Source organism: Labrenzia sp. C1B70 (assembly GCF_000475395.1).
In the GTDB taxonomy this organism is placed as follows: Bacteria; Pseudomonadota; Alphaproteobacteria; order Rhizobiales; family Stappiaceae; genus Roseibium; species Roseibium algicola.
Genome location: NZ_AXCE01000034.1, coordinates 397,613 through 512,955, shown reverse-complemented (window position 1 = coordinate 512,955; position 115,343 = coordinate 397,613). Strand labels below are relative to the sequence as shown.

102 protein-coding genes and 2 tRNA genes (2 of these 104 running past the window's edge) are annotated in these 115,343 nt (G+C 56.7%); 59 read left to right on the top strand and 45 right to left on the bottom strand.

Annotated elements, in window-relative coordinates; genetic code table 11:
• Nucleotides 1-535 carry the beginning of a cadherin domain-containing protein gene (locus tag Q666_RS66840; RefSeq protein ID WP_022998691.1) on the bottom strand. It extends 9,647 nt beyond the left edge of the window, so the window shows 535 of its 10,182 coding nt (coding positions 1-535); it begins with the start codon at nucleotides 533-535; its stop codon lies off the left edge, out of view.
• 187 nt (nucleotides 536-722) lie between these two features.
• Here Q666_RS66840 and Q666_RS56935 point away from each other — a divergent pair, with 187 nt between their 5' ends.
• On the top strand, nucleotides 723-2,456 hold the full coding sequence (locus tag Q666_RS56935) for an ABC transporter transmembrane domain-containing protein (RefSeq protein WP_081713347.1): 1,734 nt from the start codon (nucleotides 723-725) through the stop codon (nucleotides 2,454-2,456).
• Complete coding sequence (locus tag Q666_RS56930; RefSeq protein ID WP_022998689.1) at nucleotides 2,453-4,669, top strand: ABC transporter transmembrane domain-containing protein; 2,217 nt, start codon at nucleotides 2,453-2,455, stop codon at nucleotides 4,667-4,669. The genes Q666_RS56935 and Q666_RS56930 overlap by 4 nt, the downstream gene beginning before the upstream one ends.
• 76 nt (nucleotides 4,670-4,745) lie before the next feature.
• On the opposite strand, the gene Q666_RS56925 is transcribed toward Q666_RS56930, so the two are convergent.
• From Q666_RS56925 to eutB, 5 genes are all read right to left on the bottom strand, one after another.
• Nucleotides 4,746-6,113 (bottom strand): aspartate aminotransferase family protein, encoded by a 1,368-nt coding sequence (locus Q666_RS56925; RefSeq protein ID WP_022998688.1) that lies wholly within the window; start codon nucleotides 6,111-6,113, stop codon nucleotides 4,746-4,748.
• 32 nt (nucleotides 6,114-6,145) lie between these two features.
• Nucleotides 6,146-7,642, bottom strand: coding sequence for an NAD-dependent succinate-semialdehyde dehydrogenase (locus tag Q666_RS56920; protein WP_022998687.1), 1,497 nt, complete (start codon nucleotides 7,640-7,642; stop codon nucleotides 6,146-6,148).
• A 90-nt stretch (nucleotides 7,643-7,732) separates the two neighbouring features.
• Nucleotides 7,733-8,248, bottom strand: coding sequence for an Lrp/AsnC family transcriptional regulator (locus Q666_RS56915; protein ID WP_022998686.1), 516 nt, complete (start codon nucleotides 8,246-8,248; stop codon nucleotides 7,733-7,735).
• A 17-nt stretch (nucleotides 8,249-8,265) separates the two neighbouring features.
• Nucleotides 8,266-9,261, bottom strand: coding sequence for a cyclodeaminase (locus Q666_RS56910; protein WP_022998685.1), 996 nt, complete (start codon nucleotides 9,259-9,261; stop codon nucleotides 8,266-8,268).
• Complete coding sequence (gene eutB / locus Q666_RS56905; protein ID WP_022998684.1) at nucleotides 9,251-10,258, bottom strand: hydroxyectoine utilization dehydratase EutB; 1,008 nt, start codon at nucleotides 10,256-10,258, stop codon at nucleotides 9,251-9,253. The genes Q666_RS56910 and eutB overlap by 11 nt, the downstream gene beginning before the upstream one ends.
• Before the next feature lie 175 nt (nucleotides 10,259-10,433).
• Between eutB and doeA the strand changes: the two genes are divergently transcribed.
• Genes doeA through Q666_RS56890 form a run of 3 tightly spaced genes read left to right on the top strand, consistent with a single transcriptional unit; the run spans nucleotide 10,434 to nucleotide 13,526 of the window.
• Nucleotides 10,434-11,618: an ectoine hydrolase DoeA gene (gene doeA / locus Q666_RS56900; protein ID WP_022998683.1), complete on the top strand. Its 1,185-nt coding sequence runs from the start codon at nucleotides 10,434-10,436 to the stop codon at nucleotides 11,616-11,618.
• Between the two features lie 7 nt (nucleotides 11,619-11,625).
• A complete protein-coding gene (argE, locus tag Q666_RS56895) occupies nucleotides 11,626-12,801 on the top strand; it encodes an acetylornithine deacetylase (RefSeq protein ID WP_022998682.1) in 1,176 nt (391 codons plus the stop codon).
• Complete coding sequence (locus tag Q666_RS56890) at nucleotides 12,798-13,526, top strand: GntR family transcriptional regulator (protein WP_022998681.1); 729 nt, start codon at nucleotides 12,798-12,800, stop codon at nucleotides 13,524-13,526. Before argE ends, Q666_RS56890 begins: the two co-directional genes overlap by 4 nt.
• Nucleotides 13,527-13,742: 216 nt before the next feature.
• Here the strand turns inward: Q666_RS56890 and Q666_RS0133905 are convergent, their stop codons facing one another.
• Nucleotides 13,743-14,243 (bottom strand): hypothetical protein, encoded by a 501-nt coding sequence (locus tag Q666_RS0133905; protein WP_031268520.1) that lies wholly within the window; start codon nucleotides 14,241-14,243, stop codon nucleotides 13,743-13,745.
• 281 nt (nucleotides 14,244-14,524) lie between these two features.
• Between Q666_RS0133905 and Q666_RS56885 the strand changes: the two genes are divergently transcribed.
• From Q666_RS56885 to Q666_RS0133900, 5 genes are read left to right on the top strand one after another with little or no spacing between them, the layout of a single operon-like run.
• On the top strand, nucleotides 14,525-16,351 hold the full coding sequence (locus tag Q666_RS56885) for an SARP family transcriptional regulator (RefSeq protein WP_152533426.1): 1,827 nt from the start codon (nucleotides 14,525-14,527) through the stop codon (nucleotides 16,349-16,351).
• Between the two features lie 25 nt (nucleotides 16,352-16,376).
• Entirely contained in the window at nucleotides 16,377-16,799 is a 423-nt protein-coding gene (locus Q666_RS56880; protein WP_031268516.1) for a hypothetical protein, read from the top strand.
• A 52-nt stretch (nucleotides 16,800-16,851) separates the two neighbouring features.
• Nucleotides 16,852-18,021 (top strand): YcaO-like family protein, encoded by a 1,170-nt coding sequence (locus tag Q666_RS56875; protein WP_035909488.1) that lies wholly within the window; start codon nucleotides 16,852-16,854, stop codon nucleotides 18,019-18,021.
• Between the two features lie 35 nt (nucleotides 18,022-18,056).
• Nucleotides 18,057-18,743, top strand: coding sequence for a TfuA-like protein (locus Q666_RS56870; protein ID WP_353608497.1), 687 nt, complete (start codon nucleotides 18,057-18,059; stop codon nucleotides 18,741-18,743).
• Between the two features lie 6 nt (nucleotides 18,744-18,749).
• Nucleotides 18,750-19,991: a hypothetical protein gene (locus Q666_RS0133900; RefSeq protein WP_022998675.1), complete on the top strand. Its 1,242-nt coding sequence runs from the start codon at nucleotides 18,750-18,752 to the stop codon at nucleotides 19,989-19,991.
• 75 nt (nucleotides 19,992-20,066) lie between these two features.
• On the opposite strand, the gene Q666_RS56865 is transcribed toward Q666_RS0133900, so the two are convergent.
• Nucleotides 20,067-20,140, bottom strand: a tRNA-Gln gene (locus Q666_RS56865).
• A gap of 343 nt (nucleotides 20,141-20,483) precedes the next feature.
• Between Q666_RS56865 and Q666_RS66590 the strand changes: the two genes are divergently transcribed.
• The 4 genes from Q666_RS66590 (at nucleotide 20,484) to Q666_RS56845 (ending at nucleotide 25,896) form a co-directional block, all read left to right on the top strand.
• Entirely contained in the window at nucleotides 20,484-22,142 is a 1,659-nt protein-coding gene (locus Q666_RS66590) for a Ppx/GppA phosphatase family protein (RefSeq protein ID WP_286133746.1), read from the top strand.
• Entirely contained in the window at nucleotides 22,139-22,846 is a 708-nt protein-coding gene (locus tag Q666_RS56855; protein ID WP_022998673.1) for an RlmE family RNA methyltransferase, read from the top strand. The genes Q666_RS66590 and Q666_RS56855 overlap by 4 nt, the downstream gene beginning before the upstream one ends.
• A 204-nt stretch (nucleotides 22,847-23,050) precedes the next feature.
• Nucleotides 23,051-24,553 (top strand): IMP dehydrogenase, encoded by a 1,503-nt coding sequence (gene guaB, locus Q666_RS56850; protein ID WP_022998672.1) that lies wholly within the window; start codon nucleotides 23,051-23,053, stop codon nucleotides 24,551-24,553.
• A 50-nt stretch (nucleotides 24,554-24,603) separates the two neighbouring features.
• A complete protein-coding gene (locus tag Q666_RS56845) occupies nucleotides 24,604-25,896 on the top strand; it encodes an RsmB/NOP family class I SAM-dependent RNA methyltransferase (RefSeq protein ID WP_022998671.1) in 1,293 nt (430 codons plus the stop codon).
• A 19-nt stretch (nucleotides 25,897-25,915) separates the two neighbouring features.
• Here Q666_RS56845 and Q666_RS0133890 read toward each other — a convergent pair whose 3' ends face one another.
• Entirely contained in the window at nucleotides 25,916-27,115 is a 1,200-nt protein-coding gene (locus Q666_RS0133890) for a tetratricopeptide repeat protein (protein WP_022998670.1), read from the bottom strand.
• 267 nt (nucleotides 27,116-27,382) lie between these two features.
• On the opposite strand from Q666_RS0133890, the gene guaA reads away from it, so the two are divergent.
• From guaA to Q666_RS56830, 3 genes are all read left to right on the top strand, one after another.
• The gene (gene guaA, locus Q666_RS56840; RefSeq protein WP_022998669.1) at nucleotides 27,383-28,954 is read left to right on the top strand and encodes a glutamine-hydrolyzing GMP synthase; all 1,572 of its coding nucleotides are present in this window, start codon (nucleotides 27,383-27,385) and stop codon (nucleotides 28,952-28,954) included.
• Nucleotides 28,955-29,247: 293 nt separating this feature from the next.
• Nucleotides 29,248-29,970: a hypothetical protein gene (locus Q666_RS56835; RefSeq protein WP_031268507.1), complete on the top strand. Its 723-nt coding sequence runs from the start codon at nucleotides 29,248-29,250 to the stop codon at nucleotides 29,968-29,970.
• A 114-nt stretch (nucleotides 29,971-30,084) separates the two neighbouring features.
• Entirely contained in the window at nucleotides 30,085-30,606 is a 522-nt protein-coding gene (locus Q666_RS56830) for a hypothetical protein (RefSeq protein ID WP_022998667.1), read from the top strand.
• Nucleotides 30,607-30,629: 23 nt separating this feature from the next.
• Here the strand turns inward: Q666_RS56830 and Q666_RS56825 are convergent, their stop codons facing one another.
• Entirely contained in the window at nucleotides 30,630-30,965 is a 336-nt protein-coding gene (locus Q666_RS56825; protein WP_022998666.1) for a TraR/DksA C4-type zinc finger protein, read from the bottom strand.
• Nucleotides 30,966-31,052: 87 nt separating this feature from the next.
• Nucleotides 31,053-32,066 (bottom strand): zinc-binding alcohol dehydrogenase family protein, encoded by a 1,014-nt coding sequence (locus Q666_RS56820; protein WP_022998665.1) that lies wholly within the window; start codon nucleotides 32,064-32,066, stop codon nucleotides 31,053-31,055.
• Between the two features lie 106 nt (nucleotides 32,067-32,172).
• On the opposite strand from Q666_RS56820, the gene Q666_RS56815 reads away from it, so the two are divergent.
• Together Q666_RS56815 and Q666_RS56810 are read left to right on the top strand one after the other, a co-directional pair.
• Entirely contained in the window at nucleotides 32,173-32,577 is a 405-nt protein-coding gene (locus Q666_RS56815; protein ID WP_022998664.1) for a helix-turn-helix domain-containing protein, read from the top strand.
• 128 nt (nucleotides 32,578-32,705) lie between these two features.
• Nucleotides 32,706-33,083 carry a hypothetical protein gene (locus Q666_RS56810; RefSeq protein ID WP_022998663.1) on the top strand — a complete coding sequence of 126 codons (378 nt, stop codon included), beginning with the start codon at nucleotides 32,706-32,708 and terminating at the stop codon, nucleotides 33,081-33,083.
• 12 nt (nucleotides 33,084-33,095) lie between these two features.
• Here Q666_RS56810 and Q666_RS56805 read toward each other — a convergent pair whose 3' ends face one another.
• Nucleotides 33,096-33,731, bottom strand: coding sequence for a MarC family protein (locus Q666_RS56805; RefSeq protein WP_022998662.1), 636 nt, complete (start codon nucleotides 33,729-33,731; stop codon nucleotides 33,096-33,098).
• Nucleotides 33,732-33,957: 226 nt separating this feature from the next.
• Here Q666_RS56805 and gyrA point away from each other — a divergent pair, with 226 nt between their 5' ends.
• Nucleotides 33,958-36,765 (top strand): DNA gyrase subunit A, encoded by a 2,808-nt coding sequence (gene gyrA, locus Q666_RS56800; protein ID WP_022998661.1) that lies wholly within the window; start codon nucleotides 33,958-33,960, stop codon nucleotides 36,763-36,765.
• Nucleotides 36,766-36,859: 94 nt separating this feature from the next.
• Here the strand turns inward: gyrA and Q666_RS56795 are convergent, their stop codons facing one another.
• Nucleotides 36,860-37,276 carry a hypothetical protein gene (locus Q666_RS56795; RefSeq protein WP_022998660.1) on the bottom strand — a complete coding sequence of 139 codons (417 nt, stop codon included), beginning with the start codon at nucleotides 37,274-37,276 and terminating at the stop codon, nucleotides 36,860-36,862.
• Between the two features lie 165 nt (nucleotides 37,277-37,441).
• Between Q666_RS56795 and coaD the strand changes: the two genes are divergently transcribed.
• The 5 genes from coaD to tgt all read left to right on the top strand — a co-directional run bounded on the left by coaD (nucleotide 37,442) and on the right by tgt (nucleotide 41,478).
• Complete coding sequence (coaD, locus tag Q666_RS56790; protein ID WP_022998659.1) at nucleotides 37,442-37,948, top strand: pantetheine-phosphate adenylyltransferase; 507 nt, start codon at nucleotides 37,442-37,444, stop codon at nucleotides 37,946-37,948.
• Nucleotides 37,949-37,988: 40 nt separating this feature from the next.
• Nucleotides 37,989-38,528 carry a peptidylprolyl isomerase gene (locus tag Q666_RS56785; RefSeq protein WP_022998658.1) on the top strand — a complete coding sequence of 180 codons (540 nt, stop codon included), beginning with the start codon at nucleotides 37,989-37,991 and terminating at the stop codon, nucleotides 38,526-38,528.
• A gap of 44 nt (nucleotides 38,529-38,572) precedes the next feature.
• The gene (locus Q666_RS56780) at nucleotides 38,573-39,046 is read left to right on the top strand and encodes a peptidylprolyl isomerase (RefSeq protein WP_022998657.1); all 474 of its coding nucleotides are present in this window, start codon (nucleotides 38,573-38,575) and stop codon (nucleotides 39,044-39,046) included.
• Nucleotides 39,047-39,240: 194 nt separating this feature from the next.
• Nucleotides 39,241-40,314 carry a tRNA preQ1(34) S-adenosylmethionine ribosyltransferase-isomerase QueA gene (queA, locus tag Q666_RS56775; protein ID WP_022998656.1) on the top strand — a complete coding sequence of 358 codons (1,074 nt, stop codon included), beginning with the start codon at nucleotides 39,241-39,243 and terminating at the stop codon, nucleotides 40,312-40,314.
• 9 nt (nucleotides 40,315-40,323) lie between these two features.
• Nucleotides 40,324-41,478, top strand: a complete 1,155-nt coding sequence (gene tgt, locus Q666_RS56770; RefSeq protein WP_022998655.1) for a tRNA guanosine(34) transglycosylase Tgt — start codon at nucleotides 40,324-40,326, stop codon at nucleotides 41,476-41,478.
• 36 nt (nucleotides 41,479-41,514) lie between these two features.
• On the opposite strand, the gene Q666_RS56765 is transcribed toward tgt, so the two are convergent.
• The 3 genes from Q666_RS56765 to galU form a co-directional block, all read right to left on the bottom strand.
• Nucleotides 41,515-41,949 (bottom strand): DUF4864 domain-containing protein, encoded by a 435-nt coding sequence (locus Q666_RS56765; protein WP_022998654.1) that lies wholly within the window; start codon nucleotides 41,947-41,949, stop codon nucleotides 41,515-41,517.
• 185 nt (nucleotides 41,950-42,134) lie between these two features.
• Nucleotides 42,135-43,439: a nucleotide sugar dehydrogenase gene (locus tag Q666_RS56760; RefSeq protein ID WP_022998653.1), complete on the bottom strand. Its 1,305-nt coding sequence runs from the start codon at nucleotides 43,437-43,439 to the stop codon at nucleotides 42,135-42,137.
• A gap of 112 nt (nucleotides 43,440-43,551) precedes the next feature.
• Nucleotides 43,552-44,445 carry a UTP--glucose-1-phosphate uridylyltransferase GalU gene (gene galU / locus Q666_RS56755; protein ID WP_022998652.1) on the bottom strand — a complete coding sequence of 298 codons (894 nt, stop codon included), beginning with the start codon at nucleotides 44,443-44,445 and terminating at the stop codon, nucleotides 43,552-43,554.
• Between the two features lie 393 nt (nucleotides 44,446-44,838).
• Here galU and kdsA point away from each other — a divergent pair, with 393 nt between their 5' ends.
• Nucleotides 44,839-45,687 carry a 3-deoxy-8-phosphooctulonate synthase gene (gene kdsA / locus Q666_RS56750; protein WP_022998651.1) on the top strand — a complete coding sequence of 283 codons (849 nt, stop codon included), beginning with the start codon at nucleotides 44,839-44,841 and terminating at the stop codon, nucleotides 45,685-45,687.
• A gap of 141 nt (nucleotides 45,688-45,828) precedes the next feature.
• Entirely contained in the window at nucleotides 45,829-47,103 is a 1,275-nt protein-coding gene (gene eno, locus Q666_RS56745; RefSeq protein WP_031268504.1) for a phosphopyruvate hydratase, read from the top strand.
• Between the two features lie 75 nt (nucleotides 47,104-47,178).
• Here the strand turns inward: eno and Q666_RS56740 are convergent, their stop codons facing one another.
• From Q666_RS56740 to Q666_RS56725, 4 genes are all read right to left on the bottom strand, one after another.
• Entirely contained in the window at nucleotides 47,179-47,853 is a 675-nt protein-coding gene (locus tag Q666_RS56740) for a DsbA family oxidoreductase (RefSeq protein WP_031268503.1), read from the bottom strand.
• 120 nt (nucleotides 47,854-47,973) lie between these two features.
• Nucleotides 47,974-49,056 (bottom strand): hypothetical protein, encoded by a 1,083-nt coding sequence (locus Q666_RS56735; protein WP_208993803.1) that lies wholly within the window; start codon nucleotides 49,054-49,056, stop codon nucleotides 47,974-47,976.
• A gap of 112 nt (nucleotides 49,057-49,168) precedes the next feature.
• A complete protein-coding gene (locus tag Q666_RS56730; RefSeq protein WP_022998647.1) occupies nucleotides 49,169-50,800 on the bottom strand; it encodes a class I adenylate-forming enzyme family protein in 1,632 nt (543 codons plus the stop codon).
• A 24-nt stretch (nucleotides 50,801-50,824) separates the two neighbouring features.
• Complete coding sequence (locus Q666_RS56725) at nucleotides 50,825-52,696, bottom strand: extracellular solute-binding protein (RefSeq protein ID WP_022998646.1); 1,872 nt, start codon at nucleotides 52,694-52,696, stop codon at nucleotides 50,825-50,827.
• A gap of 265 nt (nucleotides 52,697-52,961) precedes the next feature.
• Here Q666_RS56725 and Q666_RS56720 point away from each other — a divergent pair, with 265 nt between their 5' ends.
• On the top strand, nucleotides 52,962-53,573 hold the full coding sequence (locus tag Q666_RS56720; protein WP_022998645.1) for an invasion associated locus B family protein: 612 nt from the start codon (nucleotides 52,962-52,964) through the stop codon (nucleotides 53,571-53,573).
• 100 nt (nucleotides 53,574-53,673) lie between these two features.
• Here the strand turns inward: Q666_RS56720 and hspQ are convergent, their stop codons facing one another.
• The 3 genes from hspQ to Q666_RS56705 all read right to left on the bottom strand — a co-directional run bounded on the left by hspQ (nucleotide 53,674) and on the right by Q666_RS56705 (nucleotide 56,188).
• The gene (gene hspQ, locus Q666_RS56715; RefSeq protein ID WP_022998644.1) at nucleotides 53,674-53,997 is read right to left on the bottom strand and encodes a heat shock protein HspQ; all 324 of its coding nucleotides are present in this window, start codon (nucleotides 53,995-53,997) and stop codon (nucleotides 53,674-53,676) included.
• A gap of 102 nt (nucleotides 53,998-54,099) precedes the next feature.
• On the bottom strand, nucleotides 54,100-55,140 hold the full coding sequence (locus Q666_RS56710; RefSeq protein WP_022998643.1) for a CoA ester lyase: 1,041 nt from the start codon (nucleotides 55,138-55,140) through the stop codon (nucleotides 54,100-54,102).
• Nucleotides 55,141-55,222: 82 nt separating this feature from the next.
• Entirely contained in the window at nucleotides 55,223-56,188 is a 966-nt protein-coding gene (locus tag Q666_RS56705; protein WP_022998642.1) for a lysophospholipid acyltransferase family protein, read from the bottom strand.
• 225 nt (nucleotides 56,189-56,413) lie between these two features.
• On the opposite strand from Q666_RS56705, the gene Q666_RS56700 reads away from it, so the two are divergent.
• Both Q666_RS56700 and Q666_RS56695 read left to right on the top strand, forming a co-directional pair.
• The gene (locus Q666_RS56700; RefSeq protein ID WP_022998641.1) at nucleotides 56,414-57,370 is read left to right on the top strand and encodes an AEC family transporter; all 957 of its coding nucleotides are present in this window, start codon (nucleotides 56,414-56,416) and stop codon (nucleotides 57,368-57,370) included.
• A gap of 42 nt (nucleotides 57,371-57,412) precedes the next feature.
• Nucleotides 57,413-57,835, top strand: coding sequence for a DUF1801 domain-containing protein (locus Q666_RS56695; protein WP_022998640.1), 423 nt, complete (start codon nucleotides 57,413-57,415; stop codon nucleotides 57,833-57,835).
• 20 nt (nucleotides 57,836-57,855) lie between these two features.
• Here Q666_RS56695 and Q666_RS56690 read toward each other — a convergent pair whose 3' ends face one another.
• The gene (locus Q666_RS56690; RefSeq protein ID WP_022998639.1) at nucleotides 57,856-59,058 is read right to left on the bottom strand and encodes a UbiH/UbiF family hydroxylase; all 1,203 of its coding nucleotides are present in this window, start codon (nucleotides 59,056-59,058) and stop codon (nucleotides 57,856-57,858) included.
• A gap of 178 nt (nucleotides 59,059-59,236) precedes the next feature.
• Between Q666_RS56690 and Q666_RS56685 the strand changes: the two genes are divergently transcribed.
• From Q666_RS56685 to Q666_RS56635, 12 genes are all read left to right on the top strand, one after another.
• A complete protein-coding gene (locus tag Q666_RS56685; protein ID WP_031268499.1) occupies nucleotides 59,237-60,172 on the top strand; it encodes a DUF2182 domain-containing protein in 936 nt (311 codons plus the stop codon).
• 180 nt (nucleotides 60,173-60,352) lie between these two features.
• The gene (locus Q666_RS0133885; RefSeq protein ID WP_031268498.1) at nucleotides 60,353-61,069 is read left to right on the top strand and encodes a CDP-alcohol phosphatidyltransferase family protein; all 717 of its coding nucleotides are present in this window, start codon (nucleotides 60,353-60,355) and stop codon (nucleotides 61,067-61,069) included.
• Nucleotides 61,070-61,299: 230 nt separating this feature from the next.
• The gene (locus Q666_RS56680) at nucleotides 61,300-62,277 is read left to right on the top strand and encodes a quinone oxidoreductase (protein WP_031268497.1); all 978 of its coding nucleotides are present in this window, start codon (nucleotides 61,300-61,302) and stop codon (nucleotides 62,275-62,277) included.
• A 13-nt stretch (nucleotides 62,278-62,290) separates the two neighbouring features.
• Nucleotides 62,291-63,241 (top strand): LysR family transcriptional regulator, encoded by a 951-nt coding sequence (locus Q666_RS56675; RefSeq protein ID WP_022998636.1) that lies wholly within the window; start codon nucleotides 62,291-62,293, stop codon nucleotides 63,239-63,241.
• A gap of 336 nt (nucleotides 63,242-63,577) precedes the next feature.
• Nucleotides 63,578-65,062, top strand: coding sequence for a xanthine dehydrogenase small subunit (xdhA, locus tag Q666_RS56670; protein WP_022998635.1), 1,485 nt, complete (start codon nucleotides 63,578-63,580; stop codon nucleotides 65,060-65,062).
• On the top strand, nucleotides 65,046-67,382 hold the full coding sequence (gene xdhB / locus Q666_RS56665; protein ID WP_022998634.1) for a xanthine dehydrogenase molybdopterin binding subunit: 2,337 nt from the start codon (nucleotides 65,046-65,048) through the stop codon (nucleotides 67,380-67,382). Before xdhA ends, xdhB begins: the two co-directional genes overlap by 17 nt.
• Nucleotides 67,382-68,395, top strand: a complete 1,014-nt coding sequence (gene xdhC / locus Q666_RS56660; protein WP_022998633.1) for a xanthine dehydrogenase accessory protein XdhC — start codon at nucleotides 67,382-67,384, stop codon at nucleotides 68,393-68,395. Before xdhB ends, xdhC begins: the two co-directional genes overlap by 1 nt.
• A 42-nt stretch (nucleotides 68,396-68,437) precedes the next feature.
• Nucleotides 68,438-70,003: an ABC transporter ATP-binding protein gene (locus Q666_RS56655; RefSeq protein ID WP_031268493.1), complete on the top strand. Its 1,566-nt coding sequence runs from the start codon at nucleotides 68,438-68,440 to the stop codon at nucleotides 70,001-70,003.
• Complete coding sequence (locus tag Q666_RS56650) at nucleotides 70,003-71,091, top strand: ABC transporter permease (protein ID WP_022998631.1); 1,089 nt, start codon at nucleotides 70,003-70,005, stop codon at nucleotides 71,089-71,091. The genes Q666_RS56655 and Q666_RS56650 overlap by 1 nt, the downstream gene beginning before the upstream one ends.
• Nucleotides 71,084-71,998, top strand: a complete 915-nt coding sequence (locus Q666_RS56645) for an ABC transporter permease (protein WP_022998630.1) — start codon at nucleotides 71,084-71,086, stop codon at nucleotides 71,996-71,998. Before Q666_RS56650 ends, Q666_RS56645 begins: the two co-directional genes overlap by 8 nt.
• Before the next feature lie 98 nt (nucleotides 71,999-72,096).
• A complete protein-coding gene (locus Q666_RS56640; protein WP_022998629.1) occupies nucleotides 72,097-73,161 on the top strand; it encodes a BMP family ABC transporter substrate-binding protein in 1,065 nt (354 codons plus the stop codon).
• A gap of 343 nt (nucleotides 73,162-73,504) precedes the next feature.
• The gene (locus Q666_RS56635; RefSeq protein ID WP_286133741.1) at nucleotides 73,505-74,353 is read left to right on the top strand and encodes a patatin-like phospholipase family protein; all 849 of its coding nucleotides are present in this window, start codon (nucleotides 73,505-73,507) and stop codon (nucleotides 74,351-74,353) included.
• A gap of 22 nt (nucleotides 74,354-74,375) precedes the next feature.
• On the opposite strand, the gene Q666_RS56630 is transcribed toward Q666_RS56635, so the two are convergent.
• Nucleotides 74,376-76,025 (bottom strand): alpha/beta-hydrolase family protein, encoded by a 1,650-nt coding sequence (locus tag Q666_RS56630; RefSeq protein WP_031268491.1) that lies wholly within the window; start codon nucleotides 76,023-76,025, stop codon nucleotides 74,376-74,378.
• Between the two features lie 470 nt (nucleotides 76,026-76,495).
• Between Q666_RS56630 and Q666_RS56625 the strand changes: the two genes are divergently transcribed.
• Entirely contained in the window at nucleotides 76,496-78,454 is a 1,959-nt protein-coding gene (locus Q666_RS56625) for a bifunctional diguanylate cyclase/phosphodiesterase (RefSeq protein WP_081713346.1), read from the top strand.
• A gap of 43 nt (nucleotides 78,455-78,497) precedes the next feature.
• Here the strand turns inward: Q666_RS56625 and Q666_RS56620 are convergent, their stop codons facing one another.
• The 16 genes from Q666_RS56620 to Q666_RS56550 form a co-directional block, all read right to left on the bottom strand.
• Entirely contained in the window at nucleotides 78,498-78,731 is a 234-nt protein-coding gene (locus Q666_RS56620) for a hypothetical protein (protein ID WP_022998625.1), read from the bottom strand.
• Nucleotides 78,728-79,252, bottom strand: coding sequence for a hypothetical protein (locus tag Q666_RS65155; protein WP_152533425.1), 525 nt, complete (start codon nucleotides 79,250-79,252; stop codon nucleotides 78,728-78,730). Before Q666_RS65155 ends, Q666_RS56620 begins: the two co-directional genes overlap by 4 nt.
• Nucleotides 79,253-79,256: 4 nt before the next feature.
• Nucleotides 79,257-80,495, bottom strand: a complete 1,239-nt coding sequence (locus Q666_RS56615; RefSeq protein ID WP_031268488.1) for an agmatinase family protein — start codon at nucleotides 80,493-80,495, stop codon at nucleotides 79,257-79,259.
• 10 nt (nucleotides 80,496-80,505) lie between these two features.
• The gene (locus Q666_RS56610) at nucleotides 80,506-81,348 is read right to left on the bottom strand and encodes an ATP-binding cassette domain-containing protein (protein ID WP_022998622.1); all 843 of its coding nucleotides are present in this window, start codon (nucleotides 81,346-81,348) and stop codon (nucleotides 80,506-80,508) included.
• Nucleotides 81,345-82,166 (bottom strand): ABC transporter permease subunit, encoded by an 822-nt coding sequence (locus tag Q666_RS56605; RefSeq protein WP_022998621.1) that lies wholly within the window; start codon nucleotides 82,164-82,166, stop codon nucleotides 81,345-81,347. Before Q666_RS56605 ends, Q666_RS56610 begins: the two co-directional genes overlap by 4 nt.
• 72 nt (nucleotides 82,167-82,238) lie before the next feature.
• Nucleotides 82,239-83,309, bottom strand: coding sequence for a putative urea ABC transporter substrate-binding protein (locus Q666_RS56600; protein WP_022998620.1), 1,071 nt, complete (start codon nucleotides 83,307-83,309; stop codon nucleotides 82,239-82,241).
• A 429-nt stretch (nucleotides 83,310-83,738) separates the two neighbouring features.
• Nucleotides 83,739-83,924 carry a hypothetical protein gene (locus Q666_RS56595; RefSeq protein WP_022998619.1) on the bottom strand — a complete coding sequence of 62 codons (186 nt, stop codon included), beginning with the start codon at nucleotides 83,922-83,924 and terminating at the stop codon, nucleotides 83,739-83,741.
• Between the two features lie 60 nt (nucleotides 83,925-83,984).
• Nucleotides 83,985-84,590 carry a carbon monoxide dehydrogenase subunit G gene (locus tag Q666_RS56590; RefSeq protein WP_208992300.1) on the bottom strand — a complete coding sequence of 202 codons (606 nt, stop codon included), beginning with the start codon at nucleotides 84,588-84,590 and terminating at the stop codon, nucleotides 83,985-83,987.
• Nucleotides 84,591-84,611: 21 nt separating this feature from the next.
• Nucleotides 84,612-85,415, bottom strand: a complete 804-nt coding sequence (locus Q666_RS56585; RefSeq protein ID WP_051990187.1) for an XdhC/CoxI family protein — start codon at nucleotides 85,413-85,415, stop codon at nucleotides 84,612-84,614.
• Nucleotides 85,416-85,502: 87 nt separating this feature from the next.
• A complete protein-coding gene (locus Q666_RS56580) occupies nucleotides 85,503-86,702 on the bottom strand; it encodes a VWA domain-containing protein (RefSeq protein WP_022998616.1) in 1,200 nt (399 codons plus the stop codon).
• Between the two features lie 3 nt (nucleotides 86,703-86,705).
• Complete coding sequence (locus Q666_RS56575; protein ID WP_022998615.1) at nucleotides 86,706-87,587, bottom strand: MoxR family ATPase; 882 nt, start codon at nucleotides 87,585-87,587, stop codon at nucleotides 86,706-86,708.
• Nucleotides 87,588-87,717: 130 nt separating this feature from the next.
• Nucleotides 87,718-90,138 carry an aerobic carbon-monoxide dehydrogenase large subunit gene (locus tag Q666_RS56570; protein ID WP_022998614.1) on the bottom strand — a complete coding sequence of 807 codons (2,421 nt, stop codon included), beginning with the start codon at nucleotides 90,136-90,138 and terminating at the stop codon, nucleotides 87,718-87,720.
• Entirely contained in the window at nucleotides 90,135-90,635 is a 501-nt protein-coding gene (locus Q666_RS56565; RefSeq protein WP_031268485.1) for a (2Fe-2S)-binding protein, read from the bottom strand. The genes Q666_RS56570 and Q666_RS56565 overlap by 4 nt, the downstream gene beginning before the upstream one ends.
• Nucleotides 90,636-90,666: 31 nt before the next feature.
• Nucleotides 90,667-91,533, bottom strand: a complete 867-nt coding sequence (locus Q666_RS56560; RefSeq protein WP_031268484.1) for a xanthine dehydrogenase family protein subunit M — start codon at nucleotides 91,531-91,533, stop codon at nucleotides 90,667-90,669.
• 422 nt (nucleotides 91,534-91,955) lie between these two features.
• The gene (locus Q666_RS56555; protein WP_022998611.1) at nucleotides 91,956-93,218 is read right to left on the bottom strand and encodes an MHYT domain-containing protein; all 1,263 of its coding nucleotides are present in this window, start codon (nucleotides 93,216-93,218) and stop codon (nucleotides 91,956-91,958) included.
• Nucleotides 93,219-93,373: 155 nt separating this feature from the next.
• Nucleotides 93,374-93,463, bottom strand: a tRNA-Ser gene (locus tag Q666_RS56550).
• 859 nt (nucleotides 93,464-94,322) lie between these two features.
• Here Q666_RS56550 and Q666_RS56545 point away from each other — a divergent pair.
• The 7 genes from Q666_RS56545 to Q666_RS56520 all read left to right on the top strand — a co-directional run bounded on the left by Q666_RS56545 (nucleotide 94,323) and on the right by Q666_RS56520 (nucleotide 100,772).
• The gene (locus tag Q666_RS56545) at nucleotides 94,323-95,369 is read left to right on the top strand and encodes a septal ring lytic transglycosylase RlpA family protein (protein WP_022998610.1); all 1,047 of its coding nucleotides are present in this window, start codon (nucleotides 94,323-94,325) and stop codon (nucleotides 95,367-95,369) included.
• A gap of 200 nt (nucleotides 95,370-95,569) precedes the next feature.
• Nucleotides 95,570-96,649, top strand: coding sequence for a D-alanyl-D-alanine carboxypeptidase family protein (locus tag Q666_RS56540; protein WP_208984167.1), 1,080 nt, complete (start codon nucleotides 95,570-95,572; stop codon nucleotides 96,647-96,649).
• A 74-nt stretch (nucleotides 96,650-96,723) separates the two neighbouring features.
• Nucleotides 96,724-97,410 (top strand): dTMP kinase, encoded by a 687-nt coding sequence (tmk, locus tag Q666_RS0133865; RefSeq protein ID WP_022998608.1) that lies wholly within the window; start codon nucleotides 96,724-96,726, stop codon nucleotides 97,408-97,410.
• The gene (locus Q666_RS56535; RefSeq protein WP_022998607.1) at nucleotides 97,410-98,471 is read left to right on the top strand and encodes a DNA polymerase III subunit delta'; all 1,062 of its coding nucleotides are present in this window, start codon (nucleotides 97,410-97,412) and stop codon (nucleotides 98,469-98,471) included. Before tmk ends, Q666_RS56535 begins: the two co-directional genes overlap by 1 nt.
• 144 nt (nucleotides 98,472-98,615) lie before the next feature.
• Nucleotides 98,616-99,422, top strand: coding sequence for a TatD family hydrolase (locus Q666_RS56530; RefSeq protein WP_022998606.1), 807 nt, complete (start codon nucleotides 98,616-98,618; stop codon nucleotides 99,420-99,422).
• On the top strand, nucleotides 99,419-100,261 hold the full coding sequence (locus tag Q666_RS56525) for an MBL fold metallo-hydrolase (protein WP_022998605.1): 843 nt from the start codon (nucleotides 99,419-99,421) through the stop codon (nucleotides 100,259-100,261). The genes Q666_RS56530 and Q666_RS56525 overlap by 4 nt, the downstream gene beginning before the upstream one ends.
• Entirely contained in the window at nucleotides 100,251-100,772 is a 522-nt protein-coding gene (locus tag Q666_RS56520) for a RecX family transcriptional regulator (protein WP_022998604.1), read from the top strand. Before Q666_RS56525 ends, Q666_RS56520 begins: the two co-directional genes overlap by 11 nt.
• 244 nt (nucleotides 100,773-101,016) lie before the next feature.
• Here the strand turns inward: Q666_RS56520 and Q666_RS56515 are convergent, their stop codons facing one another.
• Nucleotides 101,017-101,883 (bottom strand): aminoglycoside phosphotransferase family protein, encoded by an 867-nt coding sequence (locus tag Q666_RS56515; protein ID WP_031268479.1) that lies wholly within the window; start codon nucleotides 101,881-101,883, stop codon nucleotides 101,017-101,019.
• A 325-nt stretch (nucleotides 101,884-102,208) separates the two neighbouring features.
• On the opposite strand from Q666_RS56515, the gene Q666_RS56510 reads away from it, so the two are divergent.
• Both Q666_RS56510 and Q666_RS56505 read left to right on the top strand, forming a co-directional pair.
• Nucleotides 102,209-102,703 carry a GNAT family N-acetyltransferase gene (locus Q666_RS56510; protein WP_023014592.1) on the top strand — a complete coding sequence of 165 codons (495 nt, stop codon included), beginning with the start codon at nucleotides 102,209-102,211 and terminating at the stop codon, nucleotides 102,701-102,703.
• A gap of 237 nt (nucleotides 102,704-102,940) precedes the next feature.
• The gene (locus Q666_RS56505; RefSeq protein ID WP_022998601.1) at nucleotides 102,941-104,017 is read left to right on the top strand and encodes a D-alanine--D-alanine ligase family protein; all 1,077 of its coding nucleotides are present in this window, start codon (nucleotides 102,941-102,943) and stop codon (nucleotides 104,015-104,017) included.
• Nucleotides 104,018-104,027: 10 nt separating this feature from the next.
• Here the strand turns inward: Q666_RS56505 and Q666_RS56500 are convergent, their stop codons facing one another.
• The 3 genes from Q666_RS56500 to Q666_RS56490 all read right to left on the bottom strand — a co-directional run bounded on the left by Q666_RS56500 (nucleotide 104,028) and on the right by Q666_RS56490 (nucleotide 107,286).
• Complete coding sequence (locus tag Q666_RS56500) at nucleotides 104,028-105,998, bottom strand: PAS domain S-box protein (protein ID WP_031268477.1); 1,971 nt, start codon at nucleotides 105,996-105,998, stop codon at nucleotides 104,028-104,030.
• 149 nt (nucleotides 105,999-106,147) lie between these two features.
• Nucleotides 106,148-106,609, bottom strand: a complete 462-nt coding sequence (gene arfB / locus Q666_RS56495; protein WP_022998599.1) for an alternative ribosome rescue aminoacyl-tRNA hydrolase ArfB — start codon at nucleotides 106,607-106,609, stop codon at nucleotides 106,148-106,150.
• On the bottom strand, nucleotides 106,606-107,286 hold the full coding sequence (locus Q666_RS56490) for a TetR family transcriptional regulator C-terminal domain-containing protein (protein WP_022998598.1): 681 nt from the start codon (nucleotides 107,284-107,286) through the stop codon (nucleotides 106,606-106,608). The genes arfB and Q666_RS56490 overlap by 4 nt, the downstream gene beginning before the upstream one ends.
• Before the next feature lie 478 nt (nucleotides 107,287-107,764).
• Here Q666_RS56490 and Q666_RS56485 point away from each other — a divergent pair, with 478 nt between their 5' ends.
• The 7 genes from Q666_RS56485 to Q666_RS56455 form a co-directional block, all read left to right on the top strand.
• On the top strand, nucleotides 107,765-109,093 hold the full coding sequence (locus Q666_RS56485) for an aspartate aminotransferase family protein (RefSeq protein ID WP_022998597.1): 1,329 nt from the start codon (nucleotides 107,765-107,767) through the stop codon (nucleotides 109,091-109,093).
• 46 nt (nucleotides 109,094-109,139) lie between these two features.
• A complete protein-coding gene (locus Q666_RS56480; protein WP_022998596.1) occupies nucleotides 109,140-110,396 on the top strand; it encodes a Zn-dependent hydrolase in 1,257 nt (418 codons plus the stop codon).
• A gap of 100 nt (nucleotides 110,397-110,496) precedes the next feature.
• Nucleotides 110,497-111,267 carry an endo alpha-1,4 polygalactosaminidase gene (locus tag Q666_RS56475; protein ID WP_031268474.1) on the top strand — a complete coding sequence of 257 codons (771 nt, stop codon included), beginning with the start codon at nucleotides 110,497-110,499 and terminating at the stop codon, nucleotides 111,265-111,267.
• A 69-nt stretch (nucleotides 111,268-111,336) separates the two neighbouring features.
• Nucleotides 111,337-112,794 (top strand): dihydropyrimidinase, encoded by a 1,458-nt coding sequence (hydA, locus tag Q666_RS56470; protein ID WP_022998594.1) that lies wholly within the window; start codon nucleotides 111,337-111,339, stop codon nucleotides 112,792-112,794.
• Between the two features lie 120 nt (nucleotides 112,795-112,914).
• Nucleotides 112,915-113,721, top strand: a complete 807-nt coding sequence (locus tag Q666_RS56465; RefSeq protein WP_031268472.1) for an ABC transporter ATP-binding protein — start codon at nucleotides 112,915-112,917, stop codon at nucleotides 113,719-113,721.
• A gap of 173 nt (nucleotides 113,722-113,894) precedes the next feature.
• On the top strand, nucleotides 113,895-114,764 hold the full coding sequence (locus Q666_RS56460) for an ABC transporter permease (protein WP_031268470.1): 870 nt from the start codon (nucleotides 113,895-113,897) through the stop codon (nucleotides 114,762-114,764).
• Nucleotides 114,761-115,343: the 5' portion of an ABC transporter permease gene (locus Q666_RS56455; protein ID WP_022998591.1), read on the top strand. 563 nt of this gene lie beyond the right edge of the window; the window shows 583 of its 1,146 coding nt (coding positions 1-583); it begins with the start codon at nucleotides 114,761-114,763; the stop codon falls past the right edge of the window. Before Q666_RS56460 ends, Q666_RS56455 begins: the two co-directional genes overlap by 4 nt.

Genomic DNA, 115,343 nt, shown 5'->3' with positions numbered 1-115,343 from the left:
ACTGCACCTGGCCATTCTGGCTACTGAAGGTGCCGTCGCCCGGGTTGGTTACAGAGCCATTCGAATAGGTCTGGTTCGATCCATCATCCAGAGCAGAAGCTATGCTTGCGGACGTGCCGCCGCCCAACGGCAAATCGTCGCTGTTCGACCCTGAAAAGTCCTGTGTGCCAGTCGAATTGTCGGAAGATTGCTCAGTGTATGCATTGACTGCATCGCTGTCTTCAAGCGCAGAAAGCTCCGTGCCATCATCCTCAAACCCGATACCTTGCGCGCCGGACGATGGGTCTTCCTGTTCGACGTAGCGTTGTTCTTCCTCGTCGCTTCCAAGGTGCAGGTTGGCGTTGACCTGTTCCATGGATTCGCCCATGTCCTGGTCGAGATGATAGTCGTGCGCCTTTTCGAGATGCTCATCTCGATTATCGAGAAGCCCCGAATGCAGGATGCTATCGGAATTCAGGGTCGTCCTGGTTTCCGTAGTATTACCCTCTGGCGAGGTGTTTTCCTGGGTGTCTCGATTCTGAGTGTCGCTTGCCATTTCGGTCGCACGTCCGCACAATTTCCGATAATGCCAATGAACGTCGGCGTCCTTAACAAAGCGCAAAATTCCTCTTGGAATCTGAAGTTTAGTTCTAATAAAATTCGGGAAACACGGCGTAGGGTAAACGCTTTTTAAACCCGATCAGCACAGTTTGAGCGAGTAGCTACACGACTCTGGCCCGCATATGCTGAAATCGGTATTTTCATCTTTCTTTTTGCCTCGTCTGAGGATCCGGCATTCTCCGTCCGGACGCTGGATTTCTTCGCCCGGATTGCCGCGCGACGTTGTAGTTGCTTCCGTTTTTGCAAATATCATGGGGCTGGCGATGCCGCTGGCCATTCTTCAGGTTTATGACCGCGTTCTGCCAAATGCTTCCACCGACACGCTGCTTGTGCTCATCCTCGGGGTGACTGTCGTTCTAATTGCTGATGCCGTCATCAAGGTCACCCGTACCGCGGTTGTCGGCAGGCTCGGGGCAGGGTTCAATCATCAGGCGCACACCGAACTTTTCCGCCGGGTGCTTGATGCCGAGCCTTCCCAGTTTGCCAAAACGCCTGTTTCCGTCCAGGTACACCAGCTTCGGTCGTTGCAATCGGTTGCAGATCACTATGGCGACCAGAACCGCCTTCTCGCCATCGACCTGCCTGCGGGGGGTATCTTCCTGGCAGCGCTCATCTTCATCGCAGGGCCGCTGGCTCTGGTGCCGATCACCTTGCTGGGCATCTTCATGCTGTTTGCCCTCAACAGAAACAAGGTGCTGCAGCAGGTTGTCGCCGACCGGGCAGATCAGGACGATCGCAAATCCGATTTCATCCTGGAGGTACTGTCCGGCGCCAAGACCGTGAAGTCCCAGGCGATGGAAGCACTGATCATGCGCCGCTTCGAGCGATTGCAGCGGGCAACGGCAGAGCTCAGCTCCAGATATATGCGCTTGTCCGGCCAGGCGAGGGATGCGTCCGCACTTTTCGGAACCCTCACGACTATCTTTGTGGTCATCTGCGGCGCGTTGATGGCCATCTATGGCAATTTCAGCGTCGGCGGTGTCGCTGCCAGCACACTCTTGTCCGGTCAGTTCGTGCAGCCTTTCCTTCGCGCGATCAACCAACTGACAGACATGCAACGACTGAAGCACGACTACGCTCAGGTCAATTCGCTCTTCAAGCTGCCGGAGGTAGCGCAACAGGAGCCTTTGACGGTCGATACCGACGGTTCCATTCACCTGATCAACGTGTCAGTCGAATTGGGCGAAAGCCAGCGCCGGGTGTTCGAGGACATCAACCTGACAATCGAAGCTGGACAATTCGTCGGTTTCCGCGGTGCGGACGGCAGCGGCAAGTCCACACTCATGAAATTGCTGACCGGTGAAATGACGCCGACGACCGGCAAGGTCATGATCGGCGGGCAGGATTATGATGGCCTCCACCAGCATGCGCTACGCAAGACCGTTGCCTATGTCGATAACCAGTCTGCTATCTTCAACGGCACGATCCTTGAAAACATCACGATGTTCGGTGCCGTATCCGACATCGCTCATGCGCGTATGGCGGCAAAGCTGATCGGGCTTGAAAAGGAAATCCATCTCTTGCCGCGCGGTTATGAAACGCAGCTGGGGTCAGACCTGGGCGGGAAGGTTCCTGCAGCTACCTTGCAGCGTATCTGCATTGCAAGGGCACTGGCAGGCGAGCCGAAGATCCTGATCCTGGACGAGGCGAATACGCAACTGGACCAACAGGCAGAAAAGGCGCTTGTCGATGCGCTCATCCGTCTGAAGGGCTATCTGACGGTTATCATCATCAGCCACCGTCCTTCCATGCTGGCAGTCGCGGATCACCAATACGAACTCAGGGACGGCAGCGTGCATGACCTCGGCACGATGAACGTAACCGGTACACCTCAGAAAATGGGGATGCCGGCGTGAGCAGACCGCTATTCAACCTTGAAGATGTCCACGCTGCCGACAACGCCGTGCACCGCCAGTGGCGCGGTCTGTCGGCCGAACTGGCAGCCGATGGGACCGCCACAAGCCGGCTAGGACTTCCTGATGACGGTGCGGCGCCCGCTGAAAGGTGCCTGATCCCGCTTTTGCGGGAGATGCGCTGGCAGGGCAATGACCGGCTTCTGTTCGAGGCATTGCCGCACTTCGACCGGATTGAAACTTTCCAGGTCTTGCGGACCGTCCTCAGCCGCTTGACAGTCAAGACGACACCTTTTCATGGAAGTGCCGGGGAACTGACCCATGCACAGATGCCGTGTCTGCGTGTAACCAGGGACGACGTTCAGGTTCTCGTTGGAAAAACCGGAACGGGTGAGTTTCGCGCCTATTCCGGCCGTCAGGGAGAGGCAATTTCAGTTCCTGCTGCGGATATTCTGAAAAACGAGATCTATCTCGCGGCCGAAGACACTGAGGAACAGGGGCAGGTTCAAAACAACCGAAGCTGGTTCTCGACCGTATCCAAACGGTTCCGGACCAGTATCATCTCCATTCTGGCCCTCGGTTTTGTTCTCAACATTCTCGCTCTTGCACCGCCGTTGTTCATCATGGCGATCTACGACAAGGCAATGGGAGCAAAATCGACTGAAGTGCTTCTGACCATGGCGGTCGGCGTTGGAATCATTCTTCTGTGCGAAGTTGCGCTGCGCAGAATGAAGACATGGCTACAATCCTATCTCGGCGGACGGGTTGATGCGATTGTCGGCAACAAGACCTTTGAGCGCATACTGCATCTTCCATATGCGATGCTGTCCGAAGCGCCGATCGGCACCCAGGTCATGCGGCTGCGCTATTTCGACAGCGTGCGCGACATATTCCAGAGTTCGCTGTTCAACGCGATCGTCGATATTCCCTTCACGCTGATCTTCATTGTCGCGATCTTCCTGATCGGCGGACCTGTTGCGCTGCCGCCGCTCGCACTGCTGACCATCTACACGCTGCTGGCCGTTTATGTCCTGCCGAAGGTCCAGCGCGAAGTCGCTGCCGTTGGCGAGCAGAAGTCGAAACTCAACAGTTTCATGATCGAGACCTTTCGCAACCAGAGGGCTCTCAGGAACCTTTCTGTAGAAGATACCTGGCTGGAGCGATTTTCGGCGCTTTCCACCAACTTCAACAAACTCAACATCCATGCACGTCATATCACGCATGTGCTGCAGACACTGTCACAGACGCTGATGACCATTTGTGGTGTCCTGGTTCTGGGGATCGGGGCAATGCGAGTCATGGAAGGAGAAATGAGCCTGGGCGCCCTGATTGCCACAATGGCCCTCAGCTGGCGGGTTCTGAACCCGATGAACCAGGCATTTCTCAGCATCACGCAGCTCGCGCAAAGCCGCACGGTGATCGAACAGATAAACAACCTCATGAAAGTGCAGCTCGAGCGCGAGCCGGGGCATTTGCCGAAAATCACACGTGACATTCGCGGTGATCTGAAAGTGTCCTCACTTGTCCTCAGGTATCCAGGGGCAACGGAAGCCTCGCTGAAGGGCCTTGAGCTGACGGTGAAGGAAGGCGAAACCGTTGCCATCACGGGCCCGAGCGGCTCGGGCAAGACCGCGTTGTTCCAGGCTGTCATCGGCTTGTTCCAGCCCCAGGTGGGTTCCATCCTGTTTGACGGTCTGGATGTGCGCCAGCTTGATACCGCAGAGTGGCGCTCTTCCATTGGCTATGCACCCGACGATCTCGACTTCTTTTACGGCACGGTAAAACAGAATCTGCTGATGTCGGATCCGGGTGCTACCGACGAACGTCTGATCGAGGTTACCGGTAAACTTGGCTTGCTGTCCTACCTGGAGGAGAACTTCAATGGACTTGAAACGCGCCTCAATGGCGAGGTCCTGAAGCAAATCCCGGACAACATGAAGCAGCGAATTGTTTTGGCCCGTGCCTTCGTGAAGGCGGCACCGCTCTATCTGTTCGACAATCCGGGCACGCATCTCGATTTCGAGGGCGACAAGAAATTCATGGCGATGATCGAGGAACTCAAGGGCAAGGCGACTATCCTCATCAATACCCAACGGCCTAGCCACATGAAAATGGCCAACCGGGTGGTTGTGCTCAGAGGTGGCCAGATTGCGATGATGGGGCCACCGGAACAAGTAGTACCGGCACTCATGGGACAGGCCGCGAAAGCCGGATAGGCAGCTTTCCTACCGAAGATACCAAAAAGCCCGCCGGGTTGCTCCGACGGGCTTTGTTATTTGGTGGTGCCGCTTCTTAGAAGACGGATTTTACTGCTTTCACGGTTGCATCAACAACCTTGTCGATTTCAGCTTCAGAAATGCACAGGGGAGGGGCGAACCCCAGGATGTCACCCTGCGGCATCGCCCGGCCGATGACGCCTTCCTTTAACAGGGCAGCTGCAACCTGTGGGCCGGTTTTGCTTGCCGGATCGAGATAGGTTCTGCTGGCCTTGTCCGATACAAATTCGATCGCGCAAAGCAGACCGTCGCCGCGGATGTCGCCAACGTTGGCGTGATCTCCGAGCGCATTCGTAAGTGCATTCTTGAAGTAGCTACCTGCGGATCCGGCATTCGCCACCAGACCGAGACTGTCGATAAGCTTGAGGTTCGCAACGCCGGCTGCGGCACCGATCGGGTGTGCGGAATAGGTCCACCCATGGCCGATCGGACCAAATTCGTCGGTACCGTCCTCCAGCACCTTCCAGACCTTGTCGGAAACGATGGAGCCGGACAGGGGAGCATATGCCGATGTCAGGCCTTTTGCGATGGTGATGAAATCCGGCTGAATACCGTAGTGGTCTGACCCGAACATCGTGCCGAGACGTCCAAAGCCTGAAACAACTTCATCTGCAATCAGCAGAATGTCGTGTTTCTTGAGCACGGCCTGAATGGCCTCCCAGTACCCGCTTGGGGGCGGTACGATCCCGCCCGTACCAAGGGCCGGCTCGCCAATGAAGGCTGCAATGGTGTCAGCGCCTTCGCGTTCGATCAGGGCTTCCAGGTCAGCAACGCAATAGGCAACAAATTCTGCTTCGGACTGGGAAAGGTCTTCCCTGCGGAAATAGTCGGGCGCGACCGTGTGCAGAACCTGTGAAAGCGGCAGATCGAACTTCTTGTGAAACAACTCGAGGCCTGTGAGAGAACCGGTCATCAGGCCCGAGCCGTGATAGCCGCGCCAGCGCGAGATGATCTTTTTCTTCTCCGGGCGGCCGAGAATGTTGTTGTAGTACCAGACAAGCTTGATGTTGGTTTCATTCGCATCAGATCCGCCCAGTCCGAAATAGACCTTGGACATGTGGTCGGGCGCTCGCTCCATCACCATTTGTGCAAGCGTGATGGAGGCTTCGGTGCCGTGGCCGACGTATGCGTGGTAATAGGCCAATTCACGAGCCTGCTCCGCAATGGCGTCAGCAATTTCGGAACGGCCATAGCCGACGTTGACGCAATAAAGTCCGGCGAATGCGTCCAATAGCTTGGTGCCGTCACGGTCTTCGATATAGACGCCGCTGCCACCGGTGACGATCCGGTTAGGGCTCTCTCCGCGCGCATGTTGGGCAAGATGGGTCGAGGGATGGAAGAAGTTCTCTCTGTCCCAGGCATCCAGTTGGTCGTTCTTGAGCATATTCAAGTCCTTCTAGTGTTGGTTGGGCCAGGTCAGCTCCAGTCCCGGCAGACGTATTTGATTTCGGTGAAGGCCTCCAGTCCGTAGCGGGCACCTTCGCGGCCAAGGCCGGATTGTTTCACGCCTCCAAAGGGGATCGGATAGCCGGTCACTTTTGTGCGATTGACGGCAACCATGCCATATTGAAGCGCGCGGCTTGCACGGTAGATGCGGCGCGGGTCCTGCGTGTGGAGATAGGCGATAAGGCCGTATTCGGTGTCGTTTGCCCGTGCGATGGCGTCCTCCTCCTTATCGAAGGCTGACAGGGCTGCCACCGGACCAAATGTTTCTTCCCGGAAAATCGATGCATCAGCGGGAGTGTCCGCCAGAACGGTCGGCTGAAAAAACAATGGGCCGGCCGCGTGACGGTGGCCACCGGTGAGGAGGCGCGCACCTCGTGCGAGTGCATCTCGAACGTGGTCCTCCTGCTTGGCAACCGCCCGTTCATGCATCAGCGGACCGATGTCAGGGTCTTCAAGCCCAGGTCCGACAGACAAAGATTCAACACGGTTGGTGAAGGCTTCGCAAAACGCCTGGTAGACCGGTCTTTCAACCAGAATGCGATTTGCCGCGAGGCAATCCTGACCGGATGTTGCGAATTTCGCGGCGATTGCCTGATCGACGGCATGGTCAAGATCAGCATCTGCAAACACGAGGAAGGGGGCGTGACCGCCGAGTTCCAGCACAAGTCGTTTTACAGTCTGAGCACCCTGCGAATAAAGAAGCCGTCCGATACCCGTCGATCCGGTGAACGAAACCGCCCTGACGCGCGGGTCTGACATCCACGGTTTCACGATGTCTTCCGCGTTCCCGGGAAGCACGTTGAAAACACCTGCCGGAAGCCCAGCCTGGTCAGCAAGTTCAGCCAGGGCGAGTGCGGAATACGGCGTTTCCTGTGAAGGGTGCACGACAACGGTACAGCCGGCGGCGAGTGCGGCAGCTGCTTTTCGTGTGATCATCGCGCATGGAAAGTTCCACGGCGTGATCAATGCGGCAACGCCAACAGGTTCCCGCCAGACTTCCATCTCTGCGTCAGGCAAGTGGGAAGTGATGCTCTCGATATTCGGCCGTTTGGCCTCTTCGGCGTAAAACGATACGAAGGAGGCTGCATAATCGATCTCGCCGCGGGATTCCGAAAGTGGTTTTCCTTGCTCACGCGTCATCAGACGTGCCAGATCTTCCCTGTTTTCCAAGATCAAGTCGTGCCAGGCCAACAGAAAGGATGCCCTTTCCTGAGGCAGCAAGGTGGACCAACTCGAAAAGGCGTCATTGGCGGCATCGATGGCTTCGGCGGATTGGGCGCTGGAAAGAGATGTCACTTCCCCAAGAAGACTTCCATCCGCCGGATCGATTACCTGAAACACGGCGCCATCACTTGCTGCTGCCCAACGTCCACCGACATAGGCAAAGTGCTTTACCAGGTGACGGTTGTCGATCAGGTGAAAAAGCGAGCTTTCAAGGGATGTCTCGGCAAGGATTCGGGACTGCATGGCGTTGCTCTCCAAAGTGGTGAGCAGAGCCTAGAATAGCACCCGGGAACGAAACGCCTTTTCTTGACAAGCTTGGTAGCCGTTTCGTTCTTATTCGGAGTGTTCAGCAGTCGTATCTGTTCCAAGCATCCCGGCCAGCAACATATCGAGTGCTGGAGCAGCGCTCTGTTTCACCGGTTTTGTCACCACGTAAGTGAAGTAGCGAACGACGCCAAGGCCGCGGTCCAGCAGGGCATCCATGAACCGCTGATAGCTGTCGATGTCACGCGTGACGGTCTGCATCAAATAATCGAGCCCGCCACCGATCGCCCAGCAGGCAACGACTTCATCGCAATTGCGGATTGCCCGCTCAAAGGCCTGAAAATATTCGGCGCGGTGATGTTCCAGTTCGAGCGTCACGAAAACGGTGACATGAGGCGCGAGATTCTTGAGCGAGAAACGCGCGCCATATCCCTCGATGATACCAGCAGCCTCAAGCCTCTCAAGGCGCTTCCAGCACGGGCTCGGGCTAAGATTAATACGCTTTGCGAGATCCGCTTTGGAAATGCGTCCTTCCTCGGCAAGTACCTTCAGGATTTCCAGATCTCGATTGTCCAGTTTCAGCATCAATGTCTCTTGCCGGTTCAGGAAACGAGCATCGTGCCCGCATTTGCTTTCTTGACCTTGCCAAGAGAAAGCGTGGCAATGGCCGTATCCTGAACGCCGGTGCCGGTCAAATCGCAGACGGTGATATCGGCATCACCAGTCCTGCCTTGCGCCTTGCCTGAAACAATCTCACCGAGTTCACGTACACGGCTCACATCCTGCAAGGTGCGGGTCGCAAGGGCGGAACGCAGCTCTCCGAGTTTTTCGCATTGGCTTATTCGATCGCAGACCAGGACATCGGCCTTAGCCAGGATCTCCGGGGCAAGTTCATTCTTGTCCTCCTGATCAGATCCCATTGCAGTGATATGCAAGCCGGGATGCAGACAATCCGCACCCAGGATAGCCTCCTTCGCAGGGGTCGTGGTGACGACAAGTTGGCTGTCGGCAACCAGTTGCTGCCGATCCTCGGTTGCGACCACGTCTATCCCGAGCGCTGCAGTCATATCCTTTGCCAGGGCTCTGGCCTTGTCACGGTCTCGTCCCCAGACCAGCGCCCTTTCCGCGGGCCGTACCTTTGCCGCCGCAATTAGCTGCAACCTGGCCTGAACGCCGGTTCCCAGAATGCCGATCGTTGAAACGACTGCAGGCGCAAGGTGGCGCGCCGCAACCGCTCCGGCTGCAGCCGTTCGGATGTCGGTCAGATAACCATTGTCCAGATAGACAGCCTGAACCAGACCGGTTTGCGCCGAAAAAAGCACCATCAACCCGTTGAGACTTGAAAGCCCGAGAGCAGGGTTGTTGAAAAAGCCGGGAGATACCTTGATCGCGAAACCGTCGAGACCTGGCACGTAGGCGGTTTTCACATCAACTTCCGCATTCACCTCCGGCAGGGCCATGGACAGCACGGGAGGCATAACGACTGTGCCGGTTGCCAGCTTTGCAAATGCTTTTTCAATGCAGTCGATGACTTCAAGATCAAGATGAACAGCCCGGCGCAGATCGGCCTCGTTCACCAACCTGATTTCATGCGCCATAAGGTTTTCCCTCCAACAGATAGTCCCCAAGCATAACGTCCTGACCGGTCATGACTTTTGTGAATTGAACCATGTCGACATTTCGACCCGTAATAATCGTTGCGACCGGACCTTTTGGCGCGGTCAGCTTTCCGGCCAGGATTGCTGCAATGCCAACCACGCAAGCGCCTTCCGCGACATGACTATCCTCGTAGTAAAGAGCCTGCATGGCCCGGTAGATTTCGCCTTCAGTTACCAGAATGATCTCGTCCAGAAGATCCCGGCACATTGCGAACGAAAGCCGGTTGTCGAGGCCTATGCCGCCTCCAAGCGAATCCGCGAGGCTTGCCACCTCTGGCACCTCCACTGGCCGGCCGGCGTCGATCGATGTCTTCATCGCCGCGCCTCTGTCCATGGTCAGTCCGACAACACGGACCTGTGGGTTAATGGATTTTGCGGCAAGCGCGACACCCGCGGCAAGCCCGCCTCCCGACAGGGGAACCAAAAGGGTGTCGAGGTTTGGAACATCTTCCAGAATCTCAAGCCCGATGGTGCCTTGGCCTGCAATCACGTATGGATCGTCGAACGGTGAGATTTCAAAGACGCCAGTTGCCTGACCCAGCTTACGGCACTCGGCAAGGGCATCGTCCTGGCTGTTGCCGACGATCCGAGTTTCAGCCCCAAGGGCTCTGATGCCATCCAGCTTGGTCTGCGGAACCAGGGATGACATGCAGATCACGGCCTTCAATCCAAGTTCCCGTGCCGCATAGGCAACACCGCGGCCATGATTTCCGGTCGAACAGCATGTGAGCGTCGTGGTGCCTTCGGGCGCATTGCGGGCCGCATTCGTTGCACCGCGCAACTTGAACGCGCCTGTTGGCTGCATCGTCTCCATCTTCAGGAAAAATGGCTGTCCGGTTTGTTCTGTCAAGAATCGCGAGGGCAGGAGGGGTGTCCTGACCACTCGCCCGGCGATGGCTCTTCGCGCTTCGAAAATATCCGTAAGCGTCAGTTGCATGGACTGTTTCCGGTATCGCTCGTGGTCATCATGAAGATCCTGCAAGGGGGAACATTCTCATTTGTGTACAAATGACCCAAAAAGTGCAAGCGATGATATTCGGATGTGTTTATTTTCTTGATTTCTGAAATGGCTGAGTTCTTATTTGTGTACAAATAAACGACGAGGCCCAATCATGCCAGGTCACGACCTTCCTTTCAGCAGTGCCGAGTATCAACGCCGTCTCGATCTTGTCCGTACCGACATGTCCAAACGGGGAATAGATGTCCTGTTTCTCGAGGACCCTTCCAATATGGCCTGGACCACAGGCTATGACGGTTGGTCTTTCTATGTGCATCAGGGGGTCGTTGTCTTTCTGGACGAAGAACCGATCTGGTGGGGACGCAGGCAGGATGCCAATGGTGCCCGTCGAACCGTCTGGATGGACGACGCACGCGTCGCTTCCTACGCCGATCATTTCATTCAGTCGTCTGAACGCCACCCCATGCAGGACCTTGCCAGGCTGCTGGAATTGAGGGGATACGCAAACAAGAAGATTGGCGTTGAACTTGAGAACTACTACTTCTCGGCCAAGGCGTTCCTGACGTTGCAAAGTGAGTTACCGAACGCTGAATTCATCGACGCCACAAGCATGGTCAACTGGTTGAGGGCGGTCAAATCCGACGAAGAACTCGTGTTCATGCGCAAGGCAGCCAGGATTTCCGAGAAAATCATGGACGGCGTCTTGGAGCGTGTTGTGCCGGGTATGCGCAAGGCCGACCTTGTTGCAGAGATCTACGCCGACGCCATCCGAGGATTGGACGACGCCTGGGGGGACTACCCGGCTATCGTGCCGCTGCTTCCCAGTGGCGCGGATGCGTCCGCTCCTCACCTGACGTGGGACGGACGTTTCATGCAGGAAGGGGAGGCGACATTTTTCGAACTCTCCGGCTGTTTCCGCCGCTATCATGCCCCGTTATGCCGCACCGTTTTTCTTGGCAAGCCGGAACAGTACCTGCTTGATGCCGAGAAGGCGTTGGTCGAGGGCCTCGAAGCCGGCCTGGACACCGCAAGGGCCGGCAATACCGCGGGTGACATCGCACGTGCTTTGGCGAAGCCTCTTGAGGCCGCGGGGATCGAGCGTGGCGCGCGGGCAGGGTACCCGATCGGCATTTCCTATCCACCTGATTGGGGCGAACGCACAATTTCCATTCGCGAAGAAGACAACACCGTTCTGAAGCCCGGCATGACCTTTCACTTCATGCCGGGGCTTTGGATGGATGGGTGGGGACTGGAAATCACCGAGAGCATCCTCATCAAGGAAAACGGACCTGCAGAATGCCTGTGCAACAGGCCGCGCAGATTGTTCGTGAAGTCATGAGGTGCAGATGCGCTCGGACTTGTTGACCCGGACGATTTCCATACTGGATCGCCTGATCGGTTTTCCGACGGTTTCGGCAGACAGCAATCTTGAATTGATCAGCTTTGCCGCGACCCTGCTTCGTGAAGCTGGTGCTCAAGTGACGGTTTCCAAGGATGCGACCGGCAAGAAAGCCAACCTGTTCGCAACAATTGGCCCAAATGTCTCCGGCGGAATTGTCTTGTCAGGGCACACGGACGTCGTCCCGGCAGATCCCGTAGAGTGGGCCTGCAACCCGTATCAGATGCGCGAAGAAGGTGGCTTGTTGTACGGGCGAGGCAGTTGCGACATGAAAGGCTATATCGCTGCGGTCCTCGCGAAATCGCAGGACTATGCGCTACTCGACCTGAAACGGCCGCTGCATGTCGCCTTGACCTATGATGAGGAAGTCGGCTGCTTTGGCGCCAGGCATCTGGTTGAGGAACTGAAGCGCAGTGATATTCGTCCCTCCGTAGCGATTATCGGTGAGCCGACGGAAATGCGGGTCATTGAGGGGCACAAGGGGTGTTACGAATATACGACAGCGTTCCACGGCACCGATGGGCATGCCTCCGAACCGGACAAGGGGGTCAACGCTATCCACGTCGCCGCCGCTTTCATCACCAGGATGATGGAACTGGCAGAAACCATGAAGGACAAGTCAGGTCCGGACAGCGAGCGCTACTCACCGCCGTGGACGACACTTCAGGTTGGCCGGATAGACGGCGGCTCTGCACGCAATGTCATTGCTCGGCATTGCGCGGTGGAGTGGGAAATGCGCCCGGTTCGGATGCAGGACGCACTTCAGATAAAGTCTGCCCTGGAAGCCTATTGCCAAGACGTGCTGTTGCCTCAAATGACGTCCGTTTATCCCGACGCTGAGATTGTCACCGAAATTATTGGAGAAGTCGCCGGACTGGCCGTGATGCCGGAAAACGAAGCAAGGGACATCGTTACATCGCTCACTGGCGCGAACCTGTGTGATGTCGTTTCATTTGGCACCGAGGCCGGGTTGTTTCAGGCCCTGGGGCTTTCTGTTGTGGTTTGTGGCCCGGGCTCCATCGCACAGGCGCACAAGCCTGATGAATATCTGGCCGTTGACCAGCTCGATAAATGTCTCGACATGCTCACGGGACTGGAAAGGACCTTGTTACAGGCCTCATGACCGATCAGGACATAACAGCGACGGCCGACGTTGCAGAACTGTTGAACCAGGCTGCAAGCGCTCAGGAACGGTTTCAGATCATGTATTCCGTTCTGAGAGATCGGATCTGCATGCTTGTCTATCCGCCCGGAACGCAACTGAGTGAAGAGGCGTTGGCATCCGAATTCGGTGTCAGTCGCTCGCCATTGCGCAAGGCGCTGCAGATACTCGAAGCAGACGGGTTGTTGTTGTCGCAGCAAGGCGTAGGCACACTGGTGACTGAAGTGGATCTGGAAGAATTGGCGCAGGTCTATGAACTCAGGCTTGAGCTGAATGAATTGACCGGCAGGTTGGCCACGCGGTCTCTCGATTCTGAACTGGAAGCCACATTCAACAGTCTCAAAATTCGGGCGGAGCGATTGAGCTCAACGCCGGATCGTGCGGTTTTTGCCCGACTCAATATCGATTTCTTTCAGGCCTTTTTGCAGCTCACACTGAACATGCCGCTGCGCGAAGTTTCTGAAAAGCTGTTCTACAAGACCTGTCGCATCTGGCTGACTTTGATAGATGAGAAGGACCTGCCAACAGAGGTTGCCATCTTCTGCGGCGAAATCGCGGAAATTTCGAATGCTGTGCGACTTGGAGACTTCCAGGCCGCGGCCTTGATTAGGCGAGCACATCTCTCCATGGGGTTCAACCGACTGAAAACCGCTACACGACAAAGCACCGATCGGAAGGCTGGTTAGCCAAGGGCATCTTGGAATTTCTGGGGTTGGTTGAACGAACAAGACCGCCCCCGGAAGCGATTGTGGTGGGATACAATCAGTTGCTTCCGGGAGCGGCCCGGGCTTTCAAAGAAGATGAACGAACTTCTTTGAACGGGTAATCCTTTCAATAGCCTCAAACAAAAGTGGCGTTTTCACCTCAAATATGCTCGGTGTACCTAGTTATTCCTAAAAAATTCAGTGTCTCTTTGCCATTTTCGTCAGTTTTCTGACTGTAGAAGTCGTGATCCTGCAATCGGATTCTACGTTTCTCTGAACGTATTTTCCTTTTTCGAGAGAATATTCGAGAAATACACTAAGTTCGTTTGCATGAGCGACAAGCACTCTGTGACCGGAAACCACTGTGTCAGTTACTTCCAGATCCTGACCCCAGGCCCAGCCACCATAAGAAGTGCCACCGTTCGACCTGAGGACGATTTCGAAAAAATTGCCCCCGTCGCTTTCAGGCATTTTGAAAACGAGATCCAGATTGTCTTCGTCGTCTTTCGTCGGCTCTCCCGCACCAAGCCAGACAGAACTGATATTTGCGGAGATCAAATCGCCAAGAGGATAAAATGGGGAACCTTCGTACCAAAGAAATTCCGTAATAACGGACCCTATGTCATTAGCCCTCTCAAATGGTCGTACATTGTCTCCGTACCCTGCATAGGTCCTCCTGAAGGAGATCTTACCAGACATGAATGGTTTCCTTACTATCTGATAATACGTAGTTTTTGCTATTGGCCGCGAAGTGTGATCACTCTTCGTCCCTTCGGCAAAGCTACATTCCCAATAGCGCCGTCACACAGGCGTGACTCCGTCACGGCAGTGGTGTTCTTCTGTGGGGGGAACTGTGTTAGAAAAAATTACCAGGGGGCAGCGTGATGAATAAAAGTAGTTCAGCCACTAATATTCGACTACTTGGCGTTCCGTCAGTGTATTACTCGCGGAATACCCCGTTTCCTGCCAAGGGATACGCGTTGCTTGCAGTATTGTTGCTTGTTCCTGGCAACGAGCTTGCGCGTCAAAAGGCGGCTGCCCTGCTTTGGGAGGATGTCGCCCAAACCAGGGCCATGGCAAACCTCAGGCAATTGCTTGTGAGGGTTCAAAGCAAGCAGCCCGAAGCCGGACCGCTCATTGAAACAACCCAGACCAGAATCAGTCTTGGTCCCGGGGCACAAAGTTCCGACCTGGCCGCTTTTCTCCAGTCCTGCAAGGCAACCGATCTTGAAGGCATGATGGCCGGGATAGAGCAGTTCACCGGCGAACTGCTCGATGGCATGGAGTTCGAAGGTGAACAGCTGAACCTTTGGCTGCTGACCGAGCGCGCGAGCCTGAGGGAGAAACTGTTTAACAGAGCAGCAGCAGCCCTTGAGGAAACGACACGCTTTGGAGCGGATCGTGGCGGCAACATCGGCAAGATCGCTGATCGGCTTCTGGCTTTCGAACCTGACAGCCCCGAATGCTATCGTATCATTTCAAAAGCTTATGGCAGGTGTGGCGATCAGGATGGTGTCGATCGTATCGACCGGTTGATGAATTCGGTTCTCAATCCTGCCTTGCCTCGTGTGCCTGGTAATACAAGCAGCAAGCCTTCAGGAACAGTCTGGGTCGCACCGACGGGGGTCAAACCGGTTGAGGAGCGTCCGGCACCTCCCAAACCACCGGTTCCGCGCGTTGCCTTTTCGTCGCCCCGCCACATCGATCAACATCCGGATGCGCAGCTTGCCGAGGCATTCGTCGAGGATGTCGCGAACAGTTTCTCCAGGTTCAAGACATTTGTCGTGGTCTCGCCGTTCAGTACGATGCGTGACTTTCGCGGCGGCAATGTAAGCAACTGGGAAAAAATTCGGTCCAACTACTCCGTGCAGAGTTTTCTGCTCCCGGGCAGCCAAAAGATTTCCTTTACCGTTATCGATGACGGCACAGGGGAGATCATCTGGTCTGCGGAGTATTCGATGGAGCCGGAGGACCTTCACTATACCTTCCGGCTTCTTGCAAAAACCGTGGCAGCCAATCTCGCCCAGCAGATCGAGCGACAGATGCTCGACTCCGGCCGATCGATAAATGCCCAGAGCTATCTGCACGTCTTGCGGGGGCAGAACCTCATCAAGACCTGTAATTTGAGCATGATTCGCCGGGCCAGAAAGGAATTCCGGCAAGGCCTCATGTACGACAAGGACCTGTCCATCGCCCGCGCTCGCATAGCGCAGACGATGCAGCTGGAATGGTTGCTTCTCGGGGGGACGGATCCGCACCTTCTTCACCGCGCCAAGGCGGAAGCGGACGCAGCCATCGAGATCGATTCGACGGCCGGTATCGGCTACTGGATGGCTGCGGTCATCGCGCTTTATCAACGTGATTACACGACCTCGGAGGCCAAGTTTCAGGAAGCCGAGACCTTGAGCCCCAACTCTTCGGATCTGCTCATACAGCACGCAGATGCGCTTGCGCATTTCGGCAAGCCCAAGGACGCCTGGAACCGTTTCAAGCACGCGATCGATCTCAATCCACTTGCACCGGACATCTACTGGTGGGCGGGTGCGAGCATCGCCTTCAAGCTGGCCGACTACGCAGAGGCCGTCCGGCTGTGCAAGCAGATGGATGACGAGGAACCTGCATTGCGAATCCTGACGGCAAGCCTCGCTCTAGACGGGCAAATTGAGAGCGCAAGACAATATGCACGGCGTCTCATGGATGTTTATCCGGGGATGACCGCGCAGGAAATCAGTCGCTTCATGCCAGACAAGAACCCAGAGAACAGCAAGATCTTTCTGGAAGGTCTGAAACTCGCCGGCTTCGATTAAGTAAACCCATTTACAGGAGAATATTATGCCTAATTCGTCATTTTACGTGATCGGAAAACGTGGTCACGGTGTTGTTTTTTTGCGGATGGATCCGCTGCGCGTATCTCGTGTGTCGCACCAGACAATTCTGGCTTACGAAGCGCAAAACGCCGGTGTCGACGGCTATGCACGCATCGCCGCTGCTGCCCGGGTTCTGTTCGCCGAAAGTGACGGCAATCCGGAAACAAGCCTCAGCCAGGTCGAGTCGGAAGGTATCTACCAGGCTATCAAGCAGGGCAGCACGATCTCGGATGTCGATTTTGCATTCCTCACTGATGTCGATGACAGCGATTGGGACCTCAACAGAATGAGCTGGGCGCCGATCCAGGATCCGGTTTCCAAGACCGGCTCCGGTTCTGATTCCGGAAATCCCGACACGCTTCAGGATGCCGTGCTTTCGGACGATTGATCCGGAAGGCGGCCTGACTGGCAAAATCGCACCGCTACAGGAGGTATTCGCTGTGCAATCCGATCCTTTCTCTCCGCAATTCCTGCGCAGCTTCGGCATTACCAGATTGGGTGAGATCACCGGGCTGGACACGATCGGGATACCGGTCTGGTTCGCAACCAGGCCGAATTCCAGGTCTCTTTCCGTTTCCCAGGGAAAAGGTGTGACCGACGATCAGGCGAAGATTTCAGCGATCATGGAAGCCGTGGAATGTGCTGTCGCCGAACAACCGCGACAGCACGTCACGGAGTTCGCGACGATCGAAGACATGGCGCGCCAGCAAAGGAGCGTCATTCCGTTCTTTGATCTAGCAAGGGTCAACCCGCATCAGCTCGATCCGACCCGCCAGCGCGCCTGGGTTCCTGGAACGTCCCTGATATCCGGCGAGCAACGCTTCGCGCCCTACGAATTGGTCGGGATGGACATGCGTAGCGACATGCCTTGGGACCGTCATGCCTTCCGTATGACATCCCAGGGGTTGGCGGCGCATTTCTCGATCGACAAGGCCATCGAACACGCCCTGCTTGAGCTCGTGGAACATGACGCGTCCAGTGTGGTCGATACTTTCGGTTTGTTCGTCAACAATATCCGGGAGGTCACCGACTACGAGGGCGCGAACGCCGATCTAGACGCCATTCTGGAGAAGGTCTCAAAAGCCGGGCTTGATCTTCACATTTACGCCCTTCCAGGACGCGTGAAACTTCCGGTCATTGCCGCTGTCATCTCTAGGCAGGTGAATGGGCCATCCGGTGTCATTTCGCGTGCTCCTGCCGGAATTGCCTGCCGGACGAACGTTGCCGAGGCGATACTCGCAGCCTTGCTTGAAGCGGTGCAGTCACGTCTGACGGACATCGCCGGTGCGCGCGACGACCTTGCGATGGATCGTTTTCAGCAGTCCAAGGATGGCGTAGCCAGGAACCAGCCACCACTTATTCCTCTTGCCAAACTTGAGGCTGAGTTCCGCCCTGCAAGACAGTCGTCCATGGGGTGGCAGGATGTCCTGAAGCTGATGCGGGCGGCCGGCATTGAAGATGCCTACATGTTCCCGCTCAAATCGCCGGTCCCGGACGTTCACGTGGTGAGGACGATCGTCACAGGCCTTGACGCGCATTCCGGCAGCTTCTCCGAAATGTCCATGAACTCGATACTGCTGACGACGGAAGTGCTGAGCACTGCATGTTGAAACCCGTCGTTTTTGCAGGACCGAGCGTTCACGGCTTGGCCGGCGATCTTTTTGACGACCTGGACGTATTCCCACCTGCGGCACGCGGAGACATTCTGCGAGCCGTGGGGCAGGGGCGCCGCGTGATCGGATTGATTGATGGTTACTTCAACTCCACCCCTTCTGTCTGGCACAAGGAAATCCTGTTCGCCCTACAGGAGGGGTGCAGGGTGTACGGCGCAGCCAGCATGGGCGCATTACGGGCTGCAGAGTGTTTCCCATTCGGGATGGTTGGTGTCGGGGCGATTTTTGCAGACTACCAAGCGGGAAGGCGTCAATCGGATGCGGATGTTGCTGTTTCGCACGCTCCGGCAGAACTGGGCTATTGCCCGCTGACACTGGCGCTGGTGGATGCGGAGGCGACGCTGTCTGCAGCTTTGAAAGGCGGGTTCATTGCCGAAAGCGCACATGATGCATTGCTGAAAGCTGCAACCGGTCTGCATTTTTCCACGCGAACCTGGGTGCGCGTGCTGAGCGAAACAGGACTTTCCGAAGCTGAAAGCGCTCACTTTCTGAAGTGCCTGCCCGAGTTCGAGCAGAGCTTGAAACGGCAAGATGCTCAAAAGCTCCTGACCAATCTGAAAGAGAACATCGAGATTGAGACGCATGATGGTCAGGACAGTTGGAAAATACAGAACACCCTTTTTCTCAAGTCACTTGAAAAAGAAGTTCTCGGCAGGTGACAGCTAATGAAAATGGAGATTGTAAAAGCCAGGACCACATGGTCAATCGTGCCGGATTGTGGCGGTCTGATTGAAACGATAGCGATCTCACTACCTCAAAAGGTTTTTGATCCCGGCAATCCTCACGCCGAAAAGATACTCGCCGCGATCGGAAATTTGCTCAAGGCCATGCCTTCGAGCGTTTCAATCCTGGTATTTGCAGATTCATTTAACGAGGTGGCTGCAAGAAACTGGATCGAAACACAAACCGAGTGTCGCTATGACATTGTCGTGGCAGGCGCTAGGCCGCTTGAAAGTGCAGATATTTGGGCACAGGATTCCATACTGGTACAAATGCGAGGCAACGACCTGCGGATTGCCGCTCCAGCATGCGACTGGCCCAGGGGCAACTTGCCGGGGTTACTGGCCGAACACCTTTCTGTCTCCTGCCACGATCTGCCACTCTTTTTGCCGGGTGGAGACCAGATCGTTGGTGAGGGCTTTCGTCTCATCGGTCACACAAGCCGGCTTAGATCAGCCTCCAGCAAGTATCGCGGTGACAGCACTTTGCTTGCCGCAGATCGGCGTATCGGTGAACTCGATAACAGACCTGTCTGCTATTGGGGATACCGAAGACAAGACCTGTTCGAAAAGCCCGCCGTCGATGCTCAAGAAAGCGGGGTCGGCAAGAACACTGCAGATTCTAACCGTGAGGGAGACCTGGACTGGCAAACAGCGAATGATTTGCTCGTAGACCTTTCATTTTCTCATTTGCGGCCGGATCTGGTTACGACCATTGAGCGGTGCGAAAGCCATGTCGACAGATATGTTTCTCCAACAGGTTTGCGCCACAACGGCAAGCACTTGTTATTGCTGGCAGACCCGGTGGCCGTGGCCCCAGAAGCCATCAGCAAGGCGAAGCGGGAAAAGAGACTTCTCGATGCGTCGGAACATTGGTTGAGGGACCAGGGTTTCGAAATCATCCGCAATCCAGTTCCCTTTGGGGTCGACGTAAAGAACGCAGTCAGACCGCGGCTCTACAACAACGTTCTTCTGGAAAATGCGTTACGAGAGGGAAATGGCAAACCAATCATGTGGTTGCCATGCTTCGGCGAAGACAGCAGATTCACGGAATTCGATGCGGAGAACGCCAGGATCTGGAAGGATCTCGGCTTCGATCCCAAGCTGGTCTTCGGCTGGGAAAGCCTTGCCCATGCAAATGGCGCACTGCGCTGTGCCAGCAAGGTAATCAGACGGCAAGCGACTTGATCGAACGGAACTAGATGCAAACCGACACGGACACGTGTGTCTTCAGCATCAGGCTAGTTTTTCAGAAGAAAAGATTGGCTGGGGAACCTGGATTCGAACCAGGACTAACGGAGTCAGAGTCCGTGGGTCTACCGTTAACCTATTCCCCAACAATGCTCATAAGGCGAGCTGCCAATCGTCGGTACAGGGCGAAATGATTGGTCGCTCTCGATTGGTGTGCCGCATATACATCCATCACATTCACGATTGCAAGACCCGTCGACGACTTTTTTGTGAAATTGCATGCCTGTGGAAAGTCTCGCGAAAGACTGTATGCATTCGTTTCAAGGAAAGCTTTTCCGACGAGGGGCAACCTGTTACAGTTTTGTCAACGAAAGACGCAGTCCCCAGCAGCGCCCCTTGAAAAACGGCGGCAGCACTGGAGATCTGAAAGGCAAAAACGTGACTCAGTCAGGTCAGGAACCGCCCGAGAAAGGGCGTCGTACCCCTGATGTGTCCGGAACCAGCGGGGCTCCCAGGGAGCCCGGGGGAACATCCAGACGACGCCGAAAGCGCAAGTCTGGCAAGCGCCCCAAAGGCAACTCTGCGACACAGGCAAACGGTGTCGTCAACGGAGTGCCTGATACGGACGGGCGAAATCCGTCCAGTGCTGTGACCGGACCCGTCGATCAAGCACTCGCCGCGCAGGAACAGCCTGCGCGAAAGGGTGAGGGTGCGTCCACTTCCCAGAAACGTCGCAAAAAACGGAAGCGCGGGCGGGCAGCCACTGGTGAGGGCGCGCAAAACGTCCAGGCAGGCGGACTGAACCAGGATGGTGCGGAGCGACAACCTGACACCACGACGAGCCTGAAGGGAAAGAAGGCAGCCCGTAGACGCGGCCGACGGCGCAAACAGTCCGCCAACGGAGCAGAATCAGCACCTGTTGCAAGGACAAACGATGGCGACATCGTTGTCAGCTCAAAGACACTCGAAAAGAATACCAGTACCCCCTCCCACCGTAATCATGAATTGCGTGTGCGACGGGATGGTGAAAATCGCCCGTCGGCAAGCCGGAAGGAACAGGTCGACGGTTCTCGTAATTCCGCACCATTCGATCGGTCTGCAGGCAGGAACAACTCACCGCTTTATGCCGCGCTTGATCTTGGGACCAACAATTGCCGTCTTTTGATCGCCAGACCTGAAGATCGTGGATTTCGTGTGGTCGACGCCTATTCCCGAATAGTGCGCCTCGGAGAAGGTGTCGGCTCGAACAGAATGTTGAGCGATGCGGCCATGGAGCGGGCAATCGATGCTCTTGCCCAATGCCACCGGAAACTTGCCGACAGAGGGGTTGCTCGCTCAAGGCTTATCGCGACAGAGGCCTGCCGGGCAGCCGAAAATGGAGCTGACTTCATCGAAAGGGTGAAGGCGGAGACAGGTTTGGCGCTCGAGGTCGTGAACCGCGAGACAGAGGCCCGCCTGGCAGTCGCCGGATGCGCTTCGCTTGTGGATCACGACGCCGATGGCGTGATTCTGTTCGATATCGGCGGAGGGTCCTCGGAGATAGTCTGGCTGGACCTGCGCAACCGTTGTGGCGCTCGGGGCTATGCATTGACCCGCTTCATCCGGTCTTGGATCTCGTTGCCGGTCGGCGTCGTCAACCTTGCAGAGCGGCACGGCGGTGTTCACGTGACACCGGATATCTTCGAAGCCATGATTGAAGATGCCGCCGAACATCTGGCAGCGTTCAATCTTGCTAATAACCTGACAGAAGCTATCGCGTCGGGCAGGGTCCATATGCTCGGAACATCTGGTACGGTCACCACACTGGCCGGTGTCCATCTGGGCCTGAAACGTTATGACAGGCGCAGGGTCGACGGTACCTGGCTGGAAGATGGAGACGTCTCCAGAATGATTGATCAGCTGCGCGACATGCCTTATGAGGCACGCGTAGATAATCCATGCATTGGTGCGGATAGGGCTGATCTTGTTCTGGCAGGTTGTGCCATCCTGGAAGCAATCCGCCGCCGCTGGAGTTGCTCACGTCTGCGCGTCGCGGACAGAGGACTTCGCGAAGGCATTCTTACAGAATTGATGGCGGCCGATGGTGTCTGGTCGCACCGCAAAAACGGCTCCCGGCATAATCGCGGGCGCCAAGGGAACAAAACATGAGTCAGGGCAAAAAGGGAACAGGCGACCGAGGTCTCCACGTCAAGGTGAAGACGTCCGCTGGTCGGCGCGAATCCTCCACGCGTTGGCTGCAGAGGCAATTGAACGATCCATACGTGCGCCGCGCGAAGATGGATGGTTACAGGTCGCGAGCCGCCTACAAGCTGATAGAGATCGACGACAAGCACAAATTGCTGAAACCCGGTTACCGGGTGGTCGATCTTGGTTGCGCACCGGGTGGCTGGTGTCAGGTTGCGGTGGAAAGGGTACAATCCTCCGTGGAAGCGCCCAAGGTGGTCGGGATCGACTATCTGGAAATGGACCACGTGCGAGGAACGACATTCCTGCAAAAAGACTTCCTGGACGACGATGCTCCAGCCGCCTTGCTGGAAGCGCTCGGTGGCCACAAGCCCGATGTCGTTCTGTCCGACATGGCGGCGCCGACCACCGGCCACAAGCAGACCGACCATTTGCGCACGACGCATCTTTTCGAGATCGCAATCGATTTCGCGAGACGCAACCTCGTTCCGGGTGGCTCGTTCCTGGCGAAGGTTTTTCGGGGCGGGACGGAAAATGCACTGCTTAACGACCTGAAACGCGAATTCAAATCGGTCGCCCATCTGAAACCGCCGGCAAGTCGCAAGGAAAGCCCGGAACTTTATGTGATCGCGAAGGGCTTTCGCGGAAGTGATCTTGATCCGGACTGAACCGTTTTCAACTCGACCGGGAAGCCGGTTTGCCAAGAGATACAGGGGGAACGCCCCATAGCGGGCGTCACCCCCTTTTCTTTCTGTCACCTGCGTGTTATTGACCCGCGCCAACTTCTCCGGCACAGCCGAAGCGACTCGAAAGATGCAGGCTTTTGATCAAAGCGTGCGTCTCAGCTATTTTTTTACAAAGGGGAATTGGCAATGGCATCCTTCTATGTCCCTACCACTGGACAGCAAGCCCTGACGTTTGACGATGTCTTGCTGATCCCTGGCCACTCGGAAGTCATGCCGGGTGAAGTTGACCTGCGCACCCGGGTCACACGGGAACTTGAACTCAATATTCCGATCATCTCGTCGGCAATGGACACAGTTACCGAAGGCCGTCTGGCAATCGCCATGGCTCAGGCTGGTGGCATTGGCGTCATTCACCGCAACCTTTCTCTCGACCAGCAGGCCGAAGAGGTTCGGATGGTCAAGAAGTTCGAATCCGGGATGGTGGTCAATCCGCTGGTCATCGGGCCGGACGCGACCCTGCAGGACGCTCTTGACCTGATGAAACGGTATGGCATTTCCGGCGTTCCGGTCGTTCAAAACGGCGGAGCAGGCGGTCAGACGACTGGCAAGCTGGTTGGCATCCTGACAAACAGGGACGTGCGGTTCGCGTCCAATCCCGACCAGAAAATCCATGAGCTGATGACGAAGGACGATCTCGTCACTGTCAACGAGAACGTCAGCCAGGATGACGCCAAGCGGCTCCTTCATCAGAACCGCATCGAAAAGCTTCTGGTCGTGGATGACAACCGGAACTGCATCGGTCTCATCACCGTCAAGGACATGGAAAAGGCGCAGCTCAATCCGAATGCGTCCAAAGACGATCAGGGCCGGTTACGCGTTGCAGCGGCAACCAGCGTCGGGGAAGAAGGGTTTGCCCGCGCAGAACGTCTGATCGACGCAGGTGTGGACCTTCTTGTGGTCGACACGGCCCATGGCCATTCCCAGAAGGTTCTCGACATGGTCGGCCGGGTAAAAAGCCTTTCCAATTCCGTGCAGGTACTTGCAGGCAACGTGGCAACCAGTGACGCAACCAAGGCTTTGATTGACGCCGGTGCAGATGCGGTAAAAGTCGGCATTGGCCCAGGTTCCATTTGCACCACCCGAATTGTCGCTGGCGTTGGCGTTCCGCAGCTAACGGCCATCATGGATTCAGTGAACGAAGCGGACAAGCAGGGCGTACCTGTGGTCGCTGATGGCGGCATCAAATTTTCCGGCGACCTGGCCAAGGCGATTGCCGCCGGCGCGGCGTCCGTCATGGTCGGCTCTCTTCTGGCAGGCACTGAAGAAAGCCCGGGCGAGGTCTATTTGCACCAGGGACGATCCTACAAATCCTATCGGGGCATGGGGTCCGTCGGCGCCATGGCGCGTGGCTCGGCCGATCGCTATTTCCAGGCGGAAGTACGCGACAGTCTCAAGCTTGTACCGGAAGGCATCGAAGGTCAGGTGCCTTACAAAGGTGCGCTTGGCAGCGTTCTGCATCAGCTGGCAGGTGGCTTGAGGGCTGCCATGGGCTATGTTGGCGGCCGCAATATTCCTGATTTTCAGGAAAAGGCGCGTTTTGTGCGGATCTCTGGTGCAGGCTTGCGGGAAAGCCATGCCCATGACGTGACGATTACACGGGAAAGCCCAAATTACCCGTCCAACGTTTAAACCACTCGGTATCGGGGTGCTTTGGAACAGGCGCCCTGCAAAGGAACAGCATGAAAGATGGCGGACGCTTGGCGGCGGCAATTGAAGTCCTGACTGAAGTGGAAACGCGGCACAGGCCTGTGCAGCTTGCCCTGAAAGACTGGGGTTCCGCGCACCGGTTTGCAGGTTCCGGTGACCGGACGGTCATCGGCAATCTCGTGTTTGACGCACTTCGGAACAAGGCTTCGCTTGGTGCAAGAATGAAAGACGGTTCGGCAAGAGCCGTCGTTCTAGCGACCTATTGCCTGGGTTGGGGCAAAGGCCTGCAGGCGTTAAGCGACGTTCTTGAGCAGGATCATCATGCTCCGGCTGCATTGTCAGTTGATGAAATCGCTTGCCTCTCGCAGGAGCCTGACAGCACGCCGTCGCCTTTTGAACAGGCAGATATTCCAGAATGGCTTTGGCCGCATTTTGAAACCGTCTTCGGCGAAAACACCATTGAAGAAGGCCAGGCACTGGCAACACGCGCCCCGGTCGACATGAGAACCAATACGCTCAAATCTGACCGGGACAAGGTTCTCAAGCGGCTGGCTCATACCGGGGCAAAGGCAACACCGCTGTCACCGGTTGGTGCGCGCATCGAGGCCAAGCCTGATCTTGGGCGCATGCCGCATGTTCAGGCTGAGGAAGGCTACCGAAAGGGTTGGTTTGAGTTGCAGGACGAGGCCAGCCAACTGGCGGCTCATCTCGCACAAGCCAAACCTGGCGAACAGGTGCTGGACTTTTGCGCTGGCGGTGGTGGCAAGACACTGGCTCTGGCTGCCTCCATGCAGAACAAGGGGCAGCTATACGCCTATGACGCCGACCGTCTCAGGCTTGCTCCGATCCACGAAAGACTGCAGCGGGCCGGTGTTCGAAACATTCAGGTGAGAGATCCGGCAACTTCAAGCCTAGACGATCTTGTCAATCAGATGGACCTGGTTTTCATCGACGCCCCTTGCACGGGGACCGGCGTATGGCGTCGCCGGCCGGATTCCAAGTGGAAGCTGGCGGAAAAGGCCTTGCAAGACCGTATCGAAGACCAGCGCCGTGTCCTGGAAAGCGCGAGCAGATACGTCAAGCCGGGGGGACGTCTCGCCTACGCGACCTGTTCCGTCCTGCGTGAGGAAAACCAGGCCCAGGCGGACTGGTTCCTGGAGCAAAATCCGTCGTTCCAGTCTGTTTCCGCACTGGATATCTGGAAAACAACTCTGCCGGATGCACGGCTCCCGAAATACGTTTCCGACCGTGGCGACATTCTGCTGACGCCCGGGTCTACCCAAACGGACGGTTTCTTCATTGCCCTGTTCCGGCGCGTGCAGTGAGATCAGACAGTTTTTGCCGTCAGGATCTGTCCTGACGGCGCAGCCCGAGAACGTTCGGCAATTGATCGCCGTCTGTTGCGAGTAACTTCTTTGAAGTCACGGGCTCAAGGCTTTCCTGGTGTTGAATTACCTGTTTGGTTTCTTTTTCTTGAGCGATTTTTACAGCAGCGTTGGGATTATCTGACGAGGGTTCTTCCGTTGCTGAAGTCGCAGGGGAGCTCACTGGGCCTGCTTCCGGTGATTTCCTTTCGGCGACAACCAGGCCTTCGACGAGTTCTCGAATGGCCGGCTCCAGACCGTCGCCTCGAGACATGGCCGTCAGGACGGATCTGGCCTGATTGGAATATTTGAGTGCGGCGAGGGCGGCTCCAAGTGCATTCAGAGGTTCTTTTGCTGATTTGTCGAGATCGTGCGCGGCCAGGGCGTGTTTCAGAGCTGCACCATGATCTCCAAACTTACGCGCAATACTGCTGAGCCGAACGTGGGTCTGTATTGATCTCGGAGATAGCTTCAACGCGGCAAGCGCGGCTTCACGAGCATCTTCCAGGGCGCCTTTCCCGGCGAGTGCATCGGACAACAGGTCCAGGGGAAGCGGGTCTGCCGGCGCTCGCTCACTTGCCCGGATCGTCAGCTCGATCACTTCATCAAAGCGCTTACGCAGCAGCAATGTCTGCGAAAGACCAATTAGCGCAGGACCGTAATCCGGATCGGCCTTCAGCGCTTTCCGATAAGCAGCGATCGCTGCTGCCTTTTGATCAACACGCGCCTGTGTGTCTGCGAAAAGAGACAAGACAGCTGGCGTATCCGGCAATAGCTCGACCAGGCGTCGGGCCGGAACGGAAGCTTCTTCGGGTTTGTCTTCTTTCAGCAAAACACTGGCAAGACCATAGAGCGCGTTTCGATTTTCCGGTGCTTGGGCGAGCACATCAGCAAAATTTTGCCGAGCGTTTGCCATGTCACCGAGCAGCAACTGACAGTTCCCGAGGCTCGCGCGAGCATTCAGGTGGTCTGGTTCGGCAAACACGATGCGGCGCAACTGCGATTGCGCCTCGTCCAGATACCCGGTCTGGAGCAACGCGGATGCCGTTCTGTAGGCAATTTCCGTGTCATCCGGCGACAGTTCCTGGGCTTTCAGATAAGACACCAGCGCCCTGTCAAGATTGCCCGCATTTTCAAGGGCTACGGCTTCTTCAAACGCTTTACGGGCAGCTGCGGTCATCTGGGTCGGTTTTCCTAAAAGCACCTGCCAGCAGCTTGTCTCACCGGAGACGAAGCGCGGGGGCTTATGGTTAACCTAAGGAGCAGGCGCGCGCCGGTCAAAAGCGAATTTCAGCCGTACACAGCTTGTCCGCCGGAAACATTTGCCCGCCAAAGTTACGACACAAGAAAGCCGTGGAACCGGAGTTGGCGGCAAAATCTTGTGCGGGACAGCATCGGCTGTGAAATTCGGGTTCATTTTACTCAAAAGACCGGTTAGAAGCTGGCCATGACCCAGCATCAGCGCCTTCTTATCATCGACTTCGGCTCCCAGGTCACGCAGCTCATCGCGCGGCGCCTGCGCGAGTTAAATGTCTACTGCGAAATCCACCCATATCAGAACGTTACCGACGCCTTTTTGAGCGAGTTTTCGCCCAAGGCGGTAATTTTCTCAGGCGGCCCGGATTCGGTTACACGAGCCGGTTCACCGCGTCCGCCGGAAAGCGTCTACACAATGGGCGTTCCGATCCTGGGGATCTGTTACGGCCAACAGGTGATGATGCAACAGCTGGGCGGACAGGTTGACGGTGGCAAGATTTCCGGCGGTGGCGGCACGGCCGAGTTTGGCAGAGCATTCGTGACACCAGTCGAGAACAAACTGTCGATCCTGGATGGATGGTTTGCCGACGGGAAAGAACAGGTCTGGATGAGCCATGGCGACCATGTCAGCCGGATAGCACCAGGCTTTGAGGTCTTCGGCACATCGCCAAACGCTCCCTACGCGATTACCGCGGACAAGGAGAGAAACTTCTACGCCGTACAGTTTCACCCGGAAGTGCACCACACGCCGAACGGCAAGAAGCTTTATGAGAATTTCGTCCGACTTGCCGGCTTCACCGGTGACTGGACCATGGGAGCCTACAAGGACGACGCCATTGCGCGCATCCGCGAGCAGGTCGGTGACAAGAGGGTCATTTGTGGTCTGTCCGGTGGTGTCGACAGCTCCGTTGCTGCTGTGTTGATCCATGAGGCGATCGGGGATCAGCTCACCTGTGTCTTCGTGGACCACGGCTTGTTGCGCCTGAACGAGGCGGACGAAGTGGTCTCCATGTTCAGGGACAACTACAACATTCCCTTGATCCATGCGGATGAGAGCGAACTGTTCCTGGGAGAGCTGGACGGTGTTTCCGACCCGGAAACCAAACGCAAGATCATCGGAAAACTGTTCATCGACGTTTTCCAGAAACATGCGAATGAGATTGAGGGCGCTGAGTTTCTTGCTCAAGGTACGCTCTATCCGGACGTGATTGAGAGCGTCAGCTTCTCCGGAGGTCCGTCGGTCACCATCAAGTCGCATCATAATGTCGGCGGGTTGCCGGAAAAGATGGGACTGAAGCTGGTCGAGCCGCTGCGTGAGCTCTTCAAGGACGAGGTGAGGGCGCTTGGCCGTGAACTCGGCCTTCCCGAGAAGTTCATCGGCCGCCACCCCTTCCCGGGACCTGGACTTGCCATTCGTTGTCCGGGTGAAATCACCCGCGAGAAACTTGAAATTCTTCGAAAGGCTGATGCGGTCTATATCGACCAGATCCGTAAGCACGGTCTCTATGACGATATCTGGCAGGCTTTCGTTGCCATCCTTCCAGTGCGAACGGTCGGTGTCATGGGCGATGGCCGCACATATGACTACGCCTGCGCGTTGAGAGCCGTGACGTCTGTCGACGGCATGACTGCCGACTATTTCCCCTTCACGCATGATTTCCTGGGTGAGACGGCAACCCGTATCATTAATGAGGTACAGGGTATCAACCGCGTAACCTATGACATTACGTCAAAACCACCCGGCACTATTGAATGGGAATAAGCAAGGCTTTGGATCACTTGGACCCGACGATGCTTGGCGGGTCTTGACGTGGGCGGACCGAAATATGGCAGGTAACTCTGCGAACGCAGGAATGTGATTGCACGAACGATTGTCGAGCCTGCATGCATTGGCGAAAGGTCAATGATTTTGCTCGTGCATTTGCTTTTGTTTATAGCGCCTCAATGCTGTGAGCGAACTGCAACTTGCTTCGATTAACTGAATATTTGCAGGCGCTCATATAAACAGTCCTCAAACTGTTGCTCTGTCAGTTGCTTCGCCGAATAAAGATGGGAATGATTGAAGTGAGTAAATTAACTAAAATTATTTCTGGATATGAAAATGACGGCTTCAGTCTCGGCAAAGCAGCTAGAAAAAAGAGAATTAAGTATTTTTGTGAATTGATAGAGAGTAAGTTTTCTGAGAAGGGCCGTGTAAAAATACTAGATATTGGCGGGACTGTTCAATATTGGAACATCATCGACAAAGATTTTCTGGATCGCAACAACGTACAAATTACCCTTTTAAATCTCCCGGGATCTCAAGCCTTTGAGGCAGACGGGAGATTTGATTTTTTGACAGGTAATGCCACAGAAGACATCTGGAGTTACCTGGACCCTCAGGACTATGACCTGATCCATTCAAACTCCGTAATCGAGCATGTTGGTGACTGGGCGCAAATGAAGCGGTTTGCGTCAAATATCCGGGATTTCCACGGCGGTTATTTTGTCCAGACACCAAATTTCTGGTTCCCCATTGAGCCGCATTGCATGACGCTCTTTTTCCATTGGCTGCCGAAGCCCTTAAGGGTCTGGCTTGTTGCTCACTTTTCCTTGGGGCATTGGGCAAAGGGTGCCAATACCGATGAGGCCGTCGAAATCGTCGAAAGTGCGCGCCTGCTGAGCAAGTCCATGTTCAAGGCGCTTTTCGATGATGCGCTCGTCAAGCAGGAAAAATTCCTGTTTTTGACCAAGTCCTTCATGGCTGTCAGAGTTGACGGGGAAGAAGTCTCTTCTTGAAAAGAGACTGGATTGCTCAACTTAATAGATTTGAATAACCGACAGGCTTTCGAAAGATCACAAAACGAGCTCTCGAAATTGGTGGCTCAGCGCCTTGTTGAGATTTGAGCGTGAATGAATACACCACGGCATCCGGACCTGACACCAGACTGTGCTTCTTGTGCAGCCCTTTGCTGTGTTGTCTTTGCATTTGACCAATCCGAGTCCTTTGGTATCGACAAGGCAGCAGGCGAGGTTTGCCCGAACCTGGATAGCTGCGGACGTTGTGCCATCTTCGATGACAGGTCGCGTCTCGGATTCAGTGGATGCATTACCTATGATTGTCACGGTGCAGGACAACGTGTGACGCAGGAAGTGTTTCACGGGCACACATGGCGGGAAGATCCCGGACTTACGGAACGGATGGGTGAGGCGCTTTCCATCCTACGGCAAATTCATGAGAAACTGCTGCTCCTGGCAGCGGCTGAAAAACTTCCGCTTGGTATCGGGGAACGACAAGCACTAATCGAACTGCAGATGCAGCTTGCTCCGCAGTCAGACTGGACGGAATCTCGGCTGAAGGCGTTCCCGCTGATTGAGATTTCACGAAAAGTGTCGGATTTCCTGACAGGCTTGCGTCGACATTTCGAGCGATAGACCTGAGAGCGAAATGTGTGCCCTTATCTTGCGCATTTGATACAGAATGCTGCGGCCGGGTCCACCTGTAGCCGTTTCACGGAAATCTCTTCACCGCACTCCACGCAGTCACCGTATTCGCCAGCTTCCAACCTTGATAAGGCCGCGTCGATTTTCTGGATTGTCGCCCGGCGCTGCCGTTCGGCTGCCTGTGCCATCGCTTGTCCTTGAAGCGCGTCCATACGCGACAATCGACCGACTGATTGTTGATCTAGCTCCACCGTGGCACGGGCTTCCCCGGACAATTCGCTCAATGTTTCAAGTTCGGACTTGAGCGACAAGAGCTTGATCCGAATGTCTTCAACGTTGTGTTCCGCCATCTCCAAGCCTCCAGCGAAAGCATGAAGATGGCAGCCTGAATGTGCAAGAGGAGGTAAGTGTCACCTGTTAAACGGCATCACTTGATCCTAAAACCCGGCTAGAACGATCTTCCCAATGGTTTTATTGCTTTCAATCTTCTGATGCGCGACGCGCAGATTACTTGCATTGATGGGTTCAATCACTTCCGTCAACGTGGTCTTGAGCTTGCCTGCATCAACAAGGTCAGCGACGTTGTTCAACAGCTTGCGTTGCTCATCCATATCGGTCGTCTGGTACATGGAACGGGTAAACATCATCTCCCAGTGGATCGATATCGCCTTCAGTTTGAAGGGCCCAATGCTGACGTTGTCGGGATCGTCGATGAGCAGAAAACGGCCCTGTGGCGCGATCAATTCTGCAATATCGTTCACGTGTTGCTCTGTGTGCGTTGTCGAGAAAACATAGCCGGGGGCTTCCAGTCCCAGGGCTTCGATCTGAGGCGCCATCGGTTTTGAATGATCGAGAACATGATGCGCACCAAGCTCACTCACCCAGGAACGGCTCTCCGGTCTTGAAGCAGTTGCGATAATCGTCATGTTCGTCAATTGGCGGGCAAGTTGAACCGCAATGGAACCGACGCCTCCCGAGCCGCCAATGATCAGGAGAGTGTTCGAACCAGCTGGAACCGGGTCATTCACCTTCAGCCGGTCGAACAGGGCTTCCCAGGCGGTGATCGCCGTCAAGGGCATGGCTGCTGCCTCGGCAAAACTCAGGCTCGTGGGTTTGCGGCCCACAATGCGTTCATCAATGAGATGGTACTCCGAGTTGGTTCCGTCCCTGGTGATGTCGCCGGCATAATAGACCTCATCGCCCACCTTGTAGCTGGTAACGTCAGGACCCACTTCGGCGACGATCCCGGCCGCGTCGTATCCAAGGACGACTGGCGCGCCGTTTTGCGAAGTTCGGGATTGCCGCACCTTGGTGTCGACTGGGTTGACCGCAACAGCCTTGACCTCAACGAGAAGATCCTTTCCGGAAGGCACCGGCCTTGGTAGGTCGAGATCAGTCAACGACTTCGGGTCATCAATAGGAAGTGGTTCAAAAAATCCGATGGCACGCATACTGTGTTCTCCTGATTTGCGTACCAATCAAATTGATCATAAAATTGTTTTGCGCAAGAATGCACAATTCTAGCCGTAACTGACAAAAAAGAACCTTAGGCACAAAATGGATACCGTTAGGAAATCAGGACCCAAACTGGTCAAGGACGTTTATGGCTGCCATCCGGGCTGTGCTGTCGAAGCAGCGCTCAGTTTGATCGACGGCAAGTGGAAAGGCGTCATTCTGTTCCTGTTGATGGAAAAAGAAGTCATGCGCTTCAACGAGTTCCAGAAAGCGCTTCCGGACATCACACAACGGATCTTGACCGCTCAACTCCGTAGTATGGAAGCTGACGGGTTGATCGTGAGGACGGTCTATCCTGTTGTTCCGCCGAAGGTTGAATATCAACTGACCGACCTTGGCGTGTCGCTGGAGCCGGTGGTGAAGGCCCTTGCACGCTGGGGGAACGAAAACAAGACGCTCTGGCCAAAAGGGTTTAAACGGGACAGCCACCTTCAGCAGGCAGGCTGACGTTTTTCCAGGCAGATGAGTTTCGTTTGACGCTCGCAAACCATTGAGCCTCCTGACGCATTCGTGACTTTGTCAATCCGCGGCCTGTTGCGAGGATGCTCCCGTGAAATCCAACGGAGAAATGCGTCATGAACCTAAGATGTTCGACAGCGCTTGCGGTGTTGCTCCTGTCCTCAGTGTTCGGAGCCTGCTCAGCACGGGCAGGTGAGGTCGAGATTGTCTCGGCAAAAGCAACCGGATCTGCAGGCACGTGGACCTTCGCAGTAACTCTCAGGCATGACGACACGGGTTGGGATCACTACGCCGACCTCTGGCAGATCTTGACGCCAGACGGAGAATTGTTAGGCGAGAGAGTGCTCCTTCACCCCCATGTCGACGAGCAACCCTTCACGCGATCCCAATCGGGCATCACGATCCCAGAGGGCGTGTCACAGGTCATCATCCGGGCGCGAGACACGGTGCACGGTGTTTCGCCACAAGAATACAAGTTGAACCTGGACCGTTAAGCGTTGCCTCAGTCAGGTGCGGATAAAGGCCAAAATGCCGTCCGCAACGAATTGTACGGATAGAGCTGCCAACAGCACGCCGAGAAGACGGGTGATAACCAGCTGTGCGGTTTCTCCCAGGAGCCGTTCAATCTTGTCAGCCAAGAGAAAGGCACCCATGCAACTCAGCAGGATGATCGCGATGACGCCGCCGAGGCCTGCATAGGCGAGGGTATCCGGAGCCTGACTGGACAACAGGATGATCGCGGAGATTGCGGCAGGTCCCGAAATAAGCGGTATTGCCAAAGGAAAGATGGCGAGTTCATTGATCGTTCCATGATGCGCTTCCGATTCCATCGCCTTTTCGGCGGTTTCGGTTTTACGCGCCTGGCGCTTGCCGAAAATCATCTCGATCGCGATCAGGAACAACAGGATGCCTCCGGCGACCCTGAAAGCGGAAACGGAGATGCCGAGTACATTCAGCACCGTCTGTCCGGACGCATAAAAAACAAGGAGTATGGCTGCCGCCGTAATGGTTGCCCGAATGGCGACCTTGCGCCTGTCGTGCTTGCTCATTCCAGCCGTGATTGCAAGAAACATCGGGGCCAGGCCGACCGGATCAATGGTGACAAATAGGGTCGCGAAGGCGTTGATGTAGTAGTCGAGCATGGCGATTCCCGGACCGGTTTTTAAGGCGCTTTTGTCGCCTTACTATAGAGCTTTGCGATGTGGTGGCATGTTCTCAAGCCAAATGATTTTTGCCCCCTGTGTATACTCCTCGTAAGGCATTGAAATTAAACCTCTATTACTTAGGTGGAAAAGCGCCGAGAATTTGGAGCGGCGTCTTGAATCGGATATAAAAGAGCAAGCAATAACAATGAAATGAGTGTCTTCCTTGGCTGACCAGGACAATAGCACGCCCACTGACGGTCTCCCGTCCGATATCAAACCGGTCTCCATCGTCGATGAAATGAAGCGCAGCTATCTCGATTACGCGATGAGCGTGATCGTGTCGCGTGCGCTGCCTGACGTCCGCGACGGCCTCAAACCGGTTCACCGGCGCATTCTCTACTCGATGCACGAAAACGGCTACGAGTGGAACAAGCCCTATCGCAAGTCGGCCCGCGTGGTCGGTGACGTCATGGGTAAGTATCACCCGCATGGCGACAGCGCGATTTACGATGCGCTGGTGCGCATGGCGCAGAATTTCTCGCTGCGACTGCCGTTGATTGACGGGCAGGGTAACTTCGGCTCCATCGACGGCGATCCAGCAGCGGCCATGCGCTACACCGAGTGCCGTCTCGAGAAAGTCGCCCACAAACTGCTGGACGATATCGACAAGGAGACGGTCGACTTTCAGGAAAACTACGATAACTCCGAGAGCGAGCCCGTCGTCCTTCCTGCCAAGTTCCCGAACCTCCTCGTCAACGGTGCCGGCGGTATCGCTGTCGGCATGGCGACCAACATTCCGCCGCACAACCTGGGCGAAGTAATCGATGCCGCCATTGCCGTGATGGAAAATCCGGCGATGTCCCTCGAAGAACTGATGCAGATCGTTCCAGGCCCGGATTTCCCAACGGGTGGCATGATCCTCGGTCGGTCGGGTATCCGTAGTGCCTATGAAACGGCCCGCGGTTCGATCGTCATGCGGGCGAAAGTCGACGTCGAGGAAGTGCGCAAGGACCGGACGGCACTGATCGTCACGGAAATCCCGTATCAGGTCAACAAATCGACGATGATCGAGAAGATTGCCGAACTGGTGCGCGACAAGCGTATCGAGGGCATCTCGGACATCCGTGACGAAAGCGACCGCTCGGGCATGCGGGTCGTGATCGAGCTGAAGCGCGATGCGGTTCCGGACGTGATCCTGAACCAGCTCTACCGTTTCAGCCAGTTGCAGACATCGTTCGGTGCCAACATCGTTGCTCTGAACGGCGGCAAGCCGGAGCAGATGAACCTCTCCGACATGCTGCGCGCCTTCGTCTCCTTCCGTGAGGAGGTGATCCAGCGCCGCACACGCTACCTGCTGAAGAAAGCCCGCGACCGTGCCCACATCTTGGTGGGCCTGGGCATCGCTGTTGCCAACATCGATGAAGTCATCAAGCTCATCCGCAGCGCACCGGACCCGGCAACGGCGAGAGCGCAGCTGATGGAGCGCAACTGGCCGGCAAAGGATGTTGAATCGCTCATTCTTCTGATCGACGATCCGCGCCACATGGTGCAGGACGATGGCACCTATAAACTTTCCGAAGAACAGGCACGAGCCATTCTCGATCTGCGTCTGCAGCGCCTGACGGCGATGGGCCGCGATGAAATCGAGGAAGAACTCAACAAGATCGGTGCGGAAATTTCCGACTATCTCGACATCCTGCGCTCCCGGGCCAGGATCCAGGAGATCGTTCGCAACGAAATGCTTGAGATCAAGGAAGAATTTGCAACTCCGCGCCGAACTGAAATCATCGAAGGCGGGGCAGATTTCGACGAAGAAGACCTGATCCAGCGCGAAGACATGGTCGTGACCGTGTCTCACGGTGGCTACATCAAGCGCGTGCCGCTGGCGACCTACCGTGCACAACGACGCGGAGGCAAGGGCCGGTCCGGCATGGCAACCAAGGACGAGGATTTCGTCACCAGGCTGTTCGTCGCCAATACCCACACGCCGGTTCTGTTCTTCTCCTCGCGCGGCATCTGTTACAAGATGAAAGTGTGGCGTCTTCCACTCGGCGGACCGACCTCGCGCGGAAAGGCATTGATCAACCTGCTACCTCTCGAACAGGGCGAACAGATCACCTCGATCCTGCCATTGCCGGAAGACGAGGACAGCTGGGCAAACCTGGATGTGATGTTCGCGACCATACGTGGCACCATCCGGCGCAACAAACTGTCCGATTTCGTCAACATCAACCGGAACGGCAAGATTGCCATGAAGCTGGAAGACGGTGACGGGATTGTCGGCGTCGACACCTGTTCTGAACATGACGATGTGATGCTGACGACCAACTTCGGTCAGTGTATCCGCTTCCCCGTAACGGATGTTCGTGTCTTCGCTGGTCGTAATTCTGTCGGGGTGCGCGGAATTCGTCTGGCCGATGAGGATCGTGTGATCTCCATGCAGATTCTGCACCACATCGATGTGACGGCAGAAGAGCGCGCCGCTTACCTGAAGCTTTCCCGTGCAATGCGTGGTGAAGCAGATGAGAACGGTAATGGTGCAGATGAAGAGGGCGTAGTTGCCGGCGATCTGCCACAGGAACGCTACGCTCAGATGAGTGCAGCCGAGCAGATCATCCTGACCATCTCTGAAAACGGTTACGGTAAACGGACGTCTTCGTTCGAGTACCGGGTCACCGGCCGAGGCGGCAAAGGCATCACGGCCATGGCTGTCAACAGCCGGAATGGCGGACTGATCTCGTCTTTCCCTGTCGAGGACAGCCACCAGATCATGCTGGTAACGGATGGCGGCCAGTTGATCCGTTGTCCGGTGGACGGTATCCGCATCGCCGGACGTGCGACCCAAGGCGTGATCGTCTTCAAGACGGCAGCCGACGAAAAGGTCGTTGCGGTCGAAGGGATCTCCGAAGTCGATGAAGACGACGTCCTCGAAGACGCCCTGGAAGGAGAAGCTGAAGGTTCAGCTGTACCAGGTGAGAATGACGCCGGGACCGATTCCGCCGAAGGAGATGAAACGCCTCCGGAAGCCTGATCCCTGATTGGCTAGACCTGAAAACGACAACAGCGGCCAGGGTGGAACCTGAGCCGCTGTTTGCCGTTACGGGGAGGGAGGTTTGAGACGAAGCTCAGTTGGCCACGGGGTAACGGGCCAGAATTGTTTCATTTACGGTGGGTGCAGTTTTCTCGACGGTGACGAAGGACACGTTGCGTACACGGTTCGCACCGGTCAGTGCCGCTGCACAGTCTTCGCTCCAGGCGCCCCAAGCTTGTGTTTCACATGCCTTTGATGCCGGAATTTGCACAGCGCGGTCGGACTTTGTGGAAGCAAGTCCCTGCGTTGCCAGGCTGGTCAGACCTTCTGCCTGCGACGCTTTGCTCGGGTGCATGCTCATCATGCCTGCGGCAATCATCGTCAACAACGCCAGAACGAAAATAGCGGCCATCTTGAATTGTCCGGCCGGATCGATTGCCTTCGCCTGAAAGGCAAAAGGACGTACCGCGATAGCCGTTGCGGTCCGGTCGATTGTAGTAGTGCTCCTCATGATGCTGGCTCCTGCTCACGCCAATTGATTTCGATGGAGCCACTTTGACCTAGGTTTGCAAAGAGAGTTGTGACGGTCGTCACACAATGTCAGTTACTGGCAAAAGACGCGTTCATGCCTGCGTTCTACTTGTTAGGCAGGTGCAGGCAGAGTAAGGAAGGTGCCATGAATCGTATTGCGCTTTATCCTGGATCCTTCGATCCCGTCACCAATGGCCACATGGATATATTGCGTCAGTCGCTTGCGCTGGCGGACAAGGTGGTGGTTGCCATCGGCATTCACCCCGGCAAGTCTCCCCTGTTTTCTTTCGAGGAACGGGTCGAATTGATCCATGCTTCGGCTCGTTCGGAATTCACTCCGGAGGAAGCTGAACGGATTGATGTCATCGCCTTCGACAATCTGGTCATCGAAACGGCACGCCAGCAAAACGCCGCTTACCTGGTTCGCGGTCTGCGGGACGGGACGGATCTTGACTACGAGATGCAGATGGCGGGCATGAACGGCACGCTGGAACCGGACATTCGTACGGTATTTCTTCCGGCTTCTCCGAACGTGCGCCACATCACGGCCACCTTGGTACGTCAAATCGCGAAGATGGGCGGAGAAATCTCCGCTTTTGTGCCGGAACCGGTTGCCGAACCATTGAGATCGCGCGCGAAACCCGGCGCGTAATTCAAAGCCAAGCTCTAGACCTGAACCTTAGGAGTCTCCAGTGTCGCGCTTTTTTGCAATTTTTGCCGTTCTGGCTTCACTTCTGATCCTGCCTTCGGCCGCCAGTGCCCAAGGCACCGATCCGGAAAACACAATTTATCTCGATTTGAAGGACGGACGCGTCGTCATACAGCTTCGTCCGGACCTTGCTCCGGCTCACGTTGAGCGGATCAAGAAGCTTTCCCGCGAAGGGTTTTACGACGGGATCGTCTTCCATCGCGTCATCGACGGCTTCATGGCCCAGACTGGTGACCCGACGGGCACCGGCACGGGCCGTTCCAGCGAACCTAACCTGAAGGCTGAGTTTTCCAACGCACCGTTCAAGCGTGGCACGCTCGGCATGGCACGTTCCGCTAGCCCGGACAGCGCCAATTCCCAGTTTTTCATCATGTTCGGCGATGGCGACTGGCTGAATGGCCAGTACACCGTATTCGGTGAAGTCGTCGATGGTATGGAATTCGTCGACAACATCACCCGCGGCGAACCGCCGGCAAATCCGGACAAGATCATCAAGATGCAGGTCGCCTCGGACGCACAATAACGTTCACGCGACTACAATTTCGAAAATACCCAAGGAGATACTCGATGGCTGAAATCAAAGACGCCGAAAACACCCTTCTCATGGAAACCAGCCAGGGACCGGTTGTTATCGAACTAAAGCCGGACCTCGCGCCGACGCATGTCGCACGCATCAAGGAACTGGTTCGCGAAGGTTTTTACGACGGCATCGTGTTTCACCGCGTAATCGACGGCTTCATGGCACAGACCGGCTGCCCGCAGGGCACTGGCACTGGCGGTTCCGGCAAGAAATTGAAAGCGGAATTCAGCAACGAGAAGCACGTGCGCGGCACCTGCTCCATGGCTCGCGCAATGGACCCGAACTCCGGTGACAGCCAGTTCTTCATCTGCTTTACCGATGCACCCTGGCTCGACGGTCAGTACACCGTCTGGGGTGAAGTGATCGAAGGCATGGACAATGTCGACAAGATCAAGCGTGGCGAACCGGTTTCCAATCCGGACAATATCGTCTCCTTGAAAGTGGCGGCCGACGCGGCCTGAACCACCTGAAAGTGGCTTTAACGATGCAGCGCGGATCAGTCATCCGCGCTGTTTTGTTTTGGATGTACCCTCAGACGGTTGACCTGCTCCGCCGTCGCCAGTAAGAGCCGCTGACTGAAAGTCCGGTTGCCGCTCTGGTATGGAATGGCGCCGCACCCCGAAACCTTCCAGAGATCCGTCAGTAGCAAATCACCATGCGCGTCGACCAATTCGACTTTGTTCTTCCCAACGAGCGGATCGCCTTGCGCCCGGCTCGGCCACGTGATTCCGCTCGCATGCTTGTCGTTAAACCAGGTGCTGAACCTGAACTATCCGACAGGGGTGTTCGCGAATTGCCGCTGTTGCTGGAGCCCGGTGATGCGCTGGTCTTCAACGATACCAAGGTGATACCCGCACAGCTTGAAGGAACACGCCTGCGAGGAGATATTACCGCGGGCATCGGGGCGACGCTGCACATGCGCACCGGGTCGGACCGCTGGAAGGCCTTCGTCCGGCCGGCAAAGAAATTGCAGGTTGGCGATACCGTGCTTTTCGAAGGGTTCGGCACACGGCTAACGGCGGAAGTGACCGAAAAGGGCGACAGCGGTGAAGTATTGCTGACTTTCGACCGGTCCGGACCTGATCTCGACATTGCAATCGCATCCGTTGGACACATACCCTTGCCACCGTATATTGCGCAAAAGCGTGGCGAAGACGACCAGGATCGCAAGGACTATCAGACGATATTTGCCGAAAAGGACGGTGCCGTTGCCGCACCGACAGCGGGTCTTCATTTTACGCCTGAACTGCTGAAGGCGTTGAGTGAGCGCGGTATCGAACAGCACCGCGTAACACTGCATGTCGGAGCCGGCACCTTTCTGCCGGTAAAGGCAGAAGACACTGCAGATCACAAGATGCACGCAGAATGGGGCGAAATCACCGAAGAGACCGCTGCCGCACTTCTGGCCGTCAAGGCAAGGGGAAACAAGGTTGTCAGCGTCGGCACGACATCCCTGCGGATCCTTGAAAGCTCCGCCCAGGCAAGTGGCGCCATTGCCGCCTTTGCGGGTGAAACCTCGATCTTCATAACGCCCGGCTATCGCTTCAAGGCGATCGACGCGTTGATGACCAACTTCCATCTTCCGCGTTCTACGTTGTTCATGCTGGTGTCGGCTTTTTCGGGTTTGGACACGATGCGGCGTGCCTATGCACACGCTATTTCTCAGGAATACCGTTTTTACAGCTATGGCGACGCTTCCTTGCTTTTCCCTCAGGAAGGCGCTGTCTGAGGACCAATCATGACCGAAAAATCCGGCAAGACCTTCAGCTTCAAGCTGATCACCACGGACGGCGCGGCGCGGCGCGGCGAAATCACGACGCCTCACGGTGTCGTGCGCACACCCGCTTTCATGCCGGTGGGCACTCAGGCAACTGTGAAGGCGATGTACCCGGAGCAGGTGCGGGAAACCGGTGCAGACGTGGTTCTCGGCAATACCTATCACCTGATGCTTCGCCCGACTGCTGAACGGGTCGCCAGACTTGGCGGACTGCACACCTTCATGAACTGGCCTCACACGATCCTGACCGACAGCGGCGGGTTCCAGGTGATGTCGCTGGCTCAGCTGCGGAAGCTGGATGAAGATGGTGTGCGTTTCCAAAGCCACATTGACGGTCAGAAGTATCATCTCACACCGGAACGTTCAGTCGAGATACAGGGTCTCCTCGGGTCAGATATCCAGATGCAGCTGGACGAGTGCATCAAGTTGCCGAGCCCCCGTGAAGAAGTCCAAAGAGCAATGGAGCTGTCTCTCAGATGGGCAGAACGCTCTCGCAAACAGTTCGAAGCCATGGGTGGACCAGGGAAAGGGCAGGGGCTTTACGGTATCGTTCAGGGTGGCGATCAACCCGACCTTCGTATTCGCTCGGCAGAAGAACTCGGTAAAATGCCGTTTGAAGGCTATTCGGTTGGCGGTCTGGCCGTTGGTGAACCTCAGGACGTCATGCTGAGCATGCTCGACATCACGACGCCAGTTATGCCGGTGGACAAGCCACGTTACCTGATGGGCGTTGGGACACCGGACGATCTTCTGGAAAGCGTGAAGCGCGGGATTGATCAGTTCGATTGCGTGATGCCGACCCGCGCAGGACGTCACGGTCTCGCCTATACGCGCTATGGCAAGGTCAACCTCAAGAATGCCCGTCACCAGGACGACCCACGCCCGCTGGACGAGGCGAGCACCTGTCCCGCGTCTAGCGTTTACAGCAGAGCCTATCTGCACCATCTGGTGCGTTCAGGCGAAGGACTGGCCGGCATGCTGCTCACCTGGAACAACATCGCCTACTATCAGTACCTGATGCAGGGCATGCGCGACGCGATCGAAGCCGGGTCGTTCGAAGACTTCTACTCGAAGACCAAGGAAGACTGGGCGCGCGGCGATATTGCCGCGCTGTAACCCGGCACACTCAATCCAGGTTCAGGCTGAAACTGACTAGGCAGAAAATCCGTCCGCTTTCGTCAGATAGCAGCCGGAAATCTTCCAACTGCCGTCATCCTGTTGCTCGAAACTGTAGAGTGCCAACCAGTTTTGGCCATTTGGGCCGGTTACATAGACTTCCTGCGTTGGTCCGAGCTTGGTCATTTTTGACCGGCCGAACGTCACGCTTTGAGGCTTGTAAACTGGCTGGTAGCCTTGCCGCACCATTTCCATGAAGAACTCTGGTGTTTGAAACCGCTGTTGCAAGGAACTGGTTGCGAACGAGAAGGCTGCCTGGGCATTACCCGTCGCAAAGGCACTCATCTGATTTTTGATGATCTTGTGAAAGGCACTGCTGTCGAGGCCTTCTTCGGCGCGGACAGACCCTGTAGCCAGCAACGCGCTGACGCCTGCCACCGCCACCATCTTCCAGAAACGAGCATGAGCCATGTTCGGTGTCTCCTTTCCTGAAACCCGAATAGTATACGGCTCCAAACCCTTTTCAGATTGCTAAAATACGAGCAAACCCTTGCGGCAATTCCCGGCAGTTTGAACTGTTTTACGGCAGACCTTGAGCTGCGAATTTTCGTGTTGCGTACCGAGGCACAACAAAACCGGGAAATAGTCCTGTAGAATCAAAGGCGCCAGAGCTGGATTCCCTCCGGACAAGTGGAGCGATCCAAAAGCGCCGGTATATCAGCGACCAGGCCGCATTGATCTTTCAGAACGTCTTTCAGGACCTGCCAACAGGTTTCATCCTGGAAAAAATGCCGATGCGGGACCGCAAGCACGGCAACATCCGCAGCATCGAGGTCTTTTTTCCAGGTGAGGGTGATTCCATATTCGGCCGCAACCTCATCGGGATGTGCAAGTGGATCACAGACCTGAACACGTGCCCCAAACTTTTCCAGTTCCCTGATGAGATCGACGACCTTGGAATTACGGGTATCAGGCACATTCGCCTTGTAGGTGATGCCGAGAACGACAACTTTCGGAGGCATGGGCATGCCAAGCTTTACGCTTTCCTGGATGATCTTGCCTGCAATAAATGCCGGCATTGCCTCGTTGGTACCGCGACCCGCCAGAATAACCTGAGGTGTCATGCCGATCTCGTGTGCCTTGTGGGTCAGGTAATAGGGATCGACACCGATGCAGTGCCCCCCGACCAGTCCCGGCTGGAACGGCAGGAAGTTCCATTTGGTCGAAGATCCCTTCAACACGTCCCGGGTATCGATGCCCATCTGGTGGAATAGCATCGCCAATTCGTTCATGAGAGCAATATTGAGATCGCGTTGTGTGTTCTCAATCACCTTCGCCGCTTCCGCTACGCGGATCGACGGAGCAAGGTGAATACCAGCCGTGACAACCGCTCCATAGAGCGTGTTGAGTGTTTCGGCTGTTTCCGGGCTGGAACCCGAAACGATTTTGGTGATGTCCGCAAAGCCTCGCTCGGTATCGCCAGGATTTATGCGCTCTGGCGAATAACCGACGGCAAAATCCCTGTTGAAGAGCAGTCCCGATTCCTTCTCGAGGACGGGAACTGCGATCTCTTCGGTTGCCCCCGGATACACGGTTGATTCAAAGACAACGATGGCCCCTGGTTTCAGATTGCGGCCGACGGTTGCCGCTGCGTTTCTGAAAGGCGAAAGGTCGGGTCGTTTGGCGTGATCGACAGGTGTCGGCACGGCCACGATCAAGACATCCCGATCGCTCAGATCCTTTTCGTTGTTGGAAAAAACCAGCGATTCCTGCTGCAAATCCGCGTCATCGACAGACGACGTGCTGTCCTGACCGCTGCGCAACTCGTTCAAGCGGTTTTCGTTGATATCGAACCCGAGAACGTCAAAACCCTTCGCAGCGAAGGCCACCGCCACGGGCAGACCGACATAACCCAGACCGATAACCGCGATCTTGGTGGAGTGAATGGAATTGTCGTGCATGAGGCATCCGGGATTGGAGCAAACGGAAAGGGCCGGGTCTTGCGCAAGACCCGGCCCACTCCTAAAGGCTTCTGGCGAACCTTTTCAAGTCCGCAGTGAAAACGATCGCAGATTATTCGGCGGCCAAAGGCTTGCGAATGATCTCTTCCATGAACGGAACCAGTTCCCGAGCAAGTTTCGGATCGTCCATGCCGAATGCGATATTGGCGCTCAGGAAGCCGGCCTTGTTACCGCAGTCGTAGCTCCGACCCTCGAACTTGAGCGATGCGAAGTGCTGTTCCTTCATCAAGGCCAGCATGCTGTCGGTCAACTGGATCTCGCCACCTGCACCTTTGCCCTGGTTGGACAGGAGATCGAAAATTTCCGGCTGAAGAATGTAGCGGCCGGTGATCATCAAATTGGAAGGCGCCGTACCGGGGGCGGGCTTTTCGACCATGTTTGAGATCTTGTGCGCATTTGCACCGAGTTCTCCGTCAAGTTCCACAATGCCGTACTGATCTGTCTGGTCTTCGGGAACTTCTTCCACAGCGATGATGTTGCCACCCGTATTTTGATAGAGGTCTACCATCTGCTTGAGGCAGCTGACCTGAGACTTGATGATCACGTCCGGCAACAGAATGGCAAAGGGCTCGTTGCCGATAATATCGCGGGCGCACCAGATAGCGTGGCCGAGGCCAAGCGGGGCCTGCTGACGGGTGAAGGAAGTGGCACCCGGAACCGGGCGGTGCTTTTCAAGCAGTTCCAGAGCAGCAGTCTTGTTTCTCGCCTTGAGGGTATCTTCCAGCTCATAGGCCATATCGAAATGGTCTTCGATAACCTGTTTGTTTCTCCCGGTGACGAAAACGATATGTTCGATACCTGCGGCCCGTGCTTCATCCACCACATACTGGATGATCGGACGGTCAACGATCGTCAGCATTTCCTTCGGCACTGCCTTGGTCGCGGGCAGAAACCGAGTGCCAAGACCTGCCACGGGCAGGATCGCTTTGCGTATGGGCTTGTTCATGTCAGGCCTTCCGATGGTCTACAAATACGAACTCAATCTTCTTTTACCCACTAATAGTCTCATGAGCCGTCGAATACACGTTCTAAACTCAGATCGTCCGCGGGCGCGACGTTGCAGTTAGCCCAAGTGGCAATCAGCCGGACCCTCAGGTCTTTGGCCGGTTGCAAGCTTGTGCACTGCAATACTAACGCAATAACTTCGACAAAGTGATCATTTTATGTCGGGCTGAGACTACACACTTTTAAATCGATTTAAGACCTGTCTGCTTTCCGCCAGAGCGATGTTGCGGGCAGGCGAAAAGAGCGCTATGGAACTCCGCAAGTTCCGAGATCGGACTTGTTTCCTGAACGAGTTGCCGCGCTCAAGCGGCAACCGCATGGCATAAGGTGGAAAATGACCGAGGCAAACCGCGTAGTTTCCGTTGGCAATGTAACCTTCAGCAATGATGCGCCTTTCAGCCTCATTGCCGGCCCGTGCCAGCTTGAAAGCCGCGAACACGCACTGGAATGCGCAGCCGCGATCAAGGAAATTACGGATCGTCTCGGTATCGGCGTCATTTACAAGACTTCATACGACAAGGCCAACCGGACATCTCTCGCAGGAAAACGGGGTGTTGGCATGGAAGAAGCCATGCCGATCTTTGCCGAAGTGAAGGAAAAATTCGGCATGCCGGTCTTGACCGATGTGCATAGCCCCGAGCAATGCGCACCGGTTGCGGAAGTTGTCGATGTCGTGCAGATCCCGGCATTCCTCTGCCGCCAGACGGACTTGCTTGTGGCTGCCGCGAAGACCGGCCGCGTGGTCAACATCAAGAAAGGTCAGTTCCTGGCGCCCTGGGACATGAAAAATGTTCTGGGGAAGGTGACCGGTTCGGGCAATGCCAATGTCATGTTGACCGAACGCGGCGCCAGCTTCGGTTACAACACGCTTGTTACCGATATGCGCTCGCTGCCAATCATGGCACAGACCGGTGCGCCGGTCATTTTTGATGCAACACATTCCGTGCAGCAACCGGGCGGGCAGGGCGCTTCCACCGGCGGCGACCGGACAATGGTACCCGTTCTTGCGCGCGCTGCAGTGGCCGTGGGTGTTGCAGGTCTCTTCATCGAAACGCACCCTGATCCGGACAACGCGCCGTCCGATGGACCGAATATGGTGCCGCTCGATCAACTCGAAGCGTTGCTGGCCCAGTTGAAGGCACTGGACAACGTCGTCAAGGCACCGGCAGCCGCTGCAGAATAGTCAATTTCAGCCGCACCTCGTGTGCGGCTTTCCTTTGAGGGGCAAGAGCTCCGGAAAAACGCCGGTACTCCGGCTTCCAAACGGCCGGATTTTCTCCGGCAGACCGTCAATTCAGGTGCATGCGACAAGGGAGTTCTTTCCATGACCGCCATTATCGATGTTATCGGCCGTCAGATCTTTGACAGCCGTGGTAACCCGACCGTTGAAGTCGACGTTTTCCTGGAGGACGGTTCCTTCGGTCGGGCAGCCGTTCCGTCCGGAGCTTCCACCGGTGCACACGAAGCCGTCGAACTGCGCGATGGCGGTGACCGCTTCATGGGCAAGGGTGTCCAGAATGCAGTTGATGCCGTGAACGGAGAAATCTTCGAGACCGTTGGCGGTCTGGACGCTGAAGATCAGCTTCAGATCGACCAGGCCATGATCGATCTCGACGGTACTCACAACAAGTCGCGTCTTGGTGCCAACTCCATCCTGGGCGTATCGCTCGCGGTTGCCCGCGCCGCTGCCCAAGCGTCCGGTCTGCCGCTCTACCGCTATGTCGGCGGCACGTCTGCGCGCACGCTTCCGGTTCCCATGATGAACATCATCAATGGCGGCGCGCATGCCGACAATCCGATCGATTTCCAGGAATTCATGATCATGCCGGTCGGCGCCGAGTCCCTTGGCGATGCCGTGCGTATGGGTTCTGAAATTTTCCACACCTTGAAAAAAGCACTGAACGCAGCCGGTCACAACACCAATGTTGGCGATGAGGGCGGCTTTGCTCCTAATCTGGAATCGACAGACGCAGCTATCGGCTTCGTCATGAAGGCGATCGAAACCGCCGGCTACAAGCCAGGCGAAGATGTCTTCCTGGCACTGGACGCGGCATCGACCGAGTTCTTCAAGGACGGCAAATATGTGCTGGAAGGTGAAGGCAAGACGCTGGCTCCTGAGGAAATGGCAAAATATCTCGCCGATCTCGTTTCCCGCTACCCGATCATCTCGATCGAAGATGGTCTGGCAGAAGACGACTGGGACGGTTGGAAAGCGACGACCGACCTTATCGGCAACAAGTGCCAGCTGGTCGGCGACGACCTGTTCGTCACCAATTCCGAGCGTCTGCGCAAGGGTATCGACCTCGGCGTTGCCAACTCGATCCTGATCAAGGTCAACCAGATCGGTACGCTGTCCGAAACGCTGGACGCCGTCGAGACCGCACACAAGGCAGCCTACACTGCTGTGATGTCCCACCGCTCGGGCGAGACCGAGGACAGCACCATTGCTGACCTCGCGGTTGCCACCAACTGCGGCCAGATCAAAACCGGTTCACTCGCACGGTCCGACCGGCTCGCAAAGTACAACCAGCTCATCCGCATCGAGGAAGAACTGGGCGCACAGGCGGTTTATGCAGGCCGTTCCATTCTGCGCGGCTGATCTTTTCAGGTCGTCAAAATCAGAAACGCCCCGCATACGTGCGGGGCTTTTTAGTTTCGGCAACTCAAGTTGCTTTTAATTGGAAACTGCCGCTTGTGGATCGGTCCGTGTTTCGTCGGCGTGCAGAAGCGCTGCGGCAATTGTTTCCGGTTTTTCGGCACCTGCCAGAACAAACCTGCCATCGATAATGAAACATGGCACACCTGTGATCCCGGACTTTTGAGCATTGGCAATCTGGGCCTCTACCTTGTCGAGATCGGTTTCAGTTCCCAATAGATGCTCCACCAGATCGGACTGCATCCCCGCTTCCTCGGCAATTCGCACAAGAACCTCGGGGCGTGTCAGATCTTCTCCGTTCAGGAAATAGGCCTTGAACAGAAGTTCCACGACTTCGTCCTGAAGATCGTCGTCACGTGACCAAAGGATCAGTCTGTGGCAATCAAGGGTATTCGGCGACAAGGTGATATCATCAAAAGCAAAGTTGATGCCTTCCTCCTGTCCCGCTGCACGAATTTGTTTGTAGAACGTGTCCGCCCGCTCCAGACCACCGAACTTGTCGCTCAGATACTGTTTTCTGTCCTTGCCAGACTTCGGCAAGGTGGCGTCAAGCTGAAAGGGGTGCCAACGAACCAGCACATCGAGCTGCGGAACCGACTTCAAGGCCGCTTCAAGGCGTCTTTTTCCAATGAAGCACCAGGGGCACATTACATCGGATACGACATCGACGGTAAGGGCGGATGATAGGGTCATCGGACATCCAGAACGTTGGAGATATTTTTGTCAGGCTAAAGACTCTGACAAATATGCCAACCCCAAATTCGCGGCAGTGTTAAGGCAATAGACAAAAGACGCATACAGACCAGCGTCTGTTCACAGAACAGTGTGTGTGAGGATCGAGCTGATCCGCTTCTGCAGCCTTGTCGTGCCAGCCTCGTTCTTTAAGACGGCGACCGGCCCGAAGTCCTTCACCAGGCAGACAAGATCCTCGTCCCGGCTCGTGGCGTCCGCGATGGACAGCAAGGTCGTGTTGATGTCTTCCAGTTCTTCTGCGGAAGTGACCGCAATGCCGAAGTTTTCAGGCTGAAGCCTCATTTCCCAAAGATCGAGGCCGCGCGCCGCAAGGCCATTGCTGCAGGCTTCGAGATAATTCGTGTATTCCTCAACGCCAAGTCCGCCCTGATGGATCTGCTGGCGCAACCACATGTGGCTTTCCGCAAGCACCCTGTCTGCAAGACGGCGCCTCTTGCCGAAACGGGTGGCGGAGTTTAGACGGCGGGCGAGGGTTTCCTTGCGGTTTTCTCCAACCAGCACGTCCGAAGCTCCGTTTCGGAACAGTTGAACGAGATCTTCCTCCCGCTCACAGACAGCCAGAACCGGCAACCCCGCAAAGCGGGCATCCCTGCGGATCTGCTGCATATAGTCGACGGCATCTTCAAAGGGCGCATCAATGACCACAGCGTCAAATGCGCGCTTGGACATGAATTCGACGGCCATGCTGCCGTCGAATGCACCGACAACCTCGACCTTTTCTTCACTGGCGTCCTGCCATTCCAGAAACCGACCGCTCAGGCCAACGACAAGCAGGCTGCTGGTTCCTGAATGATGCGGAGCGCTCCCGAAACCCGGAATTCTGCCAAAAATACGTCTGCGAAGTTGGGCTTCCTCTGACCGAAGCAATGCGCGCTGATGAATGCATATCAACATCAGCAGGACTTCATCGGGAACAACCTTATCGATGATTGCAGTCGGTTGCAGACCGGGGGGCAGAATATCGTCGCTGCCGGTGAGGATGTAGAAAGGGACTTCACTTGCAAGGAGTCTGATTTGCGGAAGCAGCCAGGAAAAGAATTCGTCTCTGCGGTCGTCTTCCAGGATGCTGATATCAACCACGATCGCTGCGGGCAGCGCCATGGGCAGCTTGCTCCGACGGTCGAACATGCTGATAAGCGACACGTCTAAATCTTCTGGCGCATCACCATTGCTGCTCCGCCTTGGCCGACGTCCCGCATACCAATACGGGCCGCGCCAGGAAAGCGAGGTTTCAACATCCATTCCTTATCCCCACCTACGCCACGGCAGCAGGCAATCGCTGTGTCCGCATGGTCAGCCGTTCCCGGCTGATGGTTCCATCCTCGTTCCGCGGCAGAGACTGTAAAATCAACACACGATGGGGGATCTTGGCAAGGTCTACGCCTTCGGCATCCAGATACGCGAAAAAGGCACCCGCATCTGGAACGTTCCCGGCCTCGGGTACAAGCGCTGCGTACATCCTGGCTCCGAGGAGAGGATCTTCCACTATGAAGGCAGCAGCTTCCTTGACGCCCGGGTACCCTGCGTAGACAACATCCACCGTTTCAAGGTTGCCGGTGCCAAGGGCATAGTGGCCCGGGATACCGAAACCTGCAATGCCGCCATCCGTCAGTTCAACCTTGATGTTGGTATTCAGAAAACCGGTTCCTTCCCAGCGGACACGCCGCTGGTCACCATTGATGGTTCGCCACCCGACATCGGGAACCATTGGTCCCTTGACCAGAAGCGTTGGAGCTTGCGTATCCACCTCGTCGGTGACCGCAATCTCAAGAAGGGCTGGCCCGCTTTCACACCCGATCGGCCCGCTATGCTTTCCCAGCGCGGTGGCCTTCATCTTCGCCGAGGGACCTCGCGCCTTGGCAACGAGTGCGAATTCGTCAGCGATGTGAAGATCGATCAGACGGCGCCGCGCAACGAAAGTCGTCGGGTGCGGGGCCGCAATATTCCAGGCTGCAAGTAGCGTCGTCTTGGTGTTTTCAAGTTTACGGTCGAGCGTCTGTGCCAATGGCCCGGGTGTCATGACGATATCCGCCTGAACCTCGTTGGCATGAGCGGCAAGATTGGCAAGTGAAGTCGGGTGGTGCAGATGCAGGGTGCTGCCGGTCAGCAACCAGGGAACCAGTCCTCCGCCCAGGCCGGTCAAGCCACTGAGCGAATAGGGGAGGACCATCACGCTGGCATCGCGCACATGAGCTTCCTGCACGATCATATGTGCGACCGATACCCAATGGTTATGGCTGCGGGTAACCGGAACGTTTTCCTCTCCGCTTCTGCTCCAACAGATGGTCGCTGTGTGGTCAGCCGGATCAGGGCGCTCACTCGGAGTGAACTTCAGATCGTCACCCATTTCGGCAAGCATCGGCCCCAATTCGATCAAACCATCGGGAACGTCCTTGCCAAGGCCGAAAACAAACCGCAACGAGAAGAGGTCTGCAGCAACATCGCGTGCGGCAATACCAACCTCGCGTGTTTCTACCCGGTCGGCTGCGACAAATCCCTTGGCGCCAATGGAGTTCAAGGCTTCCAGAACGTTCTTCTGCCGCCAGTGCAATGGCAAGGGAGAAATGATCAGATCTGCTCGCAGGGCTGCCAGGATCGCGATAACGGTATCGACCGTGTTGGGAGCCTGGACACCGACGACATGATCGGATGACAGCCCGACTGTGGTGTAGAAAGCGGCAAGACGATCAATTTCCCGATCGGCCTCGGCATAACTCAACGCTCGGGGAGCACCACCTGTCCAGGCAGCCCTGTCAGGAGCATCAACCAGCGCAAGCCGGTCGGGGTGTTCTGCAGCTGTCTTGCGGAACATTTCATCAAGCGGCACATCGGACCAGGCTCCGCTTTCATGATACTCCGTGGACAGGCTTTCAGGCGTGGCTTTCATCTTGTTTTTCGTCCATTGGTCCGATTATTGCGCCGTGGCCGACCACCAGGTGTCGTACTCGTGGCCGTAAAGCGACTCGTTTTGCGGCGGAACGATCTGCTTCCAGTGCGCCACCCAATCGTCCGCGACATGATAAAGCGGGACCGCGTAGGCTCCCGAAATCAGAACGCGGTCGAATGCGCGAACGGCAGCCACGAATTCGTCGCGGCTCCTTGCACCGACAATCTCGTCGATCATCGCATCGATCGCCGGTTCATGTGCGCCCACAAAGTTGAAGGATCCTTCCGTTTCCGCTGCTTTTGACGACCAGCGTCCATATTGCTCGGCGCCGGGAGACAGCGAGGAGAACCAGGTGTTGAACACCATATCAAACTCGCGTTTCGTCCTGCGGTCTTCGAATTGCGACGGATCTACACTGCGCACGCTTGCGGATACGCCGAGCAACTCAAGAGTACGGATATAGGCAAGAGCCAGCTTTTCTTCGTCCTCATTCTTGGCAAGAATTTCAAAGGAAAGCTGATTGCCGTTTTCGGAGTGCAGGAGTTTTCCGTCCTTGAGCTTGTAACCGGCCTTGCCGAAGGCTTCCAGAGCTGCCCGCAGCACTTTTCTGTCACGTCCTGAACCGTCTGCTTCCGCCGGACGCCAGGTGCCGTCCATCACCTCGGGATCAACGGCGTCAGGGAAGGGAGCCAGCAATTCCTTTTCCCGGTCGCTAGCCGGGCGGCCGATCGATGAAAGCTCGGAATTGTCCCAGTACCCTGCCGTGCGTGTATAAAGGCCGTAGTAGAGATTGCGGTTCACCCATTCAAAATCGAACAGCATGCGCAAGGCCTTGCGCACGGCCGGGTCGGAGAACTGGTCTTTGCGGGTGTTGAATGCGATGCCCTGCATGGCGGCGGGAATCCCGAGCGGAATTGCCCGCTTGAGAACATCGCCATTTTTCACTGCCGGAAAATCAAGCCCCGTTGCCCAACGGGCGGGATCCCGGAACTGCAACGCCTGGACCAGGCCCTTCTTGAAGGATTCCTGCAAGGTCGTCTCGTCGCGGAAATATTCTACCCGGATTTCGTCGAAGTTGTCGAAGCCGGCTTTGACAGGCAGGTCTTTGGCCCAATAGTCCGGGTTCTTCTCATAAACGACGAGCCTGCCTGGCTCGATCGTCTTGAAGGTGTACGGCCCTGTGCCGGTCGGCGGGGTCAACGACGATTTGTCAAAATTCTCCGCATCCGTGGCTGCCTTGGAATAAATTGGAGCCAACGCTATCAACAGCGGCAGTTCGCGGTTTTCACCGTTTTCGAATACCAGCTTCAGCCGGTTCGGTGCGGTGACTAGCTTTTCGGTAATAGCCGCATACCAGTTTCGATAGGGCGGGCGCCCCTTGTCGCGGATCACTTCCAGAGAAAAGATGACATCATCGACTGTGACTGGTGTCCCGTCGGAAAACCTTGCATCCGGATTAAGCTCGAACTCGATCCACTCCCGGCTGTCCGGCATGCGCACACGTTGAGCCAGAAGACCGTAAAGAGAAAAAGGTTCCGCATAGGAGCGGACCATCAGGCTTTCGAGAATGTTGTTGCCGAATTCGCGTTCGCGCATTCCACGTGCCGAGGTCCAGCCGCCTTGTACAATGAAGGAATTCAGGCTGTCGAAGGTTCCCTGTACACCAAGCGTGATTGTGCCGCCCTTGGGCGCATCGGGGTTGGCATAGGGAAAGGGTTCGTCAGGTCCAAGTGCAGGTGTCCCGTGCATGGCAATTGCATGCGTCCAGGGGACGTTTTCATCGTCCGCGCTGGCGGGCAGGCTGATTGTCAAGGCAAGCAGGCATGCAGACGAGGTTGCCAAACCGATCGCCTTGCCGGCATGAAAAAGAAGACCGGAAACTATCGAACTACGCATCACCACCGCCGGAGATTCTGTTGATTCTCAGCGATAACAGTAGCACAGGGTTCCCACGGACGCGCCCGGGACAAGCAACAAACCGCAAGATATTCAGGTTTCAATTCGCTGACAGGGGTGCGTTGCAAATCGGCCACCCTCTCGCCCAAATTAAGTGTCTTACCATGGTTTCACGGTTTGAATGTCGTTACGGGCCTTGCGGTTGGTTCCGGAATGGCTCAGAACAACGCGAAAGTTTCGTACACGCACGATTGAGGACGTATCGATGACGAGTGTTTTGAAAAGAGGATTGTTCGGATGTGCAGTAGGTGCGTTCGTAGCCCTATCTTCTTTTGCAGGTGCACCCGCAATCGCCCAGGAAGAAAAAAGCCCATGGACGAAAGCGTGTAACACCAATCCGAACACGCAGAAGGAAATCTGCTTTATTTCGATTGAATTGCGCACAAATACCGGACAGTTCCTGAGTAACATTGCTATTCAGGAAACTGAGGGCGAAGCCCGCAAGAAACTGCTGGTCGCTGTACCGACCGGCGTTCTTATCCAGCCGGGTGTGCGTATCCAGATCGATGATGGCAAGCCCGTACAGGGCAAGTACAGCATCTGCGCACCCAATGCCTGCTACGCAGAACTGGCGATTGATGACTCGTTCATCAACACCATGAAGCAGGGCGGTGAGGTGATTGTGGCTCCGTATAACCAGCAAGCCAAGGAAATCGTCTTCAAGATGACCCTTATCGGCTTCACCAAGGTTTACGACGGCGAGCCGATGAACATTGCCGAGCTGCAAAAGCGTCAGGAAGAACTGCAGAGCGAATTGCAGAAGCGCGCTGACGAAGCGCGTCAGAAGCTGATCGACGCTCAGAAGCAAAGCCAGTAACAGGCCGCTTTGCCAGAAATGAAGAAGGCCGGAACTGTGAAAGTTCCGGCCTTTTTTGTATTTGAAGATCAAGACTGAAAGTCGCCGGGAATTGGGACGATTAGTGGATCTCTACACTGCGCGGCAGATATGAGCCGTCCGTCTGTTCCTCGAAAATCTCTTCAACCTGCGGATGGCGCACCGGTTCACCGGTCATATCCGCTTCCAGGTTCTGTTCGCTGACATAGGCCACATATTCGGTCTCCTCGTTCTCGGCGAGGAGATGATAGAACGGCTGGTCGCGCAAAGGACGCACGTCCTCCGGGATGGCGTTCCACCATTCTTCCGTATTGCTGAAGGTCGGATCGACATCGAAAATAACGCCACGGAAGGGGTAGATCCGGTGCCGGACGACCTGGCCAATTCTGAATTTTGCCGTTCGCATGGTTACTCGTCCGCATACTGCATGCACTGCCGGGATACCGTGTCGGCAGCCGGCGTGCAAGCATTGTAACATTAAACCTTAGACGACGAGCCTTGCGAAAGTCTAAAGGCCGTAGACCTCCGCGAGTTCCGCGTCCTTGGATGCAACCAGTTTTGCAAGGTCGACGATCACCTTTGCCTGCTTCCAGGTGGCGTCATCCTGCATTTTGCCGTCGATCATCACGGCACCGGTTCCGTCCGGCATCGCTTCAAGGATCTTTCGGGCAAAGGCGACTTCACCCGGATCCGGAGAGAAAACCTTCTTCGCGATCTGAATTTGCGTCGGATGCAGGGACCACGCGCCAAGGCAGCCCATCAGGAATGCATTACGGAACTGGCTTTCGCAGGCCGCCGCATCGGAAAAATCACCAAAGGGGCCGTAGAAGGGCTTCAGGCCGTAAGACAGGCAGGCATCGACCATCTTTCCGACCGTGTAATGCCAGAGATCCTGCTGATATGCGGTTCTGCCACCTGCGCCATCAGCATCTGAAAGAACCGCATAGTCGGGATGGCCGCCGCCCACACGTGTTGTTTTCATGCCACGGGAAGCCGCAAGGTCTGCCGGTCCCAGGCTCATGCCATGCATCCGTGGACTGGCCGCTGCAATTTCTTCGACGTTCTTGACGCCTTCAGCCGTTTCCAGAATGGCGTGGATCATGATCGGCTTGGGAAGACCAGCCCTGGCTTCAAGCTGCGCAAGCAGTTGGTCGAGATAATGAATGTCCCAGGCGCCTTCCACCTTGGGAAGCATCACCACGTCGAGTTTTTCTCCGACCGCAGGAACGATTTCAAGAAGATCATCAAGAAACCAGGGGCTGTTGAGGCAATTTACCCTGGTCCACAGGCCAGTGGTTCCGAAGTCATTGTCCTGCGCCATCTGAATGAAGCCCCTGCGGGCATCGGTCTTGGCATCGGCGGGGATTGCATCTTCAAGGTTGCCGAGTACGACATCGACGTTCTTGATGAGATCCGGCACCTTGGAGCGCATCTTTTCAATATGCGGAGGGACGAAATGGATCATGCGCTCCAGCGAGACGGGAAGCTCGCGATACGGGTCCGGCGCGCCGATTGCGAGCGGCTTGTAGAATGCGCTTGGGGTTTTCATGAAACAGCTGTCCTCCACCAGTTTGAGGAATAGCTATAACGTCAATGCTGCGCTGCAACCATACCCCGAAAGGAGAACAGGCTTAATCGTCTTCCAGACGAGCCGCTGCTGCGCGTCGGGCCTGCTTCTGGGCGGACGTTTTACCTGGAGGCGCCCACTTCTTGTGGATCCACATCCATTGTTCGGGGTGTTCGCGAATCCAGCTTTCGAAAATTGCGTGGATCCTTGCTGTTGCGACCTCGATATCCGCCTGCCTGTCATCCGTTACAGGCACTTCGACGGCCTGGGCCTCAATCCGGAAATGCACACCTTTCTTGCGCACGACCCGGCCGAGAACAATCGGCACGTTGCAGGACCGGGCGAGCGAAGCCGGGACCGGCGTGGCGTAAGCCATCTGGTCGAAAAAAGGCACCTGCACACCGCGCGTTTCCCTGAGATCTCCCATCATCGCGACGATACCGCCGCTTTTAAGGGTCGCCAGGATCTTGCGAGCGGTCTGGTGGCTTTTCGACAAAAGACCGCCTTTGTAGAGGTCTTTCCTCAGTGCCTGCAGGGCCTTGTCGGCCTCCGGATTACGTAGAGCCTGATAGACGCCCGTTATCTCGATTCCGCGCCGGACGGCGGGCTGAACACACAATTCCCAGTTTGCGCTGTGGAATGAAACGAACAAACAGGCACGCTCGCCGTTGAGAACCTGTTCGGTGATTTCATCCGCAACTGCTTCAAACCGGTAGTCCTGTTTCAGAAGCCGGTCGATGTGGAAAGTTTCGGCTGCCACGCGGCCGAGGTTCTCCCACATTCCACGCACAATCTGTTCTCGTTCCGCGCGCTGCATGCCCGGAAAGGCCTTCTTCAAGTGGCGCAGAGCACGCTTGTGTCTGGGATTGAACGGTGCCAGCCGACGCCAGAAGGCGCCCATGACATAGGAGGCAACGTCCACGGGGATCAGGCGGAACAGCCAGATGGCTACCGTCAGCGCAAAGCCCTCCACCCGGTTTTGCACAGCTGTGAGCTTCGGGTGTTTACGCTGCTTTTTTTTGCGGGACATTACGACCGAATGCTTTCATGTTGTCCGCCCGTCCTGAAAAGAGGGCACTTCCGACCTTGTCCGACTGATTGGGGCCTTGCGATGCGCCCTCAGACCTGATTGGAATGCGGATCACCGAGGTGACCTCCAAGTCACGCGTCCATATCCAAGCCAGGCGCAAGATGCAAGCGCCTTCAAACCCAACCAACCGCGATACAGCGCGTCGTCTTCATCTTTGGTATTTGAATGCAGAACGTCATTTCACTGGCTCTTCCGTTTTTCGGACTGATCCTTCTCGGCTTCGGTGCCGGCAAGATCAAGAACCTGCCCGAGGCAGGCCTGAGCTGGATGAACTTCTTCGTGATCTACCTGGCCCTTCCGGCGCTCTTCTTCCGTCTGTTGTCTGAGACACCGATCGAAGAGCTCGCAAACGCGTCCTACATTACCGCCACGACCTTCACGACCTACATCGTGTTCGCGATCTCCTTCTGCATAGGTGTGGTCGCAACACGCGGCAACATCGGCGAATCCACGATCCTGGGCATTGCCGGGGCCTATTCCAACATCGGTTACATGGGGCCAGGGCTGACGCTGGCTGTTCTGGGTGAGCAGGCAACCGTACCGACTGCGCTCATCCTGGCCTTTGACAATGCGCTGATGTTCATTCTGGCGCCGCTGATGATGGCATTGGCCGGTACCGAAGAAGAATCGATCCTTGGGACCTTGAAGAAGATTGTGGTCAGGATCTTCACCCATCCGTTCATCCTGGCAACGATTGCCGGCGTCTTCGCCGCCGCGCTTGAGGTCAAGCCACCTCAAGCGATAGATACGCTTCTGCGCTATCTCAGCAACGCGGCAGCGCCTTGCGCCCTCTTTGCCATGGGCGTCAGCATTGCGCTTCGTCCGATCGGTCGGATACCGCTGGAACTGCCTCTGGTGCTGGGTGTGAAGTTGCTACTGCACCCGATCCTGATTTTTCTGCTTCTGACCTGGCTTGGCGGCTTCGATCCCAACTGGATCGCAACCGCGGTTCTGATGTCTTGCCTGCCGCCGGCGACAAACGTCTTTGTTATCGCGCAGCAATATGGGACGTATGTTCAGCGGGCGTCGAGCTTCGTATTGATAGGAACGGCCTTGTCGATCGTCACCGTTACCGGGTTCATCTGGGCGCTGACGAGCGGTTTCCTTCCAACCGGTGGCTAGAAAATCCAATCAGATATCCTGGTAGCAACAAGAGGACTTGTGGTGAAAGACAATCCGGACGTCCTTGCGATATTCGAAAGATATCCGGCGGATATCCGCGAGAAACTGCTGACCATCAGGTCATTGATAGCCGAGACGGCGACGCAACGCGACGATATCGGAGAACTGGAAGAAACCATGAAATGGGGTCAGGCCAGCTATCTGACGAAGCGCCCGAAAACTGGAACGACAATCCGGATAGACCGGGACAATTCCGGCGCAGGGGACGTTGCTCTCTATGTCAATTGCCAATCCTCACTGGTGTCTGACTGGCGTACAATGTTCCCGGACCTCATCTTCGGCGGCGATAGAAGCGTTCACTTCAGTCAAGGTCGGCCGTTACCAGAGGATGCGCTCCGTCAGATGATCGGCATGGCGCTGACGTATCACAGCGCCAAGCGATCAGCAGCACGGTCACGGGTTTGAAAGCAGCACCCGAAAACCGTCTATCGATGCAATTGAAAGGCGGTTCCCGGTGCGATGCCCTCCCGCATGAGCAGGCGCCGCAGCGGACCAATCTTGCCGGCCAGATACATGCCCGCGCTTCGCGCAGCCTGGACCGGCAGAAAGCCTGTCAGCAGCGATCTGTTCAGCATGTCCACCGCGTTTGTCCTTGTCCGGATATCGCTGAACCGTTTCTTCTCATAAGCACTCAAAACGGTCTTGCCACCAAAGTCGGCGTGCGCGCGTTTGGCCGATGCCACGACGGAGTTGAGGTCACGGATATCACGCAACGACAGGTTCAGACCCTGCGCGCCGATGGGCGGAAAGACATGCGCTGTCTCGCCCACAAGCGCCAGACGCGGCCCCACAAGGGAAGTGGCAGTCAGTCCTGAAAGCGGAAAACTTTGTGGTTTCGTAGACAGTTTGAAACGACCCAGAATCGAATGTGCCCGCCGTTCGAGGTCCGCTTCTAGGTCCTCGTCCGTCATCGCCAACAGATCTGCAGCACCGTCCGCAGTTTCCACGCAAACAAGTGATGACTGTCTGCCGGGGAGCGGAACCAATGTGAACGGACCAGTCGCAGTATGGAATTCGGTCGAGACCTGCTGGTGTGGAAGCCGGTGCTCAAGGTTCAAAACAACAGCCACCTGCGGATAGGACCTGCTTTTGACTTCAATCCCGGCCGCTTCACGCAGTGTCGACCGGCGGCCATCTGCAGCTACGGCCAATTTGGCTGAAATCGTCCTACCCCCACTGGTGACGAGGGTAGCGTGATCGTCTCCGAATTCGGCACTCTCGACAGTGTCCGAAATCTCCTCCAGTCCGGATTGCGCAGCACAAAATTTTTCAAGTACCGCGTTAAGTTCACTGTTCAAGATATTGAAACCAAACTCTTCAAGGCCAAGCTCAGAACTGTCGAAGACCACTTCAGGTGCACGAAAAAGCCGCCCCGTGCTGTCGATCATGCGCATCTTCTTCAAGGATGCGGCGTTGCCTTCTATGTCCGACCAGACGCCAATATCGCGCAACAGATCGATTGAACGCTGCCACAGCGCGGTTGTCCGGCCATCCTTGATTTCCATTGAGGGGGCAATCAGGACACACGACAATCCCTGCTGGGCCAGAGCAAGAGCTGCAATTCGCCCGGATGGCCCTCCGCCGACGATTGCAATGTCAAACTGTTCCGGCGCGTGGCTGCTGGACATGGTAAAATTCCATCTGATTTGATCTTGAGATCTAAATTGCTGTTTGCGGGCTCAAAATCAACGGGACGAATACACGCAGGGCATTCAAGGTCGACCATGAGTAAGATCAAATGCCTGCATCGACTAATCCGCTAAGACGTCTCAAGACCCCGGACACACACGCCACCTAAAGGCCGAAATGACGAGTTTGACGCGCACACCTTCCAATCAGGCCGGTTCCACCAAGCCGGAACAGAATATGCGTGGCTGGCCGCTAGTGCTTGTGCTGGTCTCGATATTGGCCGCTGCCGGCTGGGCATACCTGATTGCAATGGTAGCCGACATGGTACCGGTCATGGATATGAGCGAAGCCGGACCCGGCATGGTGATTCTCAACAGTTTCAACCAGTTCGCAGGTTTGCCTGCGGAAGCGCGGGCCGCACTTGCGGTTCTTTGCCTGCCGACCAGCGCAACATTCGGCATGCCTGGTGCAGACATGACGACAGTTGATCTTGTGAAGATCTTCCTGATGTGGGCAATGATGGCCCTTGCCATGATGTTGCCTACCGCCGTGCCGATGCTTCGGGCCTATTACACCGAGATTTCGGCACAGTCCGGCAATACGGCAACGCCGGTACTTCTCGTTGTCACCGCAATGTTCGGCTATCTGGCGGTCTGGCTTGGCTACGCGGTCGCAGCAACCGCGGCGCAATGGGCTTTGTCAAGGGCAGGTGCCATGACGAATATGATGGCTCCTGCAAGCATGGCTCTGACGACGTCGGTCCTCTTTGCCGCTGGTTTATATCAGTTCACCCCCTCCAAGAAGGCCTGTCTCCGGCGCTGCTGGTATCCGCGCTGGGTGTTTGCCAGTGACGATGCTGGGCCGGGTGCGATGTCTGGCTTGCGGGAAGGGCTGGTGCAGGGCTGGGTGTGCCTTGGCTGCTGCTGGGCGGTAATGACTGTCATGTTCGCGGTCGGCCTGATGAACATCGTCTGGATCGCGCTACTCGGCGCGTTGATGGCCATTGAAAAAACGTTCCCGAGCCGCATTCTGCCACCTGCCATCGGGGCTGTTCTGCTGGTCTGGGCAGGTATCCTCGTTTCCCTCATCCTTTTGGGAAATGCGGCAACCTAAATTCACTGCTATTGGTGCGGGGACTGTTTTTTAGGTTCACACTGTCATACGATTGCAATAAAGGACCGTATCAGCGTCAGTGTGTGATCAATGGGCCAGCGGGTCAATCGTGAACCGCACACATCTCAGAACGCAAATGCACCAGTTTACTGCGTTCAGATCATAAAGTGAGGGAACCCCGTGGCGGATATTACACCAGGTAAAGAGAGGACTGAGCCCGCTCTGTTCCTGATCCATATCCTGACGGCTTCCGGTGCTCCGATCGCTCTTATTGCCCTCTTGGCAGGTGCGCGTGAAAACTGGGCGGAGATGTTCGCCTGGCTTGGACTCGCGTTTTTCATCGATGGCATCGATGGCCCGCTGGCGCGCCGTTACAAGATTGCGGAGCGTCTGCCTCGCTGGTCCGGTGCCTCGCTGGATTTCGTGATCGACTACGCCACTTACGTGTTTCTTCCCGCTTTCGCGCTTTCCTGGAGCTTGATGCTGACAAGCCCTTGGAACTGGATTTGTGGCGGGCTCGTGGTCTTTACCGGCGCTCTTTATTTCGCCGACAACGGCATGAAGACACCCGACGGCTCCTTCAAGGGCTTTCCCGCTGGATGGAACATGGTCGTTTTCGGCCTCATGGTTCTGTCGCCATCGCAAAGCTTCACGATCATGTTCGTGCTCTTGTGCTGCGCATTGACGTTCGCTCCTGTCCGCTTTGTCCATCCTGTCCGCGTGCGTCGCTGGCGCATGATTACCTTGCCGGTGACATTGCTCTGGATGGGATTGGCCGCCTACGCAATTCTGGACGGTATGGCATTGAACGGCCCGCTCGCATGGGCATTCACGGCTGTCAGCTTCTATCTGCTGCTGGTCTCTGCTGTTCAGCAATTGCTCGACAGGGTCGACTGACCTTTTACCTACATTCAAAATCCAGTTTTGGCACTGGCGCGAACCAAGGCGCCGGTGTTGTGCCGCGCTTTCTCTTTAAGCGCTGACCGGCAGGAAGCGTCACGAACGCCTTATGCCATTTATGCTTCGGAATGACCTTTTCCGATGGCGTTGAAATCATTTATGGTCTTGCCAACTTCAATTGCCGCAAGACCAAATCGGTCTCGGCCCATCACCCCGGGGATAAAGTCATGGTTCAAGCAATCTGCGTACACGAAACCGGTGGACCGGATGTCATGCGCTGGGAACATATCGAAGTCGGTGAGCCCGGCCCAGGTGAGGCGCGCATCCGCCATACGGCAGTCGGCCTCAATTTCATCGATACCTATTTCCGCTCGGGCCTCTATCCAGCGCCTGCCGGCGTGCCGTTCAGCCCCGGCAACGAGGGGGCAGGGGTCGTGCAGACGGTCGGTGAGGGTGTGACACATCTCAGCCCCGGCGACCGTGTTGCCTATGTTGGCCCGCTCGGTGCCTACGCGCAGGAAAGAATCGTTCCGGCTGACCGTCTTGTCGTCCTGCCAGACGGGATTGATGACAAGACCGCTGCCGGCATGATGCTGAAGGGCATGACGGCACAGTATCTTCTGCGCCAGACATATTCCGTTGGCCCGGACACGACGCTGCTGTTTCACGCTGCTGCCGGAGGCGTCGGCCTGATTGCCGGTCAATGGGCAGCACATCTCGGCGCCACTGTCATCGGCACTGCCGGTTCGGAAGCAAAGGTCGAACTTGCAAAGGCACACGGCTACCAGCACGTGATCAACTACCGGACTGAAAACTTTGTCGACAGGGTAAAGGATATTACCGGCGGCAAGGGCTGCGATGTTGTTTATGACAGTGTCGGCAAGGACACCTATCCCGGTTCGCTCGACTGCCTGAAACCGAGGGGCCTTTGGGTCACTTTCGGTCAGTCCTCCGGGCCGATTGCCGACTTCAACCTGGCGCTCCTCGCCCAGAAAGGCTCACTGTTCGCAACCCGGCCGACGCTGTTCAGCTACATCGCCAGCCGCGAAGCACTGGAAGCGACCGCGGGCGAATTGTTCGACGTCGTCCAGAAAGGCATCGTCAAGATCGGCGTCAACCAGGAATACAGGCTTGCCGATGCCGTCCAGGCGCATCAGGACCTTGAAGGCCGCAAGACCACCGGCACCACGGTCCTGATCCCCTAAGAGCAGGAATTTCATGCGGTCCGGACGAGCACAGGATCTTTCTCGAAATCTTTACAGCCCGGCGATGCGCTACTTTCTGGCCGTCGCCGAGGCCGGCTCGATCCGCGCCGCGTCCCGGGAACTCAACGTGGCGTCATCTGCCATAAACCGGCAGGTTCTCTGGCTGGAAGAGGCGCTCGGACTGCAGTTGTTTGACCGTGTCGGCCGGCGCCTGCGTCTGTCGCAAGCCGGAGAGTTGCTGCTGGCACATATCCGGCGCACCTATTCCGATTTCGAAGGTACGGTTGCCGAACTCGACGCCTTGAAGGGACTGCGACGCGGTACGGTTTCGATTGCAAGCGTCGAAAGCGTTGCCGAAAAGCTCCTCCCGGCGGTCATCAGCACGTTTCGCAAGAGCTATCCCGGCATTCACGTGAATGTCTCGATTTCCTCATCCAGAGAAGCCGCCCGCAAGGTGGAGGCGGCTGAAGCGGATGTCGGCTTCACCTTCGACCCGCCGGAGACCTCGGCGCTCACAACTGCCTTTCATCATGATCTCGTGATCGGAGCACTCATGCGTCCGGATCATCCGTTGGCCGGAGCGAAAACACTTGGTCTGCAAGACTGCCTGAAATATCCGGTGGCGCTGCCCGCAGAAGGACTGTCACTGCGCACCCGCCTGGACATCGTTCGAAGCCGGATACCCGGCGCTTCGCGCACTTATGTGGAAGCCAATTCGCTCAGGCTGATGCGAGCCCTTGCCAGGGAGGAACAGGTAATTGGCTTTCAGACGATGATCGGTTGCGAAGACGACCTTGCCAACGGTTTCCTGATCTTCAAACCTTTGTCCGATACGCCGCTTCAGGCCGACCGGCTCTGTGTGGTAACGTCGTCTCTGCGTGCTCTTGCGCTTGCGCCGGGCATGTTTTTCGACCATGCCGTGTTCGCTTTGAGGGACCAACTTTCAGCTCTTGATGCCAAATAGGCAACATTGCGGTCTCAAATGAGCGCTTTGGTTCCATGTTTTTTTAAGGCACATTTTTTGTGACAGTTTTGCGGCAATGCGCCGTGCGAGGGAGAAAACTGATGGGGCGTTTGCCTACGCACGATCTGAATACAGCCCTGGCAGGGCCTGAAAGCGGTCTGCTGAGCAGGCTGTGGCGCATGGGTAAGGCACCTCGTCCGCATGTTTCGCACCGGGTACTCCATGACCACCATTTTGCGGCTCGTGATGCAATGCTCCCAATGCATGCGGAGTGTTCAAACTGTTACGCATCAGATGTCTCCGGTCCGTTTTTGGCTAACATGGGGAATCAGGCCTATGCGTGACACGATCCGTTTCCTCAAGGGTGGTGAAATCGTTGAACTTGCGAATGTCGGTCCAACGGAAACCGTTCTCGATTACTTGCGCCTCCGCCGCCGCGATACCGGAACGAAGGAAGGCTGCGGCGAGGGTGACTGCGGGGCCTGCACCGTCGCGCTTGGCCGATTGATCGACGGCAAGTTGGTCTATCAGCCCGTGAACAGCTGCATCCAGTTGCTCGGCATGATTGATGGCGCTGAACTGGTGACTGTCGAAGACCTCTCCGACGATACGAGGCTCCACCCGGTTCAGGCCGCGATGGTCGAGATGCATGGCTCACAATGCGGGTTCTGTACACCCGGCTTCATCATGACGCTTTTCACGCTCTATCATGACGCAGGGGCGGAAAAATCACGCAAGACCGTCACCGAATGGCTGGCTGGAAACCTTTGTCGGTGCACCGGCTACAGGCCGATTATCGACGCGGCGTTGGACTCTTGTTTTGACGCTGCAGACGATGCTTTTTCTTGGCGTGCTCATGAAACGCGGGAACAGTTGCGACAATTGTCCGACAGCAGCGATGTCTTCATCGGAGATAGCGACTGCTTCTTTTCCTCGCCGGCAACGCTTGACGGTTTGGCAGCTCTTTACGGCCAGCACCCCAATGCGACCCTTGTTGCCGGGGCGACAGATGTCGGTCTGTGGATCACGAAGCATCTGCGCGACTTGCCCAAGATGATTTGGCTTGGCCGAATAGAGGGCCTCGACCGTGTGGAAGACAGTCCGTCCGGAGTGCTGATCGGCGCAACGGCTACTTATGCCGCGACCGAAGAAGCCATGACCGGCATTTCATCAAACCTGGGTGAACTCTGGCGCCGGATCGGCTCGAAGCAGGTTCGCGCCTCGGGAACAGTCGGTGGCAACATCGCCAATGGCTCGCCGATCGGCGACACACCACCCGCATTGATCGCTCTGGGGACAACTCTGGAACTGCATTCCGCAGAAGGCTCAAGGGCGTTGCCGCTGGAAGAATTCTTCATCGACTACGGCAAGCAGGATCGCAGACCGGGAGAGTTCGTCACCGGTCTCTTCGTGCCCCGGCTTTCTGCAAACCAGGCATTCCGTTGCTACAAGATCACCAAGCGCTTCGATCAGGACATCTCATCCGTCATGGGAGCATTCCGCCTGACGGTGGATGGAGAAGGCGTGGTTACCGATGCCCGGATAGCCTTTGGCGGCATGGCAGGAACACCGAAACGGGCAACCGGTGCGGAAGCTGCCTTGAAAGGAGCTTCGCTGGACGATCCGTCCACTTGGGGCGCTGCCATGCAGGCATTGCTGTCCGATTACACGCCACTGACAGATATGCGCGCAAGTGCCGAGTACCGAATGGAAACGGCGCGGGCGTTGCTCGCAAAGGCCCTCATGGAGGTCAGCGGCACCGCACCGGAAGAACTCCGTGTGCTTGCCAAGCGGGAGGCAGGCCATGACCGCGCAGCTTGACCCCAACGACCTGACAACACCCCTGAAGCATGTCCGCAAGGCGTTGCCGCATGACAGCGCGGCTAAACACGTTTCCGGTACGGCGACCTATATCGACGACATGGTCGAACCCGTTGGTACACTTCACGTTGTGCCCGGCTGGTCAAGGCAGGCTGTCAGGGGCAGGATCCTGGCAATGGACCTTGACGAAGTCCAGGCTTCACCTGGTGTGGTTGCCGTCCTGACCGCGAAGGATGTCCCGGGAAAGAATGACTGTTCATCCGCCTTTGGCGATGATCCCGTTTTCGCCGAGGATGAAATCCTGTTTTACGGGCAGGTCGCCTTTGCCGTCGTCGGCGAAACAAGAGACCTGGCGCGCAAAGCGGCGTTGAAGGCAAAGATCGATATTGCACCGATCACCCCCATCCTGACGGCTGAAGACGCTGTCGACGCCGACACGACAGTGCTTCCGGATTATCAGTTCCGGCGTGGTTCGCCTGAAACCGGCATGAACGCAGCCGAGGAAATCCTCACTGGCAGCATGAAAATCGGCGGACAGGAGCATTTTTACCTGGAAGGCCAGGTCGCCATGGCCCAGCCACAGGAAGACGGCGGCATGCTGGTGTATTCCTCGACCCAGCACCCCACCGAAATCCAGCACACGGTTGCCAAGGTGCTCGGAGTGCCCGATGCCGCTGTCACGGCTGAGGTTCGCCGCATGGGAGGCGGTTTCGGCGGCAAGGAATCGCAGGCGAACCAATGGGCTGCCCTGGCGTCCGTCGCAGCCAGTCACACGGGCCGAACCTGCAAGATCCGCCTCGACCGCGACGACGACATGATCATGACCGGCAAGCGACACGACTTTAAGGTCAACTGGCAGGTCGGCCACGATAGCGAAGGTCGCATCCGTGCTGTCGACATGGAATTCCTGGCCCGTTGCGGCTACTCGGTCGACCTGTCTCTTGGCGTGAACGACCGGACGCTTTTTCATGCCGATTCGAGCTACTTCTACCCGGATGCACTCATCCGTTCCCGGCGCTTGCGCACGGACACCTGCTCCAACACCGCATTCCGCGGGTTCGGTGGACCGCAAGGCATGCTCGCTGCCGAACGCATGATCGATGCGATCGCGATCAGTCTCGACAAGGACCCGCTCGAAATTCGCAAACTGAATTTCTATGACGGAGAACGGAACCTGACGCCTTTCGGCATGCCGGTGGAAGAGTTTCAGGTCATGCATGACCTGATCGCCCAATTGGAAGAGAGTTCAGACTATTGGGCACGACGTGATGATGTGCGCTTCTTCAACGAAAACAACGCTGTTCTGAAAAAGGGACTGGCCCTGACACCGGTTAAGTTCGGCATTTCCTTCACGCTGAAACATCTCAACCAGGCCGGTGCGCTCGTTCATCTTTATACCGACGGTTCGATTCACCTGAACCATGGTGGCACCGAGATGGGCCAGGGGCTGTATCAGAAAGTTGCGCAGGTTGTTGCGGAGGAATTCGGTGTCAGCCTGAACAAGGTACGCATCACCGCCACCAACACCTCAAAGGTTCCCAACACGGGCCCAACGGCTGCATCTTCCGGAACAGACCTCAACGCCATGGCCGCCAAGCTGGCGGCGAAGGAAATCAAGAACCGACTGATAACCTTCCTGTGCGAACTGCATCAATGCGGACCGGAAGCAATCTTCTTCGGCGATAACAAGGTGGTTGTCGGTGACCAGAGTTTTGCCCTTTCGGAAGTCGCCAAGCTGGCGCACATGGCACGTATTCAGCTTTCACACGCAGGCTATTACGCAACGCCAGGGATAACGTGGGAGAGGGAGAGCGCTACCGGGCGCCCCTTCTATTACTTTGCCTTTGGCGGCGCATGCGCCGAGGTGACAATCGATACGATGACCGGCGAGATGACCGTCGACCGGGTGGATATTCTTCACGATGTCGGCCATTCGCTGAACCCTGCGATTGACCTGGGGCAGATCGAAGGTGGCTTTGTTCAAGGGATGGGGTGGCTTACCACCGAAGAACTGGTCTGGGACGAAAAGGGGCGCCTTCGTACCCACGCTCCCTCGACCTACAAGATCCCGACAGCATCCGACATTCCCGAGGAATTCAACGTCCGTCTCTATGAAGGCAGCGGCAACCCTCAGGCAACCGTTTACCGGTCCAAGGCCGTTGGCGAACCGCCTGTCATGTTGGCCAATGCAGTGTTTTGCGCGATCAATGATGCCGTCGCGAGCCTCAGCCCGGGAGTTGTTCCCAATCTGGACGCACCGGCAACACCTGAGGCAATCATGAAAGCCGTCCAGGATATGCGCCGGAGGAAGATCTCCTGATGAAGGTCTGGGGGCACATTGCCGACTGTTTGAAGCGAAACGGCGCTTGTGCACTCGTAACCGTTGCTCGTGCCGATGGCTCGACACCACGCGAAGTCGGTGCTCGTATGGTGGTAACGGCTGGTGGTGGATTTTATGGCACGATTGGTGGCGGCACGCTTGAGTTCGAAGCCATCCGCCGTGCCCACAAAGCTATCCGGGATGGCGTGGCCAGCCTCGAGCTCCACAATGTCTCGCTTGGCCCGGACCTCGGTCAGTGCTGCGGCGGACGTACCCAAATCGCCGTCGAGGTGCTGACAACGTCATCGCTTGAAATGGCTCAGACACTCTCGCTTCGTGAGAACGATGGAACGCAGTTTTCCACCGAGGCCAGCGTTGTGAATGGTGTGGTGCAGACACGCGATCTGCTTCCGGACGTTTCAACGAACCGCTTCCTCCTTCAACTTGACCAAAAAACGGGCAAGCAATTGCTGATCGAGCAATTTGGCAGCAAGCGGCGCGAACTTTATCTTTTTGGTGCAGGGCATGTAGGAAAAGCGGTTGTCCTGGCGCTCGCACCTCTGCCATTCAGCGTGACATGGATCGACAGCAGGGCGGACCAGTTTCCGGCTGCGGTTCCGGGAAATGTCCGGAAAGTTTCAAACCCTGATCCAGCTGCCTGCCTTGAACAAGCCCCTGATGGCGCCTTTGTCCTGGCGATGACCCACTCGCACGCCCTGGATGAAGACATCATGGCACGTGCCTTGCTTCAACAACGCTTTGCCTATTGTGGTGTGATCGGCTCCAAAACCAAGCGGGCGCGCTTCCTGAAACGACTGAAGGCCCGGGGGCTGAATGACACTTTGACGGCAAACATGGTCTGTCCCGTTGGGGTGACTTCAGTCAAATCAAAACAACCGGCTGCAATCGCTGCAGGAATAGCTGTCGATCTGCTGGTTCGGGACGAAGCTGGAAATCATCAACAGGCCGCTGCAGGCGGGGGGCTTGCACAAAAACTAACACTTGGTCAATAAGGCGGCATTCGCTTGGGGGACGGCGTGGCAGAAACAGAAACGATGACAGGGGACGGCGGCACGGCGCGGCAAAGCAGATCCGGAAAGGATACTTTGCTCGATGCCCGGGGCCTGACCAAAAGATTTGGCGACATTCTGGCGAACGACAGGGTCGATCTCGTCATAAACAAGGGTGAAATACACGCACTCCTTGGCGAAAATGGCGCAGGCAAATCGACCCTCGTTAAAATGTTCTACGGCTCACTGGAGCCGGATGGCGGTGAAATTCTCTGGCAGGGCCAACGGGTCGACATCGGCAACCCGGCAGCTGCCCGCGAACTCGGCATCGGGATGGTGTTTCAGCATTTTTCGCTGTTCGAAGCCTTGACGGTTGCAGAAAATATCGCGTTGGCATTGCCAAATCCGGGGCGAATGTCTGAGCTTGCCAATCGGATCCAATCCGTGTCGCGCGATTATGGCTTGCCCCTGAATCCGGACGACATTGTTGCAGACTTGCCGGTCGGCATCCGCCAGCGTATCGAGATTGTCCGATGCCTGCTTCAGGAACCGCAGCTGATCATCATGGACGAACCGACATCGGTGCTTACGCCTCAGGAGGCGGATCTTCTCTTCCTGACGCTGGAGCGCCTGGCCAAGGAAGGCTGTGCCGTTCTATACATCAGCCATCGGCTGGAAGAGGTCAAACGCATCTGTCACCACGCGACGATCCTCCGGCATGGCCAGGTGGTTCGCGAATGTGACCCGACCAAGGAAACACCGGCATCTCTGGCCAGCATGATGGTGGGAGCCGACGTTGCCTCTGTCAGCGCCAGCTCTCAAAAGCCGCAGATCGGCGAAACCCGGCTTGCCCTGAAGAACCTGTCCGCAAAAGCCGCAACGCCATTCGCAACAGCGCTGAACAAGGTCTCGCTGGATCTCAGGGCCGGTGAGGTGGTTGCGATCGCCGGCGTTGCAGGCAACGGCCAGGGTGAGCTCTTCGACGCGATCTCCGGCGAAATGCCTGTGTCAGCCGACATGGTCGTTCTGGACGGCAAGCCTTGCGGCAACAGGAACATTACCTGGCGACGCAGGCAGAACGCGGCTTTCGTGCCAGAAGAACGTCTCGGCCACGGCGCCGTACCTGGCATGAAACTATCGCAGAACATCGTGCTGACGCGCCACAGAACCGGCGACAAGCTGGTCAGTGGTTTCTTTGTCTCAAATGCCAATGCAGGCAAGATGGAACAGCGCATCAAGAAGTCCTTCGACGTGCGCATGTCCCATGACGATCCGGAAGCGCGTTCCCTTTCAGGGGGCAATCTTCAGAAATTTGTAGTCGGCCGCGAGCTGGACCGCAAACCTGGTGTGCTGATCGTGAACCAGCCAACCTGGGGTGTCGATGCCGGTGCCGCCGCTCTTATCCGGCAGGCACTCATCGACCTTGCCCGCTCCGGATCGGCGGTGCTGGTGATCAGCCAGGACCTGGATGAAATCTTCGAAATCGCCGACCGGATTGCGGTTATTTCCAGAGGTTATCTGTCTGCGGCCGAGCCGACTTCAGACATGAACCGCGAGCGAGTCGGCCTGCTCATGGCAGGCGGCGCGGAAGCGCAAGGGGAGGTTGCCTGATGCGCGTCGAACTCGTGAAAAGAAAAGAGCACAGCCGAAAGATGGCACTGCTGTCGCCGTTGATCGCTGTTGGTCTGACCGCAATCGCAGCCGGACTCATTTTCTCAATATCCGGACATAACCCATTGTTCGGATTATATAAGTTTTTCATTGAACCACTGACGCAAGAATGGTCTCTCAACGCGACAATCGCCAAGGCAACACCGCTCATCCTGATCGCCTGCGGCTTGTCGGTTTGCTACCTGTCGAACAACTGGAACATCGGTGCTGAAGGCCAGTTCGTCGTCGGCGCGCTGTTCGGCTCTGCTCTGCCCATTCTGATGCCGGACTTCGAAAGTGCTGCCACGCTTCCATTGATGATGGCTTTCGGCGCTATTGGAGGGGCACTCTGGGCCCTGATCCCGGCGCTGTTGAAAACCAGGTTCAATACCAACGAAATCCTGACCAGCCTCATGCTTGTCTATGTCGCCAGTCTCTTGCTGGACTACCTGGTTCGCGGACCGTGGCGGGATCCCGGCGGTTACAACTTCCCGGAATCGGCGCTCTTCTCCGACGCCGCCACGTTGTCCACCGTCCCTGGCACGTCACTCAGCTATGCGGCCCCGATCACGTTGATCGTCGCAGTCGTGCTTGCGGTGGTCCTCGGCAAGACCATTAAGGGTTTCGAGATCAGGGTGATGGGCGAAAGTCCTCGCGCAGGCAGCTTTGCCGGTTTTTCTGCAAAGAAACTGACGCTGTTTTCCTTCGCAATTGCCGGTGGTCTAGCAGGCCTTGCCGGTACGATGGAAGTGTCCGGCGCACTCAACCAGCTCCTCCCGACCATCTCTCCCGGTTATGGATTTACAGCCATCATCGTCGCCTTTCTGGGAAGGCTGAATCCCTTCGGTATCATCGTCGCGGGTTTCGTGTTGGCATTGTCCTATATCGGCGGCGAAGCGGTGCAATCGGCGATGGGTGTCTCCAACAAGATTGCCAGTGTCATTCAGGGCCTTCTGCTGTTCTTCGTACTCGCCTGCGACACACTCATCCTCTATCGCATCAGATTTGTCGGCCGGCGTGGTTCGGCAGGGGAGGTCTCCCATGTTTGAAGCCGTTCTCCTGACTGTTATCACCGCGGCAACACCGCTGTTGATTGCTGCGATCGGCGAACTCGTCGTCGAACGCTCCGGTGTTTTGAACCTTGGTGTCGAGGGCATGATGATCATGGGGGCCGTGGTCGGATTCGCCGTCGCCAATCAGACCGGATCCGGGACGCTCGGCGTCTTTGCGGCAATTGCCGCCGGCATGGCCATGTCGGCACTTTTTGGCTTCCTGGTGCTCGTCCTGGTAACCAATCAGGTGGCAACCGGTCTTGCCCTAACCATCCTCGGCGTCGGCTTCTCGGGCCTGATCGGGGAGGCCTTCATCGGCATTCCAGGTCTTAAACTGCCGGATCTCTACATTCCTGTACTGTCCGACATTCCGTTTTTCGGGCCTGTCTTCTTCCAGCAGGACGCGCTCGTTTATGTGAGTTTCGCATTGGTCATCGCAGTTGCCTATTTCCTGTTCCGGACCCGGCTTGGCCTCGTGCTTCGGTCTGTTGGTGACAACCACGTGTCGGCTCACGCTCTTGGTTATTCCGTTATTCGCATCAGGTTCGCAGCGGTTCTTTTTGGCGGCGCCTGTGCAGGTCTTGCGGGTGCCTACATGTCGCTTGCCTATACGCCTCAGTGGGTTGAAAACATGACTGCAGGCCGAGGCTGGATTGCGCTGGCATTGGTCGTGTTCTCATCCTGGCTGCCGCTGCGCGTGGTTGTTGGCGCCTATCTGTTTGGTGCAGTCAGTGTGCTGAACCTCCACGCCCAGGCAGTTGAGCTGGACATTCCGTCCCAACTGCTGTCCAGCTTGCCGTACCTTGCGACTATTTTGGTGCTTGTGCTCATTTCGGCAAACCGCAGACTGACGCTCGTCAACACGCCAGCCTGTCTCGGCAAGCCATTCGTTCCAGACCGGTAAGCCTCCCAGCCACCGGTCGGCCCGGCCCCGGTGCGATCGGGGGCTTGGCCTTAAACAAGATCGCAACAGAGAGATCGAAACAGAGGGGAAAGAACCAGATGAAATCTCTTTTGAAAGCAACCGTTGCCGCCGTTGCCTTCGCAGCTGCCGGCTCTGCCGCAAACGCTGCAGACGTCAAAGCCTGCTTTATCTACGTTGGACCAGTTGGCGACTTCGGTTGGTCCTATCAACACGACCAGGGCCGTCTCGATGCGGAAAAGCATTTCGGCGACAAGCTGGAAACCGCATATCTTGAAAGTGTGCCGGAAGGTCCGGATGCAGAGCGCGCGATCGAGCGTTTCGCCCGCGAAGGCTGCAATGTCATCTTCACCACGTCCTTTGGCTACATGAACCCGACGATCAAGGTCGCCAAGAAGTTTCCGGATGTGAAGTTCGAACACGCGACCGGCTACAAGACTGCAGACAACGTCGCGACCTATAACTCCAAATTCCACCAGGGCCGTTACATTATCGGCCAGATTGCCGCCAAACAGTCCGAATCCGGTGTCGCAGGTTACATCGCCTCGTTCCCGATCCCGGAAGTGGTGTCCGGCATCAATGCATTTCTGCTCGGTGCTCAGTCCGTCAACCCGGACTTCAAGCTGAAGGTCGTCTGGGTCAATTCCTGGTTCGATCCGGGCAAGGAAGCCGACGCTGCAAAGGCGCTGATCGATCAGGGTGCCGATGTCATTACGCAGCACACCGATTCCACCGCACCGCTTCAGGTGGCACAGGAACGTGGCGCGCATGGCTTCGGTCAGGCATCCGACATGATCCAGTTCGCACCGGAAGCCCAGTACACGGCAATCATCGACGATTGGGGTCCGTACTACATCGAGCGCATCCAGGAAGTCATGGATGGCACCTGGGAGCCCAAGAGCACCTGGGCAGGCCTTGCCGAAGGTCACGTCGTGATGGCGCCTTACACCAATCTCCCGGATGATGTCGTTGCAATGGCCAAGGAAACCGAAGCCAAGATCGCTGGCGGTTGGGAGCCGTTCACCGGCCCGATCACCAAGCAAGACGGCTCGGTTGCCGCTGAAGATGGCGTCGCCCTCGACGATGGAGCCATTCTCGGCATGAACTGGTACGTGCAGGGTATCGACGACAAACTGCCGCAATAATCGCGGTTATCACCTATCCAGGACGGCCCGGAGCCAGCGGTTCCGGGCCGTTTTCATATCCGGTGACCGATTGTCTGAATGTTATGCGTAAAGCACCTGCTTCCGATCGCGATCGTTCTGATTGAAGACTTGCGCAGAAATCGCCGCAACGTTGAATCGCAACATCGACACCTCTACAAACGAAACTATAATTTCGTTTCCATCCAGGATGGATCGCCGCAATCCACACGATACGGACCTTTGACGAATGATCCGCAGACGAGAACTGATGCTCGCCGCGGCCGCTGCTGGATCTGGCAGCATGGCTCGCTTGGCCTCTGCCAGCAGCGCCCCAGAGGCAGAAATGACGAAAGACAGCCGCAGCTCTGCCCAGGGGTTCCGTCTGGCTCTTGGTGGCGGAGCCGCAAAGGCATTCGCTCACATTCCCATTCTGGAAGCGATGGATGACCTGGGTGTCAAACCCGTCGAAATTGCCGGGACATCAATGGGGTCGATCCTGGGTGCTTTTTACGCCAGCGGTATGAGCGGTCGAGAGATCCGGCAGTTTGTAGTTGATCTCTTCACCCAGAAAACGCAATTGCTTCAAAAGCTGTTTCTGAAGGATGGCCGAACCTGGTCGTCGCTCTTCAATGTCGTCCGTCCGGCGATTATCGATCCCATCGTTCTTTTCGAAACGGTGTTTCCTGAAGACCTGGCCGAGCAGTTCTCGGATTTGAAACTGCCAATGAAGATCGTTGCGACGGATTTTTACACCCAGTCGCAGGTGGTTCTGGAGGAGGGGCCCTTGCTGTCTGCAATTGCAGCCTCGTCCGCTCTCCCCATGCTTTTGACGCCTGTCAGGATAGACGGCCAGGTTTTGATAGACGGGGGCTTCGTCAACCCGACACCGTTTGATGTCTTTCAGGACGACGGCATTCCGACAGTCGCTGTCGATGTTACTGGCAGCAATTTCGAAGAGCGAAAAAGCGGGCTTCCAACCGGCCTGGAAACCTGGATCGGCTCGTTCTCGATCACCCTTCACTCGTTGGTCGCCGCCAAATTGGCCTGCAATCAACCTGATTTGTTGATTGAACCGCCAGTCGGCCGTTTCAAGACCATGGAATTCTTCAAGGTCGCGGACATCGTGAAAGCAGCAGAACCAGCCGGAGAAACCTTCAAGCGTGGCCTGGCCAGCCTCCTGGAAAATCGATAGTCGAACCAATTGGTTCCGGGCGTTAGATCGCAGGATCACGGCGCTCGAATATCTTTTTCAGCGCCTCCGCTCTTTCTGGTGACCAGCCGTCCGGATCGACAACTGCAGCCCATCCGTCGATGTAATCAGGCGCAATGTAGTAGTGCCCGTATCTGGGAACATCCAGCGCAAACATGGAATCCAGCGCAATCTGAAGCATTGTCACCACGGGAAACCAGGACAGTTTTTCTGAAACATCCGGCGCACGCGGTGAGGCCATCCAGGCTGGCGGCCTGAAGCCCGTATCGAACGTGAAGTTCACGATAGGGTCGCTGCCATAATTCAGAAACACCGCACGAATTGGGCCCCAGGGTGCGTAGTTTCCCTCCAGTCCGCCATATTGATCCATCACCCGGACAAGCGAGCCGTTTCCGTAGTTCGGACGCCATGCCGGACTGTCAGCCTTCCGCCGGTCCCGGACCTCCGACCAATAGCGCGAGAAGAAAGGAGACCCAGCCCAGAAGGCGCCCTGGATCGGGTCACCCAGCATGTCGAACAGGGGAAGCGTCGCCTGAGAGTTGAAGGCCCCCTGGCTGAGCCCGTGAACATAAAGCTCCGGCCGACTGTCTTTGGGCAGCTGCGTCCAGTGGGCATAGACCGCGTTGAAAAGGGCTCGAGCCTGATCTACCCCGTAGTCCGGATGGGCAAGCAGCGCCAGAAAACTGGTTAGGTAGGAATATTGGACAGCCACTGTCGCCACATCACCGCCAAGCATGAAATCGATTGTGTCGTGAGCTCCCGGGTCCATCCAACCGGTGCCGGGTGGTACCACAACCACAAGAACCGATCGGTCGAAACCCCCGACGCGGATTAGTTCCTGCAAAGCAAGTTGGGCGCGTTCTTCTGCGGTGTCGCCAGACCGTCGTCCAACATAGACCCTGATAGGATCAACGGCATTATCCGGCCAGAATTCGGAAATCTCTGCTGCAGTCGGAGCGGTCGCGACATAGTGACGACCCCAACGCCCCATCTCCTCCCATTTGACCAGCGACCGGGTACTGCCGGTTTTTTCCGAATCCGCAGGTTTTTCGATATCAGGTTCAAGAAACAGGTCTGCAGCCAGAAAAGACGTATCGGCCATACGAAAAGCATTACGTACAAGGGCTCCATCGACAAGTGCCCACAGGAACCAGCCAACAAGAACGATGGACAGGACCACGCCGACGCGCCTTGGAAGCATCTTGTCCAGAACAACAGCGACGGCTCTACGCAAGGCACCTGCGACCCGGAAAACCAGCCACAAGCAAAGTGCGACCAACACGCCAACAGTGACGATGAAGAACGGCGCTGCGCTCTCGAGCGGCGGCAAACCAACAGCTTCACGGGTCGCGTTCTGCCAACTGGCAGCTTTCGACAGACTGTAGACCATGATCGCAAGACTGATACCGCAAGCGGCAAGGAGCCAGAGTGTCCACAAACGTCCCTTGGGCTCCGGCAACTCCAGATAACGCCAGACACTCCTTGCCAGAAGGGTCACCTCATAGCCAAACGTCGCTGCCACGGCGGCGAGGGTCGCTTGTACAATTGGTTCCCTCGGCATCATCGACGGCGTCAGTGCGGCACCGAAGAAACTGGCCGCTACTATGAGCCCGGTTGGCGTAAGCCCATCTCGGAGTGTCCTTAAGATCGGCATTTGCACCCGCTCCCAACACGATTTCATGATCCAGCTGCAGGATTTCGTGTTGGAATGAGCGCGTCAAGACAACCTTGGGTAAACAATGGCAACATGACAGCAATCTTGTGCCCATCCCCGTTATCCACCGCAAAACCAAGCATAACTTACGTTGCGTCTTTTGACATTTAGACGGTCTTAACCGTTGTCGGGTCTAAATTCCTACATCGTGGATTGAAGGGCAGAAAGATCTTTCCGCGATCGGGGTCTACAACCGTTTTTTACTCGCAAGTTTCGTGAAAGTTTGCGGCGCTAACAATCGGGCGTAATCCACCGCTGGTCCAGCGCAGCAGGTAGATGGCCTGCCGCTGACACCGGAAATGACAAGCCGGGGGGCACCGGTTCGTCTGTGACAGAGACATTGGGCCGGAGAGGACTATCGATAAGCTCCAATTGGGGCGGTGTAATCTGTCATCAGGGCGGTTGAGCCAATGATTTTTGATAAACTGTTGCGAATAGGATTTCCGGCGCTTTGCGCCTCCCTTACGCTTTTGCTCGGTGTAAACGCCTACTCGCTCTATAGCGCGCAAGCCGACTACCTTCACAAGGATCAGTTGGAACGTTCGGTCCTCAACGACACGCTGCGCTTTAACACTACGGCCCTGGAAAAACTGATTGCACGGTACAGTGCCTTGAAAAGCCCGGAAGATGCTGCAGAGGCCGGAAAAACCTACGAAGCACTGCTGAACGCTTTCGAAACGTGGCCCAGCGACGCCTATAGCGAAATTGTGGGGCCGTCAGACTACATCCAGGACAAACTGGTCCACATCGTTCGTACGAGCAACCGGGTGAAACCGTTCCTGGATACGCTCGATGACCAGACCTCCGTGAGCAATGCACTGATCATCTTGCAGGGGATAGGAAGTTCCCTTCAACAAATCAATCAGATGGTGACCCAGGAAGCTGCCAAGCAAATGTCGGCGGCGAGAAAGAGCTTTCATTTCCACCAGATTGTACAAGACGCGCTCGTTGTTGTTTTCCTTCTGGTCAGCCTTGGATGGATCTGGTTCTCCAACAAGCGCAGCCAGGTGCTGCAAGGACAGGCAGAGGCAACTCGCGAGCAAACCAGGCTCCTGGAGCACCGGCTGGACCACGACAGTGTTACAGGCCTGGTAAATTCCCGTGTCTTTGCAGAGATCGTGCGCTCTACGCACGATACACTTGCTCCTGATCAGACCTTGAGCATTCTCAACATCGATCTGGAGTCCAGACTGCCGGCTATCAACAAGTTCAGCCTTGTAACGGAGGAAGCTATCCTGGCATCGACTGCGGACCTGTTGCGTCACGCGGTAGACCGGATGGAAGGTGTAAGTTGCCTTGCCCGCTCAGGAGGCAAGGGATTTCTCCTCATGACTGTAAGTGATGAAGAGGTTGGGCTGACTGCTTCTGTCGTCGCAAACCGGATCCACGACATCTTCCTGCGCCCGGTCCCAACGGCACTCGGATCCTTCCTGATTTCACCAGCTATCGGCTATGCGGATTCAACCGCCGTCGAGCGAGATGCCACCGACATCATTCGCAATGCGGATCTCGCAGTTGGTAATGCCGTCAGCCACAGCCGCCGCCGCGTCGTGACCTACCAACCGGCCATGCGCGCGGAAATGGAACGGCGTACAATCGTCGAAAACGCACTTGCCCGCGCCATAGAGGCGAACGAATGCCTTCCGCACTTCCAGCCACAGTTCAATCTCATGACCGGACGTATCTTCGGCGTGGAAGCCTTGGCACGCTGGTACCATTCCGAACTGGGCTGGATTTCACCCTCGGAATTCATCCCGATCGCTGAACGCAATGGCGATATCGTATCGCTGGGATGGAAGATCCTGGAGACATCGTGTTCGGAAGTACAGTTGTTGCCATCGGACCTGAGCCTGTCGGTCAACCTTTCTGTAGCGCAAATTCTGAGCGACGACGTCGTCGCAATGCTCGACGAATGCCTCGGTCGGACCGGTCTGCCAGCCTCCAGACTGAAACTGGAAGTGACCGAAACAACCTTGATGAGCGATCTGCGCCGCATTCAGACGACACTCGTTGAGTTGCGATCATTGGGTATCGGCATTTCGCTGGATGACTTTGGCGTCGGTTATTCCGCCCTGTCTTACCTGACGGACTTTGATTGGGACGAAATCAAGATCGACAGGTCGTTTGCCACCAAGGCGGTCAAGGACAAGAAAATTCGCGATATTCTCAAGATGGTCCTTGGTATTGCCGAAACCATGGGCTCTCAGGTCTTGATCGAAGGCATCGAGACAGTCGAGCAACGCGATGTACTGGTCGATATCGGCTGCACCATCGGCCAAGGCTACCTGTTCGGCGGTCCGATGGCGATCGACGACATAACGACCCTGTTCTTCTCGGATCATTCCAAAAGCACTCTTGCGGGGCTCTGATACCTCGGTTGGTATCAAGGCCCCGCTTTAACGAGAGAAACCCTCAGGACCTGCGTTCTACAGGCTGTTTCCTCGTGGTCTTTTTCGATTTCCGGACCAGGGAGACGGCCAGAACCAACCCGCTGACAGCCACGACAAGCAGCAGCTGGTGAAATGGCGAGCCAAGCAGATGCTCACCTGCGCCTTGCCAACCGGCCTGGTGATCGTGCGCACCAGGGTGTGCAAGTGCGGGGGTGGATGCCAAGGCAAGAATTGACGTCATCAAAAGCTGTTTCATTCTGCGATATCTCCATGGGCCAGACGAGTGGTGAGGATGTCGATGAGGTCAATGTCTGATCGTTGCGACAAGGATACAAAGGTGAAGGTCATGGTTTCCCGGGCTTGGACCATTGAACCTGGAAAACTCATGTAGACGAGTTCTCGGGAAGCAAAGGCCGGCGAGGCTGTACCGACCTGCCAATTGCTGACGATCTTTGCGTCGACAAGGTGCTGTATGAGACCATCGGCACCGGGGCGGTGAAACGGGACGCCGGCAAGACGCAGGTAACTGGTCTTGTCGTCGGCAGCCCGAAAGCCGTCGATGAAGCTCACCGCAAGTGCCTGCAGTTCTTCGGCCCGGTCCGCATGCGAAGCCCCATGAACATGAGAATGCAGATGGTCCGGGCCCACGTGATTATGTCCGGCGAGCCCTCTGTGATGGTGGTCATGTGTGTGGTGGTGGTGGTGGTGCTGGTGGTGATGACCATGTTCATGATCGTGGTGAACATGGTGATCGTGGCCGTGATGATGTCGCGCCATCGCCTTACTCCACGCTCGGACCGGCCGGAATGGTCACCGGCTTGTCGATGATGGATTTATGCGAACCCATTTTTCCATGTGAAACCAGGGTCCCGAGAACATCTACAATTACCCGAGTTGCCAGAAGGGCCGTGATGTCGGAGCAGTCGTAAGGTGGTGAAACTTCTACGACCTCCAGACCGCAGATGCCTTCCTTCGCGACCAGCGACACCAGCTCAAGTGCCTCTCTCGGCAGAAAGCCACCTGGCTCCGGCCAGCCGGTACCGGGCACGAACCCGCAGTCGACACTGTCGATATCGAACGAGATATAGACTGCATCTGCGTCCTTCCATGCCAGTTCCAGCGCCCGTGCGGCCGTTTCCGCTAATCCCAGTTCCTCGACATCGCGCATGGTGAAGATGTTGGTGTTCCGCTCCCGCGCAACTTCCACACCTTCGCGCGGCACCTGCCAGCCACCAATTCCGATCTGAACCAGATTGACGGCCGGTACATTGACGAGATCTGTCGCGTGGAACCAGGGCGTCGTATGCATCCGCTCATCCAGGTCCTTTTCCTGAATGTCGATATGCCGATCGAAATGCACGATACCAATGCGCTTGGACGTGCACTGGGCAATCCCGCGTACGCAAGGAAATCCGATTGAATGATCGCCGCCGATCATGATCGGCAAGGCTCCGGAGGATGCGACGTGTGAAACCGCCCGCGTTATCTGGTCAAATGTCTTTTCGATATTGGCAGGAATGGTGAAGATGTCACCGACATCGCAAAGCGTCATCTGCTCCCGAAGATCGACACCCATCTCGTAGTTGTAGGGCGTGTAGAGCGCGGAAATCTTCCGAACTCCTTGCGGCCCGAACCGTGTGCCGGGTCTGTAAGTGGTGCCCCCATCGAAGGGGATGCCGATGACGGCGGCATCATAAGCCCCGACCTTTGTCACATCCTCGATATAGGGCGCCTTCAGGAAGGTGTTGATCCCCGCATAGTGGGGCAGTTCTCCACGGGCAAAGGTCGGGATCGATTTGTCGGTGAGACTATCCGATCCCGTTAGTCCCATTCGCAGTGCCCAGGCTTTTTCCTTTTCCCACGCGGCAGAGGGCAGGGCACCTTCCTTTTCAGCGGCCTTCCAACCTCGCAATTGCAGTTTGTCGAAGTCAGGATGATGCTGTCTTCGGTTGGGGTCTCGGGTGAATTGACCTGCGGCAAGGTGGTGCGTCCTGGGGCCTGAGGCTCGATTGAAACTCATGGGATGGTCCTCATTCCTGATTGTTTGGGGTATGGATGCTTTGGAAAGACGGAGTGGGCTTGTTTGTTTGTGGAGCGCCAATTGCAACTGCGATGGCCTCCGGAGACCGCAACGATGCTCCTGTTGGCGATTTGAGCGGCAGATCGTAGGTGATGGTCGCGCCGTAGGCCTGTGGCGCCTGCGGGTCGTGGCGGATCTTGTCGAACACCAGCAGACGCGTGCCGAGCTTGAAGGCCTCGTGAATATCGTGCGTCACCATGAACACCGTCATGGACAACTCTTTCCAGAGCCCCAAAAGCAATTCATGCATGTCGACGCGTATGCCCGGGTCTAGCGCGCCGAAAGGCTCGTCGAGCAGCAGTATGCTTGGCTTCTTGATCAAGGCCTGGGCGATCGCGAGACGTTGCTGCATGCCACCGGACAGTTGCGCCGGATACTTGTTTGCCGCCGGTCGCAGCCCGATCCTGTCAAGCAGGTCGTCGGACGATTCAAAAGCCGCCTTGCGGGAAGTGCCAAAAAGCCGCCCGGTCCAGCGCGACGTTTCAAACTCTTGCGCAAGGATGAGGTTTTCAGCCACGGTCAGATGCGAAAACACCGAGTATTTCTGGAAGACGATCCCGCGCTCGGGTGTCGGCTCAAGTGGCAAGGGAGCGCCATCCAGGAGGATCTGTCCACGGGTTGGATGTTCCTGGGAAAGCAGCATCCGCAGGAATGTCGATTTTCCGCAGCCGGATGCTCCAACGATCGTGCAAAAAGACCCGGTCTGGACTTCCAGGTTGACCCGTTCGAGAACAGGAACGCCGTCGTATAACTTTGCCAGGCTCTGGACCGAGACTTTGGACGCAGTGTTCATAGCGCGTCCCCTCCCAGATGATGCCATCGAAAAGCGCGGCGCGACAGGAGGAGCAGGGCTCTGTCGAGCAGGAAGGCCAGCAGCGTTATCCAGACGACGTAAGGCAGGATCACATCCATCGCGAGGTAACGGCGCACCAGGAAGATGCGGTAGCCAAGCCCTGACGTGGAGGCGATGGCCTCGGCTGAAATCAGGAAGATCCAGGCAGGCACGAGAGAAAGCCGCAGGCTGGTGATCAGGTGCGGAAGCACCTGCGGCAACACGAGCCGCGTAACCATTTGCCAGACGCTGGCCCCAAGTGTTTCCGCCTTGATGATCATCTCCCGCGGAATGTCCAGAACCGCCTGGGCCGTGGAACGGATCATCACTGGTGCCGTTCCGATCACGATCAGGGCGACTTTTGCGAGTTCGCCAAGACCGAAGGTGATGAACAGGATCGGCAGGATGGTGATCGGCGGGATCAGCGAGAATGTCGCGAGATAAGGCGCCAGTCCGCTGCGGATATGGGGAATGAAGCCGATGGCAATGCCAAGGGAGATCGCCAGAAGGGTCGACACTGCCATCCCCGTCCCGAGACGCCAGAGACTGTCGAAAGTATCCAGCCAGAGCAAAAGGTCTCCCGACCTCCGGTCCGGCACTGCCGCCATGCGCCAGAAGGCCTCTCCCATGCTGGTGATGGAGGGGAGAAGCTTGTCCGCCGGATTGTCGAGCCGGCGATAATGGCTGGCAACCGCGTAGGCGACCAATGTCAGCACGAAAGGCAGGAGCCCAAGCGCCAGGGCGGTGACCCGGGAGGGTTTCCGGTTGATGATGCGCATGAAATGATCCGATCAGTCTATGGCTGCGGCTCCGGCGCCGAGGCGCCGGAACACCGGATCAGCAAAGGAAGCTTAGAGCGTGCCTTCCGCGGCCATTGCCATGAAACTCGGGTCGAATTTCAGTTTCACGTTTCCGGTATCGCCATAGATCGATCCATCCGGGAAAGAGACGCCGACGAATTCAGGGCTGGGTGCCCCTTCACCCAGAATGCCCTTGTCGAAAAGGAACTCGGCAACGAATTTCATCGTCTCGGGAAGTTCAGCTGACTTGGTGAACGCGACCGCTTCTGCGGGCGTGTAGAACATCTTGGTCGTCGCGAGCTGCGCGTCGTAGCCGGCAAGGTCCGTGCCGGAGGCTTCGGCCATGGCGGTGCGTGCCGCGACGCCTTCGTCACTGTCTGACGACATGATCCCCATCAGTTCGTACCAGGCGCCTACAAGAGCCTTGCCGAAGGCGGGATTGTCCGCAAGCGTCTCGGTATTGACCATCATGATATCGATGATTTCGCCTGGAATGCCGGAACTGTCGAACACTTTGGTGGCATTTTCTTCCGCTTCGATTTCAGACAGGAGCGGGTTCCAGGTGACCACTGCCGTGACATCCGGCGTCTGATAGGCTGCGATCATGTCTGCATCGGATGTGTTGACGACCGTCAGATCCTGTTCACTGAGACCAACCGTGTCGAGTGCCCGTGCGAGCAGGTAGTGGGAGACGGAAAGCTCCACCAGATTGACGCTTTGTCCCTTGATATCGGCAAGCTCGGTCTTGTCCTTCAGGATGATGCCATCGTTGCCGTTGGAGTAGTCGCCAACGATAAGCGCAGTCGTGTCGACACCGCCGCCAGCCGGGATCGAAAGGGCGTCCATATTGGTCATGGAGCAGCCGTCATATTCCCCCGCGGTGTATTGATTGATGGACTCCACGTAGTCGTTGATCTGAACGATCTCGACGGAGATGTCGTATTTGTCGGCCCATTTCTTCATGAGGCCACTGTCCTGCAGATAACCCCAGGGCATCCAGCCGACATAGATGGACCAGCAGACCTTGAAATCCGTCTTTTCCTCGGCCCTGGCCGAAGTGAGGGAAAGAGGCAGCGTCAGCGCTGCGGCGAGGAGGGAAGCTTTGGCAATCGATTTCAACATCTGTGCGCGTCTCCTGTCTTGGGCCCGGTCATCAGAACCGGACTTACGTCATGAGGTTTTTGCGCACGGCCGGGAGCAGGTTCGCGCGCGCGAAACCTCGTGCAGTTGTCTCCCGGGTTTTTGTCCCGCCGTGTCACCGGTCTATATCGGCATGTGCCTCTCAACCGGCTTGCACCTCTCGGTCCTGCGTCGTCTTGCGACCGGATCCCTAGGCGCGCTGCACATCATGACCAAAGCAAGGGGAATGCCAGAAAGGCGAAGGTGGAAAATTCGTACATTGTTTCAATAATTTAAGAAAGAGAATCTGCATTGAGCTCGTCGAAACCAAACAACAACAATTGGTAATCTGAGCAGAATATGGGCAGCATGGTGAAGAATGCACCATGCCCAGACCTTAAGCAGGCTTTGCTGATCTATCGAAAAACAGTCTCAGCCGGCGAAAGAACAGATTTGAACCAACGGCAGGAAATGCTGTTCGGTGATGCCCAGACAACAGGCGTGCGCCACCAGCAAAAATCCGGTCAAGGCCGAACCGGTGACGAGCGCCAGAACCAGCGATGGGTCGCGCATCATTTCGCGAATGCCACTCATGGCTTGAACTTCGGTATGTGCCATAACAATTCCTCCGGTTTGAACATCTGCAAGAGCCAGGCAAGCGGCTCTTGCAGTCGGGATTTACTCCGCAGGTTCGTCGACCTTACCCTCGTCACCAGCTACGTCCTGCTTTTTCTTGCCGGTGAAAAGGCCTTTGATCCATCCCTTCTTCTCTTCGCTATCTGAAGGAGCAGCGTCTGCTGGCGCGGTATCGGCTTCCACCTCGTTCGTCGCAGCCGGTTTTCCCGGGGCGACCTGTTCTCCGAAGGCGGTAAAAAACTCACCGGCAAGCCGTTTGGCGGTTGAATCGATCAGTCTGGCACCAAGCTGCGCCAGCTTGCCGCCAACCTTCGCATCAACCTCGTAGTGAAGGATCGTCGCGTCAGGACCGTCTTCTTCCAGATGAACCTTGGCGGCACCTCTGGCAAACCCGGCTACCCCGCCGGAACCTTCGCCTTCAATGGTGTAACCGTTCGGCGGATCGAGATCGTTGAGCGTCACCTTGCCGCCGAAAGTAGCTTTTACCGGGCCCACCTTGAGACGTACCTTCGCCTCCAGTTCAGTATCGGAATGCTTGATCAGGTCTTCACATCCCGGAATAGAGGCCTTCAGGACTTCCGGATCATTCAATGCCTCCCAAACCTTATGCTTTGGAGCTTCGATCCGCTGGCTGTCGTTCATTTGCATGTGGTTGCTTCCCTGGTGGGGTCAAACGTGATGGATGTTGGTCTGGCGGTGTCCGCTGCGGCGGATCATCAAGAGTTCCGCCAGGATAGAGAGTGCAATTTCTTCCGGTGCAATGGCTCCCAGATCAAGGCCTGCGGGCCCCTTGATCCGGTCGAGGGTCTGATCCGCTACGCCTTCCTCGCGCAATTTCGCCTTTAGGGCTGCAATCTTTCGGCGGCTACCGACAAACCCGATGTGGCGCGCATCCGTAAGAAGAGCTGCCTTCAGGGCCGCCAGATCGCCGCGTCCCTGGGTCGAAACAATGGAGTAGATCTGCCCGTTGCTTTGAACGGGACTGTCAAACCCTTCCGCTCTTTTTCCGGCACCTGAAAATACGGACAGGTCTTCGGCAGGCGCGCAGAAGGTCAGGTCAAATCCGATGGAAGGCGCCTGGCTCGCAAGGGCAACGGCAACCGGACTGGCGCCGTAGATGACAAGCGTGGGCCGCGGCAGAACCGGTTCTATGAAAATATCCATGGTTCCCTGGCTCGGGCACATGTTCCGGGCAAACTGAATGCCTTCGCGCTCCTCACCGGCTTCCACGCCGATCTCCGCCAACAGGTCCGCCGGTTGAAGAGAGATCAATCGTGTCTGACCATCTTCAAAAGCGGACTTTGCCGCCTTGATGACAGCCGATCTTGCGCAGCCACCGCCGATCCAGCCGCCGACAATGTCTCCATTCCTGTCGATCACGGCTTTCGCGCCCGCCTTGGCCGCGGTCACCGATATGGTGCGTACAACGGTTGCCAGAACAAAAGGTTCGTTGTCACCCTGCAATCGGTTCATCAGGCGCGGCAGGTCCTGCACGACCTCTGGCGCGGCCTCTTTGCCGGACACGGGAAAGGAATGCTTCATCTCAACATCTCCCATTGTTCAAAGTCTCGCAAGATAAGGCTCAAGGGCTTCAAGGCTGGCGAGGTTATGGGCTGGCGCGAAGAAATCGACATGGGGCAGGGCAGCAGCCATGCCTCCGGCCGTCGGTTCATATCCCTGCCAGCCAAGCAGCGGGTTGAGCCAGACAATGCGCCTGCAGCGCCGCCGTAACCTTGCCATCTCATCGCCAAGTGCTTCCGGCGTGCCTGTGTCGTAGCCATCAGACAGGATCAGGACGCAGGTGCGCGAGTGGACGACCCGGGCGGCGTGCCATCTGTTGAAGTCGGCCAGCGCCGCGCCGATCTTCGTGCCGCCACCGATCCCTTGCGCCATCAGCCCCATGCGATCGAGAGCACGGCCGGCGTCCCGCTCCGAAAGGGCTGAGGAGACATGCACAAGACGGGTATGAAAAAGAAACGCTTCTGCTTCGCGGAAGCTATCAAGCAAACCGTGCACGAACCGAGTGAAGACACCCGCGTAGTTGTTCATGGACCCGGACGCGTCGAGCAGGATCACCAATCGCAACTGTTTCTCACGTGGGCCTTTACGCACAAGATCTATGGGGATCCCACCATGTGCAATAGAACGCCGGATGGTTCTGCGAAGATCCAGCTTTCGGCCCTTTCGCTTCTGACGATCCCTGCGGGTCAGTCTTATGCGCATTGCCCGTGCGAGCCGTTCGGCCAGCTCATGTGCCTGTTGCACCGCCTCCGGATCGGTGAGATGTCGAAAATCCACTTTGCCGAGGTTTTCGGCAATGCTCGCACCTTCCCGGCGTCCGGAGGGAGCGTCGTCGGTCGCCTCATCCTCTTCGCCGGGAAGGCGTTCGACATCGCCTGCAATTGTCTCCTGACGGTTACCACTTGCATCGATCAGCTCGCGAATGGTCTTCATGCCCTTGCGCGTACTTGTCCCGGTAACCTTCACGCCAGATTTGACACCCTTGCCGATCCAATAGGCATCGAAGATGTCGTCGAAACGCTGCCAGTCGGACAAGCGTCCGCAAAAAAGACTGCGAAAGGCCGCTTTCAAGCTTCCGGGGCGCTGAATCATCCGCGAACACAGCAACCGGCTAGCATCCCGGGTCTCGGCCAATCCGACCTTGAAGCCGCTGTCACGAAGTGAGCGGACAAACCCTGCCAGCCGCAGCCTCAGGACCGGGCCGATGTCTGCGCTAGTTTCAAGGCTTAGGCCGGACATCGCTCAGGCCACCTTTCCAAGCAATCTGTCGGTAACTTCGCGGCTGACACGGGCACTGTCCTCCCGGGTTTTCAGGACACAAGACAGCGTCTCAAAGACAAGCTCCCGGCTCTCGTGCAGGTTTTTGGCCCCAAGGCCGAGAAGAGCCGCCGCCCAATCTATGGTTTCGGCAACGCCTGGAACCTTCACGAGGTCTTCCTTGCGCAGTTTGTTCATGAGTTCGGCGATCTGTTGGGCGAGAGCAGCATCCAGATCCGGGACACGCGCCAGCAGAATTCGTGTTTCGCGGTCGGGCGAGGGGTAATCGACGAAATGATAAAGGCAACGCCGGCGCAATGCGTCCGACAGTTCGCGTGTACCATTTGAGGTCAGAACCACACGTGGGATTGTAACTGCCTGAACCGTTCCGAGTTCCGGGATCGACACCTGGAAGTCAGACAGGATCTCAAGCAGGAATGCCTCGAATTCCTCATCCGCCCGGTCGATTTCATCGATCAGCAGAACCGGCGGCACGTCCTTTCGGATGGCCGCCAGAAGCGGGCGTTCCAGAAGATATTTCTCGGAGAAAATCGCTTCCTCGACAGTTTCCGCGCTGTCGCCAGATCCTTCCCGCGCCTTGATGGCCAGAAGCTGGCGCTGATAGTTCCACTCGTAGATGGCATCAGAACGGTCGAGGCCCTCATAGCACTGCAGGCGGATAAGATCGGTGTTCTCAAGACGCGCCAGAGCCTTCGCCACTTCCGTCTTGCCGACACCGGCTTCACCTTCCAGAAGCAGTGGCCGCCCGAGCATTCCAGTCAGGAGGAGTGCCGTCGCAAGACCTTCGTCCGCGATATAACCGGCATCCGCGAGCTGAAGCGCTATCTGATCCTTGGTCTGGGTCATGCTGGTCCGTTCGGTGAGAAGGTCGCATCCATCGTCTTTCAGGTGCTGATCCAGAATCAGTCACGAGAGGACGACCGGAACATCACCGCAGGCTTTGTCCTGGAGGAGCCAGCCTGCGGTAAGAAGTGCTTTATGCGTGCGCACCCAGGTCCTTGGCCGCCTGCCAGATACGCCAGGCGTCATGCGGCATCTGGATATGGGTCGATCCGAGGAACTTGAAGGCGTCGTTGACCGCATTGGAGAAGGCCGGCACACCACCGACATTCGGACTTTCGCCTACGCCTTTTGCTCCGATCGGATGATGCGGGCTGGGGGTGACAGTGAAATCCGTTTCCCAATGCGGTGTTTCGACCGCCGTCGGCAGGAAGAAGTCCATGAAGGACGCCCCCAGCACGTTGCCCATCTCGTCGTAGCGGATCTCCTGACCCATCGCGATGGCAAAGGCCTCGGTCAAACCGCCGTGGACCTGTCCCTCGATGATCATCGGGTTGATCCGGGTTCCACAGTCGTCCAGCGCATAGAACCGCCGTGTCTTTGCAACTCCGGTGTCGACATCGATATCCATTACACAGAGGTAGGCGCCGAATGGATAGGTCATGTTGGGCGGGTCATAATAACTGACCGCTTCAAGACCCGGTTCGATGCCTGGCGGCGGAGCGTGATAGGCAGCCCAGGCAATCTCCTTCATGGACTTGCGTGCCTGCGGATTGCCTTTCACCTGGAAGCCGTCCACGTCCCATTCCAGATCGTATTCGGAAACTTCCAGCATGTGCGCCGCGATCATCTGCGCCTTGTTGCGGATTTTGCGAGACGCAAGCGCAATCGCGGCACCGGCGACAGGTGTGGAGCGTGAACCATAGGTCCCCAGACCGTAGGGCGCGGTATCCGTGTTGCCTTCTTCCACCATGATATCGGCGGCTGGAATGCCGATTTCCGTGGCGATGATCTGCGCCCAGGTGGTTTCATGCCCCTGGCCTTGCGATTTGGTGCCCATGCGGGAAATCACCGAGCCGGTCGGGTGCACGCGGATTTCCGCACTGTCGAACATCGCGACACCGAGGATATCGCAATTCTTCGACGGTCCGGCACCGACGATCTCGGTAAAGAACGACACGCCGATGCCCATGATCTCACGGGTTTCCCCCCGTTTGAAAGCTTCCTGCTTGGCCTTTTGCTCAGCGCGCAGTTCACGGTAGCCGATCGTGTCCATCGCCTTCTGCATGGCGGTGTGATAGTCGCCGCTGTCATATTCCCAGCCAAGGGCCGAGTGATAGGGGAACTGTTCCGGCTTGACGAAGTTCTTCATCCGCAAGTCCGCCGGATCCATGTCGAGCTTCTGGGCCAGGATATCCATCGCCCGCTCGATGCAATAGGCCGCCTCCGTCACACGGAACGAACAGCGGTAGGCGACGCCGCCCGGTGCCTTGTTGGTATAGACCCCGTCGACAGCCAGATGCGCTGCCGGGAAGTCGTAGGAACCGGTCACGATGTTGAAGAAACCAGCCGGCCATTTCGACGGATCGGCACAGGCATCAAAGCCGCCATGGTCAGCCAGAACATGCACCTTGAGACCAGTGACGGTACCGTCGTTCTTCGCAGCGATTTCCGCCGTCATGTGATAATCGCGAGCAAAGGACGTCGTCGAAAGGTTCTCCATCCGATCCTCGACCCACTTCACCGGCACTCCGGTGACGATGGAGGCAACGATGGCACAGATGTAACCGGGGTAAGCCCCGACCTTGTTGCCGAAACCGCCGCCGATATCCGGCGCGATCACATGGATCTTCTGCTCCGGAATAGTCGAGAGCAGAGAGGCCACCGTTCGGATGACATGGGGTGCCTGGAACGTTCCCCAGACCGTCAACTCGCCCTTGATCTTGTCCATCGATGCAACGCACTGACAGGTTTCGAGCGGTGAGGGGTGCGTGCGGTGATAGGAGATCAGCTCCTTGATGGTGACATCGGCTTCAGCAAAGGCTCTGTCGGTTTCCTCCTGGTCGCCAACTTCCCAGGTGAAGATGTGGTTGTGGTGTTTGCGCGGCCCGTGTGCGCCTTCCATCTTGCCGTCGAGATCCGGCCGCAGAACCGGAGCGTCCGGATCCATCGACTTGAAAGGGTCCGTCAAGACGGGAAGCTCTTCATATTCGACTTCCACCAGTTGAATGGCATCGTCGGCGATATAGCGGTTCTCGGCCACCACGAAGGCGACTTCCTGGTTCTGGTACAGCACCTTGCCATCGGCCAGCACCATCTGCACGTCACCGGCGAGTGTCGGCATCCACGCAAGATTGACGCCTTTCAGGTCTTCCGCCGTCAGGACGGCGATCACGCCAGGCAGTTTCAACGCTTCGGACGCGTCGATCTTCGTAACCTTGGCGTGGGCATAGGGAGAACGGACGAAATCGCCGAACACCATCCCGGGCAGTTTCACATCATCGACATACTGGCCCTTGCCTTGCGTGAAGCGAATATCTTCCACACGCTTGCGCTTGCAGCCCATGCCTTCTAGGGCGGCTTCGCGCTGTTCCCGTGTCGGGGTCATGTCGTTCATTCTGCAGCCTCCTGAAATTCGGTGCCATTCAGCTTCGCAGCGGCGTACTGGATCGCCTTGACGATGTTCTGGTAACCGGTGCAGCGGCAAAGATTGCCCGAAATGCCCATGCGGATTTCCTCTTCCGTGGGGTTCGGGTTTTCCTTCAGCAGCGTGTGTGCACGCAGGATCATTCCCGGCGTGCAGAAGCCGCACTGCAGCCCGTGCATCTGCCGGAAGCCTTCCTGAAGCGCGGACAAGGTACCATCCGCATTGGCCATGCCTTCGATGGTGGTCAGTTCCGCGCCGTCTGCCTGAACGGCAAACATGGTGCAGGACTTCACGGACATGCCGTTCAGCTCAACCGTGCAGGCACCGCAGTGAGAAGTCTCGCAACCGATATGCGGCCCGGTGAGGTTGAGATCCTCTCGCAGGAAATGGATCAGAAGCGTGCGCGGCTCAACAAAACGCTGCACCTTCTTGCCATTGATGGTCATGGTGACCGGGATCTGTTCAATATCGCTCATAGTCGTTTCCCTCGATCCTGGTTCAGCTGGATGCGCGCGATGCGGCTTTTGCGAGCGCCCGCTGCAACATCACGCCTGCCATCTTGGTGCGATATTCTGCAGGTCCACGTCCGTCCGAAGCGGGCTCGGTGATCGCCTCAGCCGCCGCGACCGCGCGGGCAACGGATGCCGTATCGAGCGTCGAACCAGCCAGAATCTCTCCGGCTTCCTGCGCAAAAAGCGGTGTATCCGCGACATTGGTGAGCGCAATCGAACAGAAGGACACACTGCCACCTTCCAACGTCAGGACCACGGCAGCTGCGGCTGTCGCATAGTCGCCAACCTTGCGCTTCAGCTTTTCATAGGCATAGCCGTGCCCTGCAGGCGGGACGGGTATACGAACGGCTGTCAGAATTTCCTCAGGCGCAAGGGCCGTGAAATAGGCTGCCTCATAGAAATCGCGTGCAGGCACTTCTCGTTCGCCGTCCGGCCCGGTCAGAACATAGGTCGCATCAAGGCACTGCATCAGCGCCGGCATATCGTTGCCCGGATCACCATTGGCGACATTTCCGCCAAGGGTGCCGACATATCTGATCTGCGGATCGGCAATGAGAAGCGACGTTTCGCGAATGATCGGCAGTTTTGACGCCAAGAGATCCGAGGCAATCAGCTCATGCTGCGTGGTCATGGCGCGAATGGTGATCGTGCCGCCGTCGTGGGAAATGCCTTTGAGATCGGCAATGCCACCAAGGTCGACCAGATGTTCCGGCGCTGCCATGCGCAACTTCATCATGGGGATCAGGCTATGGCCACCGGACAGGGGCCGCGCTTCGTCGCCATGGCTGACCAGGATCGCGACAGCTTCCGCCACGGACGATGGCCGGTGATAGGTGAATGCACCAGGTATCACGTCTTTCTCCTCCCTCTGCCGGCCACCTCAGGGCCGGATGCCGGTCTTCCCGAAAAGCGATTGGTTTCGCCTTCCACCGGCAACGTCGTGTCCGGACGCTGGAAACGGCCGAATTGTTCACGTTTGAGAAGGGTGCGGAACAGTGCGGCGCACACTCAAGAACGCTTGCACAAACAACCTGTCTGGCCACACGGATGACGTGCCGCCTTGCACGAAATGCGACAGCTTTTCTGACGCATTTCACGGCTTAAATTCAGATGATTTCGAGAAAGAAAGGTAATTACAATAGCTTACAATAGGGGTCCAGGCCGCACACGCCACCACCATGAAGAGTGTCCGTTTGATGCGCATTTGCACGAACGGCGTATTTTGCGGTCTTGCATGCACTGCAACACCGAAAGTGAACCTAACCGATGATCTGGTTATTGGGCGGCAGCGGGCTGTTCATGGCCCGCGTGGCTTTGATGCCTGTTTTGCCCAAGCGCCTTCAATCGCGCTTTCACCCGCCCCCAACGAGACCGGCTGACAGGAACACTCTGCCCCGCCTGGCCAGCAAGGATAAGAACACCACCGTCACCGGAGCGCTTGTAGCTGACAACGCGGCTGAGGTTGACGATGTGGCTGCGGTGGACACGGTTGAATGTGCGCGGATCAAGCTGCTGTTCCGCTTCACTGATGGATAGGGGGCAGAAGAATTCTCTGCTGCCATCGTAAAGACGTGTGTAATGAGCGTCCGCGTGAATGGCATATATGTCCAGCACACCGATCTTGGTCTTCTGGCCGTCCCGCTCGATCGGCAGCATTCCCTTGCCAAGTGGCTGACCAGGCCGGACCGCTTGAGCCGCCGCCTGCAATCCGGATGCGGATTTGACGCTGACAGCCATTACGGCTTCCGCTGACTGGCCCTGCTTGTCTTCATTTGCCGCACGCAGCTCTTCCTCTGACATCTGGTTCCTGACCATGCCGCGATCGGTCTGGTCTTCCTGGGCTGGAACGAGGGCTAGCAGGAACAGGCCCGACACCAGAAATGCTACGCAGGAAACGAGAATCGCCAACATTCCGGGGCTCAGGGCTGGCGCAAGAGTACCTGAAACCGGTTGCAGCGTTTCATAGGTCAATCCTGCCATGGCCGTGTAGTGCATGGCCGCAATCGCAAGCGCCAGAACCGCTGCCGAAAAGACGAGAGGAGGGCGCCTGCCCAGACCGAACAACAGCCACATGGCGAGACCGGCAGCGTTGAAGGCAATCAGGAAGCTTGCAAAAACGTAGGCCGGGTCGTGCTCCATTTGCAGCGAACCATGCAAGGCGTACATGCCCAGATAATGCATGGTGCAGATACCGCTTCCCATGACGAAGGCGGAGAGACCGAGGCGAATCGGGGTCAGCCGCGCATTGCTCGCTGCAAAAACAGCAATACCGACAACGAGTACACAGACGAGAAACGACAGCAGTGTCGGCAGAACGAGAAAATCAACGGCGACAGGCAAACGAGCTGCCAGCATTCCGACGAAATGCATGGACCAGATGGCAAGGGCGACGGTCAATGCTGCCCCTGCAAGCAACAGCCGACGTCTCGGGTCAATCGCGCTGCGAACCTGAACGGCAAGGTTCAAGCCTACGAAACTGCCCTGAAAGGCCATCACCAGGGACAGCGCAACAAGCCAGGGCTCGTGCATCACTGACATGCCGGCTATCTCCTCCCAGTAGCCGCCGCCGCAACAAGCGACGGTTCCTCCGGATCAGATGATAGGGGAAAGAGAAATCTGCATCAAATTACGCGTGATACCAATGCACACGTGCACGAGCGGCGGGATCAATTTGAAATGTGCTGGGAAAAGAATGGCGGTGAGGGTGGGATTCGAACCCACGGTACGCTCTCACGCACGGCGGTTTTCAAGACCGCTGCCTTAAACCACTCGGCCACCTCACCATGCCGGCGCCTTGGCGGCCCGGCTGTGCAAACCGTTTCCTTTTTCTAACTCGGAAAGTCAAGCCGGAATCACCAGCATGAAGTTCAGGCGGGCGAAATCGTGTGGATGTGCGGGGGAAGCGAACTCCTTTGGGATGTTCCCGCGCCGCTTGCACACAGGGGCAGGACGGGCAGTGCGGGCGCAGGAACATCGCCAAAGGGTAGGGGCCGCCGGTCCGGTGTCGTGGGCAGGGTTTTGAACCGGCGGCCGAAGCTGGAGGTGGGGTCCAGCATTGCTGTGACAGGGCGGTCATCAGCAATGAGTTCACCCTAGGCTGATTTGACAGGTCTGAATGTGATGTACGTCACAACTGATCCGAATGACGATTTCTTCTCACCTGTGTCCTGTGCGCAACAGCCGGCAGCAGGCAAATTGACGCAGTTTTTAGTTATATATTTCAGACTGTTACAACAAACAGCCTTCGAGAAATGAACCTCGGGTCGCCTGAATCCGGTGGAGAGTTGAATTTGGGCAACGCGGCGGCCTCGACGGGCAGTTTACTTTGAAGTAATAAAACTACGCTTTAACAAGGGCATATGCGGGATGTGCAGCGGGGGCTAGTGCGTCTTGCGGGGACTGATCTGAAGATCGGAACAATGCCTTGAAAACCGGTGTGGACCGAACCACACGCCGGAATGATCGCGTGAGCTGGGGGGCCGCCAGCGCGTAAGTGAGTAGGACGGCAGTATGCAAGGGACAGGCGGGAAATCTTGCCGGGTGACAAACCAGGTGGCAGGAACGTCTTCAGGGGAACCAGCTGTGACGCTTGATGGTAAATCGCGTCCTGCACGGAAACTCAGCGCCCAGTTGCGCACGGGATTGATTGTGGCAGCAGCGGTTTCGGCCGTGGCAGCCTGCAGCACCGCGCCGCAGCAGCAGAAATCAAAATTCAGCCCGGAAAAATATGGTGTCAAAGGCAGCCCGAAAATGGTTGCCGAAGGCCAACCCGTGCCGAAAGGTGGCGGACGCTATATCGTCGGCAAGAAATACAAGATTGCCGGCAAGTGGTACTACCCAAAGGAAGATCCGGACTACAAGAAGACCGGCCTGGCTTCCTGGTATGGGCCGACTTTCCACGGTCGCAAGACAGCCAACGGCGAGGTTTTCGACCGTAACTCCCTTACAGCTGCGCACACGACGATGCCGCTGCCGTCCTATGCCCGCGTGACGAATGTGGAAAACGGCCGCTCGATGATCGTTCGCGTCAATGATCGCGGCCCATTCCACGGCAACCGCGTGATCGACCTGTCTGAGCGCGCGGCAACGATGCTTGGCACCAAGAGCGCCGGCATCGGCAAGGTAAAGGTCGAGTACGTCGGCCGTGCACCGCTGCACGGACAGGACGAAGGCTTCCTTATGGCCTCTTACCGTGGCCCAGGTGCGGTCGAACCTGGCGCGACAATGCCGGGCACAATGCTGGCACAGGCCGAACCGCAGCAGGTTGCGCCTCAGCAAATCACACCGCAGGTCACATTCGGAGCTGTTCCGGCGCCAAGCGCACGTCCTTATCTGACCACCGCATCCACGACCACGGCTTTCCGGGCGAAGCAGACCACCTTGACGGTTGCCTTCGATCCGGCGCAGGCATTCGAAGCCGGCAAGCCGACAATCGAAGTTGCGTCCAACAACCGCTTCGAGCCGGTCGAATCGGCCTATTCCGCTCCGGGTCTTGCGCCCGCGGAAGGAGCACTCGGCGTGCTGCGCGTCCCGGCTCCGGGAACGTCCGCAGGTCTCGTGTCAGGCAGTGCAATTTCCTCATTTGCAGCGAACCGCCGAATTTCCGACGCGCATTCGCTGCTTTCAAATGTGGCCGACACGGGCCTTTCGATGCGTGAGCTGGTGGTCAAACTGGAAAACGACGGCTAATCGGCCCGGAACCCGGAGTAGGTCCGGCATCTTCCACACGCCGCGCCTGTATCTATAAATAGGGCAAGCGGTTCATGGCCTCCGCATATTTTGTACCCGGATTTTTGAAAGCGTCTCGTCGCCTTGTAGGGCGAGGGGCGCTTTCTGCTTTTTTTGTCGTCTCTGCGTTCGCTCTCTCAGGGAATGCAGCCGAAACAATCGTGACGAAAGCTCCGATGGCTTTCCTCTATGAGCCCGGCTCCGGTACAATCCTTTTTGCCAAGGAACCTGACCAGCCGTTCGCTCCCGGCGCTCTCGCCAAGGTCATGACAGCCGCAACGGTTTTCAAGGCTGTGAAAGAAGGCGATCTCTCGCTTGATCAGACTTGCAAGGTCAGCGAACACGCCTGGCGAACCGGCGGCGCTCCCTCGGGTCGTGGTGCCACAATGTTCGCCGCAATCAAATCCGATATCTCGGTAGAAGACTTGCTCAAGGGATTGCTGGTTCACAATGGCAACGATTCCGCCATCGTGCTTGCCGAATGCCTGGACGGGTCCGAAGAAGCGTTTGCTGTGCGCATGAACGAATTCGCGCAATCCATCGGCATGAAGAACAGCCGCTTCGGCAACCCGACTGGCTATCCGGAGGTCCCAAGCCAGACCACTGTCCGTGATCAGGCAAGGCTTGCGGAGTACATTCTGGAGAGCCACGCGGATCTTTATCCGATGTTCGCTATCCCGGAATTCACCTGGAACAAGATTTTCCAGCGCAACAAGAACCCCTTGCTCGGTGAAATCCGCAACCTTGACGGCCTCGGCGGCGGCAATGATGCAGAATCAGGATATTCCGGCCTCGGTTCGGTGGACAGGAATGGGCGCAGAGTTATTGCTGCGGTTGCGGGTCTTTCGTCGGACAAACACCGTCTTCAGACACTCAAGGAGGTCATCGAAGGCGCCTGGGAGTATTTTTCCGTTCAGACGTTGTTTTCAGCGGGCGATGTTGTTGCAGACGGCCGGGTGTTTGGCGGTGTGACCAGCAGTGTTCCGCTGGTGTCCGAGAAAAGCGTTGACGTGCTCCTGCCGCGAGGTGGCACACTCGATTACAGGATACGCGTTATCTACAACGGACCGCTCCCCGCACCAGTCAACGCTGGAGAGCAGGTTGGCGAAATCCGGGTAATCGGCAAGGATGGGATCGTCTACCGCTCTCCATTGGTAACCGGTGGCGCTGTTGCGGAAGGCACCATGATCGGCAGGGCTCTGGACGGCCTGCAGGAGCTGCTGTTCGGCTGGATCGGGTAAACGGTGCACAAAGATTGCAATTGCTGCTAAAGCCGGTGACAAAGACCAACAAGAACTAGCGGAGCCGGGATAGGGTGCCAGGACATTTCATTACCTTTGAAGGTGGCGAGGGGGCCGGAAAATCGACCCAGATCGCCCGCCTGAAAACCTATCTTGAAGGTCTGGGGCTATCCGTTGTCGTAACCCGCGAACCAGGCGGCTCGCCAGGGGCTGAGAAAATCCGTGCAATGCTGTTGTCTGGCGGCGCAAAGGACCTCGGTCCTCGCGGCGAAGCAATGCTTTTTGCCGCGGCACGCGCGGACCATGTCGATACCACCATCAAACCGGCGCTGGAGCGTGGCGACTGGGTTCTCTGCGACCGCTATGCCGATTCGACCTGGGTTTATCAGGGCGAGGCGGGCGTTGATCGCGACTATCTGAAACTGCTGGAAACGGCCGCTGTTGCCGGCATCTATCCCGACCTGACGATCCTCATCGACGTTCCGGTAGAAGTCGGGCTTGGACGTGTAGCGGAACGTTCTCGCACGGATGACAGCGGTGGCCCGGACAGGTTCGAAGGGGAAGAGCTCAAGGTTCATCAGCGAAGACGTGAGCTTTTTCTCGAACTCGCAAGAAGCGAATCCTATCGATTTGCCGTGATCGACGGTGCCAGGGAGCCTGCTGAGGTCGAAACGGCCATTCGCAATGCCGTGCAGGAAACCTTTGCCGGCGACCTGAATGAAGGCGGCGCATCGGGCGTCACTGCTGAAGAGGCGCACTGATGGCCCGTGCCAATGCACCGATCGACATTCCTGAAGTTGATGCTCTTCCTGGCTATCCGTTGCCCCATGAGCGGGACATCCTGATCGGACACACCAAAACGGAACAGGCTCTTCTGGAGGCCTACAGGTCCGAGCGACTTCACCATGCCTGGATCCTGGGCGGTCCGAAGGGGATCGGCAAGGCGACGCTTGCCTTTCGTTTCGCGCGTTTCGTGATCGCAAATCCGGACAGATTCGGACAGCAGGTTGCCGCCGCGCACGACCTTGCGGTTGCGCCCGACCATCCAGTGTCCCGACAGCTGAAGGCAGGCGGGCATCCGAACATTCTGCATTTGCGTCGCCCCTGGGACGAGAAATCCAAACGGTTCAAAGCCGACCTGCCGGTGGATGAGGTGCGCAGAACCGTTTCCTTCTTCGGTACCACAGCATCCGCCAAGGCCTGGCGGATCTGCATTGTCGATGCTGCGGACGACATGAACATCAGTTCCGCCAACGCGCTCCTGAAGATCCTTGAAGAACCACCGCAACGATGCCTGTTCCTGGTGCTGAGCCATGCACCAGGCCGGCTGCTGCCGACAATCCGGTCCAGATGCCGGCGCCTCGATCTGGATCCCTTAAGCGAGCAGGAGGTCGGTCAGGGCCTGCAGGACCTGTCTGGCGGATCGGTTGCCTCGGCGGATGACCTTCGTGAACTCGCTCAGACAGCCGACGGCAGCTTGCGATCTGCCATCACATTGCTTTCGGGAGATGGTCTTGCAATAGCCAAGGGCGTTCGTCAGCTCGCCGACCGTCCGCAACAGCTCGATCTGGCCGCTGCACATGCATTGGCGGACCTGGTGGCCGCACGCGGCCAATCCGACAATTGGGAAAGCTTCCAGCACATCGTTCAGATCTGGCTGCATGACCGTATGCGCCGGGATCTTGGCAAGGGTGTGCGTGACGCACACGGGATCGTCGAGATCTGGGAAAAAATGAACAAGGCGATCCGGGATGCGGACGCGCTCAATCTCGACAAGAAACAGGTCGTGCTGGATTTTTTCTTCGCTTTGCGCGCAGCCTGACCCGTCAAGGCCCACCAGGCGGCAACACAGATTGGAAATCGTCACAAGCGAGAGTTCGTGACTTGGGCAAGCCCCGATTCTCTTGTTAAAAGGCGGCAACAACACCTATATGCGCCATACCGATCAAACTCATTTGGATCCTCAATGCTTGTCGACAGCCACTGCCATCTCGATTTCCCGGATTTTGAAGGTGAACGTGCCGATCTGATCGCGCGGGCCAAGGCGGCCGGCGTGGAACTGATGGTTACCATCTGCACCCACATCCGCAAGTTTGACCAGGTTCTGGCAATCGCCGAGGAATATCCGGAAGTCTATTGTTCCGTTGGCACCCATCCGCACAACGCCGGCACGGAGCGCGGCATTCCAGCCGATGAAATCGTGCAATTGGCGAACCATCCCAAGGTGGTCGCCATCGGCGAGGCCGGTCTTGACTACTTCTATGACAAGGCCCCACGCGATGCACAGGCGGAAGGCCTTCGCATCCACATAGAAGCCGCACGGCGCACCGGCTTGCCACTGGTCATTCATTCACGCGACGCGGATGACGATATGGCAGCCATCTTGCGCGAAGAAATGGGGAAGGGGGCCTTCCCGGCCCTGCTGCATTGCTTTTCGTCCGGCCGAGACCTTGCACTGACCGGAATAGAGCTTGGCCTTTATGTGTCCTTTTCCGGAATTTTGACTTTCAAGCGCTCGGAAGAGATCCGTGACATTGCCCGTGAATTGCCGGCTGACCGGTTGTTGGTGGAAACCGACGCCCCATATCTCGCACCGCAGCCGAGACGCGGCAAACGCAACGAACCAGCCTATACAGCGATGACTGCAGCGGTTCTGGCGGAAACCAGGGGCGTTTCGGAAGAAGAGATAGCTCGGCAGACCACAGAGAATTTCTTCAGGCTCTTCAGCAAGGTGCCTCGTCAGAACCTGCAGACAAAAGCGATTGCTTCATGACCTTGACGCTGACCATTCTAGGATGCGGCTCTTCCGGAGGCGTGCCGCGTGTCGGCAATGATTGGGGTGATTGCGATCCCCGCGAACCGAAGAACCGCCGCAGCCGCTGTGCGCTTCTTGTGGAAAAGCGTGTGGATAACGAGTGCACAACGGTGTTGATAGACAGCGGACCCGACATCAGGTCGCAATTGCTGGCTGCCAACGTCAAGCACCTGGACGCAGTTGTCTATACACATTCGCATGCCGATCATCTGCACGGTATCGACGATTTGCGGGCCTTTTGGGTGCAATCCGGCAAAAGAGTTCCCGTCTATATGGACGAAGCGACAAGCTCGAGGGCACTCACAGCGTTCAGCTACTGCTTTGAAACACCGGCAGGCTCCAACTATCCGCCCATTCTGGAACGCCGTGATCTTCGTCCGGATACAGCAGTCACCATTGAGGGAAACGGCGGTCCGATCACCTTCGACCCTTTCGAGGTTGTCCACGGAGAGATCAATGCACTCGGATTTCGCATTGGTGACACAGCTTACATCCCCGATGTCTCGGACATTCCGGAGAACAGCCTCAACCAGTTGAAATACCTGGATCTTCTGATCCTGGATTGCTTGCGCCGCAGACCTCATCCAAGCCATTTCTGCCTGGCGGATGCGCTGTCCTGGACTTCCAGAATTGCTCCCAAACGCACCATTTTCACCAATCTTCACAATGACTTGGACTACAAAGTCCTGTCAGCGGAACTGCCTGAAACCATAGAACCTGCCTATGATGGTATGCTCCTTTCCGTTGAAGACACAGGCACAGGCAAAGAAAGCGCTCTAACCACCGATGGCTGGTAAGCCACGCTACAAACAACCGACGGAAGATCGGCTGATCAAGTCTGCGCTTCATTACCTGGAACGCTATGCGACATCGGCCGCCAATCTTCGCAAGGTTCTTGAACGCAAGGTTTTGAAAGCCTGCATGAGCCTGGAACTCGAGCCCGCCGATTATGCCGACCTGATCGATGCAGTCGTTGAAAAATGCGTTCAGACAGGTCTCGTCAACGACAAGACCTACGCGGAAACCAAGACTGCCGGGCTGCGGCGCCGTGGTGGCTCAACGCGAAAAATCGAAGCTCAGTTGGCTGCCAAAGGCGTTGACAGAGAAACGATACACACGGTGCTGGCACAAGACGAACGCAGCGACGAGGAAGCCGCTCGGATCTTCGCAAGACGCAGACGGCTTGGACAATACAGAACCACACGAACGCGAGATGACCGGCGCGACAAGGATCTGGCTGCAATGTGCCGGGCAGGCTTTTCCTTTGAAATCGCTCGCAAGGTGATCGACGCGAACGACAGCGATTGATCTTTACGACAGCACGACTGACGGGCGGAATGACGCTCCGCAACACAAACTGACAGGTAACGCCAACCGGATCCGACACTAAGGCATTGGCAAAGCGTGGCAAACACGCTCAGCTATAAAAGTTCCATAATATTGATTATGCGAATTAGTGATGAGGATTGGGAGCCCTCCACCTTCCCAGCAACAAATGTCACCTATCGGGCTTTCTCACCACCGCTCAAGCGCTGGACCTTGGCTGTGTTGGCTAGTCGAGGTCATTGCAGATAGCTTGCAGAGCTTTGGCTTGCGTTCCATCGGTGTCCGGGTTTGAAAGACCGGACATGCAAACCAGAGCTTTCCAGAGCGCCCATGCTCTGGCCCGTTGCCAGGTCTGATCGTCTACCAGGCACGCATCCCGGAAAATCTTCCGACTTTCGGGATCGAAATACGTCCAGGCCATAACGAAGTCACAGGCAGGATCACCGATACCGCAGGTTCCGAAATCTATGAGAGCTTTGACGACGCTATTGGTGACGATGATGTTTCCGATCGCTACATCTCCGTGGAACCAGACGGGCCTGGCCGTCCAGGCTGACGTCATGCCGCGCAGCCAGACCTCAAGGCACCGCACTGCGTCCACCTTGCTGCCGAGGATATCCAAACTCTTTTGAACTTCGTCGCCGTAAGCGCTGGGATGGCAACCGCGATAGAATGAGTGCTTGCCTGCAATGAATCCGCCACCCGTATCGATCGCTCTCAAATCACACAGGGTTTTACCAAGCGAAACCGCGAATGTTTCCGGATTTACACCGTCAGCGCTTTCAAGTGTATCTCCCTCGACCCAACGCCTTATCGACCACGGTAGCGGAAATGTCTCGCTTGGCTGGCCGACAGCGACGACACTCGGCACTTCAACGGACAGATGCTCACCCAAGACAGCCAGCGCACGCGCTTCTTTCTTCACTGCTTCGGCATAGGATTCATTTCGTGGCAAACGCACGGAAAGAGCGTCACCGAGCCTGAAGGTGGCGTTGTCCCAGCCCTGTTTGGAAACCGGTTCAATTGGTAGATGGTCAAGATGTGGAAACTGCTGGCGTATGAGAAGCGCAACTGTGTTTCGGTCGATTTCCATATTGTCCACGGTTGCTTTTCCAATCAAATCTTACCATTAAATCTAATCAAATCAGCATCTTATGCCAGCCAAATGCCCCCGGAAAAGAAGTCGTTGCCGAGTGAACATGGCTTTTGCGGCGGTTCAAAACCTGCCTCAAACAATGCCTCTCATCTCCGGCAGATCACAGATCCGGATTGGATACCCCTTCCCGCACAAGTTCATAAGCTGCTGTTATTGCGAGGTTATTCCCCGAAAACACTGCACTTCTCGCAGCTAGTCTGAACCGCACACAGTATCGACGCGCCTGATGCCGGTGCTTATGTCTGTATGATATTGTTCTGATATGTCAGCAAGCGAACGTTACACTTTTCGAGAAGTGACCCCGGCAGATCTAGCTCTCTTGGCGGAATGGCAGTCGCGACCACATGTCCGTAAGTGGTGGGACACGGCCGAGCCCTTTACTGCGCAAAAACTCAAAGACACTCGGGTCAAGCGCTGGATTGTTGAGACAACCCAGCGCCCCTTCGCCTACTTGCAGGACTACAGCGTTCACGGCTGGGAAGATCACCACTTTTTTTCGCTACCCAAGGGATCTCGGGGCATCGATCAGTACATCGGCGAAGCAGACATGACAGGTAAAGGGCACGGCCCTGCGTTTATCGCGCAGCACCTGAAGGCACTGTTCGGGGCTGGCGTTCCAGTCGTTGCGACCGATCCCCACCCGGACAACACTCGTGCCATTTCAGCGTATAAGAAAGCGGGTTTTGAAGTGTTTGGTAGCTCTCAGGCGACACAATGGGGCTTGATACTCCCCCTGAAGGTCAGTTCATCAAGGTAAGGCACCCGTTCGGTTTTTCCGGGCAGCATGGTGTTTCTAGATACCATCCCTGCCCCCTCTCCTTCGTCCTGGCGAAACGGTGCTATTTGCTAACAACACTGTCTTATCGTGCGCCCAAACCCCGTCTCAGTGAATTGGACCCGAGTACGCCGCCAGCCAGACTTTGCGTAGCCACAATATCGCGCTATCGCTGATGCAGCTTTTGATTTGAATATTCGATTCTATCGGAGACCTTTTTTGGCCCAACTTTCTCAAAAACTGCGTGTAGCCATCCTGTTTGGCGGGCGATCTGCGGAACACGAAGTCTCGGTTCTTTCCGCCACAAATGTCATGAGCGCGCTCGATCCTTCCAAGTATGACGCGGTTCCGGTCTACGTCACCCGTGAAGGACAATGGCTGTTGAGCAATTTTGAAAATGGACATCTGGCACGGCCGACAACTGGCATTGAAATCTGTCCGGTTCCAGGTGGCCGTGGCCGGGTGGTTGCATTGGATGAAAACGGGTTGCCTCGTGACTTTGCCAAGCTTGACGCGGTCTTTCCCGTGCTTCATGGCCTCCATGGCGAAGATGGTGCGGTACAGGGACTTGCTGAAGTGGCCCGGGTTCCGCTCGTTGGATGCGGTATCGCAGGGTCCGCAAATGCACTCGACAAGGATCTTGCAAAACGGCTTCTAATCGAGGCCGGCCTCCCCACGGCCAAATCACTCACAATTCGGCCGGACGATGTGCCGGACTTCGAACTCCTGAAGCGCGAACTTGGTTTGCCCGTATTCATCAAACCTGCCCGCCAGGGTTCCTCGGTTGGTGTCAGCAAGGTTCAGACGGCAGACGACTTTGAGGCCGCGTTAAAGGAAGGATTCAAGCACGACAACAAGCTTCTTGCCGAGGAGTTCGTTCTTGGCCGCGAAATCGAATTCGCGGTCCTGGAGGAAAGCGACGGCATGCTGTTCGTCTCCAGGCCGGGCGAAATTGTTCCTGCCGAAAGCCATGGCTTTTACACCTATGACGCAAAATATGTCGACGAAGATGGCGCGGCCTTGAAGGTGCCCGCAGATTTGCCGCACGATGTCGAAGGCCGGATGCAGGATCTGGCGGCAAAGGCGTTCAGGGCCCTGGGGTGCGACGGCATGGCTCGTGTCGATTTTTTTGTGACGCAGGAAATGAATTTCCTGCTGAACGAACTAAACACGATCCCCGGCTTTACGAATATCAGCATGTATTCCAAAGCGATGGCTGCAAGCGGCGTCAGCTATCCGGAGATCATCGATCGTCTGATCACCCACGGCATTACCCGGGCAGAACGGGATATCTGATGCACGGCCGTCATGCGCTCAACGCAAGAACACTCTTCACGAATTCTATGCCGATGTTGTCGCCATCCCTGCGAACAAGGCGGCAACTTCTTTCAGCCTTTCCATCGTTGAAATGGAGAGTGAACTGGCTCGGAACATTTCCGGCATTTTTCAGATGAAGCCGTGCTCCGGTTTCTGAAATGTCCCTCACCGAACACTGCAGGCTCTCATTTTCGCCAAACCTGATTTCGGCATGTTTATGCACGCGGGTTCGCTCGCTTTTCCGCCGGTTTTCCATGCCGACGACCCAATTGTCCAGATTGCTGCAGACGGACGCAACATTTTCGGATGCAAGCATCAACTTGCTGCTGATTTCGTCAGTCGCAGCGCATTGCTGTTCTGCTGCAGTTGATGTTCCCTGAACCAGTTCCTGCACTTCGGTGATTGACGACTGGATGGCCTTCAGCGCTTCATCTACAGCTCCCGCAACGGTCTGCATCTCCTCGATCTCGGCGAAAATGCGCGTTGTTGCTTGAGATGTCTGGCTCGCGAGATCCTTGACCTCGTTCGCCACAACAGCAAAGCCTCGTCCCGCCTCGCCTGCGCGTGCGGCCTCTATCGTTGCGTTGAGAGACAAAAGGTTGATCTGATCCGCAACTTTCGAAATCAGCTGAACGACATCGTCCATGGAAGCCGCAGCGTTGCGGAGAGTTTCGGTGGATCTTCCGGCTGCTTCGGAGCGGGTTTGCATGTCATCGACCGCCCGCTGCGCCTCGTCCATTCCACGCGACACATCTTGTGCAGAGCCGGTAATTTCCCTGGCAGAAGCAACTGTCTGCTCAACAGTTCCAAGTGTCTCCTCGGCGGCCGCAATGGCTGTCTGTCGTGACTTCATGTTCTGCGTAACGTCGGTGGCAAACTTGGTAATCTTGATGAGCCTACCGGACGCGTCGAAGATGGGATTGTAGGTCGCCTGCAGCCAGATAGGAGTGCCACTTTTGCCGTAACGCTGATAGATGGCCGACGTATGTTTCCCGTCCCCCAGGTCCTTCCAGAATGAGGCATATTCCTTGCTCTGTGCGTAATCGGGTGACACAAACATGCGGTGGTGTTTACCGACCACCTCAGCGGCAGAATACCCGGTCGTACGCAGGAAGTTCTCGTTCGCGTCGAGAATGATCCCTTCCCTGGTGAAGGAAATCATCGCCTGGCTACGGCTGATTGCCGCAATCTGGCCTTCATATTCAGCGTTTCGAAGCTTTTCGGAGGTTACGTCGGTCGCGAATTTCACGACCTTGAACGGGTGACCAGCCGCATCGAGGATCGAGTTGTAGGAAGCCAGGATCCAGATATCCCTACCGTCCTTGTGCCGGCGTCTGAACTCGCCGCTCTGGTAAGCCCCTTCTCCAAGCTTGCGCCAGAAAGCCTTGTATTCTGGCTTGTTCCGATCTTCCGGATCCAAAAACAGGCTGTGGTGCTTGCCCTTCACTTCCGAAAGTTCGTAACCGAGCGACTTCAGGAAATTCGAATTCGCATCGAGGATCGTGCCGTCCAGGTCAAATTGAATAACAGCTTGCGATCGGTTGATTGCGTCTATCTGCCCCTGGGCTTCAAGCGCCTTTCGTTTCTTCTCGGTAATATCGGTCGCGATCTTGACGATCTTCCGAACGGTCCTCGACCTGCTGATGACCGGATTGTAGGTTGCCTGGATCCAGACTCCCTTGCCTCCCTTGGCAATCCGGGCAAATTCAGCAGACTGGAACTCTCCCTTCGACAAAGCCTTCCAAAGACGTTCATAATCGGACGACTTTGCATAGTCCGGATCGACGAACATCCTGTGATGTCGTCCTTTTATTTCATCCAACGAATACCCGAAGGTCCTGAGAAAATTCTCATTCGCTTCCAAAATTGTGCCATCGGGTTTGAATTGTATGATCGCTTGTGAACGACTAAACGCGTCGACGATTTCTCGGCAGTCACTTTGCGGCAATAACAACGTCATAAGAAATCGCCTTTAGGTAGGTGTTTTCCCGTATCACACTAGCGACATCTTCTTGAATCTTGTTTAACGTGAACTATAGGTAAATATATCTAGGGTTGCTGCGCACATGTACGGCACGGACCTGTAATCGACGCCATGCTCTACGTCCGTTAACCGTCATAACCACTTGAACGGCCGCGCATTTTCTTGATCTGACCACGTTGTTTCTTGGCGTCGAGACGACGCTTCTTGGATCCGAGGGTCGGTTTCGTGGCCTTGCGGGGTTTCGGCTTTTCCGTAGCCTTAAGAAGCAAGTCCAGCAAACGCTCCAACGCGTCTTCGCGATTCCGTTCGCGGGTCCGGAACCGATCCGCCTGCAAGACGATCTCGCCACCCAGAGTCAGCCGGCTGCCTGCAAGCCTCGCCGCTCGCGTCTTGACGTCTTCTGGAAGTGTTTCATTGCCGGCAAGGTCGAACCGAAGTTGAACTGCAGTGGAGACCTTGTTGACATTCTGCCCGCCAGGCCCGGAGGCGCGAATGAAATCTTCTGTGAGATCATCCTTGAGGATGAACAGGCGTCCGGTCACCGCAATCTTTGAAGCAGCAAAGGGATCGTCCGTCTCGCCGCTCATACCGCCTGATCGCTCTCGGTCGGCAACTTCAGGCCGACACCGTTCAAGATAAGCGACGTCACCGCGGCTTCCGTTTCGGCCTGGAAGGCCGCGTCGGAAAGGTCCTTCCCGGTCAACGCCTTGATCTGCACCGAAAAGTCCGCGTAATGCTGGGTGGTTGCCCAAATCGTGAAGATGAGATGGACAGGATCGACACTTCGCATCTTGCCTGCCGCAATCCAGTCTTCGATCACCTGACTTTTTTCGGCCACCAAACGCTTCAGATCCGTTTGCAGGATCGGCAATATCTGTGGCGCGCCCTGCATCACTTCGTTGGCAAACAACTTTGAGGCTTCCGGAAACCTGGCAGACATTTCGATTTTCTGGCGAATATAGGCAGCCAGTTCCTGCGCCGGCTCCCCATCCGGATTGAGCGTTTTCAAAGGGGCAAGCCATACCTCCAGGATATGGGCCAGCGTCGCGCTATAGATCGCCTCCTTGGAGGAGAAATAATAGAGCAGGTTGGACTTCGACATTCCGGCATCTGCAGCGATCCGTTCAACTGTCGCGCCGGAAAATCCCTTCATGGAAAACTCGCCAAGCGCCGCCTCTAGAATCAGGGACCGGTTCTTTTCCTGGATCCGGCTCAGCCCGCCTGATTTAAAGGATGCCTGCGTCTGCTCGCCCAAATCCGCCATCTACCGTTCCGTCTTCTGCCGTGAAGTGTCGCAACCCTACACCCCAACCACACGGCATTTTTCCGGAAAAAACGCCGATTTCACAACTGGCAAGTTCAGCACCGGAGGGAATGACCAGAAATTAGTCATGACGACCGGATTTGCATCTTGACCATTTGGTCAAATCCCTCCTAGGGTAAATTGACCAGATGGTCAGAAGGCTAGTCGATTGATCCGTCCCTCGCAATGGGGATGTCTTGAACAAACGGCAGCCATCGGCCAATTCGGGAATCCCGGCAACCCGGGGCGGCTGCAAGGCCAGACAGAGGATTTAGGCGAACGGGAAAGAGGCAAAAGCCCATCCGGAACGCCAGGGAACAGTGTGGGGAGAGGACCAGCGCAGTCGGCACTGCCGTTGACGCAGTGCGCGTGCTATTCCTTCCATCACAAATCAGCAACAGTCGGCCGCTTCAAGCATGAAGGGTCGCAAGGAGGACGTATGTCAGCATCGAGCCAGGCTGCCACCAACAATCTCGAAGCTTTCTGGATGCCGTTCACGGCCAATCGGCAATTCAAGCAGGCCCCACGCATGTTCGTGTCGGCCAAGGACATGCATTACACCACCGCCGACGGCCGCCAAGTTCTCGACGGTACGGCCGGCCTCTGGTGCTGCAACGCCGGTCACTCCCGTCCCAAGGTCGTTGAAGCGGTCCAGAAGCAGATTGCCGAGCTGGACTATGCACCCGCCTTCCAGATGGGCCATCCCAAAGCATTTGAACTTGCTGCGCGTCTCGCGGCCATGATGCCCTCCCCGCTGGACCATGTCTTTTTCACCAATTCCGGATCGGAAAGCGTGGACACCGCACTGAAGATTGCACTTGCCTACCAGCGCGCGATCGGACAGGGCACTCGCACCCGTTTGATTGGCCGTGAACGTGGCTACCACGGTGTCGGCTTTGGCGGCATATCGGTGGGCGGCATCGTCTCCAACCGCAAGACCTTCGGCACGATGCTCACCGGCGTCGACCACATGCGCCATACCCACGATCCTGAGCGCAACGCGTTCTCCCGCGGCATGCCGGAAAACGGTGCAGAATATGCAGAAGAGCTGATCCGTATCATTCAGCTTCATGATCCCTCGACCATCGCAGCTGTCATCGTTGAACCGGTCGCCGGATCGACCGGCGTTCTGATCCCGCCCAAGGGATATCTGGAACGCCTGCGCGAAATCTGCTCTCAGCATGGCATTCTGCTGATTTTCGACGAAGTTATCACCGGTTTCGGTCGTCTGGGTTCACCGTTTGCGACTGACTTCTTCGGTGTAACGCCGGATCTTGTCACAACAGCGAAAGGCCTGACGTCCGGCGTCGTCCCGATGGGGGCGGTGTTCTGTACATCGGACATCTATCATACGTTCATGACCGGCCCGGAACACATGATTGAGCTGTTCCACGGTTATACCTATTCCGCGCATCCGCTCGCATGCGCAGCCGCTCTTGCAACACTCGACACCTACGATGAAGAAGGCCTGCTGACACGTGCGGCTGACCTTGCTCAATATTGGGAAGACGGCCTGCATTCGCTCAAGGATTGCCCGAATGTCATCGACATTCGCAACCTCGGTCTGATTGGCGCAATCGAACTGACGCCAATTGCAGGAGAACCGACGAAACGGGCGTTCTCGGCGTTCCTGAAGGCCTACGACGACGGCCTGCTGATCCGCACGACTGGCGATATCATCGCCCTGTCCCCGCCGCTGATTATTTCGAAGGAACAGATCGACGAGTTGTTCGGCAAGCTGCGCAGCGTGCTGAACGCCATCGACTGATATCCGGCAAGACCAGAGACAAAGACACGTTTTAGGAGACACAAGCATGGCAGCCCCCGGCGAAAACCTGAGGATCAACGCAGAACGCCTCTGGGACAGTCTGATGGAGATGGCAAAGGTCGGCCCGGGTGTTGCTGGTGGCAACAATCGCCAGACCCTGACCGATGCCGACGCCGAGGGCCGCAAGCTGTTCCAGAAATGGTGCGAGGAAGCCGGCATGACCATGGCGGTCGACACCATGGGCAACATGTTCATGACGCGGCCGGGAACAGACCCGGACGCCCTGCCCGTCTATGTCGGCTCGCACCTCGATACACAGCCGACCGGCGGCAAATATGACGGCGTTCTCGGCGTGCTCGGCGGACTGGAAGTCATCCGAACCATGAACGATCTCGGCATCAAGACCAAACACCCGATCGTGGTCACCAACTGGACCAACGAGGAAGGCACTCGCTTTGCACCGGCAATGCTTGCGTCAGGCGTCTTTGCAGGTGTGCATACACAGGACTGGGCCTATGACCGGGCCGACCACGAAGGCTTGAAGTTCGGCGATGAGTTGAAGCGCATCGGCTGGGTTGGTGATGAAGAAGTCGGTGCACGCAAGACCAAGATGCACGCAATGTTCGAACTCCACATCGAACAGGGTCCGATCCTGGAAGCCGAGGGCAAGGATATTGGTGTCGTGACCCACGGCCAGGGCCTTTCCTGGACGCAAGTGACGGTAACCGGCAAGGACAGCCACACGGGTTCCACGCCGATGCCCATGCGCAAGAACGCCGGCCTCGGCATGGCCCGTATTCTGGAACTGGTCGATGAAATCGCCTGGTCGCATGCTCCACATGCTGTGGGAGCTGCCGGCCACATCGAGGTTTTCCCGAATTCACGAAACGTGATCCCCGGCAAGGCTGTCTTCACGATCGATTTCCGCTCTCCGGATCTCGCCGTCATCAAGGATATGGAAGATCGCCTGAAGACAGGCGCCAAGAAGATCTGCGATGACATGGGACTGGACGTCGAATTTGAAAAAGTCGGCGGTTTCGACCCGGTAGAATTCGACAAGGGATGCGTCGATGCGGTTCGCAACGCTGCCGAGCGTCTCGGATATTCCCATCAAAACATCATTTCCGGCGCGGGTCACGATGCCTGCTGGATCAACAAGGTCGCACCGACTGCGATGATCATGTGCCCCTGTGTCGATGGTCTGTCGCACAACGAGGCAGAAGAGATTTCCAAGGATTGGGCCAAAGCGGGTGCTGACGTCTTGTTCCACGCGGTGGTCGAGACTGCGGGGATCGTGGAATAGCACAAACATCGGCCAACCTGTCGCGTCAGCGACCGGATTGAACGAACACCTGGCTGCCCCGGACCTGAACCGAGGCCCGTTACAGGGAAATGAGAGGAACATGACTTTTAATGGAAAGGCATTGGCAATGGTCTGCGCCCAGTTTTGGGCCGCAGCACCTGCCTTTGCCTTTTCCGTTGGAGACAGCTGGGACTGGCAACTCACGGAGCCGGTCGATCTCGACAGGAATGTCAGGGTTCTGGATCTGCACCCAGACCTTGTGACGCCGGATGACCTGGCAGCTCTCAGGCAAAAAGGTGTCCGCACCATTTGCTATGTCAGCATCGGAACCCTGGAAAACACCTCCGAGGATTTCAACGCATTTCCGGACGACGTGCTCGGCAAAACCTATGAAGACTGGCCGGACGAGCGTTTTCTCGATATCCGCCGCCTCGATGTCCTGCTTCCCATCATGAAATCCCGCTTCGAAGCCTGCAAGAACGAGGGTTTCGACGCGATTGAACCTGACAACATGGACGTTCATGACAACGACAGCGGGTTTCCGATCACCGCGGACGACGTTGTTGCCTATGTCGCCAGACTGGCCACCATTGCCCATTCGCTCGATCTCGGCATCGGGCAGAAGAATGTGCCCGACCTGACTGCCGATCTGATCAACCACATGGACTTCCTGATCGCCGAAAGCTGTTTTCAGGACAAATGGTGCGACGACGTCAACGCCTATGTCCGGGCAGGCAAGCCGATCTTCGATGCAGAATACACGGACCGGCCGATAGACTTTCAAGAAGCCTGCGAAGTCGCAGCGCAGCAGAACATTGCGATGATCCTGAAAGACCGGGATCTGACGTCACCGGTACAAACCTGTCCATGAGGCAGGCTGACGAAGGAAATTTCCGGTGCAACGCACCGGACGAGTGAACAAACGAGAAGGGGAACACAAATGGCCAGCAAAGTGATCAAGGGCGGTACGGTTGTAACTGCCGATCTTTCCTACGAAGCCGATGTAAAAATCGAAGGTGGCCGCATTGTCGAAATCGGCCCCAACCTGTCTGGTGACGAAACCCTGGATGCGACCGGCTGTTACATCATGCCGGGTGGCATCGATCCGCACACCCACCTCGAAATGCCGTTCATGGGCACATTCTCTTCAGACAACTTCGACAGCGGCACACGCGCCGCGTTGGCCGGTGGCACGACCATGGTCGTTGATTTCGCCCTGCCTTCGCCCGGCCAGTCGCTGCTGGAAGCCCTGCAGATGTGGGACAACAAGTCATCAATGGCCCATTGCGACTATTCCTTCCACATGGCGATCACCTGGTGGGGCGAACAGGTCTTCAACGACATGCAGACCGTCGTCCAGCAGAAGGGCATCAACACGTTCAAGCACTTCATGGCCTACAAGGGCGCCCTGATGGTGAATGACGACGAGATGTTCGCCTCGTTCTCACGCTGCGCCGAGCTTGGCGCCCTTCCTCTCGTGCACGCGGAAAACGGCGATGTCGTCGCCACCTTGCAGCAAAAGCTGCTGGCGGAAGGCAACAATGGCCCCGAAGCACATGCCTATTCCCGCCCGCCGGAAGTGGAAGGCGAGGCAACCAACCGCGCCATCATGATCGCGGATATGGCTGGTGTACCGGTCTATATCGTTCACACGTCTTCGGAACAGGCGCATGAGGCCATTCGCCGGGCTCGCCAGAACGGCATCCGTGCCTATGGCGAACCGCTCATCCAGCATCTGACGCTGGATGACAGCGAATACAAGCACGCCGACTGGGACCACGCCGCACGCCGGGTCATGTCGCCTCCGTTCCGCGACAAGAAACACCAGGACAGCCTCTGGGCAGGTCTCGCTTCCGGCTCCTTGCAGGTGGTTGCGACCGACCATTGCGCATTCTCCACCGAGCAGAAGCGCACCGGTGTCGGCGATTTCACCAAAATCCCGAACGGCACCGGTGGTCTTGAGGACCGGATGCCGATGTTGTGGACATATGGCGTGAATACAGGTCGCCTGACACCCAATGAATTCGTCGCAGTCACTTCAACCAATATTGCAAAAATCTTGAATATCTATCCGAAAAAAGGAGCAATTCTGGTTGGCGCAGATGCCGATCTTGTCGTCTGGGATCCCGAAAAATCGAAAACCATTTCCGCCTCCAGCCAACAGTCCGCCATCGACTACAACGTCTTCGAAGGCAAGGCCGTCAAAGGGCTGCCGCGCTACACACTCACCCGTGGCCGCGTTGCAGTGGAAGACGGGACCGTCAACCACAGCCAGGGTCATGGCGAATTTGTCGCCCGCAAGCCGTATCAGGCAGTCAACAAGGCGCTAAGCACGTGGAAGGAACTGACGGCACCGCGTAAGGTGGAACGCACCGGCATTCCCGCCAGCGGCGTCTGATCCAATCCGGCCCCGCCTTTCAAACAGGCGGGGCCTTCAAGAAACGAACACGTCAATCCGGACCCGACTCGTGCCGCGAGGAACTTGATGACTGCACTTGCCAGCGCAAAGGACACCGAAATGGTGGAAAACAAACAAAGCGCCAGCCCGAACCGGGTGATCGATATCGAGAACCTCTCGCTGACATTCGAGACGAACGACGGCCCGGTTCACGCGCTTTCAGACATTGATCTGAAGATCGAAGAGGGAGACTTCGTTTCCTTCATCGGTCCGTCGGGTTGCGGCAAGACCACGTTGCTCAGGGTTATCGCCGATCTTGAAAAGCCGACCGCGGGGTCCATCACGGTCAATGGTGTCTCTCCGGAACAAGCACGTCTCAATCGGGCCTATGGCTATGTCTTTCAGGCTGCTGCCCTTTATCCCTGGCGAACGATTGCCAAGAACGTGGCATTGCCTCTTGAGATCATGGGGCTTTCAAAGGCCGAGCAGCAACAGCGGATTTCCCGAAACATGGAACTGGTGAACCTCACCGGCTTCGAAAAGAAGTATCCCTGGCAGCTTTCAGGCGGCATGCAGCAGCGCGCGTCGATCGCCCGCGCCCTCGCCGTCGAGCCGGATCTGCTCCTGATGGACGAACCCTTCGGTGCGCTCGACGAAATCGTCCGTGACCATCTCAACGAACAATTGCTGCAGCTTTGGGCCAAGACCAACAAGACCGTTGTCTTCGTAACTCACTCGATCCCGGAAGCGGTGTTCCTGTCGACCAAGATCGTCGTACTGTGCCCGCGCCCGGGCCGTATCTACGACGTGATCGAAAGCGATCTGCCACGCGATCGCAGTCTCGATATTCGCGAGACACCGGAGTTCCTGAAAATCGCCCACCGGGTACGGGATGGCTTGAAGGCAGGACACTCCTATGAAGACTAAATCGCATCGACCTGCGACATTTGTTGATGTCGACCCTGCCGTGGAAATCCAGGCCCTTGATGGTCGTGCGACCAGGGTTTGGCAGCGCATTTTTGCGATTGCAGGAAAGGCGCGGATACATGACTGACGCCTCGCTCTCGCAGACCCGTAGCACGAACCCATTTGCCGGTCTGATGTCTGGAACGGTCGGTCCGGTCACCGTCGTCGTATTGGCGATCATAGCGCTCTGGTATGTCGCCGCAGTCGCACTTAACACCCCATTCCAGCAAGACATGTATGAGCGCGCCGGACAAAGTGATGTCGGGTTCTCTCAACTGGTCACCGATACGCTTTACCAGGAGCGCCCGGTCCTGCCTGCGCCGCACCAGGTGATTGTTGAAATCTGGGACACGACGGTAAACAAGAAGATCACGTCCAAACGGTCGCTGGTCTATCATACGGGCATCACACTCTCTTCGACGCTTCTCGGGTTTCTGATCGGCACGACACTCGGCATTCTTCTGGCAATTGGCATCGTTCATTCGCGTGTTCTCGACAAATCGTTGATGCCGTGGGTCATTTCCTCGCAAACCATTCCCATTCTGGCCATCGCGCCGATGATCATCGTCGTTCTCAACGCCGTCGGGATCTCAGGTTTGCTGCCCAAAGCGATGATCTCCACATACCTGTCCTTCTTCCCGGTCACGGTCGGCATGGTGAAGGGACTGAGATCACCTGAAGTCATTCACATGGACCTGATGCACACCTATTCGGCGACGCGCTTCCAGGCGTTCTGGAAACTGCGCCTGCCCTATGCAGTGCCCTACCTTTTCACTTCGATGAAAATCGGCATGGCTGCCTCTCTCGTCGGAGCGATCGTCGGTGAACTGCCGACAGGTGCCGTGGCCGGTCTTGGCGCGCGTTTGCTTGCCGGTTCCTACTACGGCCAGACTGTCCAGATCTGGTCGGCACTTCTGATGGCCGCCTTTTTGGCGGGGTCCCTGGTTGCCCTGATAGGCATGATCGAGAAGCGCACGCTGAAACGCATGGGGATGGCCGGATGAGCACCATGACCGCAAAAAAGAGCCGCATCGATATGCCGGCACTGTTGGCCTGGTTCATCGTAGCCATGGTGATAATTGGCCTATTCAGTCCGATCTTCGGACCGGACTACGGCATCATGGATGTACCGCGTCTGGCCCTTTGCCTGGTTATCCTGGCAGTCGCCGGTGTGCGCTACGAACTTGGGTTCATGCGCAACCCCTTTGGAGACGTTGTCCTCGGCATCATTACCGCCATTGCTGCCTGGCTGCTGATCTCAACCTCCTCGCACCACGTCGGGCAGGCAACGCTCGGTTTCTGGGCCCTGGTAGCAGCAACCTGGGCAGCGGCCTGGCTCTTCGTTGAGCGTCTCGCCACATGGCGCAACCTGTCGCCACTTGCAGCCCGGCTCATCAACCTTGCCATTCCGGCACTCTTTGGCATTACCCTTCTGGTACTGTGGCAAATCGTGGTCACTGGCGCGGGCGTTCCGAAGGTTCTGCTGCCAGCCCCTTCCGAAATATGGGTGCGCCTGACCAATTCCGGACCAACATTGTGGGCTGACTTTCGCCAGACTTTCCTGAAAGCCGTTCTGGCCGGTT

Bases quoted from the DNA above. Each gene is read 5' to 3' on its own strand.
- Q666_RS56935 (WP_081713347.1), top strand. From the start codon at position 723: ATGCTGAAATCGGTATTTTCATCTTTCTTTTTGCCTCGTCTGAGGATC.
- Q666_RS56925 (WP_022998688.1), bottom strand. From the start codon at position 6,113: ATGCTCAAGAACGACCAACTGGATGCCTGGGACAGAGAGAACTTCTTC.
- Q666_RS56920 (WP_022998687.1), bottom strand. From the start codon at position 7,642: ATGCAGTCCCGAATCCTTGCCGAGACATCCCTTGAAAGCTCGCTTTTT.
- Q666_RS56915 (WP_022998686.1), bottom strand. From the start codon at position 8,248: ATGCTGAAACTGGACAATCGAGATCTGGAAATCCTGAAGGTACTTGCC.
- Q666_RS56910 (WP_022998685.1), bottom strand. From the start codon at position 9,261: ATGGCGCATGAAATCAGGTTGGTGAACGAGGCCGATCTGCGCCGGGCT.
- eutB (WP_022998684.1), bottom strand. From the start codon at position 10,258: ATGCAACTGACGCTTACGGATATTTTCGAAGCGCGAAGAGCCATCGCC.
- doeA (WP_022998683.1), top strand. From the start codon at position 10,434: ATGCCAGGTCACGACCTTCCTTTCAGCAGTGCCGAGTATCAACGCCGT.
- argE (WP_022998682.1), top strand. From the start codon at position 11,626: ATGCGCTCGGACTTGTTGACCCGGACGATTTCCATACTGGATCGCCTG.
- Q666_RS56890 (WP_022998681.1), top strand. From the start codon at position 12,798: ATGACCGATCAGGACATAACAGCGACGGCCGACGTTGCAGAACTGTTG.
- Q666_RS0133905 (WP_031268520.1), bottom strand. From the start codon at position 14,243: ATGTCTGGTAAGATCTCCTTCAGGAGGACCTATGCAGGGTACGGAGAC.
- Q666_RS56880 (WP_031268516.1), top strand. From the start codon at position 16,377: ATGCCTAATTCGTCATTTTACGTGATCGGAAAACGTGGTCACGGTGTT.
- Q666_RS0133900 (WP_022998675.1), top strand. From the start codon at position 18,750: ATGAAAATGGAGATTGTAAAAGCCAGGACCACATGGTCAATCGTGCCG.
- Q666_RS56855 (WP_022998673.1), top strand. From the start codon at position 22,139: ATGAGTCAGGGCAAAAAGGGAACAGGCGACCGAGGTCTCCACGTCAAG.
- guaB (WP_022998672.1), top strand. From the start codon at position 23,051: ATGGCATCCTTCTATGTCCCTACCACTGGACAGCAAGCCCTGACGTTT.
- Q666_RS56845 (WP_022998671.1), top strand. From the start codon at position 24,604: ATGAAAGATGGCGGACGCTTGGCGGCGGCAATTGAAGTCCTGACTGAA.
- Q666_RS0133890 (WP_022998670.1), bottom strand. From the start codon at position 27,115: ATGACCGCAGCTGCCCGTAAAGCGTTTGAAGAAGCCGTAGCCCTTGAA.
- guaA (WP_022998669.1), top strand. From the start codon at position 27,383: ATGACCCAGCATCAGCGCCTTCTTATCATCGACTTCGGCTCCCAGGTC.
- Q666_RS56835 (WP_031268507.1), top strand. From the start codon at position 29,248: ATGATTGAAGTGAGTAAATTAACTAAAATTATTTCTGGATATGAAAAT.
- Q666_RS56830 (WP_022998667.1), top strand. From the start codon at position 30,085: ATGAATACACCACGGCATCCGGACCTGACACCAGACTGTGCTTCTTGT.
- Q666_RS56825 (WP_022998666.1), bottom strand. From the start codon at position 30,965: ATGGCGGAACACAACGTTGAAGACATTCGGATCAAGCTCTTGTCGCTC.
- Q666_RS56820 (WP_022998665.1), bottom strand. From the start codon at position 32,066: ATGCGTGCCATCGGATTTTTTGAACCACTTCCTATTGATGACCCGAAG.
- Q666_RS56815 (WP_022998664.1), top strand. From the start codon at position 32,173: ATGGATACCGTTAGGAAATCAGGACCCAAACTGGTCAAGGACGTTTAT.
- Q666_RS56810 (WP_022998663.1), top strand. From the start codon at position 32,706: ATGAACCTAAGATGTTCGACAGCGCTTGCGGTGTTGCTCCTGTCCTCA.
- Q666_RS56805 (WP_022998662.1), bottom strand. From the start codon at position 33,731: ATGCTCGACTACTACATCAACGCCTTCGCGACCCTATTTGTCACCATT.
- Q666_RS56795 (WP_022998660.1), bottom strand. From the start codon at position 37,276: ATGAGGAGCACTACTACAATCGACCGGACCGCAACGGCTATCGCGGTA.
- coaD (WP_022998659.1), top strand. From the start codon at position 37,442: ATGAATCGTATTGCGCTTTATCCTGGATCCTTCGATCCCGTCACCAAT.
- Q666_RS56780 (WP_022998657.1), top strand. From the start codon at position 38,573: ATGGCTGAAATCAAAGACGCCGAAAACACCCTTCTCATGGAAACCAGC.
- queA (WP_022998656.1), top strand. From the start codon at position 39,241: ATGCGCGTCGACCAATTCGACTTTGTTCTTCCCAACGAGCGGATCGCC.
- tgt (WP_022998655.1), top strand. From the start codon at position 40,324: ATGACCGAAAAATCCGGCAAGACCTTCAGCTTCAAGCTGATCACCACG.
- Q666_RS56765 (WP_022998654.1), bottom strand. From the start codon at position 41,949: ATGGCTCATGCTCGTTTCTGGAAGATGGTGGCGGTGGCAGGCGTCAGC.
- Q666_RS56760 (WP_022998653.1), bottom strand. From the start codon at position 43,439: ATGCACGACAATTCCATTCACTCCACCAAGATCGCGGTTATCGGTCTG.
- galU (WP_022998652.1), bottom strand. From the start codon at position 44,445: ATGAACAAGCCCATACGCAAAGCGATCCTGCCCGTGGCAGGTCTTGGC.
- kdsA (WP_022998651.1), top strand. From the start codon at position 44,839: ATGACCGAGGCAAACCGCGTAGTTTCCGTTGGCAATGTAACCTTCAGC.
- eno (WP_031268504.1), top strand. From the start codon at position 45,829: ATGACCGCCATTATCGATGTTATCGGCCGTCAGATCTTTGACAGCCGT.
- Q666_RS56740 (WP_031268503.1), bottom strand. From the start codon at position 47,853: ATGACCCTATCATCCGCCCTTACCGTCGATGTCGTATCCGATGTAATG.
- Q666_RS56730 (WP_022998647.1), bottom strand. From the start codon at position 50,800: ATGAAAGCCACGCCTGAAAGCCTGTCCACGGAGTATCATGAAAGCGGA.
- Q666_RS56725 (WP_022998646.1), bottom strand. From the start codon at position 52,696: ATGCGTAGTTCGATAGTTTCCGGTCTTCTTTTTCATGCCGGCAAGGCG.
- Q666_RS56720 (WP_022998645.1), top strand. From the start codon at position 52,962: ATGACGAGTGTTTTGAAAAGAGGATTGTTCGGATGTGCAGTAGGTGCG.
- hspQ (WP_022998644.1), bottom strand. From the start codon at position 53,997: ATGCGAACGGCAAAATTCAGAATTGGCCAGGTCGTCCGGCACCGGATC.
- Q666_RS56710 (WP_022998643.1), bottom strand. From the start codon at position 55,140: ATGAAAACCCCAAGCGCATTCTACAAGCCGCTCGCAATCGGCGCGCCG.
- Q666_RS56705 (WP_022998642.1), bottom strand. From the start codon at position 56,188: ATGTCCCGCAAAAAAAAGCAGCGTAAACACCCGAAGCTCACAGCTGTG.
- Q666_RS56700 (WP_022998641.1), top strand. From the start codon at position 56,414: ATGCAGAACGTCATTTCACTGGCTCTTCCGTTTTTCGGACTGATCCTT.
- Q666_RS56690 (WP_022998639.1), bottom strand. From the start codon at position 59,058: ATGTCCAGCAGCCACGCGCCGGAACAGTTTGACATTGCAATCGTCGGC.
- Q666_RS56685 (WP_031268499.1), top strand. From the start codon at position 59,237: ATGACGAGTTTGACGCGCACACCTTCCAATCAGGCCGGTTCCACCAAG.
- Q666_RS56680 (WP_031268497.1), top strand. From the start codon at position 61,300: ATGGTTCAAGCAATCTGCGTACACGAAACCGGTGGACCGGATGTCATG.
- Q666_RS56675 (WP_022998636.1), top strand. From the start codon at position 62,291: ATGCGGTCCGGACGAGCACAGGATCTTTCTCGAAATCTTTACAGCCCG.
- xdhA (WP_022998635.1), top strand. From the start codon at position 63,578: ATGCGTGACACGATCCGTTTCCTCAAGGGTGGTGAAATCGTTGAACTT.
- xdhB (WP_022998634.1), top strand. From the start codon at position 65,046: ATGACCGCGCAGCTTGACCCCAACGACCTGACAACACCCCTGAAGCAT.
- xdhC (WP_022998633.1), top strand. From the start codon at position 67,382: ATGAAGGTCTGGGGGCACATTGCCGACTGTTTGAAGCGAAACGGCGCT.
- Q666_RS56655 (WP_031268493.1), top strand. From the start codon at position 68,438: ATGACAGGGGACGGCGGCACGGCGCGGCAAAGCAGATCCGGAAAGGAT.
- Q666_RS56650 (WP_022998631.1), top strand. From the start codon at position 70,003: ATGCGCGTCGAACTCGTGAAAAGAAAAGAGCACAGCCGAAAGATGGCA.
- Q666_RS56645 (WP_022998630.1), top strand. From the start codon at position 71,084: ATGTTTGAAGCCGTTCTCCTGACTGTTATCACCGCGGCAACACCGCTG.
- Q666_RS56640 (WP_022998629.1), top strand. From the start codon at position 72,097: ATGAAATCTCTTTTGAAAGCAACCGTTGCCGCCGTTGCCTTCGCAGCT.
- Q666_RS56635 (WP_286133741.1), top strand. From the start codon at position 73,505: ATGACGAAAGACAGCCGCAGCTCTGCCCAGGGGTTCCGTCTGGCTCTT.
- Q666_RS56630 (WP_031268491.1), bottom strand. From the start codon at position 76,025: ATGCCGATCTTAAGGACACTCCGAGATGGGCTTACGCCAACCGGGCTC.
- Q666_RS56625 (WP_081713346.1), top strand. From the start codon at position 76,496: ATGATTTTTGATAAACTGTTGCGAATAGGATTTCCGGCGCTTTGCGCC.
- Q666_RS56620 (WP_022998625.1), bottom strand. From the start codon at position 78,731: ATGAAACAGCTTTTGATGACGTCAATTCTTGCCTTGGCATCCACCCCC.
- Q666_RS65155 (WP_152533425.1), bottom strand. From the start codon at position 79,252: ATGGCGCGACATCATCACGGCCACGATCACCATGTTCACCACGATCAT.
- Q666_RS56615 (WP_031268488.1), bottom strand. From the start codon at position 80,495: ATGAGTTTCAATCGAGCCTCAGGCCCCAGGACGCACCACCTTGCCGCA.
- Q666_RS56610 (WP_022998622.1), bottom strand. From the start codon at position 81,348: ATGAACACTGCGTCCAAAGTCTCGGTCCAGAGCCTGGCAAAGTTATAC.
- Q666_RS56605 (WP_022998621.1), bottom strand. From the start codon at position 82,166: ATGCGCATCATCAACCGGAAACCCTCCCGGGTCACCGCCCTGGCGCTT.
- Q666_RS56600 (WP_022998620.1), bottom strand. From the start codon at position 83,309: ATGTTGAAATCGATTGCCAAAGCTTCCCTCCTCGCCGCAGCGCTGACG.
- Q666_RS56595 (WP_022998619.1), bottom strand. From the start codon at position 83,924: ATGGCACATACCGAAGTTCAAGCCATGAGTGGCATTCGCGAAATGATG.
- Q666_RS56590 (WP_208992300.1), bottom strand. From the start codon at position 84,590: ATGCAAATGAACGACAGCCAGCGGATCGAAGCTCCAAAGCATAAGGTT.
- Q666_RS56585 (WP_051990187.1), bottom strand. From the start codon at position 85,415: ATGAACCGATTGCAGGGTGACAACGAACCTTTTGTTCTGGCAACCGTT.
- Q666_RS56580 (WP_022998616.1), bottom strand. From the start codon at position 86,702: ATGTCCGGCCTAAGCCTTGAAACTAGCGCAGACATCGGCCCGGTCCTG.
- Q666_RS56575 (WP_022998615.1), bottom strand. From the start codon at position 87,587: ATGACCCAGACCAAGGATCAGATAGCGCTTCAGCTCGCGGATGCCGGT.
- Q666_RS56570 (WP_022998614.1), bottom strand. From the start codon at position 90,138: ATGAACGACATGACCCCGACACGGGAACAGCGCGAAGCCGCCCTAGAA.
- Q666_RS56555 (WP_022998611.1), bottom strand. From the start codon at position 93,218: ATGTCAGTGATGCACGAGCCCTGGCTTGTTGCGCTGTCCCTGGTGATG.
- Q666_RS56535 (WP_022998607.1), top strand. From the start codon at position 97,410: ATGGCCCGTGCCAATGCACCGATCGACATTCCTGAAGTTGATGCTCTT.
- Q666_RS56530 (WP_022998606.1), top strand. From the start codon at position 98,616: ATGCTTGTCGACAGCCACTGCCATCTCGATTTCCCGGATTTTGAAGGT.
- Q666_RS56525 (WP_022998605.1), top strand. From the start codon at position 99,419: ATGACCTTGACGCTGACCATTCTAGGATGCGGCTCTTCCGGAGGCGTG.
- Q666_RS56520 (WP_022998604.1), top strand. From the start codon at position 100,251: ATGGCTGGTAAGCCACGCTACAAACAACCGACGGAAGATCGGCTGATC.
- Q666_RS56515 (WP_031268479.1), bottom strand. From the start codon at position 101,883: ATGGAAATCGACCGAAACACAGTTGCGCTTCTCATACGCCAGCAGTTT.
- Q666_RS56510 (WP_023014592.1), top strand. From the start codon at position 102,209: ATGTCAGCAAGCGAACGTTACACTTTTCGAGAAGTGACCCCGGCAGAT.
- Q666_RS56500 (WP_031268477.1), bottom strand. From the start codon at position 105,998: ATGACGTTGTTATTGCCGCAAAGTGACTGCCGAGAAATCGTCGACGCG.
- arfB (WP_022998599.1), bottom strand. From the start codon at position 106,609: ATGAGCGGCGAGACGGACGATCCCTTTGCTGCTTCAAAGATTGCGGTG.
- Q666_RS56490 (WP_022998598.1), bottom strand. From the start codon at position 107,286: ATGGCGGATTTGGGCGAGCAGACGCAGGCATCCTTTAAATCAGGCGGG.
- Q666_RS56485 (WP_022998597.1), top strand. From the start codon at position 107,765: ATGTCAGCATCGAGCCAGGCTGCCACCAACAATCTCGAAGCTTTCTGG.
- Q666_RS56480 (WP_022998596.1), top strand. From the start codon at position 109,140: ATGGCAGCCCCCGGCGAAAACCTGAGGATCAACGCAGAACGCCTCTGG.
- Q666_RS56475 (WP_031268474.1), top strand. From the start codon at position 110,497: ATGACTTTTAATGGAAAGGCATTGGCAATGGTCTGCGCCCAGTTTTGG.
- hydA (WP_022998594.1), top strand. From the start codon at position 111,337: ATGGCCAGCAAAGTGATCAAGGGCGGTACGGTTGTAACTGCCGATCTT.
- Q666_RS56465 (WP_031268472.1), top strand. From the start codon at position 112,915: ATGGTGGAAAACAAACAAAGCGCCAGCCCGAACCGGGTGATCGATATC.
- Q666_RS56460 (WP_031268470.1), top strand. From the start codon at position 113,895: ATGTCTGGAACGGTCGGTCCGGTCACCGTCGTCGTATTGGCGATCATA.